This is a genomic window from Blastopirellula sp. SH421 (assembly GCF_057808535.1).
In genome coordinates this window covers 6508635-6623977 of record NZ_CM173712.1, presented here as the reverse complement: position 1 = coordinate 6623977, position 115343 = coordinate 6508635, and the positions used below count along the sequence as shown (strand labels likewise).

83 protein-coding genes, 1 tRNA gene, 1 pseudogene and 1 CRISPR repeat array are annotated in these 115343 nt (G+C 54.4%); of the genes and pseudogenes, 35 read left to right on the top strand and 50 right to left on the bottom strand.

Annotation, left to right across the window (positions count from 1 at the left end):
- Positions 1 to 83 precede the first annotated feature (83 nt).
- On the bottom strand, positions 84 to 1145 hold the full coding sequence (locus SH421x_RS26830) for a dimerization/docking domain-containing protein (RefSeq protein WP_488853104.1): 1062 nt from the start codon (positions 1143 to 1145) through the stop codon (positions 84 to 86).
- Between the two features lie 388 nt (positions 1146 to 1533).
- On the opposite strand from SH421x_RS26830, the gene SH421x_RS26825 reads away from it, so the two are divergent.
- The gene (locus SH421x_RS26825) at positions 1534 to 3318 is read left to right on the top strand and encodes a GntP family permease (protein WP_488853103.1); all 1785 of its coding nucleotides are present in this window, start codon (positions 1534 to 1536) and stop codon (positions 3316 to 3318) included.
- A gap of 361 nt (positions 3319 to 3679) precedes the next feature.
- Here the strand turns inward: SH421x_RS26825 and SH421x_RS26820 are convergent, their stop codons facing one another.
- Positions 3680 to 4249 (bottom strand): DUF1802 family protein, encoded by a 570-nt coding sequence (locus SH421x_RS26820; protein ID WP_488853102.1) that lies wholly within the window; start codon positions 4247 to 4249, stop codon positions 3680 to 3682.
- A 21-nt stretch (positions 4250 to 4270) separates the two neighbouring features.
- The gene (locus tag SH421x_RS26815) at positions 4271 to 5728 is read right to left on the bottom strand and encodes an aminotransferase-like domain-containing protein (protein WP_488853101.1); all 1458 of its coding nucleotides are present in this window, start codon (positions 5726 to 5728) and stop codon (positions 4271 to 4273) included.
- Between the two features lie 401 nt (positions 5729 to 6129).
- Here SH421x_RS26815 and SH421x_RS26810 point away from each other — a divergent pair, with 401 nt between their 5' ends.
- Positions 6130 to 7956 (top strand): hypothetical protein, encoded by a 1827-nt coding sequence (locus tag SH421x_RS26810; protein WP_488853100.1) that lies wholly within the window; start codon positions 6130 to 6132, stop codon positions 7954 to 7956.
- A 49-nt stretch (positions 7957 to 8005) separates the two neighbouring features.
- Here SH421x_RS26810 and SH421x_RS26805 read toward each other — a convergent pair whose 3' ends face one another.
- Both SH421x_RS26805 and SH421x_RS26800 read right to left on the bottom strand, forming a co-directional pair.
- A complete protein-coding gene (locus tag SH421x_RS26805; RefSeq protein ID WP_488853099.1) occupies positions 8006 to 9346 on the bottom strand; it encodes a voltage-gated chloride channel family protein in 1341 nt (446 codons plus the stop codon).
- A gap of 258 nt (positions 9347 to 9604) precedes the next feature.
- Positions 9605 to 10060, bottom strand: a complete 456-nt coding sequence (locus tag SH421x_RS26800; RefSeq protein WP_488853098.1) for a protein tyrosine phosphatase family protein — start codon at positions 10058 to 10060, stop codon at positions 9605 to 9607.
- A gap of 238 nt (positions 10061 to 10298) precedes the next feature.
- On the opposite strand from SH421x_RS26800, the gene SH421x_RS26795 reads away from it, so the two are divergent.
- Positions 10299 to 11393, top strand: coding sequence for a cellulase family glycosylhydrolase (locus SH421x_RS26795; RefSeq protein WP_488853097.1), 1095 nt, complete (start codon positions 10299 to 10301; stop codon positions 11391 to 11393).
- A gap of 4 nt (positions 11394 to 11397) precedes the next feature.
- On the opposite strand, the gene SH421x_RS26790 is transcribed toward SH421x_RS26795, so the two are convergent.
- Entirely contained in the window at positions 11398 to 12363 is a 966-nt protein-coding gene (locus SH421x_RS26790; RefSeq protein ID WP_488853096.1) for an NAD(P)H-binding protein, read from the bottom strand.
- A gap of 97 nt (positions 12364 to 12460) precedes the next feature.
- On the opposite strand from SH421x_RS26790, the gene SH421x_RS26785 reads away from it, so the two are divergent.
- The gene (locus SH421x_RS26785; protein ID WP_488853095.1) at positions 12461 to 13024 is read left to right on the top strand and encodes a DUF1990 domain-containing protein; all 564 of its coding nucleotides are present in this window, start codon (positions 12461 to 12463) and stop codon (positions 13022 to 13024) included.
- A gap of 37 nt (positions 13025 to 13061) precedes the next feature.
- On the opposite strand, the gene SH421x_RS26780 is transcribed toward SH421x_RS26785, so the two are convergent.
- From SH421x_RS26780 to SH421x_RS26755, 6 genes are all read right to left on the bottom strand, one after another.
- Positions 13062 to 13949: a hypothetical protein gene (locus SH421x_RS26780; RefSeq protein ID WP_488853094.1), complete on the bottom strand. Its 888-nt coding sequence runs from the start codon at positions 13947 to 13949 to the stop codon at positions 13062 to 13064.
- Between the two features lie 35 nt (positions 13950 to 13984).
- Positions 13985 to 14455, bottom strand: a complete 471-nt coding sequence (locus SH421x_RS26775; RefSeq protein ID WP_488853093.1) for a DinB family protein — start codon at positions 14453 to 14455, stop codon at positions 13985 to 13987.
- 110 nt (positions 14456 to 14565) lie between these two features.
- Positions 14566 to 15303 carry a DUF1643 domain-containing protein gene (locus tag SH421x_RS26770; RefSeq protein WP_488853092.1) on the bottom strand — a complete coding sequence of 246 codons (738 nt, stop codon included), beginning with the start codon at positions 15301 to 15303 and terminating at the stop codon, positions 14566 to 14568.
- Complete coding sequence (locus SH421x_RS26765) at positions 15282 to 15755, bottom strand: hypothetical protein (protein WP_488853091.1); 474 nt, start codon at positions 15753 to 15755, stop codon at positions 15282 to 15284. The genes SH421x_RS26770 and SH421x_RS26765 overlap by 22 nt, the downstream gene beginning before the upstream one ends.
- 79 nt (positions 15756 to 15834) lie before the next feature.
- Complete coding sequence (locus SH421x_RS26760; RefSeq protein WP_488853090.1) at positions 15835 to 16908, bottom strand: DUF1559 domain-containing protein; 1074 nt, start codon at positions 16906 to 16908, stop codon at positions 15835 to 15837.
- A complete protein-coding gene (locus SH421x_RS26755; protein ID WP_488853089.1) occupies positions 16905 to 17603 on the bottom strand; it encodes a DUF2306 domain-containing protein in 699 nt (232 codons plus the stop codon). Before SH421x_RS26755 ends, SH421x_RS26760 begins: the two co-directional genes overlap by 4 nt.
- A 216-nt stretch (positions 17604 to 17819) precedes the next feature.
- Between SH421x_RS26755 and SH421x_RS26750 the strand changes: the two genes are divergently transcribed.
- Positions 17820 to 18848 carry a hypothetical protein gene (locus SH421x_RS26750; RefSeq protein ID WP_488853088.1) on the top strand — a complete coding sequence of 343 codons (1029 nt, stop codon included), beginning with the start codon at positions 17820 to 17822 and terminating at the stop codon, positions 18846 to 18848.
- Between the two features lie 369 nt (positions 18849 to 19217).
- Here SH421x_RS26750 and SH421x_RS26745 read toward each other — a convergent pair whose 3' ends face one another.
- The 17 genes from SH421x_RS26745 to SH421x_RS26665 form a co-directional block, all read right to left on the bottom strand.
- Positions 19218 to 20315, bottom strand: coding sequence for a tyrosine-type recombinase/integrase (locus tag SH421x_RS26745; RefSeq protein WP_488853087.1), 1098 nt, complete (start codon positions 20313 to 20315; stop codon positions 19218 to 19220).
- A gap of 509 nt (positions 20316 to 20824) precedes the next feature.
- Positions 20825 to 21988, bottom strand: a complete 1164-nt coding sequence (locus SH421x_RS26740; protein ID WP_488853086.1) for a bifunctional DNA primase/polymerase — start codon at positions 21986 to 21988, stop codon at positions 20825 to 20827.
- Between the two features lie 309 nt (positions 21989 to 22297).
- The gene (locus SH421x_RS26735) at positions 22298 to 24607 is read right to left on the bottom strand and encodes a DUF927 domain-containing protein (protein ID WP_488853085.1); all 2310 of its coding nucleotides are present in this window, start codon (positions 24605 to 24607) and stop codon (positions 22298 to 22300) included.
- A gap of 302 nt (positions 24608 to 24909) precedes the next feature.
- On the bottom strand, positions 24910 to 25140 hold the full coding sequence (locus SH421x_RS26730) for a helix-turn-helix domain-containing protein (protein WP_488856497.1): 231 nt from the start codon (positions 25138 to 25140) through the stop codon (positions 24910 to 24912).
- Positions 25141 to 26669: 1529 nt separating this feature from the next.
- Positions 26670 to 29015, bottom strand: a complete 2346-nt coding sequence (locus SH421x_RS26725; RefSeq protein WP_488853084.1) for a DEAD/DEAH box helicase — start codon at positions 29013 to 29015, stop codon at positions 26670 to 26672.
- A gap of 486 nt (positions 29016 to 29501) precedes the next feature.
- The gene (locus SH421x_RS26720; protein ID WP_488853083.1) at positions 29502 to 29717 is read right to left on the bottom strand and encodes a hypothetical protein; all 216 of its coding nucleotides are present in this window, start codon (positions 29715 to 29717) and stop codon (positions 29502 to 29504) included.
- A 107-nt stretch (positions 29718 to 29824) separates the two neighbouring features.
- Positions 29825 to 30058, bottom strand: a complete 234-nt coding sequence (locus SH421x_RS26715; protein WP_488853082.1) for a hypothetical protein — start codon at positions 30056 to 30058, stop codon at positions 29825 to 29827.
- Between the two features lie 7 nt (positions 30059 to 30065).
- Positions 30066 to 31007: a hypothetical protein gene (locus SH421x_RS26710; protein ID WP_488853081.1), complete on the bottom strand. Its 942-nt coding sequence runs from the start codon at positions 31005 to 31007 to the stop codon at positions 30066 to 30068.
- A gap of 37 nt (positions 31008 to 31044) precedes the next feature.
- Entirely contained in the window at positions 31045 to 32541 is a 1497-nt protein-coding gene (locus SH421x_RS26705) for an AAA family ATPase (protein ID WP_488853080.1), read from the bottom strand.
- A gap of 43 nt (positions 32542 to 32584) precedes the next feature.
- A complete protein-coding gene (locus SH421x_RS26700; RefSeq protein ID WP_488853079.1) occupies positions 32585 to 33244 on the bottom strand; it encodes an ATP-dependent endonuclease in 660 nt (219 codons plus the stop codon).
- A 3-nt stretch (positions 33245 to 33247) separates the two neighbouring features.
- A complete protein-coding gene (locus SH421x_RS26695) occupies positions 33248 to 33442 on the bottom strand; it encodes a DUF2997 domain-containing protein (RefSeq protein ID WP_488853078.1) in 195 nt (64 codons plus the stop codon).
- Between the two features lie 210 nt (positions 33443 to 33652).
- Positions 33653 to 34787, bottom strand: a protein-coding gene (locus tag SH421x_RS26690; protein ID WP_488853077.1) for an IS3 family transposase whose coding sequence is annotated in 2 segments (ribosomal slippage) — positions 33653 to 34505 and positions 34504 to 34787 — 1137 coding nt in all. Because the reading frame shifts where the segments join, the coding sequence is not laid out codon by codon here.
- A gap of 87 nt (positions 34788 to 34874) precedes the next feature.
- Positions 34875 to 35075, bottom strand: coding sequence for a hypothetical protein (locus tag SH421x_RS26685; protein ID WP_488853076.1), 201 nt, complete (start codon positions 35073 to 35075; stop codon positions 34875 to 34877).
- A 179-nt stretch (positions 35076 to 35254) separates the two neighbouring features.
- Positions 35255 to 36181: a hypothetical protein gene (locus SH421x_RS26680; protein WP_488853075.1), complete on the bottom strand. Its 927-nt coding sequence runs from the start codon at positions 36179 to 36181 to the stop codon at positions 35255 to 35257.
- Positions 36178 to 37164 (bottom strand): hypothetical protein, encoded by a 987-nt coding sequence (locus SH421x_RS26675; RefSeq protein ID WP_488853074.1) that lies wholly within the window; start codon positions 37162 to 37164, stop codon positions 36178 to 36180. Before SH421x_RS26675 ends, SH421x_RS26680 begins: the two co-directional genes overlap by 4 nt.
- Before the next feature lie 191 nt (positions 37165 to 37355).
- Positions 37356 to 37862 carry a hypothetical protein gene (locus SH421x_RS26670; protein ID WP_488853073.1) on the bottom strand — a complete coding sequence of 169 codons (507 nt, stop codon included), beginning with the start codon at positions 37860 to 37862 and terminating at the stop codon, positions 37356 to 37358.
- 16 nt (positions 37863 to 37878) lie between these two features.
- On the bottom strand, positions 37879 to 39270 hold the full coding sequence (locus SH421x_RS26665; RefSeq protein WP_488853072.1) for a trypsin-like peptidase domain-containing protein: 1392 nt from the start codon (positions 39268 to 39270) through the stop codon (positions 37879 to 37881).
- 1471 nt (positions 39271 to 40741) lie between these two features.
- On the opposite strand from SH421x_RS26665, the gene SH421x_RS26660 reads away from it, so the two are divergent.
- The 11 genes from SH421x_RS26660 to cas2 all read left to right on the top strand — a co-directional run bounded on the left by SH421x_RS26660 (position 40742) and on the right by cas2 (position 65194).
- Complete coding sequence (locus SH421x_RS26660; protein ID WP_488853071.1) at positions 40742 to 55072, top strand: choice-of-anchor D domain-containing protein; 14331 nt, start codon at positions 40742 to 40744, stop codon at positions 55070 to 55072.
- Positions 55073 to 55113: 41 nt separating this feature from the next.
- On the top strand, positions 55114 to 55767 hold the full coding sequence (locus tag SH421x_RS26655; protein ID WP_488853070.1) for a hypothetical protein: 654 nt from the start codon (positions 55114 to 55116) through the stop codon (positions 55765 to 55767).
- Between the two features lie 133 nt (positions 55768 to 55900).
- Positions 55901 to 56254 (top strand): IS66 family insertion sequence element accessory protein TnpA, encoded by a 354-nt coding sequence (tnpA, locus tag SH421x_RS26650; protein ID WP_488853069.1) that lies wholly within the window; start codon positions 55901 to 55903, stop codon positions 56252 to 56254.
- A gap of 419 nt (positions 56255 to 56673) precedes the next feature.
- Positions 56674 to 59022, top strand: coding sequence for a CRISPR-associated helicase Cas3' (gene cas3, locus SH421x_RS26645; RefSeq protein WP_488853068.1), 2349 nt, complete (start codon positions 56674 to 56676; stop codon positions 59020 to 59022).
- 22 nt (positions 59023 to 59044) lie between these two features.
- A complete protein-coding gene (locus SH421x_RS26640; RefSeq protein WP_488853067.1) occupies positions 59045 to 59239 on the top strand; it encodes a hypothetical protein in 195 nt (64 codons plus the stop codon).
- A gap of 11 nt (positions 59240 to 59250) precedes the next feature.
- Entirely contained in the window at positions 59251 to 59868 is a 618-nt protein-coding gene (gene cas6, locus SH421x_RS26635; RefSeq protein ID WP_488853066.1) for a type I-MYXAN CRISPR-associated protein Cas6/Cmx6, read from the top strand.
- Between the two features lie 76 nt (positions 59869 to 59944).
- Positions 59945 to 61492 carry a type I-MYXAN CRISPR-associated Cas8a1/Cmx1 gene (cas8a1, locus tag SH421x_RS26630; protein WP_488853065.1) on the top strand — a complete coding sequence of 516 codons (1548 nt, stop codon included), beginning with the start codon at positions 59945 to 59947 and terminating at the stop codon, positions 61490 to 61492.
- Positions 61493 to 61560: 68 nt separating this feature from the next.
- Entirely contained in the window at positions 61561 to 62478 is a 918-nt protein-coding gene (gene cas7i, locus SH421x_RS26625; RefSeq protein WP_488853063.1) for a type I-B CRISPR-associated protein Cas7/Cst2/DevR, read from the top strand.
- Positions 62479 to 62535: 57 nt separating this feature from the next.
- On the top strand, positions 62536 to 63201 hold the full coding sequence (gene cas5 / locus SH421x_RS26620; protein WP_488853062.1) for a type I-MYXAN CRISPR-associated protein Cas5/Cmx5/DevS: 666 nt from the start codon (positions 62536 to 62538) through the stop codon (positions 63199 to 63201).
- Positions 63198 to 64880 (top strand): type I-MYXAN CRISPR-associated endonuclease Cas1, encoded by a 1683-nt coding sequence (gene cas1 / locus SH421x_RS26615; RefSeq protein WP_488853061.1) that lies wholly within the window; start codon positions 63198 to 63200, stop codon positions 64878 to 64880. Before cas5 ends, cas1 begins: the two co-directional genes overlap by 4 nt.
- Before the next feature lie 14 nt (positions 64881 to 64894).
- Positions 64895 to 65194, top strand: coding sequence for a CRISPR-associated endonuclease Cas2 (gene cas2, locus SH421x_RS26610; protein WP_488853060.1), 300 nt, complete (start codon positions 64895 to 64897; stop codon positions 65192 to 65194).
- Between the two features lie 274 nt (positions 65195 to 65468).
- Positions 65469 to 67938: a CRISPR direct-repeat array (repeat unit 36 nt; unit sequence GCGAACCATTCGATTACGCCGACAGGCGTTGAGCAC).
- Positions 67939 to 68273: 335 nt separating this feature from the next.
- Here the strand turns inward: cas2 and SH421x_RS26605 are convergent.
- From SH421x_RS26605 to SH421x_RS26595, 3 genes are all read right to left on the bottom strand, one after another.
- Positions 68274 to 68543, bottom strand: coding sequence for a hypothetical protein (locus SH421x_RS26605; protein WP_488853059.1), 270 nt, complete (start codon positions 68541 to 68543; stop codon positions 68274 to 68276).
- Between the two features lie 351 nt (positions 68544 to 68894).
- Positions 68895 to 68968 (bottom strand) — tRNA-Arg (locus SH421x_RS26600).
- 75 nt (positions 68969 to 69043) lie between these two features.
- Entirely contained in the window at positions 69044 to 70612 is a 1569-nt protein-coding gene (locus tag SH421x_RS26595; protein ID WP_488853058.1) for an AEC family transporter, read from the bottom strand.
- 131 nt (positions 70613 to 70743) lie between these two features.
- On the opposite strand from SH421x_RS26595, the gene SH421x_RS26590 reads away from it, so the two are divergent.
- The 3 genes from SH421x_RS26590 (at position 70744) to ilvB (ending at position 74317) form a co-directional block, all read left to right on the top strand.
- Positions 70744 to 71202, top strand: coding sequence for a CbiX/SirB N-terminal domain-containing protein (locus tag SH421x_RS26590; RefSeq protein WP_488853057.1), 459 nt, complete (start codon positions 70744 to 70746; stop codon positions 71200 to 71202).
- A gap of 138 nt (positions 71203 to 71340) precedes the next feature.
- The gene (locus SH421x_RS26585) at positions 71341 to 72258 is read left to right on the top strand and encodes an NAD(P)-dependent oxidoreductase (protein WP_488853056.1); all 918 of its coding nucleotides are present in this window, start codon (positions 71341 to 71343) and stop codon (positions 72256 to 72258) included.
- Between the two features lie 328 nt (positions 72259 to 72586).
- A complete protein-coding gene (ilvB, locus tag SH421x_RS26580; RefSeq protein WP_488856495.1) occupies positions 72587 to 74317 on the top strand; it encodes a biosynthetic-type acetolactate synthase large subunit in 1731 nt (576 codons plus the stop codon).
- A gap of 22 nt (positions 74318 to 74339) precedes the next feature.
- Here the strand turns inward: ilvB and SH421x_RS26575 are convergent, their stop codons facing one another.
- Positions 74340 to 74570, bottom strand: a complete 231-nt coding sequence (locus SH421x_RS26575) for a hypothetical protein (protein WP_488853055.1) — start codon at positions 74568 to 74570, stop codon at positions 74340 to 74342.
- Between the two features lie 249 nt (positions 74571 to 74819).
- Here SH421x_RS26575 and SH421x_RS26570 point away from each other — a divergent pair, with 249 nt between their 5' ends.
- Together SH421x_RS26570 and SH421x_RS26565 are read left to right on the top strand one after the other, a co-directional pair.
- Positions 74820 to 75497: a response regulator transcription factor gene (locus tag SH421x_RS26570; protein WP_488853054.1), complete on the top strand. Its 678-nt coding sequence runs from the start codon at positions 74820 to 74822 to the stop codon at positions 75495 to 75497.
- Positions 75498 to 75828: 331 nt separating this feature from the next.
- Positions 75829 to 76260 (top strand): hypothetical protein, encoded by a 432-nt coding sequence (locus SH421x_RS26565; RefSeq protein ID WP_488853053.1) that lies wholly within the window; start codon positions 75829 to 75831, stop codon positions 76258 to 76260.
- A gap of 21 nt (positions 76261 to 76281) precedes the next feature.
- Here SH421x_RS26565 and SH421x_RS26560 read toward each other — a convergent pair whose 3' ends face one another.
- Entirely contained in the window at positions 76282 to 78948 is a 2667-nt protein-coding gene (locus tag SH421x_RS26560) for a hypothetical protein (RefSeq protein WP_488853052.1), read from the bottom strand.
- Between the two features lie 223 nt (positions 78949 to 79171).
- Between SH421x_RS26560 and SH421x_RS26555 the strand changes: the two genes are divergently transcribed.
- Positions 79172 to 79909: a sugar phosphate isomerase/epimerase family protein gene (locus tag SH421x_RS26555; RefSeq protein WP_488853050.1), complete on the top strand. Its 738-nt coding sequence runs from the start codon at positions 79172 to 79174 to the stop codon at positions 79907 to 79909.
- Between the two features lie 350 nt (positions 79910 to 80259).
- Here SH421x_RS26555 and SH421x_RS26550 read toward each other — a convergent pair whose 3' ends face one another.
- Positions 80260 to 80703 carry a Dps family protein gene (locus SH421x_RS26550; protein ID WP_488853049.1) on the bottom strand — a complete coding sequence of 148 codons (444 nt, stop codon included), beginning with the start codon at positions 80701 to 80703 and terminating at the stop codon, positions 80260 to 80262.
- Between the two features lie 864 nt (positions 80704 to 81567).
- Between SH421x_RS26550 and SH421x_RS26545 the strand changes: the two genes are divergently transcribed.
- A complete protein-coding gene (locus SH421x_RS26545) occupies positions 81568 to 82530 on the top strand; it encodes a DUF1559 family PulG-like putative transporter (protein WP_488853048.1) in 963 nt (320 codons plus the stop codon).
- A gap of 222 nt (positions 82531 to 82752) precedes the next feature.
- Positions 82753 to 83025, top strand: coding sequence for a hypothetical protein (locus SH421x_RS26540; protein WP_488853047.1), 273 nt, complete (start codon positions 82753 to 82755; stop codon positions 83023 to 83025).
- A 12-nt stretch (positions 83026 to 83037) separates the two neighbouring features.
- On the opposite strand, the gene SH421x_RS26535 is transcribed toward SH421x_RS26540, so the two are convergent.
- Both SH421x_RS26535 and SH421x_RS26530 read right to left on the bottom strand, forming a co-directional pair.
- A complete protein-coding gene (locus SH421x_RS26535) occupies positions 83038 to 84129 on the bottom strand; it encodes a hypothetical protein (protein WP_488853046.1) in 1092 nt (363 codons plus the stop codon).
- A 255-nt stretch (positions 84130 to 84384) separates the two neighbouring features.
- On the bottom strand, positions 84385 to 85272 hold the full coding sequence (locus SH421x_RS26530) for a M28 family metallopeptidase (protein WP_488853045.1): 888 nt from the start codon (positions 85270 to 85272) through the stop codon (positions 84385 to 84387).
- A gap of 185 nt (positions 85273 to 85457) precedes the next feature.
- On the opposite strand from SH421x_RS26530, the gene SH421x_RS26525 reads away from it, so the two are divergent.
- The gene (locus SH421x_RS26525) at positions 85458 to 86723 is read left to right on the top strand and encodes a hypothetical protein (RefSeq protein WP_488853044.1); all 1266 of its coding nucleotides are present in this window, start codon (positions 85458 to 85460) and stop codon (positions 86721 to 86723) included.
- On the opposite strand, the gene SH421x_RS26520 is transcribed toward SH421x_RS26525, so the two are convergent.
- The 4 genes and pseudogenes from SH421x_RS26520 to SH421x_RS26505 all read right to left on the bottom strand — a co-directional run bounded on the left by SH421x_RS26520 (position 86716) and on the right by SH421x_RS26505 (position 92896).
- Positions 86716 to 88332: an arylsulfatase gene (locus tag SH421x_RS26520; RefSeq protein WP_488853042.1), complete on the bottom strand. Its 1617-nt coding sequence runs from the start codon at positions 88330 to 88332 to the stop codon at positions 86716 to 86718. The genes SH421x_RS26525 and SH421x_RS26520 overlap by 8 nt on opposite strands.
- Before the next feature lie 35 nt (positions 88333 to 88367).
- Complete coding sequence (locus SH421x_RS26515) at positions 88368 to 90563, bottom strand: arylsulfatase (RefSeq protein ID WP_488853041.1); 2196 nt, start codon at positions 90561 to 90563, stop codon at positions 88368 to 88370.
- Between the two features lie 577 nt (positions 90564 to 91140).
- Positions 91141 to 91323, bottom strand: a pseudogene (locus SH421x_RS26510) (phosphoketolase family protein); the annotation flags it as partial.
- A gap of 127 nt (positions 91324 to 91450) precedes the next feature.
- Positions 91451 to 92896: an FAD-dependent oxidoreductase gene (locus tag SH421x_RS26505; protein WP_488853040.1), complete on the bottom strand. Its 1446-nt coding sequence runs from the start codon at positions 92894 to 92896 to the stop codon at positions 91451 to 91453.
- Between the two features lie 474 nt (positions 92897 to 93370).
- On the opposite strand from SH421x_RS26505, the gene SH421x_RS26500 reads away from it, so the two are divergent.
- Positions 93371 to 93724, top strand: coding sequence for a hypothetical protein (locus SH421x_RS26500; RefSeq protein ID WP_488853039.1), 354 nt, complete (start codon positions 93371 to 93373; stop codon positions 93722 to 93724).
- A gap of 250 nt (positions 93725 to 93974) precedes the next feature.
- Here the strand turns inward: SH421x_RS26500 and SH421x_RS26495 are convergent, their stop codons facing one another.
- The 5 genes from SH421x_RS26495 to SH421x_RS26475 form a co-directional block, all read right to left on the bottom strand.
- The gene (locus tag SH421x_RS26495) at positions 93975 to 94709 is read right to left on the bottom strand and encodes a DUF3891 family protein (RefSeq protein WP_488853038.1); all 735 of its coding nucleotides are present in this window, start codon (positions 94707 to 94709) and stop codon (positions 93975 to 93977) included.
- Positions 94706 to 96079 (bottom strand): Y4yA family PLP-dependent enzyme, encoded by a 1374-nt coding sequence (locus tag SH421x_RS26490; protein WP_488853037.1) that lies wholly within the window; start codon positions 96077 to 96079, stop codon positions 94706 to 94708. The genes SH421x_RS26495 and SH421x_RS26490 overlap by 4 nt, the downstream gene beginning before the upstream one ends.
- Before the next feature lie 89 nt (positions 96080 to 96168).
- Complete coding sequence (locus SH421x_RS26485) at positions 96169 to 97893, bottom strand: FAD/NAD(P)-binding protein (RefSeq protein ID WP_488853036.1); 1725 nt, start codon at positions 97891 to 97893, stop codon at positions 96169 to 96171.
- Positions 97890 to 98882 carry a 2,3-diaminopropionate biosynthesis protein SbnA gene (sbnA, locus tag SH421x_RS26480; RefSeq protein ID WP_488853035.1) on the bottom strand — a complete coding sequence of 331 codons (993 nt, stop codon included), beginning with the start codon at positions 98880 to 98882 and terminating at the stop codon, positions 97890 to 97892. The genes SH421x_RS26485 and sbnA overlap by 4 nt, the downstream gene beginning before the upstream one ends.
- Before the next feature lie 1261 nt (positions 98883 to 100143).
- The gene (locus SH421x_RS26475; RefSeq protein WP_488853034.1) at positions 100144 to 101181 is read right to left on the bottom strand and encodes a zinc-dependent alcohol dehydrogenase; all 1038 of its coding nucleotides are present in this window, start codon (positions 101179 to 101181) and stop codon (positions 100144 to 100146) included.
- A 277-nt stretch (positions 101182 to 101458) separates the two neighbouring features.
- Between SH421x_RS26475 and SH421x_RS26470 the strand changes: the two genes are divergently transcribed.
- Positions 101459 to 102169 carry an N-acetylmuramoyl-L-alanine amidase gene (locus SH421x_RS26470; protein WP_488853033.1) on the top strand — a complete coding sequence of 237 codons (711 nt, stop codon included), beginning with the start codon at positions 101459 to 101461 and terminating at the stop codon, positions 102167 to 102169.
- Here SH421x_RS26470 and SH421x_RS26465 read toward each other — a convergent pair.
- A complete protein-coding gene (locus SH421x_RS26465) occupies positions 102166 to 102882 on the bottom strand; it encodes a basic secretory protein-like protein (protein ID WP_488853032.1) in 717 nt (238 codons plus the stop codon). The genes SH421x_RS26470 and SH421x_RS26465 overlap by 4 nt on opposite strands.
- Before the next feature lie 199 nt (positions 102883 to 103081).
- Here SH421x_RS26465 and SH421x_RS26460 point away from each other — a divergent pair, with 199 nt between their 5' ends.
- A complete protein-coding gene (locus tag SH421x_RS26460) occupies positions 103082 to 103612 on the top strand; it encodes a hypothetical protein (protein ID WP_488853031.1) in 531 nt (176 codons plus the stop codon).
- On the opposite strand, the gene SH421x_RS26455 is transcribed toward SH421x_RS26460, so the two are convergent.
- Positions 103609 to 105585 carry a sensor histidine kinase gene (locus tag SH421x_RS26455; protein ID WP_488853030.1) on the bottom strand — a complete coding sequence of 659 codons (1977 nt, stop codon included), beginning with the start codon at positions 105583 to 105585 and terminating at the stop codon, positions 103609 to 103611. The two genes, SH421x_RS26460 and SH421x_RS26455, sit on opposite strands and share 4 nt — an antisense overlap.
- A gap of 127 nt (positions 105586 to 105712) precedes the next feature.
- Entirely contained in the window at positions 105713 to 106759 is a 1047-nt protein-coding gene (locus SH421x_RS26450) for a lipid-binding SYLF domain-containing protein (protein ID WP_488853029.1), read from the bottom strand.
- 519 nt (positions 106760 to 107278) lie between these two features.
- On the opposite strand from SH421x_RS26450, the gene SH421x_RS26445 reads away from it, so the two are divergent.
- From SH421x_RS26445 to SH421x_RS26415, 7 genes are all read left to right on the top strand, one after another.
- A complete protein-coding gene (locus tag SH421x_RS26445; protein ID WP_488853028.1) occupies positions 107279 to 108196 on the top strand; it encodes a hypothetical protein in 918 nt (305 codons plus the stop codon).
- A gap of 137 nt (positions 108197 to 108333) precedes the next feature.
- Positions 108334 to 109350, top strand: a complete 1017-nt coding sequence (gene fba / locus SH421x_RS26440) for a class II fructose-bisphosphate aldolase (RefSeq protein WP_488853027.1) — start codon at positions 108334 to 108336, stop codon at positions 109348 to 109350.
- A 367-nt stretch (positions 109351 to 109717) separates the two neighbouring features.
- Complete coding sequence (gene lepB, locus SH421x_RS26435; RefSeq protein ID WP_488853026.1) at positions 109718 to 110881, top strand: signal peptidase I; 1164 nt, start codon at positions 109718 to 109720, stop codon at positions 110879 to 110881.
- 78 nt (positions 110882 to 110959) lie between these two features.
- Entirely contained in the window at positions 110960 to 112726 is a 1767-nt protein-coding gene (gene lepB / locus SH421x_RS26430; protein ID WP_488853025.1) for a signal peptidase I, read from the top strand.
- 45 nt (positions 112727 to 112771) lie between these two features.
- The gene (lptB, locus tag SH421x_RS26425; protein WP_488853024.1) at positions 112772 to 113527 is read left to right on the top strand and encodes an LPS export ABC transporter ATP-binding protein; all 756 of its coding nucleotides are present in this window, start codon (positions 112772 to 112774) and stop codon (positions 113525 to 113527) included.
- A gap of 12 nt (positions 113528 to 113539) precedes the next feature.
- Positions 113540 to 113935, top strand: a complete 396-nt coding sequence (locus SH421x_RS26420) for a DUF5362 family protein (protein WP_488853023.1) — start codon at positions 113540 to 113542, stop codon at positions 113933 to 113935.
- A gap of 130 nt (positions 113936 to 114065) precedes the next feature.
- Complete coding sequence (locus SH421x_RS26415; RefSeq protein WP_488853022.1) at positions 114066 to 114467, top strand: DUF5362 domain-containing protein; 402 nt, start codon at positions 114066 to 114068, stop codon at positions 114465 to 114467.
- A 20-nt stretch (positions 114468 to 114487) separates the two neighbouring features.
- On the opposite strand, the gene SH421x_RS26410 is transcribed toward SH421x_RS26415, so the two are convergent.
- Complete coding sequence (locus SH421x_RS26410; RefSeq protein ID WP_488853021.1) at positions 114488 to 115240, bottom strand: SIR2 family NAD-dependent protein deacylase; 753 nt, start codon at positions 115238 to 115240, stop codon at positions 114488 to 114490.
- Between the last annotated feature and the right edge of the window lie 103 nt (positions 115241 to 115343).

The following is a 115343-nucleotide window of genomic DNA, read 5'->3' as shown; positions in this document are numbered from 1 at the left end:
ATCGATCTAATCTCGAAGTCTTATACTCTATGGACGAAGAATTCAAAATAACGCCCTATCGCGGGCTCCCCTTCACGACATGGTTATTTGTTCTTGAGTGTGAGTGATCGATAAGTTTGAGCTAGCGATTTGAACTTTGGTAAATAGTTCTTGCTTTCGTTGTTGCCGACCAATCCAGTCATCAAAACATATCCCCCGCCCTTCGGGAACAGCATTACCTGGTATACCACTAACTCCGTATTGGACTCTTGGTCGCGGCCAATCGCTTCGATCTCAATCCCTTCGACTCCAGCAATGGATATCTCCGAAACATCTTTAATATTGTCAATCTTCGTGTTTGCCGTCTGATTTAATCGCCGCTCTGCAAATTCTCGCCGATCGTTGATTGGCACATCGCCAAGTGACGGCGCTACGATGAACAAAGGGTCCGTGGGTTGGACCAACGGAATCCTCCCTTCTTTGGTAAATGCCGCCATTTTACCCATTGCCGCGATTTGCTTGACATTCGCTAAGCCGTCAACGGTACCAATCTCGAATGGCAGAGATGGCATGTCGCCAGTCGTGCTGGTGGGTGTCGCCGACAGCACGACTGCCCGCATCGCTTCGCTCAGTTCTTTGGACTTGGATGTCGGAAATGTTGCAGTAACCATCTGAGTACTAGTTTGATCACCTACAACAGAAATCCATTTTTGGAACTCTTGGCCGTACGCAAGCTGCGAAACATTCAGCAGCATTCCTGCTCGATTGGCGATCTTAACGTCACGTTTGGAAAGTAAATCGATTCCTCTTGTTTGAAGGGCCTCCTTCGTGAATCCCTTCGCAACTTCTGGGAAAGGGCCAGGTAGGACGGTCACCATGACGGAGGAACCAGTGCTCTGTTGCTGGAAGCCGTTAAATGCCTCGGCTCGCTCAAATCCGTCGGGTTGCAGCAGGGAGAGACCGGTTCCCTCAATCTTCACGAGAGGCGGTTCGGTTGCCTTCTCTTGCGCGACAGAATGCGAGAAGGTGGGGAAGAAAACGATTGCAACAAGATGAAAAAGCCTGGCGACTCGCATTCGAATCTCTCCAAATAACGATAGTTTACGAAGAATAAATCTGAATAACGTTCGCATCTTATCCGGAACTTCCCAGATCAAAATCGGCACGAAGCATGGCGCCCCGGCCAGGCGTCTTCTCTTCCAGCCGCCGACCTTCATCCTGCAGCAGTTGAGCAGGTCGATTCTATTCGTTGACTCTCTGTCGTCGCCACTCTTTTTGTCGCGGGTTGTTGCTCGCTCCCGCAAAGGGCTACGAACAAAAATAGCAGAGGTGCAGTTTAGCCATCGAGTGACGGCAAAAAAGGAGAGAATCGACCGGTTCCTCCTTCATTCGACATTCAGATTTCGACATTCGTCATTGGCTTGTAGCCGCTTTTGACTCCCTATTTCCAGTCTTAACCCTTGATATTCGGGCCTCGTTGTGGCATTCTCATACTTCGCTTGCGCAATCGAAAATTACCCCACTTCTCTGAAATAGCCGCTAGAGACGCCCCGCATGACGCCTGACCAAGTGAATTACGCGCTCCTTTGTTTGGGCGTCGGCATGGCCACCGTGTTGGGGCTGATTATCGTCCTGCGGGCCAATGCATTTATTGCGATGTTGGTCGCGGCGATGGTGGTCAGTTTGATGGCCGACGGCAGCGTGCAAGATAAGTTTAGCCGTGTTGCTTCGGCTTTTGGCGGCATGGCTGGCGGCGTTGGAATTGTGATCGCACTGGCGGCGATCATCGGCAAGTGCATGCTCGACAGCGGCGCGGCCGACCGTGTGGTGCGGTGGATGATGAACATTTGCGGCGAGAAAAACGCGCCGGCCGCGCTAATGGGCAGCGGTTTTATCTTGGCGGTGCCGGTCTTTTTTGACACTGTTTTTTACTTGCTGGTGCCGCTTGCCCGATCGCTGTTTCGTCGGACCAAGAAAAACTATCTGCTGTACGTGATGGCGATTGCTACCGGCGGCGCGATCACGCATACGTTGGTGCCGCCGACGCCGGGCCCGTTGGTTGTCGCCGATCAGTTGGGGGTCGATAAAGGCTTGATGATCCTGATCGGGGTCTGTGTGGCGTTGCCGGGGGCTATCGCGGGGTTATTGTTCTCGATGCTGATGAATCGTTGGATGCCGCTGCCGATGCGACCGATCAGCGCCGAGCCAGAGCCTGAAGAATTGCCCGATAGCCAACTGCCGGGGCTGTTTGTTTCGCTGCTACCGGTGCTGTTGCCGGTGCTGTTGATCTCGACCAATACGGTGCTGTCGACCATTGCCGACGGTCAAAGAGCGGCCCAGTTATCAGTAGAAGAAGTCGACTGGCCGGCGTTTCGCGCGCAAGTGAGGACTGAAAGTCAGGCCGACGCCGATACGCTCGGCAAACGGATGGTCGCAGCGATCAACGAGAGCGAGTTCCAAAAAGAAGAACGCGCCGAGATCGCCGATCTGCTGCTGCGCGACGCTCCCCTTTCGACCGACGATACCCAGGCGCTCGTCTCTGGCTTGAATCAATTTGTACTGACGCACAAACCGCTAGCGATTGACTTGCCGGGCGCATTACCGCCGGCCGTCGTCAAAAAAGTGAACGGCGATAACTCAAGGATGAAGCCGGTCGACGCCGAGCGGATGAATCGTCAGGTGTTGGAATCGATTTACGGCGAGAATCTAATTAAGCCGCACGTCTGGAACACTGACGCGCGGGTTGCGGCCAATTGGTCCGCCGCGTTTGGCGATCCGAATTTTGCGTTACTGTTGTCAGCAATCGTCGCGATGGCGACGTTGGTTTCTTCGCGTAAATTGTCGCTGAAAGAATTAGCCCAGTCGATCGAAATCGCGCTGATGAGCGGCGGCGTGATTATCTTGATCACCTGCGCTGGCGGCGCGTTTGGCGCGATGCTGGGAGTCGCGAATGTGGGCCCAGCGATTCGCGAAATGTTTAGCGTGGGCAATGGTGGCGGCAGCGCGATCATGATTTTGTTGCTCGGCTTTTCGATCGCGTCGGTGTTGAAGATCGCGCAAGGTTCTAGTACCGTCGCGATGATCACCGGCGCCGCGATGTTAGGCGGCATAGCAACGCCGGAAACGCTGGGCTGCAATCCGGTTTATCTGGCCACCGCGATTGGCAGCGGATCGCTAATTGGATCTTGGATGAACGACAGCGGGTTCTGGGTCTTCGCCAAGATGAGCGGACTGACCGAAGTCGAAGCGCTGAAGTCGTGGACGCTGTTGCTGTTGGTCTTGGGGGGAGTCAGCTTTCTGGCGACGTTGATCTTGGCGACGCTGATGCCGCTGGTGTAGAGGCAATAATCGTCAGCAGCGCGCCTTTTGAGGTTGCGCTATTTCGAACCGCTAGGACACTAGCCCGCCAGCGCCAGCGAGGGAATCCGGTCGCTAGTTCAGGCCGAGTTAGCATCGCCAAGCGGATTCCCTCGCTGGCGCTGCGGGCTAGTGTGAACGTTTTCGACTTGGTTCCTGCCGCGTTCCATTCTTGTTGGGGCGAATAGCGCCACTTGAAAAGGCGCGAGCCAAGGGAAAGCGGATTGCGGCGTTGAACAGGCGGCCACCGCTTCGCGGGCTGCAAAGCGGGATTTGACTTTGTTTGGTATTGCCGGGCGCATTCCCTCGGCTCGCGCCTCGGGCTACTATTTTTGGGGGCCTGTTAGGCGAACAGTTGTTCAAACTTTTCTTGCGCGGCAGTGAAATCTGCGTCCGAGATGACCGGTTGTAGGCCTGAGGATGATGGCGGCTCGGGCAGCTCGATCCAGCTTTTGCAGCCGGCGATCTCCGGCGTCTCGACGAACAGTTTCACTTGCGGCGCGGCGAAGATGCGGACCAAAAACAGATAAAGCCCCGGCTCGCGATAGTGGTATCGCGTGCGGACGGTATCCTCGGAAAGGATGTGCATGTCGGCTAATTTTTCGATCAACGACTCTTGCGTGATGTAGCGGACATCCTCGACCACGGCGAGCAGATCAACGGCGAAGCGATTGCCGCCGGCGTGCTTTTCGCGCAGCTGCGACAGTAGGAGCTGACCATCCGGGGAGAGTTGATCGGGCGATTGATGAAACCGCGTCGGCCAAAACCAGAAGACATCATGCTCGGCACGAAACTGATCCTCTTGTTCGCGGATCCCACCCTTACGCAGCAAGATATGTTGTTGCCCGACGCGAAGCGCATCGCAGACGACGTCCCATTCTTTCAGCACGTAGGGACAATTGAATTGGTTCATCGTCGATGCTCGCAGGTTGGTTTAAGTCGCTAGTTGACGTTTGGCCAAACGGCCGAGTTCGATGATCGCTTGTTCGACGCGATCACTGGCTTGAATCGCACAGTTAAGTCGGACGAAATTACGAAAGCGATCGCCGGGCGAAAACAGCACGCCGGGAGCGACGCTAATATTTCGTTCGGCCGCTTCTTCAAACAGTTGTACGCTATCAAAGCCGCGGGGGAGTTCGAGCCAGAGGACTTGTCCTCCTTGCGGCGCCGTCGCGCGGGTTTCTTCGGGAAAGTATTGATGCACGGAAGAGGCCATTTGTCGCGCTCGATCTTGCAGCGTTTGCCGTAGGCGGCGCAGGTGAAGGTCGAAGCCGCCGATTTCTAGGTATTTGGCTACCGCCGATTGCATGGCAATCGAGACAGCCGGGTTGAGCGCTATTTTCGCTTGTAAAAACGATTCGAGATAGATCCCCGGTGCACACCACCCGACTCGCATGCCGGGCGATATGGTTTTGCTGAACGAGCAGCAGTAGAGCACAATCCCGTCGCGATCAAACGCTTTGAGCGCGTTGGGGCGAACGCCGGAGTCAAAATGAAGTTCGCCAAAAATATCATCTTCGATCAACGGAAGTTGATATTGGCTCATGATTTCGACTAGCCGCCGCTTGGCCGTGTCGGGCATACGGCAGCCGAGCGGGTTGTTGAAGTTGGCGATGATCACCGCCGCCTGGATGCGCTTTTCCTCGGCCAGTCGCTCAATCGCATCGACATCCACACCGGTTTGCGGATCGGACGCGACTTCGATCGCTTTTAGGCCGAGCGTCTCGAGCTTGTCCAAAATGCCAAAGTAGGTGGGCGATTCGACCGCGACGGTATCGCCGGGCCGCAGGGCCGCGTGCAACGCCAGATAGACGGCTTCGCTGGCTCCACTGGTAGTGACAATGTCGGCCGGTGCGACTTCGGCGCCAGCGTCAATCATGCGGCGTGCGATCTCTTTACGAAGCGGCGGATAGCCGAGCGGCACGTCGTAACGATGACCCAAATCAGGAAAACGCCGCAACATTTGGCTGAAGAGCCGATTAAGCCGCTGGGTCGGGAAGAGCTCGATATCAGGAACCGCAGCCCCCAATTTGACCACCTCCGGCGATGCTAGCACGTCTTGCAGTCGCCGTGAGAGCCGCGCAACGTTGACCTTCAAAGGGCGGGTATTAGAGCGGGACGCTTTGGGGGGAAGCGGCACGCGGATCGCCGTATCGCGAACAAAGTAGCCTGATTTGGGTCGTGCTTCTATGAGCCCGCGACTTTCGAGCAAGCGGTACGCATGCGTGACGGTGGACAACGAGACCGACATTTGCCCACGCATGCGGCGAACTGAAGGAATTCGATCGCCGGGTCGCAAAGTTCCCTGCTCGATCAGCCGCGCAACATGCGCTGCGACTTGGTCGTACAGGCGTTGTTCGTCGGCCGATGGTGGGATTACGACGTCAGGCATGACAGCCGAATGGGTTGGGGACCATAACAGATGAGAAACTTTGATCTGTTATGGTAACAAATCAGCTTTTGTGCGCCTGTACTCATTCCAGAAAAAGCCGAATACTTGTTTTGTACCCCCCCGCCGTTGCGTTTTTTCTGGGAGCCCTAATCATGTTCTGGACTGCTGTTTGCCTGGTGAGCTTAAGTTTCTATTTATTAACGTGTCTGGCCACGGTCGTGTATTGGGCGGTATTATCAATAAGTGATGGTCGCAGACGCGAAACGCGGCCGCAGATAGAATGTTGCGTCCACAAGGCGCCGCAGGTAGCGTCGCTTGAGCGGAGATTTGCCGAAGAGAACCGAGCTGCTGCACGGCGGTAAACGCAGTTGCGCCGCGACGATTCGTACCGATGGGTGACCATGGTCAAAGACTTGCTGGCGACGATCTTCCGAAAACGCCCAGGCGCCCAATCGACGTCGGCGTGGAACCTGCGCGAGTCGGTGACCTTGATTGCGGTGCTTGCCGCACTGGCGATGCTGGAGTGGATTGGCCGCACGCAAACGTCGGAGCTGAAGGATGTGGCCTGCGCTATTTTGCTAGCAACGCTGGTGCGGATGGTCTTCTCTCGCTATTTCTGCCGACGGGTTCGCTGGGCGTCGAAGTTATCCCGTCAGTTGCGACGCTTCGGGAGTCGGCTCACGTCCCTGGGCCGCTATGACTGGGGACTCGATCTGCGGCGCACTCCACCGATCGAGCGCGGGCTGCCGCGGTTGTATTTGTTGGCGCCGATGTTCGCGATGGCGGCAATCGTCACGGCGACCTTGTTTACCTCCGCAACCGGCGTAACGTTGCGTGATACGGTCCCGGTTGTTTGTTATCTCGCCTATCTGACGCCGATGGCGATCATTTGGGTAGCGCTGTTGGTGCTAGTGTTTGGCGCGGCGTTCTCGCCGGGGTTTGTGCTGTTTGACGCGCTGCTGGTCTACGGCAAACGCAGTGAACGCGTCTCCTTTCGCGTCTCGCTGGTGTTTGCTTTGATCATTGCCGCCACCATTGCGGGGCTGATCATATTTGTGCCAACATGGATCGCGACGACGATCTGGGGCGCGACGTTCTTGTTGGGATTGGCCGCCAGCTGGCTGACTCCGGCTTGGCGACCTGATTGTCTGTGGCGGAAAGACTCGGCCGCTGTTCGGGCGATGCCGATGTCTCTGTTTTTGACGGTGAACGATTTGCTGATCGCGTTGATTCCGGCAATTCCGGTAGCAATTGCCCTGGGAGGCGAAACAATCGGGCTGGGCTCGCACTTTGCCGCCACGCCGATCAGCACCGGCTTAGGCCGCTTGGCGATCTGGTACGGAGCGTTCGCGCTGTTGGCGTCAACGCTGCTGGTAGAATCGCATTATTTCATCGCGCGACTGAGTGATCCGGCGAAGGAATCACCTTTGGCTTTGCACCTAAGTGGAGTCGAGCGCCCTCGTCAGCGCCGCGAGCTGCGCCTACTGGCGAAGCGCAACGGCTGGAAGATCCGCTTTGCTCCGAGTGAGCCAGAGCGATTGGAGGTGCGGCTACAAGTGGCCGAGTCGGCGCCTCCGGCGAGCGACAGCAACACGATCTATTTGCATTTGGAAGACCTGGAAGCGGAAGAAACGATGCTGCGGATTCGCCGCCGGGATCAAGTGCAAAAGCGACGAGCCTTGGTCAAAGGGATCGAAGCGATCTTTCGCCGCGCGGCGGCACGCAAACAGCGTGACGGCAGCGGATATTGGCTGGCGCCGCATTACTGGTTTTTTGCGGGGCTGACGCGAGACGTTAGCACTTCGGACGATGCAAACTCGCTGGACGTCATACCGCCGCTCTATCGTGATGTGATGCCGCGCGGGGCGCGAAATCACTTTTTTGAAATTTGCCAAGCGGTCGGGATCGATCTGATCTTTGTGGAAGATGGAGTCGACTTCTACGCCGTGCGGCGGGTGCTACGGGTGATGTTTGAGCGGTTTGACATCGACGCCGGCCAGCGCCCGATAGAAGAAGTTCACTTCTCGGGCCTGCCAAAAATTCGCGTACTGATCCACGAATTTACGATCGATCAGCCACCTCGAAAAACGAAGTACCCCGAGCCAAGTTACCAACACTTGGGACGCGCAAAAATCTTGCACATCTATCGTGACCGCGGCGATGACGAAGCGCAAATCTCGACCCCGGAATCGCCGGAGCAGCTACTCAGCCCAGTGGGGAGTTTTTAAAAGTAGGGCCCGAGAAAATGGCGCCAAGTCCCAATTTCGCTCCGTCAGGCTACGAAGCGGAACGTTCTTCACCATCGGCTTCCGCTTGCTTCTTCTCTTCCCGCTTCTGCGCGTGATAAATGCTCGAGCTGCCGCTCAAAAAATACGACAAGAAGCAAGCGATCGCCGCATAAACGACGAAGCCAGAGCTAAGCAGTTCGCCGTGGCCGGGCCCAAACAGCTCGATCGCCATGATGGTGCAGGCCAGCGGCGTGTTGGTTGCTCCTGAGAAGACGGCGACAAAGCCAAGGCCCGCCATTAAATCGACCGGAGCGCCTAGCATGACTCCCAGCGCATTGCCAAGCGCTGCGCCAATAAAGAACAACGGGGTGACCTCGCCTCCTTTAAAACCGCTACCGACCGTGACCGCTGTAAAGAGGAGCTTCCACCACCAGCTCAACCAATTGGCGCCGCCGGGTTGAAAGCAGGACTCGATGCAGATCATTCCGGAGCCCGGCGGATGAGGCGAAACGCCTAGCCCCAAATAGTCGCGCTGTCCCAGCATCCAGACCAGCGCAATCACCACGCAGCCGCCCACTGCCGGACGCAGCCATGGGATCGCGATAAACCGTTTGGCGGTTCGGCTGATCGCATGCGTTAACTCGGCGAACAGCACGCTTGCTAAACCAAAAAAGATCGCCGCGATCGCGACCTTGCCGGTCAGCGCCCAGTCAAGTGAGACTGCGCTGAGCGTGCTGCTAATTTCAGTGGCGAATCGAATGTGATAGTGCGTGTGGCCGATTCCCCAGGCCGTGTTGACCTGATCGCCGATCACGCTGGCGAGCAGGCAAGGGATCAGCGCTTTGTAACTCATCTTGCCTATCGCGATCACTTCGACAGCGAAGATCGCTCCGGTGAGCGGAGTGCCAAACACAGCGCCAAAGCCGGCTGCGACGCCGGCTGATAGCAAGATTCGCGTTTCGTCCGGAGACAGTTTTAACAAGCGCCCAAGCCCGGAGGCGAGACTTCCTCCCATTTGCACGGCTGTCCCTTCACGACCGGCCGAACCGCCAAATAGATGGGTGATTAACGTTCCGATCAGCACTAGCGGCGCCATCCGCAGCGGCACGCCGCCGCCGGGCTCATGGATTTGATCCATGATCAGATTGTTGCCGGCTTCGGCCTCGCGCCCCAGATAGTGGTACATCAGCCCCGACGCGATCCCGGCCAGGGGCAACAGGTAAAGCAGCCAGGGATTGTTCCATTGCAGCAGCGTTACGGCATGCAAAGCCCACAAAAACAACGCCACCGCGGAGCCGACGACAATCCCCAGCGGCAGACAGATTGCCAGCCACTTCAGCACAAACCACGCCAAAGCAGCGTGCTGTTTATAGTCCCAACGATACGACATGAAGCGGAATCTCCTGCACAAGCACTCGGTCAGCAAGCAGACCGAGTTGGATGCAAGAGTAATAGAGCCGTCACCTTCCAGCAAGGCGAAGCCGTCTGTGATTCTTTATTTCGTCGAGAACAACTATGCCCCCAAGCGATGAAACTTTCCTTTTCATTCAGCTTCGGTCGATCGCAGCCTCGCTAGGGATAGCTATCATGCGCGATGGCGACACGCCTGTCAGCCGCCGGTGACAGCTACAGGCGATCGCCTTTGTTTTTAGCTGACGCTCGAATGATTATCGACGTAGCTTTTGACAAACTCGATCAGCTTAGGGTTGTCACACTCAAAGCCGAGCTCTTTTGCTTGCGCTAACGTCTCTTCGCCGGACATGCCTTGTTCGCATGCCAGATGCATCATCACCATCGCGCCGGCTCGTTTACCGCTTTTGCAATGTGCGAAGACCGGCTTGGGCAAGTATTGATATTTCTCGCGAAACTCATCCACCACTTGCGGCGACATCGACATCATTGACACCGGCAGATGCAGATATTCCATCTCGGCCGAGACGACCCAGTCCTTCTCGTGCGATGGGGAGATCGGCTGATCCTCTTCCCCGTCATCTCGAAAATTAACGATTGTCCGAAAGCCTTGGACTTTCAGCTGGCCAAAATCTCCCTCACTCGGTTGAGGACCAACGGTGATATCGTCATTGATTTGTATTTCATGATTCATATGGGTTCTCCTTGAACGCTTCTGGTGCAGGTTGGTTTGAGCGCGATCGCGAAAGCGGCCGCAACTCGCTGCAAAAGCAAAGATTGCCGCTGCATACGCTTTAAGAAGCAAATCGAATGCCGGAGCGCTGGTAGAGTCGCCAAAAAACTGGCCTGGCGCCGGAACCGTTTTTTTCTTTCGCGACGATCTTCCCTATGCGACAATTAGTTTCCTGCCCCCGAAGTAAGGAACGCCCATTATGAAATCATTGCTCGCAAGTTGCTTGCTGCTGGTCACTTGTGCGACGTCCGCCGCTGCCCTGGAACGTATCGAAGTCTCCCGCGATTGCCGCGGCTTCGCCAGCGCGACTTCCGGCAAGTCGTTTACACCCTGGGGTTTTAACTACGATCACGACCGAGATGGTCGCTTGCTCGAGGACTATTGGCAAGACGAATGGTCGACCGTTGTTGAAGATTTTGCCGAGATGAAATCACTGGGCGCCAATGTCGTCCGCATTCATTTGCAAGTCGGCAAATTTATGTCCAGCCCGAACAAGCTGCGGCCTGAAGCGCTGGCGCAACTCAAAAGACTGGTCGAACTGGCCGAGCAGCAAGAGCTCTATCTCGATCTCACCGGACTCGGTTGTTATCACAAACAAGATATCCCAGCCTGGTATGACGAACTGGACGAACAAGGACGCTGGAGCACGCAGGCGGCATTTTGGTCAGCGATCGCGGAGACTTGCGCCGGCAGCCCGGCCATCTTTTGCTATGACCTAATGAACGAACCGATTGTGCCGGGAGGCAAAAAGCCGCAAGAGAACTGGCTTGGCCCCGGCTTGGGTGACAAATTTTTTGTGCAGTACATCACTCGTGACCGCGGTGATCGAGATCGCGCGGAAGTCGCCCAGGCCTGGATTGGGATGTTGGTCAAAGCGATACGCAAGCACGACCCACAGCATCTGATCACCGTTGGCTTGGTGCCGTGGAGTCTCGATCGGCCGGGTCTTTCTTCTGGGTTTGTGCCAGAGAAAATCGCCGGCGATCTCGACTTTATCGCGGTCCATCTGTACGCCGAGTCTGGCAAACAGGCCGAGGCGCTCGAAACCTTGTCTGGCTTCGCCGCGGCCGGCAAACCGGTGATCATTGAAGAGATGTTTCCGCTAAAATGCTCAGCGGCTGAACTGGGCGAGTTTATCGACAAATCCAAGCCCCAGGCCTGCGGTTGGATCGGCTTCTATTGGGGAATGACGCCTGACGAATATCGTACCGAGGGAAAGACAATCGGCCAAGCAATGACCCTCGCGTGGCTCGAAATGTTTCAGGCCAAACAGCTTGGCTCGGCCGCTGACTAGCATTTCAGTCGGCGCTGGCGACTGCATCCGAGGTCGAGTCGTATTGTTGCAACGCTTCGCGAATCGCCTGTTCGATCCCTCGTGGTTGGATCGCGAATGCTTGCAGAGCGGCGGAGTTTCGCACTACGGTGGGATTGCGCAATCCTTCGACCAGATGGCGTCCTACTTCGGCGTTGGCCGGTGTCACCAGACCCAGCCACAAGCTCGACAGCCGCGGCGTCAGGATCGGGACCGAGATCAGCCAGCGGCGCAAACCTCGCTGCCGAGCGTACTCTTGGATCAACTTTCCGTAAGTGACAACTTGGCTGCCGCCCACCTCAAAAATGCGGCTTTCACTGGAGGGTAAGTCGAGCGCCGCGAGCAGATACTGCAGCATGTCTTCGATCGCAATCGGCTGCGTCGGGGTCGCTAGCCAGCGCGGGCAAATCATCACCGGCAAGCGATTGGTCAGCGATTGAATAAGGTCAAACGAAAGACTGCCGCTACCGATCACTACTGACGCGCGAAACTCAATCACTTCGACTCCAGACCGCCGAAAGATCGCACCCACTTCATGCCGGCTGCGCAGATGAGGTGAAAGGCTGGGGTCGGACTCTTCGCCAAGACCGCCCAGGTAGATGATTCGCCGGAGGCCTGACGCTTTGGCGGCCGCGGCGAAGTTTTCGGCCGCCTCGCGATCTTGCTGCTCGAACCGCGCCGAAGAAGCCATCAAATGGACCAGATAATAGGCGGTCTCGACTCCCTCAAGTGCTGCAGCTAGCGAGTCGCGATCTAGCATGTTGCCGGCGACGACTTCGGTTTGATGAGCGCACTTTCCCTGCAGCTTGCCAGGCGTTCGCACTAAACATCGAACCGGCAAACCGCGCGCTTCCAACCGCTTCAGCAAGCGACTGCCGACATAACCCGTAGCCCCTGTCAGCAGGATTTGCGGAGAAGTTGGCTCAGAGGGTGGTATGCTATTATTTTCCACGGCGTCGCATTTCACTTGTTTTCAAATCGCAGCGGTTGCGGTACTTAAAAAGTCGCAGCTTTGATTCTCTCCTGATTCTCTAACACTCTCAACCGAAATGCTGCGAATCCGACAACCCAATGCTGAAACGGTGCAACAATTTCTGCAATCCCAGGCCTCGTGCGACTTCAGCTATAAAGAAGTTGGCGCGACGCTGACGAATCCGCCGCGCGGCTATCAGGTCGATCATACGCGGGCACGGCTGGGAAGTGGAGAAGCGAAGCTGGAATTAGCTCGCACCGCGCTTCAGCAATGGCGCCAGTTTCAACTTGGCTGGGTTACCACGTTGCCTGCCAATCTGCCGATCCAAGCCGGTGAAAGCGTCGCGATTATCGGGCGAGCAGGCGGGTTCTGGTGGCTGAACGCATGTCGAATTGTGCGCACGATCGCCGAGCCCAATCGCTTTGGCTTCGCCTATGGCACACTACCAGCGCATGCCGAGTCAGGCGAAGAGCGGTTTCTGGTCGAGATGGATGACGCCGGCGACGTCTGGTATGACATCCTGGCTTTCTCGCGACCACACAGCATGCTGGCGAAAGCAGCTCATCCGTATGTGCGTTACTTGCAGAAGCGGTTTGCGCGGGAGTCGGCGGCTGCGATGCAGCGGGCGGTTATCGCGTAGAAGTCTTGGTCCATCTGCTCGCGTATCTTGCCGCCTCTCAATTGCGGTAATCGTAGTCGACGCTCAGGTAAGCGCGATTGGTATCGCGATCAAAGATCACTTTGACTGGGCCCCCTTTGTGCATCGTGTTGTGCTTCAGGCCATTTCGGATGATGACCTGCTCGCGACCTGAAAAGACTCCAGGTCTTGTTAGATCAATGGGGGCGACGATTTCCTCAAGCTGCACACCGGCTTGTGGGGAACGAAATGGGCCGCCAGGTGATTCGAACCAATGAACAAAATCTTGTTCGTCGACGGAGAATTCAATCCGATTGCTGCTACGACGATTTCGCAGGTATGACACATCACTCGCAGTCGACGGGAGGTCGTAAGGTGTTTCCAGCGCCGAAACATGGTCGGCGAATTGGGGACTTTCCTGGTAAACGAGAGACATTGTAAACGCCAGCATCGTGCAGAGCAGGCTGGCCAGCACGATCAACTCGCGAAGCGAGACTTGCAAGGGACGCGGGACCAGCTCTCGGCGCTGGATCGCTAACTGCAAACAAATTGCCCAATGGTAATTGAGTATGACGCCGAGCCCGGAAGCCAAAGCGAAGGTCAAGACGAAGCAGCCAACGCCGAGGTTGATTGCTGCGATCACAGCGCCGGCAATGAATACGAATAAGGCGGAAAGCCCCAGGATCCAAGTGACATTGTAAGCGCAAGCGATGCTCCTACGAAACGTACTGAAATATTGCAGCACGGCGACCCCGGCCAGCGGAGACATCATAAAGAGCGTCAGAATCGAGATCCCCAGATTCTCGCGATCTGCAAACCAGGAGAGCACAATCGAGACTAAGCAGAGGGAAGTGGCGATCGATACGACCGAGTAGATCACCAACGCAATCGAAGGTCGGGGGCTACGTGCTTCGATGTCTGGATTCATCGCCAACTGATTTCCACGTCAGGCCGAGGCCTACCCTACTTTTTTGCCCACAACTTTCGTAGTAGCCAGATCTCTCCCTTATGCGCCGCTTCGTCCTGAAAGCCATGCAGGATTCGGTGACGTGCGGTGTGGTCAGAGCTGTCTGTCAGCGGCTGCGCTAGATCGGCTTCGCTGGTCTCGGCCAACATGCTGCGGAGCCGTACGTGTTGCGATTGCAACTGCGTGATGACTTCTGCGAGCGGAGGAAACGCGTCGGCCGGGGTTTCGCTGGGACGGCTGTCCCAACCAAACAGCTCGATCCAGCCGCTCGGCACAATCGGTTCTCGCCCAAGCGGCTCCATTGTCAAGCGTTCGACGACCACGTAACAGTGGCCCGCGTGCCAGAGGATCGAGTTTGTCAAACCGGGCGGCGTCCAGCGTGATTCGGCGTCGGTGATTCCATCGAGATGACGCAGCAGCATGCCGCGAACTTCGTCCAGCATCAATAGCAGCGAGAGATCTGGCATCCGCTAACGCTCCTTCGAGGAAAGTGTGTAAGTTTCTATCTTCGCTTGTTGGGCAGACAGAAGAAAGTCGGAACGCTGCGATGCTTCGCCTTTCGACAGCGATACTGCGATCAGTCCTGACACAGGCGAATCATATTCTGAAACCAAGTCTCTTTATCGCGCTGCAGCGTCGGCAGCGGATGGCGGTATTTGTCGGCGGTTCCTTCGGCCAATAGGCCGGTGAAGTTTTGCTGGCTGGGGATCGTTCGCAAACAGCGCTCGATCAACGGGCTCAGCTTGTCGCTCAATCCCCAAGCGTAGACCAACGGCGTTTGGCGGCTGCGGGGAAGTTTTTTCGCCAACTCATCGGTACGGGCCGGGGAGAAAACCGAATGCGCATCGTAGCCGGCGATGGCTTCTAGACGCTCGAAAGTTTTGATAAAGACGGGGCTCTTCGGGCTACGGAGATCCGAGAGATTCAGCACCCGCACGTGGCGCCAACCGCAGTGACGCATCACCCGCATCACTTGGTATTGCGTCGTATCGGGCTTGGTCGGAACCAGCGAAATCGCCAGTTGGCCGATTTGATCGGCGTCGATGTGATTGTTTACTTCGACCAGCGGCTGCGATGAGCCGGGGTTCATCATGATAAAGACCGCGTCAGGCGGAAGATCGCAGATCTGGTTGGCATCGGCCGGCGTCACGCTCTTGTCGATGATCTCTAGCACACTGCGGCACGACGCGACTTCGTCCGGGCTGACGGCAACCGTGTAGAAGTGGCCAAAGATGTCGTACGATTTTTTCAGCTCAGCGGCCGGCAGAAACGGAGTCATCGGTACGTCCTTGATTAGCGATAAAAGTCGATCCACGAGAGCTTCAGTTCTGCCGGGTTGTCTTTGAACATCTCGACCGGGAGCCATACTTGAAAGTAGTTCCCCTCTTTTAAAGGGACCTTGTTCGACCAACTAGAAATCCGCAGCTTAACTGGAGAAAGCTCCGCATTGGTGAGATCGACGGGTGGTTGACTATCGCTGGTGGTCACCATCGAGTCGAATTGCACTTTGCCGCTAATCACCGAGAACGATTCGAGCCCCTTCAGGTGCAGCCGCACGCCCAGCGGGCTCGGCCATTGATCGCCGGTTCGCGTTACGGTCGCCTTATCGATGCCAAAGGGTGAGACGACATCCAAGATTGTCTTGTTCTCTTCTGTCAGCACGCGGACCTTGGTGTCATCACGGCCGACCTTGACGGTCAACGCGGATTTGGCAGGCACGGGATCGGCGGCGAGCAAAGCCGCAGCGACGAGTAGCGAAGCGATCATGGCGAGAATCCTTTCTAGGGACGATCGACTCATTCTAACGCTTTTCGGTCGAGCGAAGAACCAAGTAAAAGATTGGCCATCAATACTCGCCGATCTCTTCACCGCTGTCTCTCGTGCCTAGCGCGCCCCACACGCCGTAAGGACTGGCGATTCCCTGTTCAGCAATTTGAGCCTGCGTTAGTGTCGAATGCGCAGGATCGCCGGCGTCGATCTTCTCGGTGATGAAGCGAACCGATCCGTCGGCCAGTGTGACTTGGACGCCGCCGGTGTGAGAGCTGCTAACCGAATAAAGACCGTCAGCGGCTTCCCTTCCGCCAACGGCACAGCTCGGACTATTCGGGGGCAAGATCGTATTGAATAGGCTATCACCGGCCGAACCATCGGCCCACCGCCCGCCGCGGCCCAACTCGCTGAGCGTAACCGATGAATTGTAGAGCTCGGGATCCCAAGTGGAAACCGTTTCGCTACAGAGCTGAGGGCTTTCCAGCATCTCCACCGACTGATCCACCGCGTACTGACCGATGACGAGGCGATCACTCAGCGTGCCGATTTCGCCCAGCAGGATCGTATTGCTGTTCCCATCTTTGATGTCCTGAAAACGAGTGGTCAGTCGACCGCCGAAAATGCCGCGCAGGTTTGCCGGCTGATGGATGTCTCGTGCCAGGTCCCCAGTACAAAACGCATAATTAGTCGGGCCTAATTCAAGCGAGTCACGGATTGCGCTGGGGCACTCCAGCTCGCTTAGGCTCAATTTCCAGGGTGGATAGTCAGCGATCCAGGGCGCCGGTCCCATTGCTGGATAGACGGTTCCATTCACCTCCAGCGGCGCGATGATCCGTTCGTACAGCCGTTGCTCGATCTGGGGGAGGATCGCGACCATGCCGCTTAGCCGGTTGGCGTTACCTTGCAGTGGGTCATCGGCCGAGCCGGTTCCGCCGGTCGCTGCCGGAAAGTGGCCGAAGGTGTCATGGTAGACATGCATCGCCAGACCCAACTGTTTCAGGTTGTTCTGGCATTGCATCCGCCGTGAAGCCTCTCGAGCGCTTCGCGTCGCTGGTAACAGCAGCGCTAATAGCACGGCGATAATGCCGATGACAAACAGCAGTTCGAGCCAGGTAAATCCGCGCTTTCGCGATCGGTGGTTGGTGTTCATGCAGAGACCTCGGTGGAGAGCGAGTTTGTATTGGCTGCGGAAGACGGCGACTGCTGATAGCAACGCCAGACTTCGTACGCCGCCAGCGGAATCAACCAACTGGCCCACGCATTGATGCGATAGGCCAGATCGGTGTCTTGCTGCAGGACAATCAACAAGCCGTTGGCGATGCGGAACAGCAGCGGCGAAATCAACATCAGATAGTTGCGCGTCGCCCATTGCCGGTGGAGCGTCAGCTTTCGCGCGATAGCAAAGTAGAGCGCGGCGGCGGCCGTAACGCCGGTCGCAATCGCCAGCGCAGCAAATCCCCAGCCGGCGATCGGTCCGGCAAGCGACTCGGTCGACATCACCAAACCGCTGGGCAGCAGCGCCGCAAACAACACGACCATCTGCACGCGGCCGGCCCAACGATGCAGCAAATGCTGACGCCAGCGCGGTCCGCTAAACATCAAAAACGACCCCAGCAGCAGCGCGATCGGCCCGGCAAGGATGTGCAGATAAAACGCCGCGCGATACCAACCCACAAACGACGCTTCTCGACCGAGTAGAAAGTTGGCCTCAAAGTCGGCGGGAAAGTAGCGACGATACTCCCAGACGATGGTGACCAGCACCTTCACCAGCAACAACGCCACCGCCGCCGCGGCTAGTCGCGGTAGTTTATTGCTGCGAAGCGTGAAAGTGTTGGCACGGTTCACTCGATACGGAGTCGTTCCGCCCTTCTCTGGGGGTTAGGGGGCTTTGATTCGCAGCCTAGTCGATTTTTCCGCTTGGTTCCACCTTCTGGTCGATTTGGCGGGCTGAAATGAATAGGAGGATGAAACTCAAGTGATTCCCGCTTCAGAAGCTTGACATCCCCCTCGCAAGAAGGTTCAATCGATAGTTGATCTTGTCTGCAAGCTACGGAGAACACTATGCGCCATCTACTGATCCGCTGCCTGAGCACGCTCCTGTTGCTTTTGGTCACTGCCGCTGGCTTCGCCCAAGGCATTGTCGTCCCGACAGGACCTGCTGCGGCGCCAAAGATCTCGTTGGACGCTGCCCTGGCGCCGGTTCGTTGGCAAGGTCGCGTTCCGTCGCCGGCTTCGATCGGCGATAAAACGCCGGTCGTGCTGATTTATGCCAGCTGGTGTCCGAAGTGCAATGTGTGGTCGCCTGATTTGTTTGCTCAAATCCAAGCTGCGATCCAAGACAAGCCAGTGGTGTTGTTTGCAATTAACGCAGACGAATCGACGCGCGGCGTGAACTACGCTTTGCAGCGCAATCTGGTCGGACCGAACATCTTTCACGGTGACGACCCCAGCATCGTTCAGCGGATGGGCTTTGACAGCGAGCTGTTTCACTACGCGCTGTTTGAAGATGGCGTTCAACTCAATACCAAACAGGCAGGCAGTTACTACAAGCAGCCTGACGGCACCCAGAAGTACGCGATCGCGCGAGAGATCGAAACCGGCTTGAACGGCAGCTTCTCGATCATCAATCCTGAGCAGTCGCCGAACCTGAAGCAGGTCTTATGGCCTGCGGAACTGGGCGGCAAGCTTGATGAGCGTTCGCTATTGGCGATGCGGAAGAATATAGACGAAGCCCAAGTCGATGAGTTCAACCGCGCCATCGTCGACTACCTCAATCGCCAGATTGAAGCGATCAAGCTTTCACGCAGCGGAACCATCCCCGAGCAGATCACCGGCTACGAACTAGCGAGCTCGCTGGCCACCGATTTCAAATCCACGACGCAAGGCAAAGCGTGCCGTAAACTGGTTGATGAATTGGACGCCGACAAAGCTTTCCAGGAAGAGCTGATCGCCAAAAATCTCTTCGACCAAGGCAGAGCTCGAGCGAAATCGGCCGTTGACCTCCGCCGTCAAATGGGCCGAATCCTCAGCCGCTATCCCGATGCGTACTACGGCAAAGAAGCCCAAAAGGCGATCGCCGCGACGCAGTAATTGAAGATTACCATTTCTGGCAAACCAATACAGAAGGCCCGTGGACGACTTTTCATCCACGGGCCTTTTGTGCGTGCGGCAGCATCTATGAAGTAAGAGCTGCAAAGTGTCCCCGAGTGGGCTCGAACCACTAACCTTCGGCTTCGGAGGCCGGAAGTGGTGCTTATATGTCCTTTTTTAGTAACCACTTACGTCGCCGAAAAGATACTTGTGCGCATGCTGTGCGCGACGGGACGGTTTACCTTTGTCTTGTTCTGTTGTGTTCTCCTGGCGAAATCTCGAAATGCTCCGAACAGTTTTTCAAAGCAAAGTTTGTGGGGTGCATTGGATAGGTTGAGAGATGAGAACGCGTTGACAACGGCTGGGCAATCACGCCGTCCGCGGGCGAGCATCGTCGATGCGAATAACGTCCCTTTTTTTGAGTTCGGTCACTGTGGCGAATGGTAGAGAATTGACCGCGGCACGCTTCGACTCGCTCCGTGCCTTGTTGTAGACCCGCATGGTCATGTCCATCGTGGAATGCCCAAGGATCTCTTGTACCGCTTTAGGGGTGCTGCCGTTCTCTAGGGTCAACGTTGCGAAGGAAACGCGCATGCCATGGACGTCGACCGCACCGCCGGGGATTGCATCAGTGATTCCTGCCTTCTTGCAAACCGCGTAGAACTTCCGGAGCAGGTTGTTCCGCATTGGAGTATTGGCCCTCGTGACGAAGACGTGATCTTTGGAAAAATTCTCATGCATCCGGCGCGTTTGCTCGACGGTGTACCCGTTCACACGACTCCGAAAAGGAGCGTCCTGATATTTCTGCTGTATGATCGCCATCACTTCATCGCACAAAGGAATCTCGCGCTCCTTGCCAGTTTTACTGTTTTTCTTCTGAACCTTGGCCGTATTGTCCTGAAAGTCAATGTCAATAAATCGTAGGTTGACCAGTTCGTTCAGGCGAAAGCCTGTCGACAGGAATGTCAGAAAGACGGCTCGCAGGTATGGCGGGCTGTTTGCAAGGATCGCGGTGATTTCTTCAGGGCTGAGTGACCGCCGAACTTTCTTTTCATCCAGATTTTCCAGTGGCGTTAGACCCCGTAGCGGATTATGACCAAGTCGGCCCCATTTGACTCCCTTATTCAGCATCGATTGCAGGGTGGAAACGTTCTTATTGACAGTGCGTACGCTGATGGTCTGATCCGATTTTTCGCTTTTCCTCTGGGCGAGTCGCCATTCACGGAATCCAAATACGTAGTTATGGTTAATCTGCCGAATGGTTTTGACGGCTAGGTACTTCTCAAATAATTCAAGGGTGGCTTTGTACTCTGCGACCATGGTCGTCTGCTGTCTTGCCCATCGTAGAAACTCAACTTTCAGATCAGACCACGGGCAATCGTTATCGATAATTCCGACGCCAGCCTTGTCGGCACGTGCTCGCAGGTCGTTCAGCATCTCGCAGGCGGCTCGATAGTCGCTCGACAACCGCTTCCTAATGTTCCGACCATTTGATGTGAAACGGGCGTAATAGACGTCACCGCGTTTCCACAAACCATCGGGCAATTTCCTAGGTCTAGGCATTCATTTGCTCCTCAAAAAACATCTTGGTCGCTATAGAAACCCTGCGGAAGAATCGCGGGTTTGACGCCAACGCCGGCCGGGCAGACAAATTAAACGCATGCTTAAACGAACGGTCCAATTACATCGACCGAAATTCTCTCGCGATACCCCTTGATCAAATACAGCGTCGTTACAGTACATGATGCGCATAGCTTTTGACGCGGAAAACTTCGAAGCAAAGACGTTCTGCGGTGATCAAGGAGCGTGTTCCAATCACCGACAAGACGCTGCAGTCACGACTGACATAAGAAAATGGAGAGACACTTGGTCAGGCCGGAAGTCTCAACGTTGCCGCCGGCCAAATTTTACCTATGAAACGAGTGTCATTCAGCTCTTAGCTGCCGCCATTACTCCACGCTCGGCAACTGTATTGACTATCGAAATTTTCGTCGCAATCGAGCCGATGGCGTTTTGGTGCGTGAAAGACGGCGGAGAGGAGATGCCCGAGCGATGTTGCGTTCACCATATCCCAGTCGTCCCAGTTCTTTAGCCGCTTCTTCGAAGCTGCCGCTGTGTTTCAATAACGTAAAAGCTTCAAACAAGCTATAGAATCTACCCGCTTCAAATGGACTGGCGTTTTGGGAAAAAACATAGAAGCGGTCGATATTGGCGAAGTTGACAGTCGCGCTACAACCGCTCGATTTTCCTGGTCGCGTCCAATGAGTCTCTCCACCGCTCCCTGTACCGGCGTTTCTCCAGCCGTGAGACTGCAAGAGATCGGACCAATCTCCACGCAAATTAAAATCGTCACCTGGACGCCGGCGGTCGCTAGAACCCGAGCGAAGTCTCACCTCCTCCTGAGGATGTCTTTTCGGCGACGATGATCCGTGTTCATCAAAACTGCGGGCCACCTCCAGCAGTGCTTCCCGCTCAGATTCGGAAATTGTGCGGATGTTGGTAAAATCCCGTCCATTTTCGAAGACGTAGTGCAACCCCGACGGGTGACAATCGTGCGGCGACGGGGGGGCCAAACAGTATCCACCTTCTCCTTTGGTTTCGATTACCGTTTTCCATGATGTGCTTTCCGCTGATCGGATTCGGGCCAGTTTTTGGCTCCCTGCAATCGTTGCGCAGCGGTAATACAAATGCAGCCCAGGACGAGGCGTTCTGACGGCAACAAGTCGATCGATCAGACCACTGACTTTTAGTTCAATCTGCCGTTTGAACGAGTCGACGAGGTCGTAGTTATCGATGTCTAGGATTTCTAAGCCGCCGCTTACGCTTCCGCATACAATTGCGATCCCGCACTCCGGGTCCAACTTCGGATCCGTTTGATACCAATTTTCAATCTCTCCTTTAGTCGGACGACGCTCTATAAACATGGCCCATTTATGGACCGATTGCTTTCGGTGTTCACACCATACTGTCGGCAATTTTCTGATTTCGGGCTGTTTACTCTTCGTCCGAGAGATCGGAATCAACGACAAACCGGCCTTTCGAAAGGCAATCGCAGCGCGGTGCATTTCTTGCGGCGTCGGAGACGTACAGGACTCTGCGATCGTTCGCCGACGGTGTTTTTTTGATGGCGTGTTACTCATGACATTGCACTGCTGGTTTTGTTCCCAATCGTGGGGAACGGGTTGAGACGGTATTTTCGGCTGTTTGAACACATTTTTGTTGCTTTGTTCCCAGCGAGCGTCGGCACCCCACGGCTTTTACAACGTTGGCGCGCACTATTTTTAAATATCCAAAATGTGGTGCAAACGTTGCTCAGAGTAGGTCTTTATCAAGAAAAACTGGGGACAATGGGAACAATACACCATCCCCAAGAAATGAAACAATTCTGGGTAAGTGGATTGGAAGATGGGGAGATGAACGCCCCCCACCCTCCTCTCCTCCTCGCTATATCATTCCATTACGGACTCAATAGCATCACGTCTAATCGCGTACAGTTGCACCAACATCGACTCGCCCCCGATCCGAGCTCTTTTCGTTCGTCTTGCTTCGTCCGTTTCCAGCCAGCCCTGGTCATGCCATGCTCGAATAACCGCGTCGAATTCGAATTCAGCTGAGCCAAGCAGATTCTGCAGTCGATGCTTAACGAATCCAATCCAACGCCAATCGTTCGATTCAACGACATCATCTGATACCACAGATCGACGATCCCATCTGCCAGCCCAACCGTTAACTGGTTGTCGATTTTGCGTAATAGTTCGACCGTAGAAGCTTTCCTGGTTCGACCACGCCCAGTCAATAACGTGCTTTAACGCTTCCTTGGACCGATTTGCCTCGCCTGCTTCAGTCACCAACTGCTCCCAAAGGGGAGCGATCGGATCCGTATAGTTCCAGTCCAGTTCAAGCGCCTCGTGAGCAATCCAAGCTGTTGTCGTAATCGCTGCAAAATGCGCAGCCATTCGACCTGCGTACGGATTTGACCTTTTCGCCGCCATGTCTTCGAATCTGCTGCAATCATCACGATAGCGCCTCCGCCAACTGTCCCATTCACTCCGTTGATCCATTACGTATTGGACAAATCGTTCACCTGCATGGCCGTAGTTTTTTCGAATAATGCTATCAATTTGACGAACGAGCTTCCCCGTTCTTGGTGACGAGCTCAGGAAGGGCCATCCCCAAAGCGAAAGCACTCTCGCTCTCGTGCCGCCATCTTGCGTAAAACTGGTGAGTGGTTGTTCGCCGCTAGTTATCCCTACAGTACGCCACGTCTGCTGCTGCGCGATCCCATCAACAGTACCGCGACCCTTCCCAACTCCTTGTGCTATACTATAGATGGTCTTCCCCACATCCTCGTTCTTCTGCGCGTGCTTCGTGTCATCTAAAATGAATGGCAGATTGTGGAGAATTGAAGGCACCCGTTCTCGCCACGTCGCCGTCCCACTCCACGTCTTCAGCACGGAACTACGCCCTTGCTCATTAGGATCGCCCCAGATGCTCGCGGCCAGCCGGAGCGTTACCGTTTTGCCGGTCGATGTTTCACCCGAGATACTTACCAAATAATTTGGGGCGTCGATGATCTGGAGGATCGGAGCGGACATACTGGCATATGCGGTCAGCGCGATTTGCGGATAGCGTCGGACGCGACTAAATACACGCAGCCACTTCCCAAGATTTCCGCGGCAGTGAAACGCATCAGCGATCTGCCGTCCTCCGAGGTCATTATCGCGAAATCTAATTCTCAGCACCTGCTCACTCTCCCTCGCATGCCCCGAGACGGAACGTGCCGCTAGATGCTTATGCCCCAGCAAGAATCCATCGCGTCCGGCTTCACCCTGCCACCCCAACTGTCGAGTCACTTTGCTTACTTGCAGCACAGATAAATTCGTGGATTCGAAATCCGCGAGATACTGCACAAGATCAGCGGCGTTATTTGAGGTTACCGGACACCCCAACGGAGACAACGATTCGACGATTGACCGACGGCTGGCAATGTCCAACCGCGATACAACCCTCGACCGCCATGCGCCATCTCGAATCCAAGCCACGGTCACCAGCTCAGTTTCGTCCTCGATATCATATTGACGGGCTGCAATTACCACCGGAGTCGATATGGTGACCGGCGCGCCAAAACGGGCAATCCCCTCAGCCGCAACACTCCATCTAGGCGGGCACCGGATTGCATTACCTAGCGATAGTCCTTCCAATAATCGATCAGGAAAACCTGAATCACCCGACTCCTGTTCAGCCAACTGCTCGTCCAATTCTTTTCTAATTCGCGTAACGATACTCACGAGCGTACGCAGCACGACTCCCTTGACCTTCAGTTCACGCAAGCGATCAACCAAGCGATTGCAGGCCAATTCAATCGCCTGCGGATACATCAGTGCAGCCGTTTCAAGTGCGGCGAGCTTGACCGCTTCAAAGCCACGTATATCGCCTTTTCCACTAATTAGCTGAAGAACAGCATCGAACAAATGAGCCCCGCGCATTTCACGATTGCCGTTAAAAAAACGAATCGCGCCGTCGTGCTCGGCCAGAAAAATCAGCGTATTAAGGCGATGCTCTTCCGGCCACGATGACAAATTCGCAAGATTCGCCGCAGCCCCCCGTTGATCAGCCTTGATCCGTTCATCGAGCCGATCACGAATCTCTGGTTCACTAAGATCAGATAGTCGATGACGTTTGATCTTGCCACCGATGCGCAAAATAAGTTCGATTTTTTTCGGATTGATCGTCATAGGCGATTTTTTAGCTTTAGCCATTTAACATGTCCTTAAAGTATTGCACCACGATCCGGAGGATGCGTAGCACTTCAGTGAATTTGAAATTGAGTTTGTAAGATCGTTGCGATAACTCTACGACGATCGCACGAATGTTTGCGCTGAATGAAAGGCAGCGCATAAAACTATTCAGCCTTAACCCTGCTGAGCGCGGATTGTCCCTTAGTGCAGAGCAACGACTCTCGTCGCTACTCTGCACCGGGGGCAAGGAGCACAGCTTCGCTGGTTAGAAATAAGGGACTAGATGGTGCCAGGAGCTAAGTCGAGCAGGTCGAACTGCTCGACTAACGTCCACGACCGCGCCTAGGCTGGATTACGCTCGACCTGATATAGGCCTCCAGCTCAAGCCGATCGATTAGAACACGCCCCCGTACGGGTCGAAGAGCCGTCAGCTTCTTCATGCTGATCAGCCGTCGAATCGTCTCGGGAGATAGGTCGCTATACTCAGCAGCGCTTTGTATGGTCAAGAACTGCTGAGTGACCTGGCCACGCGATACAAGATTCGCTAGATGCATTCGGACGTCGTGCAACAAACGCCGAATCTCATCCATTTCCACAGCTCCTTGCGTGCCAACTCTAGCAGGCATTGCTAGGATCTAGCCAACGCAACGCGAAAAACACACAAAGAAATAAACACAGTCGCTGCCGCGACAAAATAGAAAGACACGACCGAAGAGCGGTCGCCGCACACCGTGGATACACTCGTTTAAAATCCAGCAACTGCTGGAATAAGACATTAATTCGCTTCGCTGATAATACAATGTCCAAAAACTGCTTCATTCGACCTCTCTTTCATGCAGCCGATTCTAACAACTTCCACCAACTATGGAATAGGCGATCGCGTTTTTTTCATGTCACGTTAGGAGATGCTGTAATACCTCCTGGTTGATAGTGATCAAAACGCGTCTACGTATGGCACGCACTTTATCGCTACACACGAAGCGAATCGGTCGCGTTGGCTAAGTATCGCCAAGCTCGTAACGGTTATGCGGTCCAGGCATCGCTTAGTTGTGAATTGCCGACTGCAAACTTGCGAAAAGTAAAACCGATTGCCGACGGATCTCCCGATGACAGCAAATACCGTTCCCATGGCATCATCGCATCAAACTACCGACTGACGCACCAACTACTCGGTCAAACTGGCGGTCGGCTCCGAGGTCTGCTGCCTACGGAGAACCCAGATGCCGGTCATAATGGCAGATCGAAACGCTGTCTGCTCGCAAGAAAATCACGGACTTCTACGGCGAAGCGATTGTTGCCAAATGCAAAACGACCAACCTGCGCCCAGAGTGACCTTGTTTTGGCTGCAACAAAAAAGAAAATCGCTCCATTCTCCTTAGATCGCCCAAATCGCGACGATCTTCAAGCGGTCCGCCAGACGACATGCATCCATCACTACCGATAAAATGGCCAGTGCTGCTTGGCAATCATTTCGACTGTAACGTACTCAACATGGAGAAACGATCGCGATCAACTCCAGTATCGATGAATCGCAATTGCGAATTCGGCAATCCAGCGGACTCGCCGCAAAACGGCGATGCCACTATATCGTTACGATAGCCTGCCAAGAAAATAAGGAGCCGCCGTAATAGAACTCAACATGCACTGAGTTTGCTTGGCGGCTTTCTCCGAAACCGAGATTGACTACCTGATGCGGTAGGCGGCATATCCCAGCTAAATTAATAACCTGTACGCCTGCAACTCAGAAAAAGCGTCGAGTAGACTTCTAGACTCCATAGGTAAAGGCTTCTAACCACCATAATTAGAAGTACGCATGACAGACTCACTCCTTAAAAACGCGATATCCTGCCATCACTGCGATCCCGAATCAGCCATCCAGAGGAAAGTCCGATCGATGACTTGTAGCGGCGGCAAAGCGATCATCGTAGCAATATCATCTCGGTAAGAAGTGCTCCCACTCCATAAAACTTCGTCCGAGAAAGTCTTCAGCGAGCTACCGTAGCAAAAACGGTCGGGTAACTTGCGATTCCCCGATTACTCGAGAAAAACAGCCGTAGCTGTGTTTCGCTGTCGTCTAAAGTCGCTACGACTTCTGTACTCGCTGCAACTCCATATCCACCAACTGCTGGCGGATCTTTGTCTCGCTCGCGTCAATGGCCGAAGAACTGGCGTTTTTGACGGCGCTGTTCCGGGCATAGTCGTCGAAAATCTCTGCCTTTCTCGCGACAAGCTCTCTTAAGCTCTCGTCGATGGTGTCGCGAGCCAATAGACGATGAACAACGACGCGATTGGCTTGTCCCATGCGATGAACTCGCTTAATTGCTTGCCACTCGGTGGTCGGTTTGTATTGCGGCTCAAAGAGAACCACCGCCGACGCGGATTGAAGATTGATACCAACGCCACCCGCCTCGATCTGGCAGATTATCGCTGCGAATCCTTTCGCCTGCATGAAGTGATCTATGATTTCTATCCGGCGATTGGCGGGGATACTACCGTCAATCCTATCGTGGTCGCCCAGAAGCTCGCCAATCGAGTCCAGCGTATTGCGGAAGAACGAGAAAATCACCAGCTTTCGGCCCGTAACACGGTATTCATCAACCAGTTCGCTCAAACGCTCCAGTTTGGAACTCTGACCAGCTCCCCCATTCGCCGCTTGTCGCATCGCCATTGCATTTCTGGTGTGGACAGAATCGGCATAGTGACGCCTCTCCTGTTCGCTCAGCGAGATCCACTCTTCAATTTCGATGCACTCAGGCAGTTCTCGTAACACGTCTGTCTGATTGCGACGCAAGTAGGCCGGGGCGACGAGCGTTTCGAAATGCTTGGAAGTCCCTGGCATGCCCGCGCCGCTGGAGACAGCTCCAGCTAATTTTTCGCCAAAGTCGCGATCGCAGATACGCACAAGTTCTGCAAATTCCTTTGGGTGATTTTCTAGGGCGGTGCCAGTCATCAGCGCAATTCGGTCACTCAATTTCGCAAGTTGACGAACGTTGGCCTTTCGCTTCGTCGCCCGATTCTTCAGAAAATGCGCCTCGTCGGCCACCATCAAGTGAATGGGCATGTTGATCTGATCGATCAATGTTCGCAGCATCTCAAAGGAGGTTACGGCCACGCCGCCTGACACGATCCATCGATTCAACTGTTGAAATCGTTGATCTCCATGCAGTATTCGCGCGGGAAACTTCGATCGTTTTTCGATCTCACGAGACCAATTGCCGATAATACTGGCTGGACAGACGACGAGAAATCGGCTGGCGTATTCGACGTTATGCAGGTGAGTCATTGCTGCTAACGCCTGAATAGTCTTTCCCAGCCCCATTTCATCGCCCAGAACCGTTCTCCTTTGATGAATTAGGTACTTTGCGCCAAACTCCTGATAGCCGCGCAAGTCGACGTCGAGCGAGTCGAGCGAAAGAACGACGGCCTCTACCTTGTCAGCAATCTGCGCCGGAACGCTGCCATGACGTCCTTGTTGAGACGATGGCGTAGGTATGTCGCCAACAAGATGATTTTCGATGGCCGCCTCGAGTACGGCGGCGTATTCAGCAAATCGATTGTGGTAATCGCTGACGATCTCGTCCCAGTCGAGCGGCGGCTCTAAACGCAACAGCGTTTGCGTAGCTTCCAGGAGTAACACGCGGTAGTCCTCATGCTCCGCAGTCGCTTTCAATTGATGAAACGCCGCCAACACTTTTGGTTGCGTAGCGGTGCGTTGAAAGAGACGCTTCCAAATTGGCCCCGCCGCATTGACTTCTGAAATCGAACGGTCTAGCAAGTCTCCCGCTGACTCCAACGAACGAACCTGATCGCCGATGATTTCCCGACAGCGAATTCGGCTATAGGCGGCGCACAATACAGGCGCATGCGACCTTTGAACATCGGCCGGGCGCGGTATCGCAAAGGCCTGGCGACGGAGCGCGTCACAGATCTGCCGCACGGCTCGCACTATATGAGGAGCGGTGGCAGGACCAATTCCAGAAAGTTGCTGCAAGCGTGCCGAGGACATGCCGACCAAGTCTGCGACATAGCGATAGCCATGCTGCTTCAATATACCGACGCGAACCGCAGGGGCGATCTTCTTCAGCCCGTCGACGGACATCGACTTCAGCGTCGACTTATAATTCTCTTCGCAAAATTGATTAATCGCGTTGCGAATTTCTAGATCTGCGTTCCTCTTGGCGTTGGTCAAGCGATGAGCAAACGACTTTAGCTGCCGGCGAAGATTGGCGGCATTCTTGCGTATGACTCGCTGTTCACTGGAAGCGCCAAATACGACCCATTCAAACCACGACATTTCGCTTTCGTGGTTACCGCCAAAATTCGACGAACCTCCTGGTGAATGCGCCGCCGTCGCCGAACTCTTCAGCGACTCTTCCGTTGACTCATTGGACGTTAAACCTGGCTCATTGGGCAGAATCGTATTCGCCATTTCAGCAACCTCCGCCGACTAGGATTGTTCCCCCAGTTAGAACCGTAGTGCACGCGAAGTCCGCCGTCACGCACTTTCTGGCTAGGGCGATGTAATTGGAGACGCGGCACTAGTCCCTGCTCGCATCTCGCCTACTGCCACTACAATCCATTCAGGCTGCAAAGTCCTTGCGGGCCACCATCGGCTAAAACACACCATCTCCGAGAAGAAGCCGGATAAACCTAATATGCCGACGATTCGGAACGTCGTTGCTCGATCGAACGAGATGAATAACTAAAGAAAAATAATTGCCGGAGCGCCATTTCAGACGCCCCGGCAATACATTTGCGCCGGCGCACTTTATGGGAACTTCAAGTTCGAAAGTCGAGTCTTTGACGCGATGTAAATCGCTTGTGTCGGCGTGGAATTCTTCCGCCCCTTCTCTGATTGCCACGAAGCCGTAGTCCGTCACTGCGATAGATGATCATCATGATCTTGCGGGGCAGTTCACGCGGCGTGCGGCGCATTGATCTGCCCCCAGTACGTGCGTTGATATCGTTCCGACTCCAGCTCATCCCAGTCGATAAATTGTGGATTCGCATTGTCTTCAATCGGGGCCAGTTGCTCCAGCGGCGTTTCTAGCTGGAAGCCGCGACGTCCGATAAGAGCGATTGATTCGCCGGTCGCAGCGGCGACGGCGCGGTTGAGGTCTCGTAAACGCATGACGTATTCCTTGGTTGTTGATTAAGAAAAAAATCCCCGGCGGCGCAAACAGGAGCGCAGCCGGGGATGTGAAAAAACGTAAAATCTAAAAACAGAGAATGGGGGCGTTACAGCCAGTTCTGTTCCAGCCACGCCACTTCGGCCGCTAGCGCGTCGCTACGGCGATCGAACGGGCCGAGTCTTGGTCCATTGACCGGGGAGAGATCCGCTTGCCAGGTTCCGTCCGAGAGCGGCTCGACGAAGGAGCCGCGGGAGATCGTTAGGCGTCCAAGCTGAGCGAGGTCGATCTCTTCCTGATAGAGACAGCGAATTTGGCCGCTCGATTCGATAATCAAATGCATGCGAACCTCACTTGGGAGTCCGTAGAAGCCGACGACGAGGACGATCCACAAGCAGATCGTCTAGCAGGTTCTGTACGCCCGAGAGTTGTCCAACGACTTGGTTTCGCAAACCAACGTCGTCACGCAGTGATTGCGGACGGACTCCTTGGACGATTTGTTGGCATTGTTCGACGAGCTTATCCAACTGCTCGTTCGAATGCAGATTAAGCGACTGAAACCGGGCGAAAAACTCTTGTAGGTTTCCGATTGCCGAATCTCGAAAAACCTTGGGTTGGCCATCCGCTTCGCCGGTCAACCGTTCTGACAGATGCGAGACCAGCCGTTCCAGTTCATCGACGAACGCTTGTTCGGCCATCTGCACCGCTTCGTCGAAGCGGGCCTGGACGCGGCGCGATTCCGCTTCAAAAAGTTCCGGATCGAGACGTCGCAGATAAGTCGGGGGCTCGACGCTCGGAAAATCCCAACTGACGTCGAACGCTCCTTGCAGCGACGTTGGATAGTCCCGTTCGTTGTAAAGAGTTCCCAGGCGATCACGAGCCGACGACTTGAGCGATTCGAACTCTCCCTCCAGCCGCTGCACCGCTGCCGCAAGCTCTTCGCGAAAGCCGCCCAGCTCGTCTTGGAACGTCGTGAGCCGGGCCTGGGGAATCAAGCGGATGGCAGGCTCCGGAAACGGTAAGCTGATCGATCGCCAAAACGATCGGGCATTGTTGCGAACTGCGGTAACTGCCTTGAAACTAGCGCATTTGGTGTCCAACAACTTTTTGCCGGCGCTCAGGAACTCGCCTGCCGCGTCGAACGATTCGGCGGCGCGAGATTTTTGTTCGGCGGTGAGCGTTTTTCGCGTTCCCAGCCAAACGAAGCTGACGCGGGTCGCGATCATCGTGGTGCGGATCCGCTCAGCTGGGCTGATTGCCAGCGCCGGCGGGTCTGATAATAAGGTCGTCATTGATTTCTCCGAGTGAAGTGAAAGAAGTTATGGATGGTTAGTTCGAGCTGACGTCGCGAGGCAGTGAACGTCGCGCGGGACGTTTGGCTGGGGCCTGATAGATCCCACTGGCCTCAGCCGAGAGACAGCGGCCGCTCGCCCATTGCCGCAGCCGATCGACCGCTTCGCGGGCCGTTACGGCGACCGGGACAATTTGTTGGGCGGCATCGGAGAGCGGAATATCAAGCAGCGCCGCCAAACGGCAACAGGCACGAATCTCGGCGCCAGTCCACGCTTCATCTGCAGGCAGCGTCTGCTCTGCCTCTAAACCGAACGCCGCCAAATACATTCGCCAGATGATGTCCTTTTGACTGCGATCCGGCAGATCGAGAAAGAACACGGCGTCGAAGCGCTCGGCCCGAGCAAACTCCGGCGGCAATTTGGAAATGTCGTTCGCGGTTAACACGACGAACGTATCGCTCGTGCGATCGTTGAGCCAAGACAACAACGTGCCGAACATGCGCGACGAAACGCCGCTATCCGATTGGCCCGAACCGGAGACGCCGCTGAGCCCTTTTTCAATTTCATCGACATAGACAATCGAGGGCTGCATCGCGTCGATCGTTTCCAAGGCGCGCCGTGTTCGCTCTTCGGTTTGACCGACAATGCCTCCCATCAGGGCGCCGATGTCGAGCGAGATCGTGGGGCGACCGACTTCATTTCCGAGCGCCTTGGCGAAGGCGCTTTTTCCGGTTCCCGGCACCCCTAACAGCAAAACGCCTTTCGGCATCGCAAGGGACTCGCTGGTGGAACGTGCCCGCATGGCGCGCTGACAAAACTGCTTCAGCGCCCCCAATCCCCCTAGCTCGGCGAACGACTCGTCGCCGCGATGCAGTTTCAACAGTCCATGCTTGAGCAGCGATTGCGCCTTCAGGCGCCAAACGACCGACGGATCAATGCGGCCATGGCGGACCAGAGCCAAGCTAAACGCTCCTTCCGCTTCAAAACGGGTCATGCCGCTCGCTGCATCCAAAGTCCGCTGCAGCGTTTCCGCTTCAGGCATTTCGCCCGGTTCGGTAGCGATCGCCGCGGCGATTTCCTCCAGCTGCTGACGATCGGGAAGCGGATGCGGCAGTTCGACAAACAGCCGCTCCAGTTCCAGAGGAACCTGAAACGTCGGCGATAAGATGACCACGAACGCGCGACGATTTTTTCCCTCTTGGATCTGCCGGGCTATCGATTGGACGATTTCGGCCGATCCGAGAAAGCGATGAAAATTCGCCAGCACGAGCAGCGTCGGCTGCTCGCCGTCTGCGAGCGCACTAAGAGCGCGAACCGCCGCAAGAGGATCTTGCGCGATTGGTAGGCTTTCGCCAGAGTTCGCGGCGCCGACGCAGCGCAGCCCTTGCTCGATATCCCAAGTCGCCAACTTCCACGCTGCGTTGCGGCAGAGTTGGGCGATTTCCTGAAGCGCATCGTCATGTTCGTCGCTCCGAATCCAAATACCGGCGCAGCAGGCGCGCACCATCTCTGTCAAATTTTGGGTAAGTCTCATGAATTCTCTCGTTAGAATTGGAAAGTTAGAAAGGGCGTCGAACCTAACTCGACGCCTGTAAGCGGGCGATCGCGATCAGCCAACTGGAAACCTCCTCCAGCGCTCCTCGCTCGCGCAGCATTTCGACGGTCATCCGCTCCACCGCCAAACGGTTGAGCCATTGCTTCGCCCGGCTGATAAAGCGCGACCGGGCGCGACGCGGTAGAAACTCCCAAGGACGTTCGGCCCCGCGGGACTGATAAAGTCGCCGGGCCGCCGTCGCCGCAATGTCCGAAAAATCATCTAGTTCGATTTCTACGCCGGACGCCTGGCGAATCGATTCGGGATGCAGATAATTCTCCAGGCTCCGCTTACTGGTCAGCGCAGCCCCGCAGCCGGGGCGACGCTGAATCGCTTCGATCGCACGCCGCCGAAACTCGGTCTCGGGCGGCAACTCATGGTCATACAAGTGAAACTCGGGTAAACCAAGCGCCGCCAGGCGATGCGTCCAAGCCCCTACATGCCCACCGCCAAACGGAAAAAAGACAATTTCGCCCCGCTCTTCCGCCGCTGCTAAGTTCGGCAAGTTCGCATCAAATTGATGAAGCAGCCGCGAAATACGGCGGAGAAACTCGATATCATTCAATCCCTCGACGACGATCAGCAAGCGGCAGCGACGATTTTTCCCAGCAGTCGCAGCTGGATCGTTCTGCGAACACATCATCCGCTACTCCTTCTGAGCGACGCTTGCCGTCGACGCGACGTTTGTTTGATGGAACTCCGTCGAAAGGTCTTCCGCCGTTGTGCTGCCCAGCGCCGCTTCCAAGAATCGACTGGCGATACGACACTCGTCCCCCAGAAATCCTTTCGTTTCGACGCGGGTCGTCCCGTCGGCGGCGATGATGACTTCGATCGTTTTCAACGTTCTCCTCCCGTCTGAATGGTCAGTTTGATCGTGCCGTCCGCTAAAGCTTGTTCGTGAATGGAGTGGCCCGCCTTGCGAGCTTCCAATTTGGTTTTCTCCGTCGCATAACTCTGCAGGAAGCGGTTTAGCTCTGTTTGCTTTCCCCAGCGCCCTTGGAAATTGTCGTATGAGGTGGACCCCAGTTTTCGGACCACGGGGGCGGGCTGCTTAGGTGGATGTCTTGGCTCTTGGTCGCTGGCTGGTGTGGACTGCCCACGGGGTTCGATTGCCCAGCGACTGATGAGGACGTTCGTGGCTATAAAATTTGAAGTATTGAGTTAGCCCTTTCTGACAATCGGCTCCTGACTCGTAATGCTTGAGGTAGATGTCTTCGTACTTCACGCTTCTCCACAACCTTTCGATGAAGATGTTGTCCAACGCCCGGCCGCGGCCGTCCATGCTAATTTCGATCGTGTTTGATTTCAGGCGGTCGGTATATTGGCGGCTGGTGAATTGAGCTCCTTGATCCGTGTTGAAAATCTCCGGCGTCCCCTGATCCAACGCCTCGTCCAAGGCGGCTACGCAGAACTCGACGTCCATGCTGTTCGACAATCGCCACGACAAAACGTAGCGGCTGTACCAATCGAGCACCGCGACCAGATATAGATACCCGCGCTGCATCGGAACGTATGTGATGTCGCTTGACCAAACCTGATTCGGACGGTTGATCACCACATCTCTCAACAGATACGGATAAACATGATGATGCGGCGCTGGCCGACTCGTAGAAGGCCCCGGCGCGATCCCTTCGAGCCCCATTTTTCGCATCAAACGCTGAGTTCGCTTGCGATTGACGGCGAAGCCTTGTCCTTGCAAAAAGGTGGTCATGTTGCGACTGCCCCAGAAGGGCGTTTTGAGGTACTGCTGGTCGATCCTCCGCATCAAGTCGAGGTTCTCCGCCGTCTCGGGAACTGGTTCGTAGTACAGCTGCGAGCGTTGAACGCCCAGCAGTTGGCACTGCCTGCGAACGCTGAGTTGCGGGTGACCATGGTCGATCCATCTCAGCGCCTCGTCACGAGTTCTCGGCAACTTTTTTTTTGAACCACTCCAGCTCGACCTTCAGCCGACCGATCTGCTCGTACAACTCGGCCGCATTCGGCTCATCGCTCTTGGCGGTCTTCGCGCCGCCTCCTTCAAAGGCCTGCTCGGCCCCCGTCAGCAGCTGCTTCTTCCAGAGCGTGACCTGGTTCGGATGGACCTTAAATTGCAAAGCCACCTCATTGATCGTCTTCAGCCCGCGAATCGCTTCGAGAGCCACCTTGGCCTTAAACGCCGCATCAAACCGCCGCCGCTTCTGCGCCATCTGTATTCTCCTGATGACGCCACGATATCCTCTTCAGGGAACCGAAGAAATCCACCTTAACCCGTGGTCCGAAAACTGGGGTCCACTTCAGTAGTCGATTCGGCCGCTACTAACGTCGGCGACGACCGGATAACGCCACTCGGGCAGACGAACCGCCCAGCCGATCTTCGTGGCGCTGTAGAGCCGGACTTCGCCAAAGGTTGGCTCCGGCAACTGTAGACGCCGGGTCGCCAGGCGAATCGCCTCGACATCACGAACCTCGGTTTGAATGTGAACAATGTGAGACATGAAATCTCCTTCAAGAAACAAAAAAAGCCCCGAGACGCGCAAACGGGCGCCTCGGGGCGGAAACAGGAAACAAGAATCAATTTTGTCGCAGGAGCGATCGCTGCGGATCGCTAATTTCCTCCACTACTCTTTATGACACAAAATCGCCGATTATTTAGCGTCTTCGACTTCTGGAACGCTCACTGCTTCTTCTGTCGCGTGATCCAGCCGCGATGAAGCCCAAGAAACCGGGCGAGCCAAAGCAATACCAACACGCCGCCCCCTCCCAACAACCAGACCAGAGCCCAGTTAAGCGTGTCAGTGAATTGCGCTATTGGCGCCGAGAGTATTCCCAGTTTGTGAATCACCACCGGCTGGCCGTTTTCATCAAACGCAATCTCATCGCCGCCCAGGATCCGTTCCGAGTTGGGCAGGAACAGTGCCAGGAAGGTGGCTGAACCAATCGATTTACCCGGATTTTTCTCGATGAACTCACTGAGCCAAGTGAAGAAGCGATTGGGATTGGCGGCAATGATTTTTTGCAATTGGTTTCGTTGCTCCAGCGGCGCCGTGGAAAGATCGTCGAGATACTTTCCCAAGGTGATCGCCTCGTCGCGCTGCAGGGCGCGGCATAGCGCGTTTCCTTGCTTCGGCCAGGTCCGCACAATCTCCAACCCGATGCCAGGATGGCGGATCTCACTACGTAAAACGTCTGCGCCGAACTCCTCGGTCGCTTCGGCTAGCGCTTTGCCCCGCGATCCGCTCGCTAGTCGCGCCGCCGCTTCCGGAATTTCTGACTCCGGCAATTGTTTTAGCACGCCCAAAATCTTGCCGGGAGCGGAAGCGTTATCGAGCGCACGCAGAATCTCTGGCCCATGTCGCGACGCCAATTCCACCGATTCCGCAACCAGCGATTCCCCTCCCTCACGCAACAACTTTCCCGAAACGCGCTCTATCACTTCTGCTCCCACTTCTCGGCTAAGTCGCTCCGCTCCCTCTGTCGCCGCTTGCTTCGAGAAAAAGCGTGTAATCGCCTTCGATAGCGCAGAGGCCGGCGAGGCGCTGGCCATACTAAACGCGAGCGTCACCAGCAGCGCCACGGTGGAGACCGCCACGACCGTTTTCATTTTTCCTCCCCCAAAACCTGCTGTTGCAGCGTCGCGCCATAGATTTTTTCGAGTTGATCACAACTGTTCTGCAGCATCAACTTCAAACCTGGCTGCGACTTTCCTCCTGGTTCGTCAGTGTTGACGCCATCCAACACGGCAGTTTCCATCTCACCCAGTAGTCCTTGCAGCTGATCGGTAAGGGTCGCTTTTGTGTTTTCGGTAATCCAATAGTCGATGACCAGGCCCACGACGAGACCGCCAGCGATTCCTAGACCAGCGCCAATCGGCCCGGCAGCGGCGCCTCCCCCTCCTCCGACCACAGCACTTCCTGCGGTCGCTCCGCCAGCAGCGCTTCCTAGTCGAACAACAATACCAACGATAAGTTGCTCAACCGCTGCCCCCGCGACAATAAGTCCCGCTTCGGTGACGACATAAATGGTCGCATCATGGCTGACGCTCTCGGCGGATGTTTTTTGCAACTCAGCCAGGATCTCCGTAGTCAACATTTTGGCGTCCAATTGTGGCAGTTCGGATGTCGCCAGTTCGCCGGTACGGGCCTGAATCTGCGCAAGCATCTGGCTCCGATTCGCATCCAACTCTTGTTGAAAAATCGTAAGCGACGATTCAAGGTCACGCTGCAGCGTGTCGGTCGAAAAAACATGCTCTTCCAGTTTTTCAGCGATCAAGGTTCGGACAGAGTCAGAACGATACCACCAATCTTTCGCCCCTCTCCCCACGACGCCCAGTCTCGTTCCCAAGCTGGTGACGTCTTTGGTAAAGGGAGCAATTCCTGCGGAATAATCGTCAAACGACTCGCTGACTCTCGCGACACAGCGCTCGGCCGCTTCACGATTCGCCTGGTCCGCTTCCGCAACCGCGGGCAGTACTTGCTCGTTGAAGATGTGTTGTCGAATCGTCGCCAGGCTTGGCTGCGCTAGGGACGCCTGCTGAACGGCAACGATTTTTTGGGGAGGCTCTCGATTGGAGAGTGTCGCTCCCAAGACGATCGCGATGCCGCAGCCGAAAATGGCGCAGATTGCAATGATCGCGAACGACGACTTTCCATTGCGGATGCATGTTATGAGTGCCGTCCGCTGTTTCCTGTGGAAGTGTTTGATAAAGCTGCTCCCTAAAGAAATTGAATTCTTGTAAAACCAATTTCCGGTTGACTGTAACTGACGATGAATGTTGTCTATTCGTCCTCAAAAAACTCACTCTGCGTTTGAAGCGATTGGAGCTCGAACCATGCCTTAGCCAGCAAAAAGGGGCGAATTGCTAGGCAGTTCACCAATACGCCAGTACCGAACAAATAGCCCAGCACGTTCAAAACACCGCCCGGTCGAAACATCAACCACAGCCACAACACCGACCACCCCAGTCCCCAATAGAAATTAGTTTGGGCCGTTTTAAACGTTTCCATTGCGGTGACCAAGCGATCCGTCACTGCGGCTCGTCTCGACGAACTTCTCTTCGTCGAAGTACCAGTTTGGTGCTCGCCACTGGTCGGAATGTAATGCGCAGGCTTTGATTCGAAAGTACTTCGCGGCAAGGGTCTGACTATTTCCAGATCCGCATCACCACAAGGTTCTCGAAGCAACTGTCCGCCAGTAACGCCGCAGACGCTGCAACTCAACTCATCTTCGCGACTGATCAACTTGTGGCTGCGCAGATTCTCGACACCCGTCGTTTCCAAGTTCATGTGATCTCCATCCAGTTCATTGCAGGTTGTGTATCGGCACCAAGCCGGTTCTGCCGGCGTAGGGACCATCTATAATCCGAATGCGATAAATCAGGTCGATATGATCGATCACCTGAACGTGGGTCCCTGACGGAACTAGCATGCAACGGCCGGAATCGACAAGTTGAGCAAACACCGAACCGTCTCCCGTTGCCACACTATCGATCGCCGCCATAAAATCTGTCGCAGAAATTGCTACTAGCACTGTCTCCCCCGATGGATTTATTAATTGGGCGAACGCACCGGCAGGCGATGCTTGCTGGGCTAAAGTTTCGGCAACGATGGCGTTGTGCGTCGCCCACACTTCCTCGGTCCTCCACTTGTTATCCGCCCTGAGAATGTCGAGATTCGCCCAAGCGACCGGGATGCAAAATGAAACCTGCTCCTCGCTCCGAGATTTTGAGCGAACGACGCCAATTACCTGGCCAAACCCGTCAAAGACCGGCCCGCCAGAGTTACCAGGATTCACGGCCGCTCCCATTTGGTAGTGATCGATACCATCTAGCTTGTGAACGGTGCTCAACACGCCTTTGGTGACGGCAGTTTCTAGTATTTCGCTGCCCGATAAAATCGGATGGCCAATGATCGTAATCTCCTGACCACGTTGGAATTCATAGTTCCTCGCAATTACAACAGGCGAAAATTCAACCTTGTCACGTAGCAATAGAACCGCCAAATCATGCTCGGTATCTTCGACCAATAAGGTCGCTCGAAACGGACCACGGCGCCCAACTTCTGCCGCGGGACAATAGGCCATTAGACTGACAAACTCTCCGGTCGCTGGATTTACCGCTTCTGGAGCGACGACGTGGCTATTAGTCACGATCATCCGATCATTGACGAGAAAGCCGGTCCCGCTCGCCACCGCACCCTGAAGCAAAAACACCGAACGCTCATTGGCCTGCACGATCTCGCGAGTCGACATCGGCTTCATCGGAGGGACGCCAAAGGTAACGAGCGGCTGGCCTGAATTTGGTGAAATGTAGGTGCTAGTGTCTTCTCTAGATTGCGGGCTTCGCTTGGAGTTGGCGATCAAAATCATCAACACGCCAAACGCCAACAACACAGCCGGAACTCCCACCACCAGTCCGAGCTTCACGAATTGCGAGTTCTGACGCCGGCGCATCATCGGCGGTCTAATACGAACTGTGGGGGCCGGAGGCGGCTGAGGCGCACTCGCTTGTTCACGAACTTTCAAGCCACGTACGTTCTCCGCCAACACCCAATCGCCGTCGACTCCCCTCCGAATTTCAAAGTCATCGAAGACAAATCCCTGCTCTCCATGCTGTTTAAGCTGCTCCGTAGTAAATGGCCCATGCACGCCTGCCGGCGTGCGGACATACCAGATCGCCGGTTGCTGATTTTTCATATTCGCACCTGATGAATGGATTGGATTTCGTCGCTCAGACAGGAACGCGTTTGCGACGCTATTTCCACGAGCGAATATGTCAAAAGCAGTTCATCGCAGCGCCAGACAAGGACGCCTACGAGCTGCGCTAGCGTCAGAGAGAGCCCCCCGCGTCGCCAACAATGTGCTGGCTCAACGGATGTAGGATCAGTAGTCAGATTTCGCATGATCTCACCTCGCATAGAGATTGATGGATCACGCAAGCGCAGAAGTTTGGTTGAGCGCAAAAAGAAAAGGGACGCCGAACCAAGCCCGCTCGTCCCGACCTCCGCCAAGAGGCACGACAGAACAGCACCTAGCCGACGCCCCCTTACGGGGCGTGGTTTAGGTTGCTGCTTCTGTCGATCGAGAGCCTTACGGCTCAAGTTGGCGGTTTCGGGACGAGGCAGTTCCTAACGCTCACGCGTTAAATCGTATTGTCTGACGGCTTATTTCAGCCGCCCATGTTGTTTATGGCTTTCTAGACTTCAACAGTTGAAAAAATCGTGAGTCCTCAATCCCTCTAAGTCTACTTGCCGCCCCTCTCGTGGGGAAGTGATTTGCAGGAGATTTATAAGAGGCGAGTTGTCTGATGTTGCACCAGAACTCGGACAACAGCGAGCGCGGGGGAAGCGGTAGCGGCAGGCATGAGCCCAGCTTCATTCGAAGGTCGCGAAGCAGATGGGCTCCTAGTCGAAGCGAAGATCGCGAGCGATCCTCTTCAAGAGAATGTGACGTGACTGTCGACTCGAACTGTCGCCAAAGTGCGGCAGAAAGAACAGCGCTTACGCGCTGAACCAGGCAATGTAAATCGAAACCGACAGAGCTGGGTTCTACAAAAACCGGATTACATCGACGCCGTATCGGACACCGTCAACCTCCAACACTGGTTCCGCCACTTGCTCCGCACCAAGCCAGAGTCGGCGACAATGATCGCGTAATCTTCAAAGAACGCTTGGCGAACGTCGACAGTTGCAGCACGACCGGGATCACGAGTGCCGCGGTGGTGGCAATCACATTCAAGCAACCCGCAAAAAGGCAAGCTTCTTTTAATGTGTAGGACTGCAGCATTGCCCACAACAAAGCCGGATAGGCCCTATTTAAGTGCTTCCAAATTGTCAGAAGAGGGGAGCCGTCAGCCTACCGCCGCAGGTGACGCAGGAATTCTGGAATCGCATTAGAAAATACTGATTTAGCCGATTATGCTGATTTCCTGCTGACCAAGATTCGTCAACGACTGACGTAAGGCTCTTTCTTGAAATAACTTGCGTCAATCAAGCACGAGACGGAAACTTCGCCGGAAATTCCGTTGCAACCAGCGCAATATGCGGATAAGCTATCGCTTCAACGCTGGCATGGGGTGGCTGTACCGCCTTGCGGGGTACCCGCTGTCAGGTCTATTACTCGTCCCCAATCGCTACTTCTCTTTCCCTCTTGCAACGGAGTGCAACGAATGCGCCTCCCCCTCTCCTCGTGGAAGCAAACCCTCTCTCGTCTTGGTTTGAAGTTGCAATCAGGGGCGGTAAAACGGAAACGCCGTGGGGCTCGGCCTGTTCGGTTTGAGACATTGGATTCGCGCGAGATGCTGGCGGCGGATGTCCAGGTGAAAATTGATGGCTCTCTAGTCGCGGACGAGGTGGTGTACGACCTGGATAACAACCCAGGAAGTCTCAAGGTAGACCAAAACGGAAAATCATATATCCCTCTGCAGTTTCAAAATGTGAGCTCCATGGATGAGACTCTGTCCCAACTCGACATTACGGCAGGAAGTTCTGGTTTTTTAATTAACGGGACTGAATCACTCGGGATCACTATTACTGACAATCTGGAGCACGGAAAATGGCACGATGTTCTCCTCTATATTGACCCGACACAGGATTATGTAGCCGCAAAACTGAACTGGGTCGGGTCAGAACTCAATAGCTCCGACTTGGGGTACATAGAGTTCAATTACACCGCTCCTGTCGCGCAGGAAGGGCCCGAAATCGCCGTAACGTATGGCGGTCAAAACATAGTTGATGGAGGGAGCCTCGCGCTTAACGGCAATTCCGGCGGTTTCACAATCCACAATCTAGGAACGGAGAATCTAGTCGTTTCTAGCGTCACCGCGACGGGGGATTTCTATCCTTACACGTTCACCGGAAGCATTTATGGTTACACAATTCTTCCGAACAAAACGATGGACTTTTACGTGTCGCGCAATGGTACCGATGCCGGCGACCATAGCGGTAAGATTTACATCTACTCCAACGACAGCAATGAAAGCGTTTTTGACTTTGACATCTCTGCGACTTACCCTGGCCCGGAGATCGATGTATTTGACAATTCGACGGGCGGAAATCTAATTCTTGACGGAACGGGCGAGTACATTTTTGATTCGACCGTGGTGGGAAATTCTAAAACCCATACGTTTCAAGTCACCAACAGCGGTACTACTGATCTGACTCTGGGTACGATCAATGCGCCAGCGGGGTTTACGGTTGTGAGCGGTTTTGGCGCAACTACGCTTACCAAAGGTCAAAGCACAAACTTTACGCTTCGATTCGACGCAAAGGATGGTGGAGAAACGAAAGGCGTCGTCACATTCGTAACGAATGACAGCAATGAGAACCCATTTGATTTTAAACTCGTCGGCAACGCGACCGGTCCAGAAATAGAAGTGCTTCAGTGGGCCACCAAAATCGCCGACAATGTCGGCGAATATGATTTTCTGCAGACGCCCACTGGCATACCTGTCACGAGGGCATTCACGGTCAAGAATCTGGGAGACACAAACTTAACGCTGGGAACAATCAGTTTGCCTTACGGGTTTTCGCTTGTATCGCCGCTGCCGTCGACAACGATCAGCGCCAAAAGCTCGACAAACATTAACTTACGACTGGACGCTGCCACGGCTGGAGAATATGGAGGACAGATATCGTTCGTTACCAATGATGCGAACGAGAATCCATTCAACTTCGAGATAAGCGGCGTGGTCGTTGATAAACCTGAAATCATCATTTACAGCGAAAAGGTAGGGGGAAGCGAGATTGTCGATGGATCTGGAGGTTTTAATTTTGGATCGATTGACTACAACGCTCCTGAATCGCACGAGTTTCGGATCGAAAACACCGGCCACGGCGATCTCAATATCAGTGGATTCCACATCAACGACGCTCCAGCAGGGACCGCCTACTCGCTCACGCCGCCTAGCAGCGGAAATATCATTCACATGGGTGAATCTGCTGTTTTTACGATCACCTTTTTGGCGGACCAGCTGAGTCTGGGTAGTTACAATACGACGGCGTTTGTTTTCTCGGATGACCAAGATGAGTCCGTCTATTCTTTCTCTTTGGCTGGCATTGTCACTGGCCCCCACATTCCCTACCTGAGAGAAGTCGAGAGCAATTTATATATTTACGACACTTACGACATCCTTAGCACGCCTGAAGGGACTCCACTAGTACGCACTATTGGCGTGGTCAATACTGGGTCCAGCGTCTTAACCCTTGGCTCGATTGACGTTCCTAGTGGCTACACCGTAATCGGGTCGGGCTTTGACAAAACGAGCTTGTCGCAATACGAGTGGGCGTATTTTTCGTTGCAGCTCGATGCAAGTGCGCGCGGCGAGTACTATGGCGAAATCTCTTTCGAGAATAATACCCGTGACGATGATCCCTACACATTCATGGTCACCGGAACGGTTACAGGGGCGGAAATAAGCCTCTTTGATCAAGAGACTGGCGGAATGGCAATTGTTGACGATAGCGGCGAAGTCAACTTTGGCGATGCCCAACTCGGCTCTCCTATTCCGCGTACTTTTCGTGTTGAAAACACTGGAGATGCTCCATTAACGTTGGATTCAATTTCGGTTACCGGTGACTTCACTTTGACAAGCGGTTTTGCCGAATCGACCGTGCAAGCTGGCAAAACAACGACGTTTCAGGTTCAGATGAATGCGACTGTCATTGGAGAAGCCAAAGGCACGATTTCCTTCGTCAACAACGACAGCGACGAAAGTCCGTACAACTTTTCGATTACCGGTTTCGTGGACGGTATTCCGGAAATCGAAGTCTATGATGACGAAGTTTCCGGAAGCGAAATTCCCGACGGCAAGCTTGACTTTGCGTTTGGATCGGTAGATGTCGGCGGGGTGCTTCCTCGAAAGTTTCGCGTCGAGAATACTGGAACCGGCTATCTCACCCTAGATCCCTTGAGCGTCCCCAGCGGCTATACGATCACCCAAGTATTTGGCGAATCGAAGATCGCGCCTGGGGATGACACGGTATTTGAAATCACGCTCGACGCAACGACGCCAGGCAAATACGACGGTGAAATTTCGTTTACGACGAACGATAGCGACGAAACTCCATTTGATTTCTACGTCACCGGCTATGTCGTCGCCCCCGCTCTTTCAATCGCAATTGCAGAGAGCAAGAGCACCGCTATCGAAAACGGCGAGAACGGCAAAATTACCGTTACCCGCACAAGCAGTGGTTCACTAGAAAATGCGCCCGCTCTCATGTTCAGTCTTTCTTTCGGGGGCGACGCCGAAAGCAGCGATTATTCGCTCAATCCAACCACGTATGAAATTCCTGCTGGCGAAGATTCTGTCACGATTGAGATTGATGCGAAAAATGACGCGCTGTGGGAAGAGCAGGAAACGTTAAGTATCACAATCGCCGAAACCTCCGGCGGCCAGTACTCAATCGACACGGGCAATGATACTGTCAACGTCTACATCCAGGACAACGACTTGTGGGAAGTAGGAGTCACGAAAGACGGTGACGCCAAGGAAGCAGGCCCCACGCCAGCTAGTTTTATCTTCACGCGTCAACAGTCCGGCGAAACCGATACGTCAAATCCGCTGACAATCGCTTTCTGGTTGGATACCGAAGCGACTCTTGGCGAAGATTTCTCTCTGAGCAGTTCGGTTTCCAAAGAGTTTGACCCGCAACAGCAGAAGGATCGTTACAAAGGTCAGATCGTCATCCCGGCGAACGAATCGGAGATACTGCTGACGGTAAGTCCGACGGACGACGAGGAGACCGAAGGGGACGTAATCAGCGTCAGCATTATCGCCAAAGATCCAGAGGAATCGAAGAATCAACCGAATTACTATGTCGTGGCTGACGTCGACGACGACAGTATGACCGACGACTCAGAGTCGATGCTGATCGTCGACAACATGATGACGCGTGTCTGGATTACGCCGCCGTCTGGAAGCGTCAAAGAAGGGGAGACTACCGGGCTGATGGTCCATCGCTCGGAAGCCGGCAAGGATAATCCCTTGACGGTTTATGTTGATTTGGTCGATGTCGAAGCGAAGTTCGGTCTTGATTATTCCGCGTCGGGCGATAGCCAGTCTATCACGGTCCTGACGGGCCAAAAGTTGGAGGTTACGTTTGCGGCCGACGAGACGGAGGTTGCTTTGACCTTCTCGGCAAACGTTGATCAGGAAACGGAATCGAATGAATCTGCCAAATTGATGGTAGTCGAGGACACCAGCGGTACTCCAACCTATTCGATCCGTCCAGGTCAAGACACCGCGACGATCACGATTACTGATTCCAGATACGTCCGCGTTGTAGATGATGTCCCTGATGAGTGCGAATGCACCTGCATGGGCTCAAGCTGCTCGGTATCTCTCAGTCAGGGCGGCATAAAAGCATCTGAACCGGGGCAGAATGTTCAATATCAGAATCCAACTCCTGCGCAAACCGCTCTGGCGGTCGACCATCCCTTTGACGCGTCGGTGACGAATGCTACGAGCATCGAAGTCCGGACTTCTTTTCAAGGCCAAGTTCGTTCGACTTTCTATAATTCCGCAGGGATGGTTGCCGGTGAGGACTACCGCATCTCCGTCCCCATCAATGTGGCAGGATTGGCGACCGGATCGTACGATTGGTTGATGGAAGTCATCGAGCATTACGCTGGAGGGACGCCTGACAAAGTCGATGCGTTCAGTGGAACAAAGACGATTACGAACTACAATTCGCCCGAGTTAAGCCAGAACTGGCGACAGCAAGATTCGGAACGGCTGTTCGTGAAAGCTGGTCGGATCCTGTGGCAACGCAACGGGGGGACCTATGAATTTCTTCCCGACACCAACGGCGACTTCTCTCGCCCTGAAGGCGAATACGGCTATACCCTAATTACCGAAGTCACCGGCCAGGACTGGAAGTACGTCATCACCATGGCCGGTGGCGATGAGTACAAATTTGATGAAGCCGGCCTACTGATCGAAGCGGAATCGCGGGTTGGCAATAAGACCAGCTATACCTACAAGCTCGGCTCAACTTCCATTGAATCGATCACCGATTACCGCAATCGAACGAAGACTTTTGAATACAACTTGGATGGGCGACTGGAATCGGTAACGGACTTTACCGGCATCATCACCAACTATGACTACAAGGTCGTTTCCGTCAGCGGCGTTCCAACCACCGTACTATCCAAAGTTCGACAGACGGATCCTGCCGGTGCAAACTCGACGGATGTGCTGGAAACTACCTACAGCTACGATTCGTTAGGACGACTGCAATCGATCGATACACCGAACGGCGGTGAAACGCTTTCCTATGACTCGCTAGGCTACGTCGACCACATCACCCACAGCGGCGGCGGGGAGTCGACCTACAAATCTTGGGTGACAGCAGGGCTCGTCGATTCGGCGGCGGGAATCATCGGGACAGAAACCCAGCCGGCTACGCTGATGAAGACAAAGAATGTCTACGCCGAAATCACCGAGAAAGTCTCCGACACCCAAAGCGTAACACGGAAGATGCAATACGACGTGTTCGGTCGCGTCATTCTTGAGATTGACGGCGAAGGAAACGTCACCACCTACGATCGCGTAGAGACCGAAACCGGCCGTACCATCACCGTCACGCAGCCCGACCCGGATGGTCCTGGATATAACAACGAGGTTAGCTACGTCACGGTCTACGAGTACGACACGCACGGCAACCTGCTGAAAATCACCCACCCAGATCAAACCACCGAATCTTGGGCATACGACCTTACTTTCAATGAAGCGACGTCGTACACCGACCAGCGCGGGGCCATCACACTCTATACGCTGGATTCGACCACGGGCCGTACGCTGACCGAGCGGCAGATCGTTGGTGAAAATGACCTTACTAATTCCGAACAAAACGATCTTGTCACGACGTATACGTACACTACGAGAGGAACAGGCGTGACGGCGCCCGCTGGGCTGGTCGATTTGATTACCTTTGTTTCGGGCGCAAGCAACCGCATCACCGACTACGATTACAACTCCGATGGCAACGTCACCAAAATCACCTACGCCAAAGGAACCGCCGATGAAGCCAGCGTTACTTATGACTACACCATGGGAGAAGGGTATCTAGCCAAGTCAACGAACGAACTGGGCGAATCGACAGAGTACTTTTACGACGCACTCGGTCGCCAAGTCGAAGTCATCATGCCCGATCCTGATGACGGCGGCCCCCTCTCGTCCCCGGTGATGCGCTATGTCTACGACTCCAAGGGACTTGTTGTCGAAACAATCGAAACAGACTCCGCGAACTCCGTTTCTCGTAGCGTGCAGTATGTGTACGACGATCACGGCCGTGTTATCGAAGAAAAACGTCCCGATCATGATGGCGACGGCGAGCTGTCTTCGACCTTCTACGATTATTTCGAGAACGGCTGGCTCCACGCGGTCACCGACGCCGAAGGCCGGGTTACGACCTATGGGTATGATGACGATGGCCGCGTAATTTCGGTAACGCTTCCCGATCCTGATGGCGATGATCTCAATCTTCCTACGTACTCCTACGCTTACGACGCAATGGGACGTCAAACCGTGCAGGTCGATCCGCTCGGCCGTATTACCGCGACCGGCTATGGTGATTGGGGGCGGGCCGTATATACCGCTCAGGGCACCCTGTTGGCCGATCCAGACGGAATGACATTTTTCAGAGAGTACGCCGCAGCGACAACGCTTAACCTCCAAAATAACGCCGTATTTCGGCAGTTGGGAAAAGGCTCTGGCTCGTTACGGGTCTCCTCCAACTACTATGATTCGACCGGCAGTTACCTCCACAATGGCTACGAATTCCAAAATTCTAACGGCCTTTCACTAACCTTATACACGACCGTGAATAACGGCGCCCCTGCTTCGGTAGCGCGGCCAGCCAGCACGATCTATGAGTACGACGAGCTGGGGCGCATCTCTCGGATGCTTTCTCCAGAATATTCCTTTGAAGGAGAAACTGGTCGCTCCGAAACGTCTTACGTGTACAACGGGTTCGGCGAACTGCAATACATCCACGAAACAGCCGATGGTGTCACCCGTACGACTGAGTACCAGTACGATGCACGCGGTCGCCAGATCGCAATCCTCTTACCCAATCCTGATGGAAGCCAATCACAGCAGACCTTCGCTTACGATGCTGCTGGGCGTCTCATTTCAGAAACTATCTCAGGGATTCTCCCCGGTGATGTGGCCGCGACCAGCTATACGACTTCGTACATTTATGACCACCTGGGACGCGTTATTACGACGACTATGCCTGATCCGGGGAGCGGAGCGCCGACCTACCAAACCCAATACGATGCGTTCGGCCGCGTTATCGCTGAAATTGATCCGCTCCAAAACTTCACGCAATACGAATACGATTTGCATGACAATTTGACCGGAGTTTTAACCCCCGATCCCGATGGAAATGGCCCAGAACTCGCGCTTAAAACGAGCATGACGTACAATGACCTCGGCTGGACATTATCGACAACGGTCAGTCCTGACGAGGTTTCCTCTTCCCTGGCTCGCGTCACTAGTTACGAATACGATGGCGCCGGCCGGACGATCAAAGTAATCTATCCGGATCCAGACCCACTTGTTTCTGGTGATCTCGTGGAGGTCAGCTACGTTTACGATCTGATCGGACGACTTTTAAGCCAGGCGGACGCCAACGGCAACGTCACTTCTTACGCGTATGACCAATTTGATCAAATGACTTCGATGACGACGCCTGATCCCGATGGCGCCGGTCCGGAATTGGCTCGCGTTTACAACTTCAGCTACGACGCTCGCGGTCGAACTACTTTCGGTTATGACGCACAAGGCCGACGCGTTCGCTATATCTACGATGGTCGCAATAACCTCTTAGAAGAGATCCAGACCATCGATCCTGACACGGCAGACGCACTTCCAGCGCCATCTAGACTTTACATCTACGACGGTTGGGGACGAATGGTCTCGATGACTGATCCGGTTGGAAATGAGACGCAGTACGTCTATGACACGCTCGATCGGATGACATCGATGATCGATGCCGAAGGAGGAGTTTCGGAATACTCGTACGACTTCCGCGGTAATCGACTAACGCTCAGCGATCCAGAGGACAATGTTACCTCGTGGTCCTACGACGCATTGGGACGGCTTGAATCGGAAACGAATCCGCTCAATGCGGTTCGCTCGTACGAGTACGACAAAGCGAGTAATCTAACGCAATATATTGACCGAAATGGTCGCAAAATTATTTATGACTACGATGATCGCAACCGTCTTCGTGGCGAGGCTTGGTACACCAGCTTGGCAGGATCTCAGGTCGATTTGTTGCAGTTTGACTACGATGCCTTTGGCCAGCTAACAGCAGCCAGTGACAGTGATTCGACCCTGACTTTTGCGTATGACGGTCTCGGACGGCAGACGGAAGCAGGGCAAACGCACGGCGGCAAATCCTATGCGATCGAGCAAACCTTTGACGCCATCGGAAATCGGCTGACGTATGATGCGACGTTTGACGGCGTTGCGGATGCACAGCGTCAGTTCACCTACGATGGTCGCAATCGGTTAGTCAGTCTTCAAGAGACTGGCGTTAGCGTCGACAAGCGGGTTGACTTTTCCTACAACGTCAACAATCAGTTCACGTCGATCGATCGGTACGAAGATCTGACCGCCGCCGATTTGGTGATGCAATCAACTTATTCTTATGACGCGTTGCTTCGTCTGACCGAACTGCTGACAACGGCCGCCGATTCGAATGATCTGCCCCAGATTCCGCCTGAGGGAGAAGATCCCGCCGAATCGACCACGATGACAATCACTCCATTCGATTCCACCACGCCGATCGTCGACGACTCAAGCAGCTTCACCTACTCGACCACCGCCGAAACACGCTCGCGCACACAGTCCTTTGTGATCACCAATACCGGAGCCAATGATCTCCATCTTGGCGATATCTCGCTGCCTAGCGGCTATACGCTCGCCAAAGACTTTGACACTGATATTCTTGCTCCCGGCGAAAAAATGACCTTCGCCATTCGTCTGGACGCAGCGTCCGATGGCACCTTCGCCGGCGATATTAGTTTTGACACCAACGGTGCTGAAGATGGGACTTTCAACTTCGCACTCTCCGGCCAAGTGCTGCCAATCGCCAGCACAATTGTTGTCAATTCCACGAGAGATTTGGCCGACAGCAATTCAGGCGACGGCATTGCCTGGACGGGTCAAAACAACTCGGCAGGCGTCGCTGAAGTGACGCTCCGCGCCGCGATTCAATACGCTAACACAACGCCTGGCATTCAGCAGATCCTGTTCGATATTCCGACGAGCGATCCCGGAATAGTTGGCAGTGCTTATGAAATCAGCCTCTGGTCAGAGCTTCCTGAGATCTCAGATCAAACGCTAATCGACGGATATTCACAGGATCCGGAATCCGATACGCCGACTATCATCGTCAAAGCAGGGGGATTCACCTACCAAGCCGAAGCCGATCTATACCATCTTATTGGCCGAGCGGATGGCGATGGTTGGTCGGCGAATACGACCCAGGACAGTGCGTCGTACTTGGCCTATGGTCCGTATACGACTGCTATTCCTGGCGGACTGTACACGGCGAATTTCAAGCTGATGATCGACAACAACACGGCAAATAACCAGCAAGTCGTGACGATCGACGTGGTTGACCACACACTGGGTCAAGTAATTGCCAGTCGCGTCATCACGCGAACCCAATTTCTCAGCGCCATGACTTATCAGAATTTCGATCTAAACTTTACTACGAATCCCAATCATAACCTGGAGTTCCGCACCTATTGGCACGACACCGCTTATGTCAAACTTGATTCCGTCTCTATCACTCCAGTGACCCAGGTCACCGAGGGCATCTACCAAGCGGAAACAGACCTTTACCACAATACCGGGCGTCTCGATGGAGACGGCTGGTCGGCGAACACAGCCCAGGATAGCGCACAGCATCTTGCCTACGGTCCGTACACGACGACAATCCCTGCCGGTCAACACACTGCTCATTTCAATCTAATGATCGACAGTAACGCGGGGTTCAATTCCTCGATTGTGACCATCGATGTCTACGACATTGCCCAGGGGGGGGTAATTGCCAGTCGCGTGATCACTCGGTCGCAGTTCCAGAATGCATACACCTATCAAGATTTCACCCTAGATTTCGTTACTCCATCAACGAGTAACCTGCAGTTACGCACGTATTGGCACGACCGTGCATATGTCAAACTCGATTCCGTTTCGATAAGTAAGCTCGCGCCTATTGCTGTCGGTCTCCGTATTAATTCGGCGGGGTCCATGGTAAGCGGTCTGGAAGTGTCAGGATTCACCGAGGCAGGTATCGTCATTACTGGTGACGACAATCACATCGCAGGAAATGTGATCACCAACAACACCGGAAATGGTCTTGTTTTAAATTCCGGTGCATCTGACAACATCATCGGAACCGATGGCGATGGAATCAATGATGATCTGGAACGCAATGTCATCACCAGTAACGCACTTGACGGCATCCTGCTGAGTGGAAGCGGCGTCACGAACAATATTATCGCCGGAAATTACGTTGGCGTCGGAGCAGACGGGCTGATCGATCTAGGGAACTCGCATGAAGGAATCCAAATTCAAGCGGGGGCAAGTTACAACACTGTAGGCGCTCTCGGCGACGGGCTGAATGATAGCACTCGCCGCAATCTTGTTGCTGGCAACGCTCTCAATGGAATCGTTATTACGGGAAGCGGCACCAATCACAACGTCATTGCCGGAAACTATATTGGCGTCGATGCGACAGGCGCGACGGCGATGGCGAATGCCCGCGGCGTACTTGTGCATGGCAATGCCCAATACACGGTGATCGGTACCGATGGCGATGGAGTCAGCGACGCCTACGAAGGGAACGTTATCTCGGGCAACACCTCTGAGGGCATTTTGATCTACAGTGGAGCCGCTTATACGAACGTGAGCGGCAACAAAATCGGAACGAACGCTGCAGGGACGTCTGCAATCGCAAATACTGCTCATGGCGTTTCGATTTCCTCCGCCGCTCAAAACAACACCATCGGGACAAACGGCGATGGGGTCAGTGATCTCCTCGAAGGCAATTTGATCTCTGGGAATTTGGGTGATGGGGTTTTGATTACCGATGTAGGAACCTCGGGCAATAAGGTATCAGGTAACAAAATTGGAGTCGATCTAAGTGGTCAATTCGCCATTCCGAATAGCGCTCACGGCGTCGTAGTATTCACCAATGCTTCGTCCAATATTATTGGGACCAACGGAGACGGCTTAGGTGATGACGTGGAGGGAAACCTAGTCTCTGGGAATCTAGGCAGCGGAGTCGTCGTGGCGTCCTATGCCGAAGCAAACCGCGTGAGTGGCAATAAGATCGGCACAAACGCTTCGGGGACGGTTGCAATCGGGAACGCTAACTACGGCATCTATGTTGGCGGCCTCGCAAACAACAACGTCGTAGGAACCAACAGCGATGGCGCAGGAGACGAAGATGAAGCGAATCTCGTGTCCGGCAATTCATTGCACGGCATAATCATTTCTTACTCCTCGGGCAATGTGATTGCGGGGAATTTAGTGGGGCTGGAAGCGGACGGTGAGACTCTGCTTGGAAATTTGCTGTACGGTATCGTGTTAGATAACAATTCTGTTAACAATCGCATTGGTTCCAACGTAGATGGCGTTCGCGACAACGAAGAAGCAAACTCCATCGCCGGAAACGGGAGTGGTGGAATAGTGATTACCGACTCTTCTTCTACGGGCAATCTTCTGCGACGCAATCAGATTTTTGGTAACAACGGTTTGCCGATTGATCTAGACAACAACGGCGTCACCCCCAACGATACCGGGGACGCAGACGGCGGCGCCAACAATCGCCAAAACTTCCCGATCTTGACTTCACTGGGCGCCAATGCCGCCGGGACGCTCAATTCCAAGCCGAATCAAACTTACTACGTCGATGTCTACGGCGGCGTCTCGCCTGGTTCCGCCCATGTTTACTTGGGCAGTACGGCGGTCAACACCAACGGAAGCGGCAATGCGTCATTCTCATTTCCAGTAAACGTCTCCTTTTACAACTACTTCGTCGCGACGGCGACCGACACCGGCGGCAATACTTCGGAATTCTCCCCGGTCCTAGGCAGTTCGCCGGCGGTTGTCACTAGTAGCGGCAACCTCTTTCCGTCAGAAACAATCGCGTGGGATTACGCTTCACCAGCTCCTTCCCTCCAACTAGCCAATCTCGGCAGCAGTGCGTTCAGCATTAGCAGTGTCACGGTTGACAACCCAAACTTCGCCCTCAGCGGCGTCGTACTTGGGGCATACGCCGCGTCCGCGACGCATGCCTTCTCGCTGACGTCTGTGCCTGGTCTGATTGCAAATCAAACCGGCAATTTGACCGTTACTCTTGGCGATGGCCGGGTGTTTCAGTTTCACCTCAGCTACGACGCCCCGGACGCTGAGATCGCCCTCATCCTAGATGGGGACGAGCTTGCGGTTGACGCCGTGATCGACTTTGGCTCGACGCCGGAAGGGACATCCGTCACCAAGTCATTGTTAATCAGCAATCCCAGCGTCAACACGCTCTACCTCAGCCAGATCACCGTCCCCGTCGGATACCAGGTCATCGGCGCTGCGGGGCTCAACGCAATCGCCGCCGGGCAAGCGACGACGATTCAGGTGAGGCTGGTTGCGGTTGCGTCTGGCAGTTACGGGGGGCAACTTCAATTCACCACCAATGACGACGACGAATCGTCTTTCTCGATCACCCTGTCCGGTGAGATCGTCGGCAATTTAGATGGCCGGTCGGTGATTGATAGCAACGACTACCAGTACGACTATGCCGATCGTCTGACCGGCTGGGACAGTTTTGTCTTCGGCAACCAGGACTTCACGTACGACGATACGAATCAACTGACCGATATCGATCGCGATGGCGCCGATCAGTCGTTCACCTATGACGAAAACGGCAATCGGATCAGCGGCGCCTATGTGATCGGCCCGAACAACCAGATCCTCGCCAACGGCGTCTACAATTACCTGTATGACGCCGAAGGAAATCGGATTCGCCGCACCGAGATCGCCACCGGCGCGTACATTCTTTACAGCTGGGATCATCGGAATCGGTTGATCGGTATCACCGAGAAAGACTCGCTCGACGCGACGCTCAAGACAGTCGTCTACGCGTATGACGCTTTCGGCCGCCGCATCGCCAAAGAAATCGACGCCAACGGCGACGGAGACCTGGCCGACGCCGGCGATAGCGAAGAACGTTACTACTACGACGGCCAACAAATCGCCCTGCGAACCGACGGGGACGGAACGATCCTCAACCGGTACCTCTACGGCCCCAACATCGACCAGGTGATCGCCGACGAAGACGCCGTCGCCGGCGACGTCCTCTGGGCCGCGACCGACCACCTAGGAAGCATCCGCCACCTGGCCGACTACGACGCGGTCACCAAAGACGTGACAATCGCCAACAGCATCGATTACGATGCATTTGGAAACATCGTCAGCGAAACCAACGCCGCGATCGACCACATCTACGCCTACACCGGACGCGATCGAGATAAGGAAAGCGACCTGCAGTACAACCGGGCGCGGTACTATGACGCGGATCTAGGGCGGTGGATTAGTGAGGATCCGATTGGATTTGCGGCGGGGGATGTGAATCTATATCGGTATGTTGGGAATAGTCATCTGAATGGAGTGGATCCTAGTGGTTTAGTAGGTTGGGGAGGCACTGTTGATTACAATGCTCCCGGAGTAAGTTTTGCCTCCTCCAAGATGTTCACAGCTAAGAAATTTGAGTTCCCACCAATATCAACGTATATTGAAAAGGTATTCGAGACTCAAATTAAACCTTTAATCGTGGCAAAAGCGAACAACTTAGCTGATAATGGAAAACTTTCCTTCCCCCTCCCCTCGATAAACTTCCTATTGGGAGTAATTTTAATCCCACCAGCCGGCATGCTGACCGGCGACTTAACCATTAGCGGTGAAATTGCGATCACGCAATGTAAAGACGGAGAGAAAGTTCGTCCCTCCATCACAGCTTCGGGCAAGTTGACCCTTGCGTTAAAAGCTACAGTTGGTGCAGGATTGGGGATAGGTAAGAATGCTTCGACAAAAGACCCCAACGCGCACCAGGCAATCGGGACAAAAGATGGAGGAGCCTTCATTCATGATTCTAAGGGAAGGATTCAGAAACCCAGAAAATGGAATGAACCGGAATATGGAATTTCAGGTCTAACAATATCGTCAACCGAAGAGGTGGACGCCCCAGAGAAAATAGGTTTATCAGTTTCGGGCAGTATTAATGCAAGACTAGAAGCTGCTGCGGTTGTCTTTGTTGGATCTCGTGTCAAACACAACATTGCAACCTTGGAAGTCAACAAAGGGATTGAGTTTTCCCTCCAAGCCCACAAGCTTCCGGATGCCGAATTTGTTTTAGAGGCCAACGCTGAGCTTTCGGCTTCCGCCATACTCGAAGGGACTGTTGATTTCAAGTACACCTTTTAACAATTACTGAACAATTCTAATTCTCAATGCAAGGATGACCGATGCCGCTACATCTTTATTTCATGTCCTTGCTGTTAATTGCAGTAATTCTTGGATGCCAAAAAAAAATGCCTTCGCCAAGTCACAGCCTTCCGGAAAATGCGAGTAACTCGCCGGCAGAAGCGGTCCGACTTTATTTCCTAGCTATACAAAATCGAGAATTTGACCAGTATAGGAGCGTAGTTGTCGAGAGTAGTTCGCATCCCGAACTCGTTCGTGCAACTTATGACTATTTATGCGCCTTAGATAAGTTTCAGTACCAATTTGAAAAACACTTTGGGAATCAACGAATAAGTGAATTTGAAAACACCTACGGCCCACGTACGGAGATTAGTGTAGATCTAATTCACTGGAACCGCGACCTCACCTGGATTGAAGATGGAATTCAACTTGATGGCCATACAGCGGCGATACTCGCGATCCCAGGGGGACTTCAACCGATTGTAATTCGATATGTTCCAGATGAAAATCTCTGGAAGGTCCATATACTCGGAGATGGATTTCGTATTGAAGATGGAATAAAACAGATTCCCCTTGTTGAGAGAATGGCGAAATCGTATTCTGCCGCTGCATCCCAGATCGAGAATGGCCAAACGGACTTTGGAGAACTGGCGGACACCATCGGCATGGCCTTTGTTACCAAGCCGAATAAGTGAAGGGCTGGGGGACATTCCTAATGAAGCCACTTTCAATTCGATAGCGGGAGTAATCGTCCGGCCAACCCCATCTTCCCACCCATGATAGCCTGACATCATCACAGGCATTTCATGGTTCAGCGGGAGAATTAACATGGCGAAGGGGCCGCGGCGGGATGTTTTGAAGGAGCGGCGGTGGCGGGAGTTGATTTCCGGGCAGGCGAAGAGCGGGCTTTCAGTACGGGCCTACTGTTTGCAGCAGGGCGTTTCGGAAGCCTCTTTCTATGCCTGGAAGCGGGAGTTGGCTCGGCGGGATGACGAATCGGGCAAGGCTTCGCCGCGGTTTTGGGAAGTGGTGGTTGGCGATTCACGGAGTTCAACCGACTTGGTGGCGATGGGCGAACCATTACGGATTCACCTCGAAGGCGTTTGTGTCGAAGTGCCGCCTGGCTTTGATCGCGTGACGCTCGCAATGACGCTTGAGCTGTTGCGAGGCTCGGCATGTTGAGCGTTCCCGGCTCGTTAAAAGTCGTCTGCTGGGCCGGGGGCGAAGAGCGTCAAGCTGCACGCCAGAAAGGTTCGCTCCAATCTTGGCGGCATTCAAATGCTGGGCCGAACGAGCAGCTGCCAAACCAATGGCTGCAAGCCAATCTGCAACAGGTCTGACGGATTCAACCGCTCGGCGATCAAGATTACTAAACGCATCTCGATGCGAACTGGCGTCGAGTGTGGTTTACCGGACGGCTATATCTTCCCGCTGCATAAATATCTTCTGGCAAGTCTGCCAATGAGTGCTATCCGGCATCAATGACCCAATATTGCGAGTTTCTCTCCATTTCACTTTTCAATTGACCTAAGGTGTCACAGCCCGATAGTCTACTCACTGAAATGCTAGCACGCTGTCATTTGGAGTGAGTTTGGCCTTCCATGATATTCGTAGACCGCCTATTGGCGAAGGCATGCAATGCCGTCGATAAACCACCTCCGGACGAGGCGACGCTGCAAGGGCATCTTTTCGAGGTCCTTGGCGCCGCGGAGCGAATTCTCCAGCTCACCAGTTATCGCCAATTGGAAGCCTTCGGCCTGGATCCCGGAGAATGGGGCGATCGGCTGACTAAGGCGGTTCGACTTGCCGCTGCGATTCATGATCTAGGAAAAGCGAATCCGCAATTCCAAGGTCTCTTGATAGGCGAAAGAGAGTTTCCTCCGATTCGTCATGAATGGTTATCGGTTTGGTTTGTTCGACAACCGGCCGTGAAGGCTTGGTTGTTTCCCGCAGTTGATTTTGATGAGCAAGTTTGGCAGATCGTCCTATTTGCGGTCGCAGGCCATCACCCAAAACATAATCGCTCCGGGATTGATTTCGATCGACTTCAGGCGTCACCTGTCAGCCTGATGACAACCCACCCCGATTTTGTGCATTGCCTTGATTCAATCGGCTCATGGTTCGATCTTGGCCCACCGCCAATCATGCCCGATTCGGTTTTGTATCGAGGGGAGAGAGACCGGGAAGGAAAGCGGGCCCTTCAAACGATGGTTGGCGAAATTCAGAGCTACGAGTTTGAGCCTCGGGCCCACCGTGAATCATGGCAGGCACTGTGCGCTTTGGTGAAAGCATGCTTGATCGGCGCGGATGTCGCAGGCTCGGCATTATGGGAACAACTAGGCGAAGCCCAGCAGAGAACCGATTGGATCGAAGCCACGCTTGGCCGAAATCCAGATTCAAGTGATTATGCCGCGATCGTAAATGATCGATTGAAAGGCGCCGCTCCTCGCGAGTTCCAGTCGGAAGTCGCGCAGTCCAATCCCCGAGACAACGTGACCCTGCTGGAAGCTGGTTGCGGTACAGGCAAAACTCTGGCGGCCTATCTTTGGGCACGCGACCAAATTAAAGACCGCCGGCTTTGGTTTTGCTACCCGACAACAGGAACAGCGACAGAGGGCTTTCGTGACTATCTCTGCGATACGAACACTGGGGCCACAAGAGCGGGCGCCGACCTTTTTCATAGCCGTGCGGAATTGGACAAGCAGTTGGAGATGGCGACGTTGCTCCTAAGTCCCGAAGATAAGGAAGAGGAAGCCAGCGAAACTGTCGATATCCAGGTTCGCATAAATTCGTTAGTCGCTTGGGACACGATGATTGTCGCCTGTACTGTGGATCAGGTGCTGGGAATTTTGCAGAACCATCGATCGGGCCTTTACGCCTGGCCAGCCCTTGCCCAATCGGCCTTGGTCTTCGACGAAATCCATTGTTATGACGATCTGCTTTTTGGAAATCTATTGACTTTCTTGGCGAAGCTCAAAGGGATACCAGTGCTTCTGATGACCGCGAGCCTTTCGGAAGGTCGCCGGACGGCATTAGAAAAAGCCTGTTTGCAATCTGGCCGGAAACTCGAAGTTGTCCCCGGGCCCGCAGACCGGGAGAGCCTGCCCCGTTATGTCCGTGTCGAGAGCGAGCCGACCGCTTCAGTAGTGGAGGCGGAGGAGACGGTTCGCCAAGCCATCGCAGAACAAGGACGGGTCTTATGGATCAGCAACACGGTAGATCGTTGTCGCGATGTCGGTCGGCGTTTGGAGGATTGCGGATCAATCGTGTATCACAGCCGATTTATCTATATCGACCGCCAGGCACGGCATCGGGAAGTAGTCGAACTGTTTGCCTCCCATGGGGCAGGATTTGCATCGACCACTCAAGTAGCGGAAGTCTCACTCGACCTCAAACACGCGACGTTGCTAGTAACCGAATTAGCCCCGATCTCGGCACTCATTCAGCGTCTGGGCAGGCTCAATCGTCAGGCTGGCCCAGATCAGCCCGCAGGCGATCGGTCGTTAGGTCGCTTCCTAGTTATCGATCCCATGGGTCCCAACGGCGCGACCTCGTTGCCCTACGATGTCGAGGAACTGGAGGCCGCTCGTCTTTGGCTCACCAAGCTAGGCGACGGCGAACTCTCGCAACGAGATTTGATTCAGGTCTGGAAGGAGAGCGACCACTCGCTTCCACCACCGCCACAAGAGTCGGCTTGGATCACAGGACAAGGCCTGACGATCGTTACGCCGATCCGAAAATCAGGATTCGGCGTCACGGTCATTATGCAGCACCATGTTCCTGATGCCAAAAGGAAAGGCGCAACGGCTTATCTGCTTCCAATGAATGCTCCCCAACGCAAAGGCTGGGATTCCGGTCTACGTTGTTCCAATTACCCCATCGCACGAGAGAGCGCGATTACCTATGACGCGTCAACGGGAGGCGAATGGGCGACGTTTTTTATGATCTGAGTACGCCAGATGGCGTTAGCGAATGGCAGCAATTTGTCGATTTGTCGGCGATACACAGCCAACAGAAGTGCTCAACTCGAACCCGCAGGATCGTCTCATCCTGCTTGGTTGGCAAGAGGGAGATAGTAACGCCGCTATCGCGACCAAGACCGGTAGATCGATCGATCAAGTCAAGCGTCGCAAGAAGTATCTCAGGAATCAATTCCAGCAAACGTGAGAACCCTATCCATGACACCGATCGAGTTGCACTATCCTCTTCCAGGACGCTTACTAACGCTTCCCGCCGATCATGGCTACGCCCTGTTGGGAGCAATTTCCCGAGTATTGCCTGTCGCCCATGGTGGCAATGGTTTTGCCTTGGCGCCCATTGCAGGTCGACAAATCGGGAACAGACAGATGATGACCACTTCCGACAGTCGAGTAGTCATTCGCACGACAACCGATCGTATTTCGGACTTTCTTCCTTTGGCCGGCAAGGCGATTGAGATTGCGGGACAGCTTTTCACGGTCGGGGCGCCGCATATCCAGGCAGTGGTCGCTTGCTCTTCCCTTCGATCGCGGTTGGTCACGATCAAAGGCTTTTTTGAGGCGGATCCATTCAAAGATGCGGTAAGGCGACAACTGGATCGCCTGGAAGTTGGCGATTGTACGATTTCGATCGGTAGGCAACGGACGATCCGGATTCATGGTCGCGAAATTGTGGGCTTCTCGACGCTGCTGGATGAACTGCAGGACGACGACTCGATTCGCATTTCCGTCCAGGGAATTGGCGGACGACGACATATGGGCTGCGGCGTTTTCGTTCGATGTCAATCGAACCAAACTGGAGAAAATCCCGATGGCTAAAACGAGCGCACCTACGAAATCTACTGCAAAAAAGCCGCCGCCTTGCGAAGTCACCTTGTCGCTATCAGATCCCGATATGGATCAATTACTCCGCGCCGGCATCGGCGGTTTGGCAACCACCCTGCGAGCCATCGAACGGCAGGACTCTCCCTTCTACTGCGAGGAGGGATCACCCGACAGCGAACCGCCGTGGCGGATCACCAGAGATTCGATCACATTGACGTTTCCAAACCCAGAGAACGTCGCCAGCTTCTTTGAGCCCATATTCTCCTTTGCGTTTTCGATCCATGACGACATCATCGCCTTGCGACCGACTTATCTGCGAGACCTAGCTCCTGCTCCGCAGGTCTTGGCGAGCATCCAACAGGGACTGATGTTGACGTTTCTGCAACATGGAAAATCTCGCACGGGCGATAAAGCAGATGTGGAACGCAGTTATGAAGTCGATGGTAATCCGGTCCGATATCGAGTTCGGCCGCTGCACAGCTACAAACATCAAACGGGCTACCTCGATCTGATCGACAAGGGAAGCTTTTCAACGCGACCTGTCGAAATGCCTGGAACACTTTATCCCGGCGCTGCGGTACGCCACAACGCTTATAGTTCCCGAACAAAACATGAGGCGACCACCTCCCAGTTACTAGCTGCTCTTTTCGCACCGATCGGAACGCTTGCGTTTTCGATCAACCGCGGGTCAGCAGTTCTACTGGTACCGGATGTTACCGATCTCCAGGCATTTGCCCGCTTGCGGCCCCTTGCGACGCCGCAAGATGTACGCCAAGCCCAAATAGGAAGCATCGGCGATGCCGTTCTCGGAATCTACGCGACCTTGAGGGGAGAGGATGTCCAAGTTCAATTAGCGATTCCTTCCATCACTAGCTATTTGTTTCTACCGACGGCATGGGCGTCTCAGCAGAAGTCTCGGGTCGCATCCCAACTAATCGAAGCCCTCGATGATCGTACGCTAGAAATATTTCATCAAGCACAAGAATATTTGCCCGCCCGTCTCGCAACCCGTAAGGTGAAGGAGTCGATCGGAAAGGGCAAAAACAAGGTCGTGACTGAACGCGTCGAGGCGTTCTGGACATCGAGCATAGTGCGCCCCCTCGTTGCCGACAATCTCGCCGGCAAACAGCTCTGGTTTAAGGGTTTCACACGCTTGTTTCTTTCCTCTGATCCCGCGACGGGCAAACCGCTTCGTGATCGTCTCTCCTTTGAAAGGTCTGGGTTAAACAAAATGGTTCAAGGAAACGTTTGGGATCATGACGGTCAGCGCTCGCTTGTCCTGGCTGTTCACCATGCACTTCGTGGGCGCTATGGACAAATCGCCAAAGAAAACGAGACGAATCGCGTTGCGATGAAAAAACGCTTTCGTGGTGAATTCGAAAAATGGCGTTTGGCCTTCGCCGGCGCTAAGACCGCCGATCAATTTCGGTTTGCGTTGTGCGACTTGATCAGCCGCGTGCCGGCGAATCAAGAACTGCAAGCCAATTGGACCGTGGTGATACCTCTGCTAAGCGGCAAAGATTGGCAACTGGCTCGTGATCTGGCGCTTTTGGCGCTCGCCAGTTACCAAGGCAAAGAACAGCCGACGCCAGAAACTGCCGAATCAGAGGCGACCTAAAACAAGCTGTTCATATTCCGATCTAGCAACTCAACTTTCCTATTCAACTCTTTCATCGAGATACGCTCATGACCATTCATTTATTTGCCAACATCGTTACCGACTTTGGAACCGCCGCCAACAATCGGGGCGAAACGGAAGGCAATACGACAACATTACAAAAACTGATTTGGCACGGTCAGATTCATACCACGGTCAGCGCCGAGGCGATTCGGTTCGCTGCTCGGCAACAACTCGCGACCTTTGAGAATGGTGAAACAAATCGCCACTGGAATGAAGAGGCCCGCATGCACGAGTGGAAGGATGCCACGTTCAGCGGTTTCGCCGACAAGAAGGGAAAGGCGAAGACGTTTATCGACGATGACTTGCTCGGCTATATGCGGGCGGATGCTGCCAAAGAAGAGGGGACTGCCGGATCGGCAAGCGTGCGGCGAGCGGTCTTGGAAGTCACACGAGCCGTCAGCCTGACCCCTTGGGCTGGCGATACGACCTTCAATGCCGCTTCGCCTGGCGCCACGCCGTCCGCCGCCAAAAAAGGCGCCAGCAATCCGGTTCCTTATGGAGCCGAAATCCATGCTACTCGGTACCAATTTGGGATCGCGATGACTCCGGATCGGCTGAGAGTAAAAGATCGCGCTATTTCGGCGCTGCGAGCGATTACTTCGCTTCGTGACGTCGCCGGTAACCACGGCCGCTTTTTGTTTGACTTCTCCCCTTCGTCGATTGTGATCCGCATCACAGAAGACCCCGCTCCGCGATTGCTTTATTGCTTTGACACCACGGACGCCGGCAAAACGGTAGATGCTCCTGAGCTGTTGCGTCGAGTTCTCTGCGGTGACATTGCGGCCAGTGAACTGATCGTCGGTGGAACATTGGCGGAGACCGAAACCGGAAAGCAGCTTCAAACGGCAGGCGCAGAGGTTCATGCTGGCATCAAGTCCGCCACAGAGTCTGCCGCCAATCATTTGTCGGGCGTTTTGGCCTAATTGGGCGACGCGGCTGTCCGTTTTTCATAGTCACTACTCTCACCTGGATTCGTCGCCATGATCAGACTTTATGTATCGGTCCCCATAGCTTCTTTCCGCCGCGGTGCGGCGCGAGAGTTTTGGGAGACCTACTCTCAACCTCCCCCTTCGACTGTTTACGGTTTCTTGTTGTCGCTAGTTGGTGAAACCGATCGTTATCGACATCTGGGCGTCCGGGTAACTGCTGGATTGATCGACGCCCCGGAACGCAGTACGGTTCTGCGGCGTCTGTGGCGGATCAAAGACGCCAAATTAGGTCAGGGCAACGGCGCTAACGTGCGGCCAGACTACCAGCAGTTGCTTAGTGATGTTCGCCTGATTGTTTGGGTGGATTCGTCGGAAGAGATTGACTCCGACAAAGCTCCAACGCTGGAAGATCGAACTCGCACGGCCCTTGACCCGAAGAGCCGTGGGACCATCACGCGCTTTGGCGGACTATCGCTCGGCGAAAGCACGCATATGGTTGACGAGGTCTCGCTGCTTGAGAAATCCCCTTTGAAGAAAGATTGCCGAGCGCTGACTTTTTTGCTTAGCGAGCAGGGCAATGTCACCTATCCGGTTTGGGTCGACCATGTCGGATCGTCGGGCACGGTCTTTGCCTGCGGAGATCTGCAACTTGTTGACTCGTCTGGACCAAGCCTCACGAGTATTCCACAAATCACTGACGTGAAAGCCCCACGATGAGCGAACCAGAAACCGCCGACGAAGAGCCGCCTATTCGTGTCATGGCGTTACACGCGCTGCTCTATTGCGAACGGTTGTTCTATCTCGAAGAAGTGGAGGAAATCCGCGAGGCCGATGATCGCGTCTACTCTGGACGGCGACTGCATGAAGAACGGGTTCCTAAGCTTGATGATGATTCCCGCGAGCTCAGGTCATTTGACGTCGCTTCGGATGAGTTGGGACTATTTGGCGTGGTCGATGCCGCCCGAGTTCGAGATGGCCAGTGGATCGCCTATGAACACAAAAAAGGGCGCTGCAAACGGAGCGAGAAGGGCGTCAACCCAGGTGAGGAGCATCAGGCCTGGCCGACCGATCGCATTCAGACGGCGGCCTACGCGATGCTCTTGGAATGTCACTTGGGTCGCCCCGTCACGGAAGGGCGCATCCGATATCACCAAGACAACATCACCGTGAAAATTACGGTCGACGACGAGGCGAGAAAAGATGTCCTTGCCGCAATCGACCGGGCTCGCAAGCTTCGACATCAAGATCAGAGACCACCGGTCACCGACAACGAGAAGCTCTGCCGCCGCTGTAGTCTGCGAGTAGTCTGCCTACCCGAGGAGGAACGGCTGGCGGAAGATCCCGTTCCAACCAAGCGAAAGGCCTCGCTATTTCCTGCGCGACGTGACCGCCAGACGCTTCATGTCACTTCGACGCCGGCCACCATCGGCCGCAATGGACGAGCGCTCGTCATTGAGACGTCCGAGGTTAGCAAGAAAGTCCCCTTGGAACAGGTGGATGCGGTTATCCTGCATGGTGCGGCGCAGATAAGCTCTCAGGCCTTGCATACCTGTGCCTACGAGGATGTCGCCGTGCAATGGGTGACGTCTGGAGGTCGAGTCGTCGGCACAATCTCCCCGCCTGGCCGCGTTCGACAGCGAATTCGGCAATTTAAAGCCCTAGTCGAGCCGGATATCTGCTTGAGACTGGCCCGGACGACCGTTCAAACCAAGGTCCAACTGCAGTTGCAGTACTTGATGAGATCGACTCGAGGGGACCGTGCGATTCGTGAAGCCTGCGAATCCTCCCTTCGCCAAATGCGAGAGGCTGCCGCTTTAATCGACAAGGCCGATTCACTCGGCCGGCTTCGTGGCTTGGAGGGGATCTCGGCGCGTTGTTATTTCACATCGTTTAATCGCATGCTCGCCGATCGGGTTCCTGAGAGTTTGCACATGAACGGCCGTACCAAGCATCCGCCTCGCGATCGCTTGAATTGCCTGCTTTCGTATGGTTACAGTCTGATTTACGGTCTTGTTCATCGCACAGTACTGGCCGTGGGACTGGAGCCGTCGTTTGGTTACTTTCATCAACCACGCAGCGCCGCTCCTCCGTTGGTATTGGACCTTATGGAGATTTTCCGGACGCCGCTTTGGGAAATGCCGCTGGTGGGAAGCCTTAACCGTGGCCAATGGTGCACCGAGCGGGATTTCGATATCCGACCAGGGCACGTCTGGTTGAGCGATGATGGCCGCCGCAAGGCGATTTCCTTGTTTGAAACACGACTGGCTGAATCGTATCAGCATCCCTACACCGGCCAATCGTTGGAATATGGCCGCATGGTAGAACTCGAGGCTCGGTTGCTTGAGAAGGAATGGACCGGATGCGAAGGGGTCTTTGGCCAACTCCGCATCCGCTAAGGAGCAGCACCCACATGTCGACACCGCCCATTTGGCATCTCGTTTCTTATGATGTCCGCGATCCTAAGCGATTGCGAAAGGTAGCGAAATTGTTAGAGGGCTATGGCCACCGTGTCCAATTGAGCGTATTCCGCATCCGCATGAACCGGCAATCCCTCGAAAAACTGCGGTGGGAACTGTCGGAGATCATGTCTCTTGAGGATGATTTGCTGGTCATTCCCCTCTGCGAACGCTGTGCCGGCAAGGTATCTGAGCATTCCCGCGGCGAAAACTCTGACTGGGGCACTCCACCGCCTAGTTTTGATATCCTATGAGATCACCGACGATGGGTGTGCTTACACGTATCAGCGGGTGGCGTAGCTTTTGGTCCATCCATTGGCGACAATCGCCAGTGATTCACGGCCTTTTCACGCTCTTTGCCAAACATAGGATGCTTGATTCGGAGATAAAGCAAGCGATATTCAGAGTTTAGGCCTCATGGGCAAACCTCTTTTGGGAGCCAATCCGTGACAATTCAATCTCCCCAGCACCTGCGCTTGATTTCGCCTTGCGTAATTCCTGAGCTACTAAAGGGTTACGAGAGGCGGAGCGAACCATTCGATTACGCCGACAGGCGTTGAGCACAAGAAGACAATCAGAGCGATTTTCGAGTCGCTACCGGGCGAACCATTCGATTACGCCGACAGGCGTTGAGCACATTGACTGGACGATTGTTGCGGCCGACTTGAACGGCGCGAACCATTCGATTACGCCGACAGGCGTTGAGCACATTAACGCTGGCTTCAACCCGCTGCAAGAAATTTCGCGAACCATTCGATTACGCCGACAGGCGTTGAGCACCGGGATGCGAACGAGTTATCGATTGCGGCGCTGGTGCGAACCATTCGATTACGCCGACAGGCGTTGAGCACACAGACCTCCTAACATGGCTCCGCGCAAACTGGCGGCGAACCATTCGATTACGCCGACAGGCGTTGAGCACACTTCCTGGAATGGAATTGAATATCTGACCGGGAGCGAACCATTCGATTACGCCGACAGGCGTTGAGCACAGGACGAAGATTGCGATTAGGATGTGGGTTTTCATGCGAACCATTCGATTACGCCGACAGGCGTTGAGCACTTTTTGAAGGCGGTGAAAAGGCGAGCCCTTCAGGGCGAACCATTCGATTACGCCGACAGGCGTTGAGCACAACACAGCCGGTCAAGTTTTTTCGCCCACACTTGCGAACCATTCGATTACGCCGACAGGCGTTGAGCACATGACCCGATCACGACGCCGGTTCCGCTCGATATCGCGAACCATTCGATTACGCCGACAGGCGTTGAGCACACTTGCCCGGAGAGAGCGAGGAGGATTTGGACGTGCGAACCATTCGATTACGCCGACAGGCGTTGAGCACATCATTGTCGGCGCTGCACTTACGAAACGCTTTGACGCGAACCATTCGATTACGCCGACAGGCGTTGAGCACATCACGGAGCTTCGCGGCCATCGCGACACGCTTTTAGCGAACCATTCGATTACGCCGACAGGCGTTGAGCACCTGGTACTTAGCCGTAAGAGTCAACAAACGATCGTTGGCGAACCATTCGATTACGCCGACAGGCGTTGAGCACCAAGTCGTCAGGTTCGAGTTAAGCTGTCCACTTCCGAGCGAACCATTCGATTACGCCGACAGGCGTTGAGCACTTGGGTCAATCTCGGCGAATGCGATTAACGCTGCGGCGCGAACCATTCGATTACGCCGACAGGCGTTGAGCACGCGCATTTGAGCGAGTCAACGGCTACGACGTCTGGCGAACCATTCGATTACGCCGACAGGCGTTGAGCACAGCTTTTCGACCGGAACACAGACATCGGTTCCTGAGGCGAACCATTCGATTACGCCGACAGGCGTTGAGCACACGCTCACTAAGACACAGCTCGACATTCTGGGATGCGAACCATTCGATTACGCCGACAGGCGTTGAGCACATTTGCACAAACCGCCTTAGGCCACGGCAGATCACCCGCGAACCATTCGATTACGCCGACAGGCGTTGAGCACGACAGCACGAGAGATTTCACCTTGTCTTCTAGCCCACGCGAACCATTCGATTACGCCGACAGGCGTTGAGCACCGTAACCTGGATTCCGTCATGTTCCCACTGGGCGATGGCGAACCATTCGATTACGCCGACAGGCGTTGAGCACATCTTCTTTTGATGCGGGGTGAACGGGTTGTAGAAGAGCGAACCATTCGATTACGCCGACAGGCGTTGAGCACTTCGGCAACGTTGAGTACGCCGACAAAGCAGCTCGGCGAACCATTCGATTACGCCGACAGGCGTTGAGCACCAAGAGAGCCTGAAGCACGTCCTTGCGAAGCTTGAGCGAACCATTCGATTACGCCGACAGGCGTTGAGCACACACGCGAGCCAATCGCAGCACGCTACTCCCTTCATGCGAACCATTCGATTACGCCGACAGGCGTTGAGCACACTATCGAATGGACCGAACAGACCGACGACGATGACAGCGAACCATTCGATTACGCCGACAGGCGTTGAGCACCACAGAAGTAACCTGGGCACATCTCGCGCCACTCCCACCGCGAACCATTCGATTACGCCGACAGGCGTTGAGCACCACCACGTGCTGGCCTGTTGTTGCCCGAAGATTCAGCGAACCATTCGATTACGCCGATAGGCGTTGAGCACAGTCGCGAAACTAAACAACGGGCAGCGAAAAAAGGCGAACCATTCGATTACGCCGATAGGCGTTGAGCACGAACACGGATTTCACGGCTTGAAGAGCACGGTCAGGCGAACCATTCGATTACGCCGACAGGCGTTGAGCACAAGATTAAAGCGATCGCTCCTTGGTTTGGCGGCAGCGAACCATTCGATTACGCCGATAGGCGTTGAGCACGCAATCGAAGAAGCGGCAATTGCAGACACCGAACGTGGCGAACCATTCGATTACGCCGATAGGCGTTGAGCACTCAAGGCTCGCACATCGTCGGCAACCAGCTGGTTCGCGAACCATTCGATTACGCCGACAGGCGTTGATGGAATCGTGAGGTTTCAAGGTCACAGCAGGCGCGCACTCTGCCAATTTAGGCTGGCGCTCCTTCGCACGCCGCACCCGGTCGACTATTTTTCATACTGAAGCCCGTTCTGTTTCAGTAATTCGTTCAGCAGTATATGGATAGTTTTCGAGCAGACGCGGCGATGACAGGCTCGGGTTGAAACAAGTTGACCTCGTAATTCACAAGGCTAGAGAGGATTGCCCTTCACGTACCTCAACGTTCTGACACTGGCACGAGCTAAGTTCACAACAGAGACGAGAAGCGATCCAGCAGAAGCCAGTTACTTTGCAGAAGCACCTTGTAGATTGAGAACTAATTTCTATTTGACCGAAACAACTGGACGTTGATTCGAAATTATCATAATTAGAAATTGACCGCGTCTTTCGGTGAGGATGATTGGCATGCGATGTTGGATGGTGAAAAATTCTGGCCACAAAACTTCGACCCCAATGACGTTTTCTCTGTGGTCAAATAGAGGTGCGGCGTGAAAAGGGATATCGGTTGCTTGGGTGCGTTGAGCATCCTTCGGCCGGTGCGAATCGGCTTCTAGTTCACCACCCCAGTTCCTAACACCTTGAATCGTTGGCATCCTTGCGCTCCCAAAAAGGTTGGGAGAGAACACTTTTGGCCGACAATTCAAGTAAGTCCAACGGTAGTACTCGCCCATCCTTTCGTAAAAGCGGGCACAAAGATATGGGGGGTATTCCGGCAAGACTTCGGGTATCCGATGCCGACCCATACAAGAGCAAGCAGATCGATTTTTGCGATCGGTATTTTTTGGTAATTTGACACCCAATCACCGCTCAAAAGCTTGTGCGCCTTGTGTGCGCAAATGGGGGCTAAAACAGACCAAAATAGACCACTTACAGAAGATGAGGGGGGATCGGATCCGTTTAAAAAGAAAGCCGCAATCCCTTGTGGAATAACGGCTTAAGCAAAGTGTCCCCGAGTGGGCTCGAACCACTAACCTTCGGCTTCGGAGGCCGACGCTCTATCCAATTGAGCTACGGAGACTTGAACCGACGATTATAGCCCTTGTCTTGGGTGAGCGGGAAGCGGCGGGGCGAAAATCGCAGGGAGAGGGCTTTTCTACTCGATGGCGACAAAAATCTCGACCAACTCGGGCGATTGCTCGTCGTAGCGCTCGAAATCGGTTGTGTAGGCTCGGCGGTGTGGGCTGCTGGGGAAGTACGCGGCGATTTGTCGCCAGGCGTCGATCACGGCTTGGGGTTGTTGGCCGTGAGCTTGGAATTTTAGGTACTTGCCTGACTCGATCGTTGCCGTCGCAAGTTGATCGTTGGTCACCTGATCGACGACGCCGCCAACTAACAGGACATAGTCTCCCTGACTTTGCTGTTGATAGTTGTGGTAGACAGCGTAACGCTGCGAGGGGTTCGGCAGGCGGTCGGCGATTTTCTCGGCGAAGTAGCGCTTGTAGAGGCTGCTGATTTTGCCGGTCAGTGAGTTTGACTCGCTCAGGTTGTTGGTTTTTACTTGGAGCCCGGCGATGGTTTGTGCGTCGATCTCGACGATTTCTGGCCCCAACGCAGAGGCGGTATTCGTAGAGGTAGTTTTTGTGGGCGAGATCGCAGGAGGATTGGTGTTGGGATCGATCGCTTTGGGGGGCTCTGCATCGGCAGGCGAAGCGTCGCTTTGCACGTTGATGTGAATCAGTGAATCTTCTAAGCCAAGCACGCCGATCGCCGCCGAGATCCACAGCGGAATCGTTATGAAGCCAATGATTGTGGTCGCGATCGTCACTCGCAGCGCGATCCGCGGTTCACCGCCGTAGAGTCTCGTCAGCACGATCGGAAAAACCGCGGCTGGCATCGCAGCTTCGATCGCGGCGACTTGTTTCAATTCGCGTGAGATGGGTAAGAGAGCCGCGGCGGCGAGATAGCACAGCGGAAATACGCCACAGCGCAACAGCACCGCTAAGGTCGCTGTTCCCCACAGGCTTTCGCTCTTGCCGTTGCTCTGGTCGGCGCCGGTGATCTGATCAAAGAAGTTTGCGCCGATCAGCAGCATCATCATGGGGATCGCGGCGGCGCTGAGTGTCTTCATCACCTGCTGGACCATCTCGGGGATCAGCGGCGCCAGTCCCAAAAAGTTGACCGAGAGCGCTACGACGATTGTCACGCTCGGCGGATTGATCACATGCTTCCACCAGCCCTTGGATAATCCGCCGGCGATCATGCCGACGCAAATTGTCCAAATCGCCAACTCGACGCCGACATTGTGGAGAAAGAGGACGCCGAGCGCATCTTTGCCAAATAGGTTCTCGACCAGCGGCAACGGCACGAAGCCATAATTAAAAATCCCGACGCACACGCCAAACGAGCTGTAGGTTTTCGGATCGAGCATCCCGCTCCAGCGCCCGGTCGCTTTGGCGATCCATGCGGCGATTAGCGTTCCACCGGCGACGCTGATAAAACCAAACAGCGGGGGCATATAGATGTTGGTCGCGTCATCGAACGCCGGATTTCCGACGACCGAGCGAAAGATCAAGCACGGAACCAGCACGCGGATGCAGAGCTTTAGCATCCCCTCATCCGCTTCGCGGGTTAGCCAGCCCAGATGTCGCGCTGAGCCGCCGATCGACATCACCAGAAAAACGGCGATGGTTAGGCCCAGGATGGTTGGTATTTGATCGATCATGCTTTCGCCAGAATAGTTGGCTTTTCTCCCCTTCACAACGACCCCTTGGCGGTTGTCAGCCTGTGGAAGTCCGCCGAAGATAAATGTCAGACGCAGTCCATTTTTTCAAGACAGGGTAAAGGGGGATTCGCTTGCCGAGCGAAACAGCCAACAGCGAAACGATCGGCGTCATTGTCGTCGATCATGGGAGCCGACGTGCCGCCAGCAACGACTTGCTGCTAGAGGTGGTGCAGCTTTTCCGCCAAATGACGGGGCGCACCATTGTCGAAGCGGCCCACATGGAATTGGCCGAACCGTCGATCGCCGCCGCTTTTGCCAAATGTGTTCAACAAGGTGCAAGTCTAGTGATCGTGCATCCTTATTTCCTCTCTCCAGGTCGACATTGGAGCGAAGATATCCCACGATTAGCGGCTGAAGCGGCTGCCCAGCATCCTGGCATCCGGCATTTGGTGACGGCGCCCCTGGGTTTGCACCATAAGATGGCCGAAATCATGGCTGAGCGGATCGAAGTTTGTCTGGCCCGTTGTCGCGGCGAGGAGGTTACTTGCGGCATTTGTGACCAGCATACGCACTGTCGCATGCTGGAGTGACCCCGCCGGCGACCGAGTCGCTTCAAGTCAGACGCAATTGACTTCGCTGCTGTACTTTCGGCGGTTGTTGTTTTAAGTTGCGCAGCCTGCTAAACATCATTTCCGGTCCGATTTTTCATTTCAACACGAGACACAGACATGGGCTCGCTTGCGATTACCCCGGGCAAAACAAAGATTGGTTGGATCGGAACCGGCGTCATGGGTGCTAGCATGTGCGGGCACCTGATTGACGCCGGGTTTACTGCAACCGTCTATAACCGGACCAAAGCGAAAGCGCAAGGGTTACTGGATCAAGGGGCGGCGTGGGGTGAAACGCCGCAAGCTGTGGCTGCAGCCAGCGATGTGGTCTTCACAATCGTCGGCTTTCCGGCTGATGTGCGCGAGGTGATCCTGGGTGAACAGGGAGTTTTGGCAGGCTCCAAAGCAGGTAATGTGATCGTCGACATGACGACCAGCGAGCCATCTCTAGCCATCGAAATCGCCGAAAAGGGAGCCGAAAAAGAGGTTCTGAGCATTGATGCGCCGGTCTCCGGTGGCGATGTCGGCGCCAAAGAGGCCCGGCTGTCGATCATGATTGGCGGGGACGAAGCGGTCGTAGCGTCACTCCAACCCTGCTGGTCAGCAATGGGCAAGACGATTGTCCGGCAAGGCGGCCCCGGCGCTGGCCAACATACCAAGATGGTCAATCAAACGTTGATCGCTTCGGGGATGGTCGCCGTTTGCGAAGGACTGCTGTACGCCTACAAGGCGGGTCTCGACCTCGAAACGGTCCTCCAGTCGGTCGGATCGGGCGCCGCCGGGAGTTGGGGGCTGACCAATTTGGCCCCGCGAATCATCGCTAACAACTTTGATCCCGGATTTTTTGTTGAGCATTTCATCAAAGATATGGGGATCGCACTGGCCGAAGCGCGGCGGATGGGAATCGCGTTGCCGGGACTGGCATTGGCCGAGCAGCTCTATCAGGGGGTGAAAGCTCAAGGGCATGGCCGGGACGGAACACAGGCGTTATTTCTCGCACTGGGCCAGCTCAGCGGGATCGATTGGCAAAATCGATAAGCAGTGGTTGACCTGATGAGAGGGGGCGACGTTAATTTTCCCGCAAAAACGGCGTACCCCTGCCGGCTGGACCTTTGGCGAAGAAACATGTTATGCCGGTCGATATTAAGCGGGTTAACGTCTAAGAGCATAGTTTGCGGCGAGTTTTCTCGGTACGAAGAAGTGCAACAATTGGTTGAACCAATTGCTTGGCTCGCCTATCCTTATACGATGCGACAAATATCGCGGGGATCGCCTGGGGCGATCCCAAATTTTTCTGTAACTGCTACGGAGATGAAATTAGGTGAAATCTACTACCGCTACCGCTACCGCGACCGAAACGGGACTGATGCTTGGTGCTGACATCATGATCGAATCGTTGGTACGGCACGGCGTAGACGTCATCTTCGCCTATCCCGGCGGTTGCAGCATGCCGTTGCATCAGGCGTTAACTCGCTACAAAGACAAGATCCGCACAATTCTGCCGCGTCACGAACAAGGGGGCGGTTTCGCCGCGCAAGGGGTTGCCCGCACCACTGGCAAAGTGGGCGTTTGTATGGCGACCAGCGGTCCGGGCGCGACCAACCTCGTGACGGCGATCGCCGACGCCAAGCTCGACAGCATCCCGATGGTGGCGATCACGGCTCAGGTGCCGCGTGCTGTTATCGGCTCGGATGCATTTCAAGAAACGCCGATCGTCGAAGTTTGTCGCGGAATCACCAAACATCATTACTTGGTGACCGACATCGCCGATCTGACCCGGATCATGAAAGAGGCGTTCCATATCGCTTCGACCGGTCGTCCTGGTCCGGTGTTGATCGACATTCCGAAAGATGTCCAGCTCGAGCAGATCGTTCCTGATTGGGACTGCGCGATGAATCTGCCGGGCTACAACTACGAAGGCCGCACTGCCAAGCCAGAGCAGATCAAGCAAATCGCGGCGGCGATTAAGCGAGCCAAACGACCGATGATTTACGCTGGCGGCGGTATAATCACTTCGGGCGCTTCGGACGAACTGCGCGAGCTGGTCGAAAAGACCGGGATCCCGATCACGACCACGGTGATGGGACTCGGCACGTATCCTGGCGACGCACCGCTGAGCATGGACATGCTGGGGATGCACGGGACGGTTTACGCGAACTATGCCGTGCAGCAATGCGATTTGCTGATTTCGTTGGGCGTTCGCTTTGACGATCGCGTGACCGGCAAACTGGCTGAGTTCGCCAAGCATGCCAAGATCATCCATATCGATATTGATCCTTCGGAGATCAACAAAAACAAACTAGCGCACTTCCCTGTTGTCAGTGACCTGAAGCCGGCGCTACGGATGCTGTGCGACATTGTCGAAAAGCCGGAAGACATTTCGGAATGGGTCGCACAGTGCGCCAAGTGGAAGAAGGACGAACCGCTGAAGTACGATAAGTCGTTTGACGGCATCTTGCAGCAGCATGCGATCGCTGAGTTAAACGATCTCTGCAAAGAGCGGGACACGATCATCTCGGTTGGGGTTGGTCAGCATCAAATGTGGGCAGCCCAGTTCTACAAGTTTAAGAAGCCTCGCACTTGGCTCAGCAGCAGCGGACTGGGCACCATGGGTTTTGGCCTGCCGGCTGCGATGGGAGCTCAGGTCGCATTCCCCGATACGCTATGTATCGATATCGAAGGGGACGGCAGCTTCACGATGAACATCCAAGAGCTGGCGACCTGCTTCTGCGAAAAACTGCCGGTCAAAGTGATGCTGCTGAACAATCAGCATCTTGGCATGGTGGTGCAGTGGGAGGATCGATTCATGTCAGGCAACCGCGCTCACACTTATCTGGGGCCGGTCCATCATCCGGAAGCGACCGGAGATGGGAACGAGCGTTATGCCGCTGAGCGTTACCCAGACTTCGTGATGATCGCCAAAGGCTTCGGCTGCGGCGGCGCCACGGTGAGTCGCAAGGCCGATCTGCGGGCCGCTTTAGAAGAGATGATTAACTATGACGGCCCTTACGTGCTGGATGTTCAGGTCCCGTACCAAGAGCAAGTGCTGCCGATGATCCCGTCTGGGATGACGGTGAACGACATCATCAAAGAGTAAGCGGTGCAGGTTGCCGAAAGCCTCAAGCGCAAGCAAAGCTGGTCAGATTGACCAGCTTTGCTTTTAGATGCCGAAAGATCGGACGATCTTTATCTATTTGTATTTTTTCCGCAAACCACTCGGCGTTGGGGATCCTGCGCGATTTCGGCAAAAGACGCCCATTGCGTTGCCAAACTTGCGCAAGAAGGATGGAGAATTGTACAGAAAATAAGGTTTTTTCCCGCAGCGGTCGTATGCTATAGTTGTCATGCATTCCAAAAATCCGTCTCCTTTATCCTTCCACTTGTCGCAGACGATCACTTCTCTAGAATCAGCGTTTCATTGCTTGGGATTCCGGCGTAGCAGGTAAGTCCAGGAATCGCATCTCGAATTTCTTTCTTGATGCAAAGCAAAAAGCGATGATGCTAGAGATGACAAAGTAATTGGGCAGCACACTATCGGCATTGAAAGCCGCGCAGAAGATCTGCGCGGTGTGAGACATTTTGCCTGTAGCCGGAAGTCCATGACCAACGTCCCTTCGCTGTACCTCGTTGATGACGACGTGGCGGTGATTGATTCGCTCCAAAGATTGGTTGAATCAGTCTCGTTACCCCTCGTCTCGATCCTGCTAACCGATCAACTTCTCGACCTCCTGCCATCGGGGGCCTGCGGTTGCCTACTGCTTAAATTGCAGAGTGATCATCTCGATCTGATGCAACGCGTTCAAACTCTCCCTGCTTCCATCGAAACGGTTTTTTTGACTGATACCTCGGATGTATCGCTTGTGGTTCAAGCGATGCGCCAAGGGGCTGCGGCCGTTTTGAAAAAACCGTGTCGGAGCGAAGACTTGCTGGCGGCGATTCGCAGCGCTATCGGCGCGGCTTACTCTCGGCAACAACAACTCCAGCAAGAAGCGGCTGGTCGTGCGCGATTGAAAAGCTTGACGAAAGAAGAATCGCAAGTCATGCGATTAATGATCGCCGGACGCACGAATCAAGAGATTGCAGATCAGATTCAGCTCAGTCTGCGAACCGTGCAGTTCCGTCGTTCGAGCATCTTTCGCAAACTCAAGATTACCACCAAGTCGCGTTTGTTTGACTTGGCGGTCACCACCGGTTTGCTCGCCGAACTGGTCGCCGATGTTCCCTTGATGTCGCTCGATTCCGCCGAATCGGCGGTAAGCGGCGGCAACGATACTTGATAGGCAGGGAACGATTTTTTTGCGTAGCAGCAACGCAAACCATCCAAGGCGGTGAACACCATCACCGACCTATGCTGCAACGATTGTGAACTAACCCAGGCAGTTCCCTGCCCCCCAGGCCAGTTCCGATTGCATGCTAGCGGATATTCCAAGCAGATCCAGCGAGAGCGATTCTCTCTCTCTCATGGGGGAGTTGGATTTTAGTAGTCGCTTTTTCTTCACACCAAGGCGCCTTTGCTACCACGAGGACGGTGCATTTTACTTGTCGTCAGCAGCAAATTGCGGCATCATCGAAGGATCTCCTCCTGGTTCGAACGCGAGTCCGATCGCAATGTCTGAGTTGAATCCGTTTGCATCCCCGCTCGCCGCCGATACGGGCGAGCTAATCCATGCCGAGTGCCCTGGCGGATTTATCTGGAGCGGCTTCGTCGATCAGTATGAATTTCAAGTCGCGCCGGCCGAAAATCTGGCTGAGCGCATCATCGACTTCTACCAAGCGGCTGGGTTTCGCCAGATTGAGCAAGGAGCAAAGCTCCGCTTTCGGCGCGGGCATCTGTGGGGAAGCTTGATTGGCTCAGAATCCCACGCTCGCCAGACATTATGCGTCGAGATCAAGCAGCGCAATAAAGAGGCGATCTTGGTGACGCTGCATTACGATGTCGATTTCTACTTTGCGATTCGCTATCAGCCCAAATGGGCGCTGGCTCCGTTTCGCGAAGCGGTGCGATTGGCGAGGGTATTGGACGCCGTGAATTGGGAGTAGGCCAGGTGCTGGCTGGTCGCGCTATTGCTCGGCGACCACGCGGTGGTTGAAGATGCGAACGCCGCCGATCTCACGAATTTGCAGCAGCATGTTCGTCCCCAATAAATCTGCGCCATTGGGAATGCGATAAACGATAGTTTTCCGGCCGCGCGACATATTGGTGACGCGCGACTGCATTCGCTTGCGACCTGGCGCGAAGAGCATGCAGTCAAAGGTTGAAAACTCGTCGTCTTGTTTCAACAGCTCCGCTTCAACAATCAAATCGCCAGTTGCTTCATCTAGCCGGCTCGAAGCTTCGACGCTCAGCATGCCGCTGCCAACCAGGATCCGGCGATAAACGCTGAACTTGTACGTTTTGTCGGCTTCGATTTCGAAATCAAGCCGGACGCGCTGATAGCCGCTCGATGCGTTGTTCCGCAGCAAGATGCTCAGCATATTAGCGTAGTCGCCGCCGAGCGATAGTTTGAACGGAGTTACATCGGGAGTAATATTCCAGACGTCAGGCCCGACAAGGTGCACAACGCCGCTTAAGCTTTGCGGAAATTCATTTTTCATCGACAACTTCAAACGTTGCGGAATGCCAAAATTGCTGCTCAAGACGGCTGGCTCAAACTGGCAGCTCATCCGCAGCTTGGCGATCGACTCGTTCATGCCGACAATGAAAAGCGGAATCGGCCCCACTTCGATCACCTGGCGGTGGGCGTCTTGAGCCGGCTTCACGCGGCGTCCCCAGAGATCGACCACTTCGACGTTGTCACCTAGATACAGGGTTTCGGTGACAGGACGATCGTTCCAGATAACCATCGTGGTCGAACCATCGCGGGTGAACACATGATTGTTACTGTCCTGGGGGAGTTCAAGTTGTCCCAGGTAGGTTGCGCCAGAGATCATTTGCGCTGTCGTGCGCCAAGGGAGCAGCAGTTCGCTGGGAGAGCCATCCTCGTTCATCAGGCCATATTCGCGATCGAACGGCCGGGGAATGAAGACCGCTTCCGCATGATGAATCTTGGCCGCCAGCATCTTCTCTAGTAAGTCGCGGGCTCGTTCGTTGGTCGTGTATTCTGAACGGGCCAGCGGATAGATCGTCACAAAACGCTGGGTCGGGCCGGCTGCGCGATCCAGGTAGGCGGCAAGTTCGTCCTTGGTCAGCGGAATTACATCGTTCACATCGCCGTTTTGAGGAATGATCGAATAGGCGAGAAAGTCCCAGGGAAACTTGCGTGCTTGAGGAGTTTCGGCCATCCAGCGCCACGGAACGCCGAGCCGAATGTCTTGTCCCGACTTGCGCAACTCGCTATGGATTTGCTCTAGTTTCTCCAGCAGATTGCGATAGCCGACGAAGCTGACATCTTCGTCCGATCCCAATTGCCAGTAACGGACCTTCAGCGACAGCCGCGTCATCACCGGTTCGAGATAAGGGCGCCACAAGATTGGTTCGGCGAAGATGCTAGCGACCAGCAAGTTCTCGCTTTCGCCAAACAGGTAGCGAATATCGGCCGGAGGCTTGTCAACCAACGCGATCATTTCGATATGATTCTTTTTCAAACGCTCGGCGAAGCGCGCGACATCGTTGGCGCGTTCTTTTTCATTTTCGCCGTACCACACCGGGAACTTGACCCAGTTCACGCCAACGCGGGTTAACAGGTTGCCCATGTTGGTCAGGTCGAGCGGCGTTTCTCCATCCGGTAGCGACCAACCGAACTCGCCAGCGGTCGGTGGAAGTTCGTCCGGCACGACCGCTACCGAGATCACACGGCGATGCATCAGCCCGGTGCTGCCGATCATCGTGGCGTGCACTTCGTAGAATCCAAACTGCGAGATCGGCGGCTTCCAGTTCATCTTGCCGGCGTAGCCGATGTTCCACTTGGCCGTTGTTTGCGCCTGCTTGCCGAAGAGCTCTGATGCAAGATTGGACTTGCGCGCCACCACTTTGCCGTTTAAGCGGCTCTCCATCTTGGCCAGCGATTGACGTCCGACGTCCACAAGTTCAAAGACGATCCGCGGATCGCGTTCGACAATGCCGGTGACTTCGCAGATGATCTCGATATTGTTCGGATTAGAAAAAACATGGTTGTTGTCGGGAGTGGCGAGCATCATTTTGGGGAGTCGCGCAAACCAAATATCATCAAAGAAAGCAGCACCGGTGAGATCTTCGTCAATCTTGCCGGTGGGTTCGATATGCAGGCCGATCACCGCCATCGCGACATCGGTCGAAGTGGGGGCGACCGGTCCGACGCGTAATTTGATCCAACCGCCGGTTTCTCGAAACCGCTCTGAGTGGAACGTTTCGATCGGCTCTTCTTTGGCATTAAAGAAGGTCACGGTGAGAAACGCTTTATCGTACTTAAGCCCTTCGGTGCGCATCCGCGCTTCCAGCACGTAGCTAAAGATTTCTCGCGCTTCGATCGGAGGACTATAGATCGCCGCCGATCCCCCATCCAGCGAGATCTTCAACGAACGATTGCCGACTGCCGCGTCTTCTTCGGTGACTTTGATATCGAGATAGCGCGGATAGCCGACTCCCCCACGTCGTGTCCAGTTATCAGGCCATTCATCGTAATTCAGATCAAATTCTTGCGAAAAGTCGCAATGGTAAAGCTCGATTGCCTCTGGATGACGCGAATCGATTGGCGCTTCGATCTGCGGCATTGCGGCAATCAGAATCGGGATTAACAAGAGCGAGGTCATATCGCACGGCGCGCAAAGGGACAATAATCAAAGTGGTGCGAGCGGATGCTGTGCGCACAGGTAATTGAAACGTTGCTTATTCCCCAGATAAAGCCAGACAGGCGCGTCATCGACATGCGGCTGCTTGGAACCGCTGTATCTGATAACCCCGACAATCGTGGTAATCGTTATGTTTCGTTTTGGCGTTCAACTCCGCTCCCTCCGTCTTCCTGTGCGAAAAGCGTTGCAAGTCGCCTCTGAGCTGGGCGCTCGCGGCGTCGAAATCGACCTCCGCAACGAGATAGCGCCGCGTGATCTGTCGCAAACCGGCGCTCGCCAATTTCGGAAACTTCTGGAGGATTTGAATCTCAAAGTTTGCGCCGCAACCTATCCTACCCGCCGCGGTTATTACGACGCTGAAGATCTCGATCGCCGGATTCTGGCGACCAAAGAAGCGATCGACTGCGCCTACAAGCTGGGCGCTCCGGTGGTGACTAACCACCTTGGGCGCGTTCCCGCAGATGTGACCGATCAAAAATTCACGCTGCTGCGCGATGTCATGTCCGAGATTGGCCGCTACGCGCATCAGAATGGGGTCTTTATGACCGCCAAAACAGGGCCAGAGTCGGCGGCAGACTTGAACCGTTTGCTCGACGCTTTGCCGGATGGCCTTTTAGGGGTCGAGTTTGATCCTGGCGCGATGATCGTCAACGGATTCTCAGCTCGTGAGTCGCTGGAAGAGTTGATCAAGCATGTGCGCCACGTTCGCGCCAAAGATGGCGTCCGCGACCTGGCGATCGGACGCGGCATCGAAGTCGAACTAGGACGCGGTTCAGCTGATTTTCCGATGTTGTTAGCAATGCTCGACGATGCTGGCTACAACGGTTTTCTGACGGTGGTTCGTGAAAATCCGCTATCGCCGCGCGACGAAGTCGAGCAATCCCTTGAGTATTTAAAACAGCTAGTGCCGCACGCCACGTAGATCAGTTCGCGGCGTCCGATCTTTAACAGAGCGTTTGTTAGAACAGAACAGGCTGGCGGATTTCGTGAGGCCGAGGTCTGACCTACGTTGCGCTGTCCGTTTGTATCGATTGACTGCGGGTAATTGGCCTGCTTTACTGCGGAAAACCACATCCGACGGCGATGGACTTCTGTGGGAAGCACCCGAACAATAAAGATGTCTAACAGAGAAGTGCTGCCTTCATTCTTTGCCCAGAGGAAGTCACCTTCTCCTTCGGACGTGTCCCCACTGTAGGCGATCCCAGCCGGCAATTCCCCCAAAGTTTGCCCCCGCTGGCTGGATCGCCTTTTTTTGTGCTTGCCCTCGCGGCGCTACGCTTGGAGGTAAGAGTTCAGCATCCAGCGTTCTTTCTCAAGGGTGACAATAAAGTCTTCGAGAATGATCACGCTGCCGGTATCGCCGATCTCTTCGGCATGGGCATGCACTTGTTTGACATGATCATTTAGCTTGCCCATGTCGGCATGCAGATTGGCGACCATCGCTTCGGCCGACGGCGTGGAGCTATCTTCGGTCAGCGTCGTAAGTTGGAGAAACTCGCCTAGCGTCGCCGGCGGATTGGCGCCAAGGCCTCGAATGCGTTCGGCCAGCGTATCTATCCCTTCAGCCGCGTCGGTGTACAGCTCTTCAAACTTAGCGTGCAGCGGAAAAAATTCTTTGCCAACAACGTTCCAGTGATAGCCTCGCAACTTTTGATAAAAGACCGCATAATCGGCTAACAGCTTGCCGAGTTCCTTGGCGGCGCCATGATCGCTCATTGGGAATTCTCCAGAGGTTAATGGGATCAGCGGAGGGTGATTGGTTATGATACGGCGACTTGCCGCGACGGCCAATCGGGCGGCTGCGGCTTGTTTGCGAAGCGATGAAGATCGTGATTGAACCGCAAAATTTGAGCAAGACTAACGCTCTCGAAGACGTGCTGACGCATGATGGAGCCGACAGAAAGCTCTGGTCCGAACTTCTCCTTTGCGCAGCGATCGAGTTTCAGATAGGCTGATGTGGGAATTTGTTTGCCGTCGGCTGAGCGAAATAAGAGCGTCGAAGGCTTCTTCAAGGCCTTAAATACCCGGTGTCAGATTGCCGGTGAAACGGCTTGGCGATTCGTAACTGTTCGCTCATCTTGCAGCTCAGTGGTCGCAGTGAATGGGACGGCGCCCGCAAAAGATCTCTCTCTGTCGTAAGTATCTTTGTAACGCTGCGATTCTTTTTGCCTTCCGCAGACAGAATCTTCATTTGCGACCGGCAAATAGGTCTGCGACGTTTGTGTCCGGGCTCAAGCTGGCGAGCTGTTCTTAGGGCGCAATTTAAATCGCGGGTCCCTTGCCGTTTCCACCTAGACTGCCTAGTCGTGAACGATTAGTGGATCACCGGGGCGATTTTTTGAAAAAAACGAAAATCGTAGGGCAAGAAAAGGCCCCTTTTTTCCAGAAAAAGATTTGTCTGTGGGCAGTAATTTCGATTAAATAAAAATCCCGCGGAAAAATTGTGTCAGCACTGTAAGGATTCTCAATACTGCCGATACAATAGTGTATTGCTTTGCGCAATGGATCGCTTACTTACTTCTTTTCGTTACGTCCCAATTGCGATCCATTCTTTTCTTTTTATCTGTTTGGAGTCTTCTTATGCAAAAACGACGCGGTGGATTTACCCTGGTTGAGTTGCTGGTGGTCATCGCGATCATCGGCGTTTTGATTGCTTTGCTTTTGCCGGCTGTACAGCAGGCTCGCGAAGCGGCTCGCCGAATGACTTGCACCAATCAACAAAAGCAGATTGGTCTGGCGATGCATAATTATCACGACACGTTTGGATCGTTTGCACCGGCCGCGGTTTGGCTCGGGACAGGAACGACGGCTCCAGAAAGTGCCCGCGATGCGAGTTGGGGAGCAACTTGGGCATTGATGATTCTGCCGTTCATCGAACAAGGGAACTTGCATGACCAGTACAATTTTTCCAACGTTGCCCGAGATACGACTAACAACCTAGTGACTCGGCAGCGTCCCGACGCATTTCTTTGCCCCAGTCATCCCGATGTGACGACGCGACTGAATCAAGATTTCGACGGTTTCGCCAAAACCAACTACGCGGTAAGCCAAGGAGGTTGCCGGCTGTTGGAAACGGACGACTTTAGAAATAACGCACGCAAAGGGGCGTTCAGCATAGTCGGTCAGTATGGCGCCAAGTTTCGCGACATGACTGATGGAACCTCAAACTCGGTGATTCTCAGCGAGATCTTTGTTCTAAGCAGCGGCGGCGGTGATCGCGGCGCATGGGGTTGGTGCACTGGACCCACTTTCAATGGTCGTAGTCTCGCTTCTTCGCCGGAAGTGATTTTGACGCCTAACACCAGTCAAAGAATGGATGCGAGTCACTATTCGCCCAACACGACAAGTCAAACGATTTTCGGCATGAACAGCAATCCGGATGTGGCCAGCAACGGCGGTGTCGCTGCACGCAGCTTCCATCCCGGCGGCGTGATCATGTGCTTGGGTGACGCGAGCTGCCGATTTGTCGCCGAGACGATCGATCAAACGACCTATGCCAACGCATTGGCGATCGCCGACGGGAATGCGACGACGCTGCCGTAACCGCATTGCTATTGCAGAATCGTTCTACCCGAAACCCATCTGCTGCGCATGGCCTGCAGATGGGTTTCCGCTTTCGATTGGGACCGCTGATTTTCTCTTTGTTGGCAACTTGTCGCTGATTGCAGGTTTACCTTTATGTTTATTCGCAGCTTTTCTCTTGTTGTCGCATGCTTGTTGTTCTGCACTGGTTGCCCAAAGGGGCCGGCCAGCCAAGGTGTGGGGGTGACTGACCCCGAAATCGCTCAAAGCGTTCGGGAGCAAGTGACCGATTTTGTGACCAGTGCAGAAAAATCTCCGCGCTCGGCCAAGGGGAAACTTGATCTGATGTTGGAATCGCTTGAAGGCGCGGCCGAGCGCGGCGAGGGCTTTGTCAAAGTTCGCGACGAAGCAAAGAAGCTGCAATCAATGTATGGAGAGAAGGCCAGCGACGCAGAGCTGAAGTCGCAGTTAAAATCGCTGCAGTTATCCGCTGACGCGCTGACTCAACCGTCCTAGCACAGCAATCGCTTATTTCGCTTTGTTCGCAGCGACCGAGAACCGGAACTTATAGTCGTCATCCGTCCCAAGTTTCTTGTCCGGCCCCAGCAGCGTCATGTCGACGTCATAGCCGTTGATTGTCCAGCTTGCAGCGACGTCTCCTTTGGACCAGCGGCCTTGCACTCGTTTCGATTCGGCGATGTGGGCTGGTAAGCCGAGGATCGACTGGCGAATGGTATGGGTCAGGCCATTTTCCATGACCGCGGTTTTGCGCTGGAACAGTTCGGGCCAATCGGCGGGATAACGAGCCGTTAGCTCAGGAAACGCGGGGATCGAAGGTTCGCTTGGTTGGTTGGGCGAGTTTGTTGGCTCGACGGCGTTGAAGTCAAAGTCAGGCGTCTGTAGAGAGGCTTCGAGCGCTTTGAGACGCGCTTGCTCTTGTTGAAACGGAAGGATGAACTGATACGCCAGCACCAGTGCGCTGACCGTGCCAAGCAGTCCCATCACCACGATTGCCGCGATCATGGTTGAGCTTCCATCAGAGCTGCGCGCGCTGCGCTGAGCCGCCACGCTGCGCGGCTGCCTTGAAGCGGGGGCAGGCAATGCAGCCGGGGCAGGCATCGTCTGAGCTGGAGGAGGATACCCATAACCAGGCGGCGCTGCTGCCGGAGCATAAGGATAGGGGGCAGGCGGAGCTCCGTAACCGCTGGGAGGCGGTGGATAAGGGGGCGGATAGTATCCATGCGGCGGTGGCAGCGGGCCGGCAGGAGGTGGAGGCAACGGTCCGACAGGCATTGGTGGTCCCGGCGGATACGCTGGCGGCGGCGCGGCGGCGTTGCCCGGCATGGGATAGGTCGGTTGACCATTCGCCTGGTAGGGAGACGACGGCATCGGATAGAGCGGTGGCGCAGGCATTGCTGCGGCGTTCGGGGCTGGGTTCGTCGGCGCCGAGGACGTCTCTTTAAAATGGAACGTCCCCGTATCTCCGCTTGCAGGAATGCCGGGAGAATCGATGTCGTCGCTCCAACTTCGATTTGCATCGAATTGCGCTGGGGGATGAACCTCGATGTCGGCTGTCAGCTGCTGTGGTACCCGGATCTTCTGGCGACAGCGGCGACACATGACGCGCCGACCCGCTAATTCAGGCTCCCAACGACAGGGACGCTGACATTTTGGACACGAAAAATACTGCTTGATAGTCACCTGAAGACCCCTGATTGAGACTTCCGAGTCTAGTCATAGCGCGGGGGTAATTCAACGCGAAATCCAAAAAAAGAAAGAGGCGAAAGTCTGCTTATTGCACTTGAATAAGCTAGGGGAATTTTCCCTAAATTGTTCTGGTAGCACGGTTTGCAATCACCGGCGTGGAAGCGTCCATTACTTAAGCAACCGCTTCATCGCACCGGCGACTCCCAGGGTAACCTGGGTCATCCGGTCGTAGTCGAGCGTCTCTGGGGTATCACTCAACTGGTGGTAGTGCGGGTTCCGTAGAAAGCTGGTGTCGGTCAGCATGAGCGCCGGATAGTTTTGATCCCAGAACGAGCTGTTGTCGCTGCGCCGGATTTCGTGGACCCGCTCAGGCAAGTTAAGCGACCACAGAGGAAGCTTGGATGCACGCTTGAATCCGCGGCGGAAGTTCCAGTTCAAACTCCAAGAGCTCAGATTGCCGACTGCCGCCAGAAAGTTGCCGGTGGTTGGGAAGAGCGGATGAAAGATTTTCGGGATGGTCTCAGGGATCTGCTGCGAGTGGGGATCGTCTCTAAAGTAACCGACCATTTCCAGGCAAAGCATGCCGATGATTTGCTCGCTATGCTCCCGCGCTTTGCGAGCGTGATGCTGACTTCCCATCGCACCCACGTTGAAATAGGGCGCCTCTTCACAGGCGAACGCAACGCACCGCATTGTGCGGCGGCCGATGTGGCCAGACAAGAGCCGTGCGACTTCTAGCATGACGGCGACGGCTGACGCATTGTCATCTGCACCCGGTGTGAACGGGGTAGAGTCGTAATGAGCGCCTAGCAGGACGATTTGTTCAGCGCGTTTGGAGCCAAGGGTTTCGACAATCAAGTTGGTTGCCTGACCGTCGAGCGTGTTATAAGCCTGCTGACGAACTTCGTATCCCATCGCGGTCCACTGCTGCGTGATATAGCCGATCGATGCATTAATGGCGGTCGGATGTCGAAGCGTGCGGATGCCGATCAAGCCGGCGAGGCAATCGACATGCCGGACTAGCTGCTCGCGAATTTTCAGAGAATCGATTGTCATGCCGTTTCCTAACGCAGCGTGGGGTCCATCCATCGCTGGCAAATCATTATCTACCTTGGGAACGATGCCGGCGACTGGTTTTCCATATTTTTGTCTGGTTAGCGATTGTTTGACGCGTTTTAGAAACAAGCTGCGCCGCGGCTGAGTAAGTCACTTGTCCTTCTCCTTTTTCTCGCGAGTCTGTCATGCTCCGCTATTCGAGCTTTTTTTTGCTGAGCGCATGTTTGCTGCTATTGGGAACGCGTACTTCGGTCGCCGAAATCCCCAGCGCCGAGAAGATCATAACTTCGGGAGATCTGTCTGCCGGCAAAACGGCGCTCGAGCAGTATCTAGAGCAAAATCCCTCGGACGATCGCGAGCGATTTGGATTAGGGGTCGTGCAATTTGTCGCCGCGGTCGAGACGATGTCACAGGCTTTTTATGAATGCGGAGTGCGTGACCATCGCAGCCAGCTCCCTTTTTTGCGAATAGTCAGTGCCGAAAATCCCCAACCCAAGGCCACCAGTTACCAAGATGTCCGCAATATTATGCAGCGGTTTATCGAGGATTTGAAACAATCCGAACAGACGCTGGCCAAGGTAGATGATCAGCGGGTGAAGCTTCCGCTTCCCTTGTTTCAAATCCGCTTGGACCTGAACGGCGACGGCGAAACGACCGCTCAAGAAACGCTGGGAATGGTCGCCGCGCAGTTGCGACTGGCGCAAGCTCAAGCGGCTACGGAACCTGGAAACGAGTTGGCTGAGAAGGATGTAGAGCCGGTCAATCCTGTCGTCGCATTTGACTACGCCGATTGTCTCTGGCTACGGGGGTACTGCCACTTGTTGAGCGGGATCGCCGAAACGTATCTGGCCTATGACGTGCAAGAGTTGCATAACCGAGTTGGTTATCTCTTTTTTCAGAAGCTCAGCTCGCCGCATGCTTACTTGGCAAAGACGAATCATGTTTTTGACATCGCAGGCGATATCGATGTTGTGGACGTGATTGCGCTGATCCATTTGATCAACTTTCCGGTAAAAGACGCCGATCGGCTGCAGGCCGCCCATGCCCACTTCCTGCAAGTGATCACACTCAGTCGGCGCACCTGGGATGCGATTGAAGCCGAGGATGATAACGATCGCGAATGGATTCCCAGTACTCGTCAAGATTCGGCCGTTTCTACGATGAAGATGACGCCTGAGATGTTGAAAACCTGGCGAGGATTTCTGGATGAACTAGAAGCGATCCTGCAAGGCGAAAAACTGGTTCGTCATCCGCGCGTTACCGACGGCCGCGCGATCAACATCAAGAAAGTCTTTTTTGAGCCGCGTCAGTTTGACTTGGTGATGTGGATTCACGGCAGCAATGCGACGCCGTTTTTGGAGAAAGGCCCAATGACGGAGACGCGGTTCTGGAACCGCTTAAATGAAACGTATGGAGGGCGGTTTTATAGCTTTGCCGTCTGGTTTAATTAGGCTTGTTCAACTTTGGATAAACGCCGACGCGCTGCGCCCAAGCGTTCCATTGTTGTGACAATTCTTGGACCTTGGCAGGATTTTTAGACGCAAGATTTTGCGTTTCGGTGCGATCAGACGCAAGGTTGTACAACTCCCACTGGGCCGGTTGAACCCCACGTGGCGGAGCAACGCCGCGGCCGACGAGTTTCCAGTCGCCGGCACGGATCGACGCGTTACTCTCATGCTCGATGCAGATCGGTTTTTGCCGAGCCAATGATTTTCCTTGCATCGCTGGGCGGAGCGAAATCCCATCGAGCGCGGCGAGCTTGTGCCCTTGATAGTCGGTCGGATAGGTTGCGTTGGCCACATCCAATAGAGTCGGCAGCACATCGATCAGCTGGGCAGGCTCGGTATACCATTCTGCGCGAGCAGCGATCTTGGCAGGCCAGCGAATGAAAAACGGCGTCGCTGTTCCCCCTTCATGATTGAAGTGCTTGTAAAGCCGGAAAGGCGTGTTGCTGGCGTTGGCCCAGGCTTCGCTATAGCTGTTGCCGTGCTCTAGATTGCGTTTTTGGGGATCGATAAAATTGCCGCGGCCTAGCACTCCGCCCTCTTGGCAGCCGCCGTTATCTGTCAAAAAAAGGATCAGCGTGTTGTCGTTGATGCCTGATTCTTTTAGGTGCTTCATAAGCCGCCCAATGTTTTGATCGACGCGGTCAATCATCGCCGCATACACGGCCATCTGTAAATCTAACTCATCTTGCTTCTCGTCATCTAACTGGTCCCACGCCGGCAGCCGCGGAGTTCGCGGCGAAAGCTCGCAATCAGCGGCGATCAGTCCGAGCTCTTTTTGCCGCTCTAGCCGTTGCTCACGCAGTTTATCCCATCCTATTTTGTACTTGCCACGATATTTGGCGATGTCGTCTTCAAACGCTTGCAGCGGCCAGTGAGGCGCGGTGTAAGCCAGATAGAGAAACATCGGGCGTTGTTGGCCAGCTTGTTCCTCTTGCAAAAAACGAATCGCATAGTCGGTGAATGCGTCGGTCGTATAGAACGCTTCGTCTGTGGTGCTGACAGGAATCGGAACGGGCTCATTATCGAGCGTCATCCCGCGATCTCCGGTGGGATAGAAATAACGCGTGGCGCCTGAGATGCATCCATAGTACTTTTCAAACCCGCGCTGCCGCGGCCAGCGGCTTTCGTCGTTGTAGCCGAGATGCCATTTGCCGGACATCAGCGTCGCGTAACCATGTTGTTGAAGCGCTTCGGCGATGGTGATGCAGTTGTGGTTGAGATAGCCTTGATAAGTGGGGGGCTTTCCGGCGCCGTAGACTTGATTGGGGGATTCGGTCATGTGACCGATACCGGTTTGATGCGGATAGAGCCCTGTCATCAACGTCGCCCGGGTGGGGCAACAGCGGCCGTTGTTATAAAACTGCGAGAACCTCACGCCGGTATGGGCCAACGCATCGATATTGGGCGTTGCGATCTCGCTGCCATGATAACCCAGATCAGAAAACCCCATGTCATCGACCATGATCAGGATGATGTGGGGACGCTCCACGGCCCCGGTCAGGCCGCACCAGCCAAAAAAGATGGCGAACGAGAGGAGTGCGGAGATTTTCATGTTTTAACGGGGGACCAGAGAGAAATGATAGGAGCTTAGCGGTTCGACGATTCCAGCTTAAAGTTTACGATCGAGCCTGAGAATGCATTCGGCACATCGTAGTCGCCAGCGGCAGTCTGTGCATCCTGGCCAAGGGATAGTTCGTCTTTCGGCTGCACCGAAATCAAGCCAGGAGAGCTAATCTCGATCGCCGGTTCGTCGTTGATTTGAAGTCGCATCTGCTGGGCGTTGAGTTCAGCTCGCAAGCGCAACTTGCCAGAGTATTTCTGCTGGGCCAGCAACCGCGTTACTTTGCCGTTGATTCGCACGTCAAACGCAGGGCGTCCGTTAACAAAGTGAAGTGCGTAACCATATTCACGACCTCCCTGCGCGGCGACGACGCCGATGGGAACTTGCGCGTCGACATCCGCTTCGAGAACCCAGCTGCGATTGGCAAGCGGGAAATGAGGATCGAACTCGAACGAATATTTTGGCTGCTTGGCTCGCGCTGGGGCGTAATGCACGCCAACGTCCCAGGCCCACTCGTTCCATGCGGCGACCATCGATTTCAAACGCTCAGGCTGATGCTTCGCCAGATCGTTGGTTTCGCAGCGATCCGCAGCGAGGTTATAAAGTTCCCACTCGATCTTGTGCGGCATCCGTTTGGACCTGACGATTTTCCAATCGCCATCTCGCAGCGCGTGGGCGCCTTGATGATCAAAGCCAATCGATCGAGGCGGCAGCGCTTCGCCGCGCATCGCCGGCAACAAACTCGTTCCGGCTAACGGCGTGATCGGGCGAGCTTCGTAGGTTTGCGGATAGGTTGCACCGGTCGCTACCAGCAGCGTCGGCAGGATGTCCATCACATGTCCCGGCTGACGCTCCCAACGATCTGGTTGACCGATGCCAGCAGGCCAATAGGCGATTAGCGGCGTGATAATCCCGCCTTCGTGGGTGAAATGTTTGTACATCCGAAACGGCGTATTGCCCAGATTGGCCCAACCGCTGCCGTATGACTGATGCGTGCCGCGCTGACCTGTCTCATGCAGTTGATCGCCGCTACGAAGCGTCGTAGCGCCAACGCGAGAGGATCCATCAAAACCAAACGGGCCCCATTCATAGCAGGCGCCGTTATCACTGAGAAACAAGATCAGCGTATTCTCGAGATCATCGGTCGCTTGCAGGTGATCGACAATGCGGCCAACGCCGGTATCAATTCCTTCGACCATCGCCGCGAAGACCGCCATCCGACGAGCCAAGTCGCGTTGTCGCGGCTGGTCCAGCGAATTCCAGGCTGGATTCTCTTCCCCTGCATAGCTGTTGGCGATGTCATCTCGATCGACCGGAACCAACGAGCGAGAGGTCAACTTCCAGTGCTCGCCGTCGATTAGGCCCAGTTTTTTCATGCGCTCAAAACGTTCGGTTCGTAATTCGTCCCAACCACGCAGATAGGTCGCTTCGTACTTGTCTACGCGCTCGGCCGGCGCTTGCACCGGAAAGTGCGGAGAAGAATGCCCCAGGAATAAAAACCATGGTTTGTCGCTTTGCTGTCCCTGACGAATGAACTCTAACGCATAGTCATTGAATACATCGGTCGCATAATAGTCCGCTGCCGGCGGATCGATCTCCTTCCGGCGACTATCTGGCAAACGGATGTAATAGTCGGCGTCGTATTGATCGTGCGAGTGATCACGCGTGTAACCGTAGAACTCGTCGAAGCCGCGGCGGATCGGCCCGGTCGCTGGGTGCAGGTGCCATTTGCCGACGTAGTAGCAGCCGTATCCGGCCGGCTTTAGTACTTCAGCCAAGGTGACGCATTGCTCGCTGAGTCGACCCAGATAGCCGGGCCCGCGATCGGGGCTCGGCTGGTCTGTCGTAAAATCGCCGATTCCAGCTTGGGTTGGATAAAGCCCTGTCATCAAGGACGCGCGGCTTGGGCAACAACGCGCCGAGTTGTAAACCTGTGTAAAGCGAACGCCGTGACGAGCCAGCGCGTCAATGTTGGGCGTAGGGATCTCGCCGCCATAGCAGCCGAGATCCGAGTAGCCTAAGTCATCGGCCAGGATCAGGATGATGTTAGGGCGATCGCTTGATTCGGCTTTAAGTTGCGAGCCATCCAGGTTTTGTGCGAAGAGTGCTGCACATGCTAAAAACGTACGTGTAGTTATTCTGTGTAGTAAATGACGCGGATATCTTCGGCTGCAACCGGGTGTTCCAGAAGTAAGCGTCGAAGTGAAGAAGCATTGAATCATATTAACTTCCCATTTCTGATTGGCAGGTGCGCTGCATTGCTTTGACTTCGTCCCAAGCCGCTCGAATGGCGCTTTCTGCACATAATATAGGAAGCATGGGTTAGCAAGCCGTCTGTCAATCGCTTGGCTGAAAGGAACCGAATTCGATTCCCGTTCTTAGTTTCTACTCTCTGCTTTCCTCGGTCAATTCCTAGCGGCAACTAGGAAAAGAATATGGATGAATTGAGAATGGTAAGAAGTAAAATCGCGTCGCCAGCAGCAGGGCTCCGGCTGGCGCTGGAAACATAATCTGATACTTCACCAAGCCCTGGTTCGAAGTAATAAGAAGGCCTCTTTGACCAAAGCTGGGAGCAGATTAGCGACAAGGGCACAAAGAAATCGATCCGTTAGCGCTTGTCCGACTTAAGCCGACTGCTGAACTGAATCGGGTGTGTAATGAAACTCTTAGAGCGATATCGATCGACGCACAGCTCTTTCCCTGTCTCTCATGAATCCAATGTTTTAAGTTAACAATCGCTCTGCTTTACCCCACTTCCAATCTCGTATCTCGGCAAGTTCGTCTCCCATCTCGCGGACATCAGCATAATGCTCCCTCAGTTTTGTTCGATCCACTCGGGGGTTCGGGTTCTTCTTCCTCGAGTTCTGTCGCATCTTTGAGAACGTCGAGGATTAAATGAAATCGATCCAATTGATTCCGTACAACCATGTCGAAAGGCGTCGTGATCGATCCTGCTTTGCAGCATCCATGCCCCTGCAAATTCGCAGGACCGCTACCTTTGAAGGGGGATTCACTTCAGTGTCCGCTATGGAGAGCATTCTCCGCGATATAGACATCGCTAATTCAAATTCGTCCATGTTGTAGGGTGACAGTTTTCAGCAAGCCTTGTTTAGGTGTCGAGATCTTTTTCCGGAGGTCCATAAATTCTCGACCCATCCGCCGCAAAGCGTCCACCATGCACAGGGCAATCCCAAGTCTGTTCCGCCTCGTTCCAATGAACCACACCTCCTAGATGAGAACAGACCGGATTCAGCTGATGAAGACATCCGCTTGCATCACGACATACGGCTAAGCGTTTCCCTGCGACGTTACCGACGGCGCCTTGACCGGGTTTCAGTTTCTGTACATCCATTTCACTCTTGGGTAGTATCCGTTCGGCATAATTCCCGACCGCCAGCATCTGCTCTGAGATGACATCGATTACAGAAGATGGTTCGACGCGGGACGGCGATAGCACTTCTTCTAATTCATGTGACTTGCCTTCGATTAAATCAGCAAGTATCGGTCCGGAAGCCGTTCCCAGTGTAAGCCCAACGCCGCTCAAACCGGTTGCAATCCAAACATTTTCTGTACCGGCCACCTTCCCGATAAAGGGAAGCCCATCCGTAGATTCAAATAGTTCGGCGCTCCAGCGAGAGATCACTTCCTCGATCTCAAACCGATCACGAATCCATGCTTCAAGATCGACGAAGGCTTGTAATTCACCTCCGTTGCCTGTGCGGTGATCACGTCCCCCGGCTAGAATGATTCCGTCTTCGGCACTCACGCGGCGAACGTAATAATAAGGATCTGAATCTTCCCAAAACAAAGCGTCAGGCAACTCCGACGTTACGCGAGCAGCCATCACATAAGACTGATAGGCAGGCGTCTGCAAATAAAGTCGGTGCGATCCCGTAAAGTTGCAGTGCACTGCACAGACCACATGATCAAAGTGAACAGTTCCCTGGTCCGACTTCAGGGATTGCGGATGGCTTTTGGTGGGCCCTGCAATCAAGGTATGCTCGAAGAGCTTTCCGCCAGCAGCATGCACTTGATCTGCCAAGCGATTTAGATAGGCGAACGAATTGCACCTCCCCATCCCTTCTACCCGATAACCGCCGACAGCTCCCCTGATCGGAACACTATCCATCCATTGCGCCGTCAGTCCAATTGCTTGGGCCGCGGTCAACTGCTGCCGCAGAGACTCGAGGTTCGCCTTTTTCTCGGTGTAAAAGTATCCAGGAAGCCAGGAGAATTCGGCTAGTTCGTCCGCCAGGTTTTGGACCGTGCGAATCGCATTCAGACGAACAGCTGTGTATGATTTCGCTTTCTCAAGTCCTAAATGGTCAATTAGTTTTTGTGGTCCCATCTCTGGGTGAGCATCCAAATGCCCAGTGCTTCCGCCTGTTGTTCCTGATCCGAGGGAATTCGCTTCACAAACCGTGACTTGATGCCCACGTTGTAGAAGTTCCCAGGCAACGCTAAGCCCCGTAATGCCGGCGCCGATCACCAAAATTTCTGTGCGATGGTCTCCAGAAAGGGCTGGAAATTTTGGCTGAAGAGATGGACGTTGCATCCAATAGGAATCATGGATTGCTAATTCATTTCGATAGTCGCGCATGATATTTTGATTGCTAAAACAATGCCTCTGGTCTTTATGCTCAGAGGACTGTCAGTGCACTTACTGTGCCCAGTTCTATCCTTGGGTGTTCGTAGAGACTTTGCCTTAAATTTCTGGGGTCGAACCGTACTTGGACGCACAGCTCTATGGAGTGAACCTAGAATTGCATCCTTATGCTGGCAGATGCCTATCCAACTTGACTGCCAGGCGTTCAGAAGCAGCGAGTATCCAAGATTTAACTTTTGGTAATGCTGCTTCCTTGTCAGGTTATCGCTCGAGCAACGCCGTAGATTTCCTCCTGAATGTGCTACGAACCGCAATCCTGGTACGCCTTTCGCACAATAACCGAAGAATCGCTGATGCCGCGAGCGAGGTTGTCGCCGAGGCAAAGGTTATTAGCCTATCCATTTAGTCCCCGAGGAGATAACGATGGCCACTCGATCAAAGTTTTATAGCGATGAGGATTTGACGACTTGGGAACGCGTTAAAAAAGCGTTTGCCAACGACTGGGAACAGACCAAGGCCGATTTTGGCGTCGAAGGAAATCGTGATATGGACCAAGACGTGGACGATACCATCAAGCAGATGTCAGGATCAAATGACGCTTTCGAAAATCGTGAGCAGGCATTTCGCTTTGGATACACGGCTCAACGTCGTTATCAAGCCAAATATCCAAAGTGGAACGACGACCTCGATCAAAGTCTACGAGCAGACTATGAAGGCGATTACGACGCTGATCGGCGCTACATTGAGCACGCCTATGGATATCATCCCCCGGTTTAGTTCACGTCGGTAATAGGTCAGTTCTATCGTGGCGTATGCTCCCAACGGTCGAGGGAGCTCGCCGCGCTAAAACTGCTCCTCTAAATTTATGGCTCGATCTCAATCGGCTGACGGAGGTAAGAAACGCTCCCTCTGCCAAGGATTGATTTCTTAAAGATTGACCTACCTGATCTCAGCGTCGCGTGAGAGTGGTTGCGTAATGCATTTCACCTGTCACGCGTTTCTTATCGGCGTTCTGGATTTCCAACCTTCAACGCTTCAAGAGCCATTTTCGTTGAGTAGCTTTACAAGCGGCTAAGGCATTTCCCAACTCGCTATCATCGGCGAAGGTTGGCTGAGTAAGAACGAATGCTTCTACGGAAATGGTGAAATCCGAGAGTTCAAATGGCCATGGATCAACACCGACGGTTTTGTCTTTTCTCTGCCAGATGAAATGATCTTCGTTTAGGGGAGTCACTTCTAGTTTCCGCTGCATAGCTGGAATGGCGCTCTGGCAAAATATCAAGGAGCAACGGTCGCACCAACGCATTAAGCGATGAGCCGATTCCGCATCCCTTCGACTTACTTTTAGTTTGCGGAGTGCTGAACTTCGGTTTTTCGATTCTTGTTCAAGTAGTTGTCGAAGCGGTTTTGACACCTGTTGATCTGCGTAAAGGAATTCCGCATGCAACGATTCCAACACTCCGATCCAGCGATGTTTTTGATAGGCGTTTCGTAGCCTATTCCGAACTTCTAGAAATCGTTCTTCGGCGGCCATCGACATCATCGTAAAGTCTTTGGGAGCGCCTACATCCGTGAGATAGTTGCTGCAACCCTTGAGAAACTCGATTTTCTGATCATCGTGAATGGTGATAGCCGTTAAAGTTTCGAGCCAGAAAGGGCCTTGAAACGATCGATCGAGATGAGACGCGATTGTCCCAGCAAGCATTCCATGCGCTGGTTGATAAATGATCTCCCACCCTTTGGTGACATTTCGTACTATCATGATCGATCAATCTGGTCCAAAGCGGCCTGATGTGGTTTGAATGGTGAGATCACGACATTCTTAGCCAGCGGAAACTGATGCGAGCGGCTCTCTAAAAAATGCATCAGGTATCCCGCAGTGTTTGGAAATGCAAATAGATCGCCAACTTGAACGCCGCTCGGAAATCGAAGCTTCCGCAAAGTCAGCAACTCTGACTCCGTACAGTAGGCGCCCACCAGATAGCCTTCCATGGCAGGCTCGGAGTTTTGATCTGGCGATCGAATGAGAATCGGATCGACCAGAAAGTCATCACTGCTGGTTCGGCACTGAGTCCGGTTCATCGCGAGCCCTATGAACCAATCTCCATTGGGGTGCCGTTTGCGGAACACTACTTTGGCGACCGTTAGCCCGCATCCATCCAGCAGACTGCGCCCCGGCTCGCAGCGAAGTTGTAGATTTCGGTAGCGAATTGCAGCCGCAATTGTGCTGTCTCTGTAATGTCCACCGAGGACTGACTCTAGCCAATCAGCCTGAACGCAGTCCTGATAATAGGGATAACAATTTCTCTCGCCGTATATTTCTTCTCCTACCGCCAGAAAACCTAGACCATGGTTGCCATAGGTGATCGGAGATCGCTTTTGAAGCAGCGATTCGCGATGAGCCTGCCAGAAAGAATCCCACTGATTTTTTTCGTCTAGATAGGACATCGGGATACCGCCGCCGATATCAAGAAAAGTTGGATCTTGGCCCATTGCGCGTAGTCGATCGATGAGGGGGAGAGCCTGCGAAATGGCCGAAATTCTTTGCGACCCTGAGTATCCGTCTAGATGGAAATGGAGCCCGCTGACCCTGATTGCTGGCGAGCTAAGCAGATCATGATTTTCGGTCAAAAAATCCTCCGCTTCAGCAATGTCGATTCCAAATCGTGAATGCAATCGAACTCCCTCGTGTTCAAATCCACTCAGGCGAAGCGCAATCGATGCGTGCCCAGAGCACGCTGATAATTGCGACGCTAACTGCTGTAGTTCGTCTCGATTATCAATTGCAATCGTGACGCCATCGCGGACGCAGGCGGCGAGTAATTCAGTCCCTTTGATCGCCGCTGTACAGATGATATCAGAGCCGCCGAAGCCGAGAGCGATAATCTGTTCGAGTTCGGTAAGACTCGCGACATCAATTCCGGCGCCGTTGCTTGCTGCCTCCGTGACAAAGGACAAGCATTTGTTCGCCTTACGCGCAAAGAAAACACGGAAATCAAGTTGTTGTTCGGCGGCGACACGATGAAGAGCGGCGATGTTCCTTGCTAAAGGACTCGTGCAAAGAAGATTCAAGGGGGAACCAAACTTTTCAATCCATTGATGCAGCTCGCAGCTTTCTAGTACCGATTCCATCCATGGCTCTAGACGTGCGCTGAGTGGGGTGATTCCGCGACAGCTCTTTCGTAGGTCTAACGAAACATTCGTTTCAGGACGATTTGTGGTCAACAACTCGGACTCCAACTTGAAAGACGATTGACAGTGGATTGCGCCCAGTTCTCGATTTCTGGATGAAGTTGGCGACTGAGTGTATCGTTGCCAAGAATGCATCCTTCTGTGACGCGTCCGAACATCGCTAGTCCGTCGACATCCCTAAGATTCGAAGAGAGCGGGCTACCGATTTCATTGACGCAGAATCCAATGTTTCGATCGCGCCGAAAAAGGACCCCACGCTGTAACAACGGTGAGATTAGTCCATACGGATTGATGTCAAAAGGGGAAGGAATAACTGCGTTGATAACCAAATCTACATGCGTGAAACCTCGTTCTGTCCCAAGGTGAAGCGATGAAGATTCGCCGGTCAGCCGGGCGTCAGTGATAAAACTCAAGTCGACGATTCCAGCCGCTTCCAAAGCGAGGATGCGACGAACATTCTCCGCAGGCGGGCCAAACGCTAGCCGTTCCATTTCAACGGCGATCTTCCGAAACTGTGTCCAGGCGTCTTGTGTTAATCCGCCATGGCTAACACAGAGGATCAACGCAGGATAAAGCTGCCGCCAAGCTTCTCCCAGCGCCCATGCTGTCGTTGGTGGTTTACGACCAAGTGCGACGTCCACCGACTCCCGCATTGACTCTAGTGTAAGATTCCTGTCGAAAATGGTGGTGCGCCACCATTCAAACCAGTTGTTTATAGTAGCGTAGCTTTCAAAGCATTTACAATTTGGCGAGGCAATCAGCAGGGCGGCAGTCGCCGAATCGAGGACCTGCTGCCAAATCTTCTCCACAAACAGTTGTGGATCGATGGGGCGGGAGACAGAGGCGATCTTGCAACGTCCTTGCTCCCAGATCTCGTCCAATTCGTTAGGCTGCATCATCTGCGTTTTGACCGGTTTCGCCAACATCGGTCGCCCTGTCCGCGAATAGGGAAGTATCACCAATGGCTCTGCACCGGAGGGCTGATAGCGCCAAGCATCGGTTTGCACTGCGAACCGGCCTCCGCGACCTTCGGTTAATGCCAGAGCGGCGTCAATGCAAGTCAATCCAAAACCTCGAATGGCGACTCGCTGTCCGGCAGGAACGGCGTTGATGGATAGGTTAGGTTCTACGGGGAAGACACTCTTAACTACTCTTTGCGGATCAATGTGCGGGGGTGCGGCAGATGATCGCCAACCCTCATGTCCGACCGTTGCGACTACATGATGGACTAAAATCGATTCTTGCTCTGTCGAGACTCTCCACATTGAATCGGAGCGCTCGATATTTTTCACCGTTTGTCGCCGAACAACGACCGTGTGCGATTCCGATAATTCGTGAAGCACTTGAAGGAAACAAGCGTACAAATACTCGCCAACAACAGCACGCGGCGCATAGCCATGAGGATCGGCAAGGTGCTTATGATTTTTCGCTAGCCACTCAAGCAAAGAGAGTTGCGCGTCAGAACGTTTCGAGGTATCGGGCCACGCATCGATTCGCTCATTGGAGAAATTCATGCGAAGGCAAGACGGTTGATCCATTGCATAGATGTTTCCGGCTCCTGGATTTTGCGCCGGTTCGTAGATGTAAATTTTCACGGGAGTTCTAACGGATTGAGCCGTAAGAATCCTGCTCAAAGATTCGAGACAATACAATCCACGTGGTCCACATCCCACGATTGCCAGACGATAGGTTGAAAGCGAATCGTTGGTATATTGAGCCTTCGCCCCGATCCTGGCTAGTCGCGCTTCGTTCATTGCGTAAGCCCAGAAGCGGAAGACAGGGCATTGGTTGTTTGGAGAAACTCGAGTTCTTCCGGAGTGACTTCAAGTACGTCCTGAACCCACTGGTCGTTGAAGACGGTCTCCAGATAGCGAGTCCCTGAGTCATGCAATATCGCCACACACCGTTTTCCGACTAGTTCATTCTGCATCGATCGAATGGTCTCCAATACGCCGCCAGCAGAACCACCTACGAGCAATGCCTCACGTTGTGCTGCACGGCGGCAGCCGACCACACAGTCGATATCGCGAACGCGAACAACTTGGCTGAATGATTGACCTTTCGCCAATTTTGGTTCGCGCCCCGCTCCTAACCCAGGAATCCGCCGCTCGCCCGGCGTTCCTCCAAAGAGCACGCTTCCCATGGCATCGACAGCGACGACCTTGACATCTCGCCCTCGCGACTGAAGATAGTTGCGGCACCCCTGCGCTGTACCCGTGCTGCTGGTCGCGACAAATAAGTAGTCGAAGTGGCCGTCTAAGGCCTCATCTATTTCCAGAATCGTGCTCTGCTCATGCGCGAGCGGGTTTTGAGGATTTGCATATTGGTTGGGCCAGTAGCTATTGGGCGCCTGTTCCAATAGTTGACAAACGCGAGCAAGTCTAGCTTTTAAGAAATCGCCCTGAATGCGTTCCGTAACCATTTCGATCTCAGCTCCTAATGCACGCATAATTGCTACATTCTGCGATTGGGCGTTAGGGTCAACGACGCAGATCAGTTTGAGCCCGTGGTAACGACATGCCTGAGCCAAACCAATCCCCATATTACCGGAAGAGGATTCAATAATTGTCGAGTCATGGCTAATCTCACCCGCTAAAATTGCCGCTTCCAGCATCTGTTTCGCCGGTCGATCTTTGGCGCTTCCTCCGGGATTGTGCGATTCAAGTTTCGCATAGAGCTGCACATCTGGTCGATCTAAGTAACGCTGCAAATCAACGAGTGGAGTCCTGCCGATCGCTTGCAAAATTCCATCAGCGACCCCTTCTGGCCCTTGGAAAGGGAAACAGGGGTAAGCGGATTGAATGGCACGGGTATTGATTTTTCGGATTGCGTTCATGGATTGCAGATGACCTCGTCAACAATTTTTCGAGCCGGCTGCTGGTACCGCATCCCCAATAGAACGAACGGGGCAAGCATGGCGGCCTCCCATGTAATCTGCTTTACAGAGTTACGCAGATGGGCAACGAGGTTAAAAGCAATTGACGTGCCACGACAAAGTGAAAACGGGAGACCGCTCCCTCGGTCCTCTCAGCGGGAAGGGACGAATTGGGGAATGCAGAGACTTCACATGCAAAAAGGCCTCATATATCGATCATTCGAGAGATTTTCACTCCGGGGCCCATGCTCCCTTCTTTCCTCTTTTACTTCTAGGGCATCGAGACTGATCTCTGGTCGGAATCAAGCCAGTTCGATCGATTGTCATGCATGATCATCACGCCGATAGTTTCCGCTTTACTGAGTTGACGAGACACACTGCTGTTGGCATTTCATTTGCATTAAGTGCCTTCTCTCTATCGAATCGAAAGTCAGGAAATAATCAGGATTAACAACCGGACGTTCCTCGGATAGGAGACGCCCGCAAAAACTAGGAAAAGTTTGACCTTGTATTTCGCCGCAGCGGATACTACTTCTGCCCTGGCCTGCCGGATAAAAGTCATTGGCGGCCAAATTTGCTCGCGAGTAAGCATTCAAATCGGACAAGTGGTCTTAGCGAACTTTCAAAATTGCAGAACGTTTCTCGGATGCTCAAACACCAGCTCTTTGCGTTCGCCGATGGCCCGGAAAAGCGTTTGCGTTAGATCTCCCTTTCTGTGGATAACTGTCCGGATTTGAATGGAATTTTCCTCAATTCACATCCATTTGAAAGCCTTACAGCATCACCGAAAAGCAACTGTGATTTCTCGGGCAATTTGGCCCAAACAGCAAAAGATGCTCCACGGAACATCGGCCAAGCTCACCAAAATATTTGGCCTGGTACGATCGGCAGCCTGGACTGCGGTTGGAGCGATCCCAGTCAATGGAGCACAAGCCACCAGGATCTACAGAAGTCGTCCCACGATGGAACCTGGGGGGTAGGCGGGATGTCTCTCTCTATCCTTTCCGACGCTTCACGATGGTCCGATCTCTTCCCACAAATACGATTCACTCAAGGGATTGGAAGTGCACAAAAAAACTCCGGCAAATTGTAATTCGCCGGAGTTTTGGCTCGGTGGAAAGTGGGGAACTTAGCTGGTTGGATCGACGATCACTTTCATCGCGCCTGGTTCGCCTGCATACAGTCGCTTGAACCATTCGGGGCCTTGATCGAGCGAAATCTTGGCCGTGATCAGCGGTTCGACTTGGATCATGCCGCGCTGCAGCAGATCGATGCAGGCTGGGTACTCGCCGTTAGATGCGCAGCTGCCGTAGACGCTTAGTTCGCGGCTGACGATCGCTTGCAGCGGCATCTCGACTTTGGGAGAGAGATTGCCGACTAGCGTGATGGCGCCCCCTTTCCGCGTGCTGTCAATCGCGGTTTGAATAGTGCGCGTTGCGCCGACCACTTCGATCGCAACATCTGCGCCGCGACCGCCGGTCAGTTTTTTCACTTCGGCGACTACATCGACTTCGTCCGCTTTCAGGCCGACATCGGCGCCCAGTTTTTTCGCGAGTTCCAATCGTCCTGCATCCAAGTCGATGGCGATCACCTGCGTAGCTCCGGCCAGTCGAATTGCTTGGACGACCAGCAGCCCGATCATGCCGCTGCCGACCACGATTGCCGTATCGCCCAGCACCAGCGGAGCGCGATTGGCCGCGTGGACCGCAACGGAGACTGCTTCGATCATCGCTGCATGTTCAAACGGCACGTCGCTGGGCAAGCGATAACAAATGTGCTGCGGCACCGAGACATACTCGGCAAAGGCGCCATGCCGACGGTATTCGCCGCATGAGACTCCCAGCACCATCCGATTGTCGCACAGATTGATGTGCCCTTTGCGGCAATTGAAGCAGATTCCGCACGAGACGGTCGAGTCGAACGTCACATGATCGCCGACCTGGAAGTCGGTCACGTCGGAGCCGACCTTCGAAACAACGCCGGCCGCTTCGTGTCCCATGACCAGCGGTGGAATTCGGCGACCAGTGCTGCCGTCATAGCCATGAATGTCACTGCCGCAGATGCCGCAGGCTTTGACTTGGATCAGCAGATCGCTCGCGCCAATTTCTGGCTCGGCAAATTCGACCACGTCCAACTGCTTGTATTCTGACAGCAACATCGCTTTCATGTTCGCTTCCGCCTAAAAATGGGACTGTATCTCTTCACTCATCGTATGCATCACGCCGGAGATCGCAACGAGTGGAAACCCTCCGGTTGCGGTATTAATCCGCTTCCCTGGGAGGCTTCTGACCGGTAGGTATCTTCCCATAAGCTCCGCCCGGCCAAAAGGAGGGACGACTGGGCCGGCAATTGGCTTATGATCAGATTGGGCTGCCCGCCAAACGAGTCTGCCCCTGCGGTCGCTGATTAATCAGAAAATAAAGTTCCAGGACGCAATACCGATCATGAAATCCATGTACCTCCCTTCGTTGTTGGCGACACTTGTCATTACTTTATTCGCATCGGCTGAGATCGCGATCGCAGAAGAGCCGTTGTCGCCGCAGACGCTGGCGCAGCCTGATTGGGCGACGTTCAATCCCAGCCAGCATCAGAGCGATCGGAAGGGACAAGAGATTTCGGCGATCATCATGCATTACACGGCAGGCGGATCGCAGGCCAGCGTGATCGGCTGGTTCCGCAACCCAGACAGCCAAGTTTCTGCGCATTATGTGGTTGGTCGCAGTGGTGATGTCGTCCAGATGGTTCCGCTGAACCAAGCGGCCTGGCATGCCGGCAAAAGTGAATTGGGAGGCAAGTCGGGCGTCAATGCTTTCAGCGTTGGGATCGAGATTTGCAACTGGGGCAAGCTGCGGCAGATCGAGGGAAAATTTGTCACGTACAACGGACGCAAATATGATGGCCCCCCGCCGGTTCAATCGGCTAACGGCGACTATTGGGAACCCTACACCGACGAGCAGTACGCGGCTTTATTGAAGCTGAGCAACTATCTGATCGACGAGTATCCAATCACCCACATCACCGGTCACAGCGACATCGCGATCCCGCACGGTCGCAAGCAAGATCCCGGTGATGCTTTCTCATGGGACAAGATCCGGGAAGGTTTGAAAGCACGCAGGGTATTGCATATGGGGCCGATCGCCGCTTCGCAGCGCTAGGCCATTGGATTGTTGGCCATGAAATCTGCCCAGAGGTCATCTAGGTTTTTGCCGGTCAGGTCTTCAAACATTTTTTCGTCGTAGCGCCGTTTGCGGAGCGATTCGTCAAGTTTAGGTACGATGCGGCGATCATATTTCCAGGTGAGGAACGCTAAGAACGCGGCGCTGTTGTTGTACCCGTCGGTATATTTTGCGCGATTACGATTCAGCGGATAACGAGGGCGTTCGGCCTCGTACTTCCAATAGCGCACGTAGTCGGCGATCCCTTCGACCAGCCAACCTGGTTTGCCGCGCGCGGGCGGATAGCTTTGCACGACATGGGTTAACTCGTGAATCACCATCCCAAAGTCTTCGGGATGCGATTTGATCCATGGAGTGCTGATGTAGATGTTTGAGCCGATCGTAACGCCTGGCGCATCCTGGCTTTTCTTCATGACCAGTTCTACCCGCTGAGGTGGAGTCCAACCGGTGGTATGCAGTAGGTGACAGATGATTGGGAACCACTGATTGCATAGTTGTTGGGCCTGTTCTCCCCATGCTTTTGCTTGCTCGTCGTCCGCGACTTCGTCGGTGACCAGCACAAACTCAGGCGTCTTCGGAGCTGCGGCTGTCGCCGGATACCATTTCGTCGCCAGATCGTCGTCTGCACGACTGAGAGTGGGAGTAAAACAAGCGGCTAACAGCAAAGCGAGGGACGGAAGTCGCAAACTCACGAGGTTCTTCTCCGGTTCGAGGATCGCAGGCGCAAAGCAGCTTTTGATCATAGCCAAGACCAGCGGTAAGGGTAGGAATTAGAGCAGAGGAACAGAAAAATCGTTTCGATCCGACCGGACTACGAATTGTGAGCTAAGTTTGCTTAGAGGGAAAATATCTCTCAACCGAGGTCGTTTTTCTCCAATGGAGACGAAGGTTATGTTTGCAACTCACAGCCGCATTGCGATTTTTTGCGTAGCAATCGCTTTTGTCGCTCCGCAAAATATATTTGCCCAGGATGGCGATGATACAGCGAGCGGAGACAACTTTTACTCGTTCATGATGGCCGGACAGTCTGACAAAGAGCGCCGCGGCAAGACTCCGGAAGTGCTCGCTCCTTACAATGCGCCGATGCCGGCGCTGGATTTTTGGGGAGGCGATTTTGGCAGCGGGCCGATGTATGGAAACTTTGGAGGCGGATATGGCTTTGGCGGCTTTGGAGGTTTTGGGTTCGGCGGCTTGGGATACGGCGGCGGAATTGGTTATGGAGTCCCGTTCGCCTATCCAAGCGGAATCGGTTACGGGGTTCCCTACGGGGTTGGCTATCCAACGGAACCGGTTGGCGATGGCCTGAGGACCGAACTTCAGTCGCGTGCCGCCAGCGAGCAACCGGTCAAGATGATGACGACTCCGCGCATGCCGTTTGGTGGTGGTCCCGGACCAATTCGTCCGCCGATGCCGCCCCGTTAATCGGGATTTGGCGACAAGCTGTGAAGCAGCGCTTGCAGCTCTACTTGCCGCGTCAATGTTGGCAGTCTGACCTGGATGTGCGTTCCTTGGCCCGGCGTGCTGTTGACGCTCGCCGATCCGCCAAACAATCGTGCACGTTCGACGATTCCGCGGACGCCAAACCGATCGCGAGATACTTTGGAGAGGTCGAATCCGCTGCCTGAGTCCCGAACCTCAATAGTTATCTGATCTTCGGTCCGTTTGACTTTCGCGCTTGCCCTGGATGCTCCGCTGTGGTGGCGCGTGTTGGAAATCGCTTCTTGGACGATGCGAAACATCGCGCCTGTCAGCAGCGGATCTAGGTCTTCAAAGTCCCCTTCGCATTGGATGTCGGCTTCAAAATCATAGCGGTCCGCTTCTTCGGCCGCTAAATAGCGGAACGCTTCGACTAGGCCATCGTCATCAATCACGAGCGGGCGCAAGCGACTGATCGTGCGGCGCGCTTCGGAGATCGCCGAGCGGAGCATGCCCAAGCCTTTGACCTGATCCTCCAACACCGGGTGTTGTTCGTCTTGCAAACGATAGCGAACTGCATCAAAAGCGAATTGGGCGCCGACGACATACTGCACGAAACCGTCATGGATTTCGAGCGCTGTCAGTTGCCGTTCTTTTTCTTGAAGCTGCCATAGTTCGCGCAGCAGTTGTTCGTCGTGAGACAAGCGGCGCTGCATCTGGCGTAATTCAGTAACGTCGGTCGACGCGATCACGGCGCCTTCGATTTCACCATCAATCAGCAACGGCGCGCAACGCACCAAGAGGTCGAGAACTTGATCATCTTGGGGAAAGGTGGTTTCCCAGCAACGCAGTTCTCCGCGTTGCATTGTCGCTTGGACATGCTCCGTGATGGTATCGGTATCTTCTGGAGTCGCGAATTTGAACATGCTATATCCGATCACGTCAGCTGTCGTCAAAGGATGAGCGGTCCGATTGATGTACTGCATGATAAAATCGCGATCGATCGTGAGAATGAAGTCAGGAGAGCAATCGCTAATCGCTCGCCAGCGTGCAGTAATTGCTTCGAGTTCGTTGCATTTTTCGGCGACGATATTTTCTAGTTCCCCCCGAGCTTGTTCTTGAGGAGTAATATCCCAGCAAACGCCGCACACCATCACGGCGCGATCGGACTCGTCGCGCTGGATGACCGCTCGCTCTGAGAGATAGTGGATCGACCCGTCAGGCCAGACCACGCGGAACTGATTCTCGTAGGAATTCTCGGCCGCAATTACGCGGTCCAATAACTCACGGACGCGCGTCCGATCCTCCTCATGTACGGCCGCGTAGAATTCACCGATGTGAATCACCTCGGAATCCGTAGGTCGACCAAAGGCCGGAAATCGCGTGCTATTGAGCGTGATCAGATCGGTGGTCAAATCCCAGATAAAGACGCCGAAATCGCGTGGGGTCAGCGCCAGCTTTAACTCCGATTCCGACTCGGCCAATCGCGCTTCGATCTGTTTCTCTTCGGTGATATCGATGCAAACGCCGTTGTAAGAGAGTTGATCGTCCGAAACCCGGATCGCGTTCGCGCGAATGCGGCCCCAGTGAATCGAACCATCGGGTGACATGATCCGCAGATCGATAGCGAAAGGTAAGGTTTCGTCGTTGAGGCATTCCTGTACCAAGGCGAAATATCGCTCGCGGTCATCTGGATGGATCATGCTGACCATCAGGTCAGGCTGACGGTAGATCTGCTGCGGCGTGTATCCGAAACGATGGATCCCATTGCCCACAAACGGCATCGAGAACTCGCTGCCATCCACCTTGTTGAGCGTTTGATACAAAAAACAAGGGAGATTATCGGCTAAACCGCGCAGCGAAGCGAGCTGTGCGGTCAAGTCAATATTTTCACCCTGCAGTTGAACGCATTGCGATTCAACTTCACGCAAGCGACGCTCTAGCTGGGCGATCTTGTCTGCGGAGGAGGATGTGTCCACGGAGCTTTTCAAATTTGCAGGACAGGATAGGAATCGAAGGCGATTCTGCTATCTTAACCGCAAATTGTTCGCTTGCCGCCAAAAGAGCTACTACGGATCTCCGCGAACTTACATCGTATTGCAACGATTACATCGGCGGAGGCGGCAATTGCAGCGAATTGTTACCGACCGGCTCGGCAAGCGCGGCTGCGTATTGTTCGAGCGTGGCGACCAAAGAACGGAAATCGGCCCGCTGCGTGAGTTGGTTGTATTGGGGATTGGCCATCACACGGCGGAAGTTTTCGAGCGAAGCGGCTACTGCCTGCGGCGAAGGTTGACGCCCTGGCGTATAAACTTCGGTCGGCAGAGCCAAATAGCGGCGCCAATTTTCATCCAGCACGGCGCCTAATCGCTGCGATGCCGAAGCGGTCTCAGCCTGCAATTGATTGAGTTGCGCTGTGGCTTGTGACAGAGTTTCGGTCGCTGCGATCGGCTGCTGCTCGACGGCCGCCATGCCAGGCGCCATCCCAGGCTCTGCGATCGCCGGCGGCGCCGAAAACTTCAACACGGTTGCGACCAATTCATTCGCTTCCGGCGGAACGCCAGCGGCGTAGTAGGCCTGGGTTGCGGCGTTGTTGATTTGCAAGGCGCTGCCATCCAGCGACGCGCCGATAAACAGCCCTCGGCTGCGGTTGTACGACAAGATCTCTGATTTCAATTGCAGATCGGTGCCGGCCGAAGCTTGTCGTCCGACCGGTCCAGCCGCGGCGGCGGCGTCAACGCCCAGAGTGAACTTGCCTTGCAGCAATCCTTGCACGCTTTTTTGCGTGCGGAAGACCAGGATGACGTCGGTCGCTTGTACGCCGACCTGCCAGCCGATGCTGCCGCCGGTCATGCTGACAAATTGCGGAGCGGTCCATCCGCCGGTCGCCGCATCGCGAACCATCACGACACCGTTCCCATGCCGCACTCCGACAACAAATCCCCCTTTGATCATGTTGGGGATAATCACCAAGCCTTGAGCGTCTGCGAGCATCGAGTGCGGAATTCCCCGCGCCGGAATCTGCATGATTTCATTTAAAACGCTAGTCGCCTGGGTGACGGTTTGCGACTCGATAGATTGCGCATAGGCCGGAGCAGTGACAAACAGCGTGACCAGGCAAAGCGCCATCGTGGTTGGGTGGATAAGGTGCATAGAATTCCTCCTGTGAAGTCGCGCCCCGGTAAGTCTCTCAATTAGTACGGCAATTTACTCGGGATGGGTTGCAAGCAAAACAGAGAAATCTTTGCTAGCTGCTATCGCGCTCCACCAATTCGGCTTGAATTTTGTCCCACGCTTGCCGATGTTTTTTTGCATGGGGAAAACAACGCTCGCCATTTTGATCCTGCTTCTTTTGCCGACTCTACCGGGCTGCGCGATCTGCGAGTGGTTTTTACAGGACTCTTACAATGCGGCCGACAGCTCTGACCGCTGGAGCAAAGGGACTGGGCAAGAGGATTGGCGACAAAGCGAGTTTTAGAAATAAGCGAGTTTTAGAAATAGCGGCCATCTCGCATCCCCCACCTTTGATGTTTTCGCCGTGGTTGCTGTTGACCCCAACCAGCTTAGCGGCGTAATCTCCGCGAGATTTCGTTGTCGCAGCTGAATTTTCCGCCGCTCGGCGAACCCTTTCCATATCTGCTAGCAACCTTTTCTGCTTGGACTATTTTCAGGATGACGCCGCTGGTTCTTCGCTTGTTGATCGTGTTACTGCTCGCGCTAAGCGTCAGCGGTTGCGCGCTATGGCAAAACGATCCAACGGCCGAGCCATCGAGCTTGCCGCAGTCGACGATCGCCGATGATACGGTGGTGTTAGAAACGACCAAGGTCCGCATTCCCAACATGCAGCTGGATGCGATCGCCAAGATGTGGTTAGAAGTCGACGAGCAGTTTTTGCCTGCGACGACGCGTCATCGTCTCTATGAGAACGGGATTCGCGTAGGATTAATTAACTATCATTTGCCGCAGCAGATTCGCGATTTGTTAGAAGTCGGTTCCGGCAAAGCTGGTCTTAACGGTCAAGCGTCGATTCTCGTCAAAGATGGCGAAATGCCGATCGCTGAACAGCGCCGCTTTCGCAAAGGGAAACGGGGTGAGTTGATCGCGTCGGACGTTATGCCCGAACTGACCTGCTTCGTTAAACAGGGGGACGCCGTCACCGGCGAGACCTACTATCAAGCCCAATGTCGCTTCGCGATTATGACCTATCCGCAAGGAGATGGACGCGTGCTGGTCGAGTTGACGCCTGAGATTCAGCACGGTCAGCCGCAGCGTGAATTTTCGTCGCCTGGAGACGGCGTCTTTGAGTTTGCCCAAAAAGCACGCTCGCAACCGCTCACTGACCTGACGATGAAAGCGATCATGTCCCCCGGCGAAACCTTAATTTTAGGCGCCACCGATGAGCTGAAAGGGGCCGGAAAAGCCTTCTTCTCGCGCAGCGACGGTCGACGTCAGGTGCTATTGATTCGCCTGGCCGCGAGCCAGACTGACAATCTTTTTGCCGCAGAAGTTGAAAAAGCTGTTGAGCCAGGCGAGATTTCGCCCGTTAAAGCAGACTCTACGGAGACCTATGGCTCCGTGTCTTTCGATTAAGTTCCGGGGGATTGACCGGAACGCTTCTGCGGTTTGATAATCGAAGGCTCGATTAACCAAAACTATTTACCGCAGGGCGCAAACCGGCGGTAAGTTCGCTTCTAACGCGTCCTTATTGTTCTGCTGAGGAGAAATAGATGCCGCTGATTACGCTCCGCGTTCTGCTCGACCATGCCGCCGAAAACAACTACGGCGTCGCTGCTTTTAATGTCAACAACATGGAGCAGATTCAGTCGATCATGGAGGCCGCCGCCGAGACCGACAGTCCGGTAATCGTGCAAGCTTCGCGTGGCGCTCGCGCTTACTCCCAAGACAACTACCTGCGTCACTTGATGCTCGCCGCGTCCGAACTTTATCCGCAAATCCCGATCGTCATGCACCAGGACCACGGCAACAGCCCTGAGACCTGCATGAGCGCCATCGAAAATGGCTTCACCTCGGTGATGATGGACGGCTCGCTGAAAGAAGATGGCAAGACCCCGGCTGACTTCGACTACAACGTCGCGGTCACCAAAAAGGTGGTCGAGATGGCTCACGCCAAGAATGTTGGCGTCGAAGGTGAGCTTGGCTGCTTGGGTTCGCTCGAAAGCGGCACCGGCGAAGCCGAAGATGGTCACGGCGCCGTCGGCGAGCTGTCGCACGATCAATTGCTGACCGACCCGGACGAAGCATTTGAATTTGTGAAGCTGACCGGCGTCGACGCGTTGGCCGTCGCGATCGGCACCAGCCACGGCGCTTACAAGTTCACCTCGAAGCCGACCGGCGAAGTGCTGGCGATGGACCGCATCGAAGCGATCCACAAGAAGCTGCCGAACACCCACTTGGTGATGCACGGCAGCTCGTCGGTTCCGCAAGAGTTGCAAGACATCATCAATCAGTACGGCGGCAAGATGAAGCAAACCTTCGGCGTGCCGGTCGAAGAAATCCAACGCGGCATCAAGAGCGGCGTTCGCAAGATCAACGTCGACACGGACAATCGCATGGCGATCACCGGCGCCATCCGCAAAGTGCTGACCGAAAACCCGTCGGAGTTCGATCCCCGCGCTTACATGAAGCCGGCCCGCAATGCGATGAAGCAAGTGTGCATCGATCGCATGACCGCCTTCGGGCAAGCCGGTATGGCCGCCAAAATGCGCGACGCCAAGCTGATCTAGGCGCCGCCTACAAATCTTGACCCACAGTTGTAAAACTGAGAAACGCCCTGATCTTTTGATCAGGGCGTTTTGCGTTCGAAGGGTATCGACGGAATATAATTCGCCCGGCGCCATGTTCTTACGGCGTCTTCGCCGAATGAGCATGTCTTCAATGCGATTAGACAAATCGATTGCCGATACGCAGCCGCTTAGACGCAATGCCAGCCCGCGGCGCAAGCCAAGGGAAAGCGTATCGCAGCGTCGAACAAGTAATCACCAATTCGAGGCCTGCAAAGTGGGTTTTGATTCTTTTCTGCATTGCCATCCGCATTCCCTCGGCTCGCGCCTCGGGCTAGGATGAAATCTAACGCTCTCACCCCTTGGTTTCATGAAACGCCTGCTCGTAATCACTGGTCTGCTGATGCTTGCGGCGCTGGCCGGCGGATATAGCTTTTTTGCGCGGCAACCGGTTTATCGCGTGACCGGGCCATCGATGGCGCCGGCGCTGTTGGGACCGCACTACAATGTGACCTGTCCCAAGTGTGGACATAAGTTTCCGATCGATGCGACCCGCGGTCCGATCCCGACCGCGACCTGCGATTACTGTGGCGCAATCGCACCAGTAAAAACGGGCGATGTTCGCGCAGGGGACGCACTGGAAATGATCACCGGCGAGATCGATCGCTTTGATCTGATCATGTTCCCTGATCCTGATGACCCGCTGCAACGAGTCGTCAAACGGGTTGTCGGCATGCCGGGCGAAACGCTGGAGTGTCGCGAAGGGGATCTTTGGATTAATGGAGAACGCTATCAAAAGCGATGGGACGAACTCTCGCGGGTAATGATTCCGATTTATGAGGTCGGCGACGATCTGGCCAGCGATCTGCGGATCTCAAGCTCGGATGATGGCTGGATCCAATATCACCACCAGGTTCATAGCCAGGGAATTCAACTATCAGGCGAATCGCCGCCGTTGGATGACTATCCGTATAACCAAGGATTGCCCGGCAAGTTGCAGCCGATCACTGATGTCGGGCTGATTTGCAATTGGGTGGTTGATCTGCCGCAGTTAGAGATCGCGCTGCTCCATCGTGACGGCGTCCTGGTAAAGCGACTCGGAAGCGAGGAGACGCGAGCCAGTGGACTGCGGGCCGCACCGGTCGAAGAGTATCCAGCCGGCCAAATCGCTCTACCGCTGACACAGGCCGCCTCTAAAACGAAGGAGCGCCAGATCACACTTTGCTTCGCAATTTCCGACGGCCGCCTCGTTACCAAATGGGACGACTCAACAGAGTCGAACGACTCATTAAGCGATCCGAAGCCCGAGCTTACGGCGAAGCCGCTTCAATTACGCGCGGGCGGCTCCGGCTCGTTTCACGGTCTAAAAATCTTCCGTGACATTCATTACGCCGATTTTCCTGAAACCAAAATTTCGGCCGATGCGTACTTCGTTTTGGGGGACAACGTGCTGGCGTCGCGAGATTCGCGGCATTTTGGGCCGATTGCGGCGAAAAACGCTCGTCGGGTGGCGCCCGCTAGCAAGTCGGACTAAAGTTCCTTCGGATCGTTAAATCCGGTATAGTTTCGCTGTTGTCGCCATTCCCGGCGCCCTTTCTGACTGAGAACGTGCATGGCTCGCAAAAACCGAACGAAATCCGCCATTCCCGAGGCGCCGGAACGTGTTCCGTCGGCCAAGCAGGCTGCGCCGAAGAAATCTTCGACGGCTGACAACTTTGCGATCAGTCGCGAATTTATCGAATCGGTAGCGATCGCGATTGTGTTGGCGCTGCTGTTTCGCGCGTTCGAAGCCGAGGCCTTCGTCATTCCGACCGGTTCGATGGCGCCCACCTTGTTTGGCCGGCATAAAGATGTGCTCGATGCAGAAACCAACTACGAGTACCACGTTGGCGCAAGCGGAGAAATCAACGATCAAACCGGAGAGAAGATGCAGGGGGCCGATGTGGTCGGCACGATCGATCCGCTCTATCACACCGGACAAAACATTGAAGGTCTCGACTCCTATCCAGGTGATCGGATCTTGGTTAGCAAATTCGCTTACGAGTTGTTCTCGCCTCGGCGCTGGGACGTAATCGTCTTTAAGCAACCGCAAACTCCGAATGTGAATTACATCAAGCGCCTGATCGGACTCCCCGGCGAAACGATTCACATTTTTCACGGCGACATCTTCGTCTCGGAAGACCCCAGCGACGAAGTGGGCAAAATTGCCCGCAAGCCGCCAAGCAAACAATTGACGTTGCTGCAAACGGTTTACGATTCGGATTTCCCAAATCCCGACTTACAGCAGGCCGGCTATCCCGATCGGTTTGAGCCTTATCCGCTGAGCAACACGGCCTGGACCAAACAGGCTGACGCCGAGTTTCCTTATGTCTGTTCTCCTAGCGGCGACGGAATTGACTGGTTACGGTACCGGAACATTTTTCCGGATTCGTCCGATTGGAATTCGGCCAAACATGGACAGAAGGTCGATGCTCAACGTGCGCGGGAAGATGACAGCAGCCTGATTACGGACTTCAATGTCTACAACGCGGCGGCGTATGCCGGCAAAGGCGGATTGCCGCCCAAAGTGTATGGCCTGCATTGGGTGGGCGATCTGGCGCTAGAGGCCGATCTGAAGATTGCCTCTAACAGCGGCGAGATCGTGCTGGAACTGGTGGAAGGCCGACACAAATTCCGTTGCACGTTTGATGTCGCAACGGGCCAAGCGACCCTCTCAATCGTCGGCGACCAGATCACGTTTGACGCGGCCGATGGCAAGCCGATCACGGCTGCGACGGCGATGCGCGGACCCGGGCAACATTCGGTTCGCTTCGCCAATGGCGACGACGAACTGCGACTGTGGGTGGATGGCAGTCTGATAAAGCTGTCGGCGCCGGCGACGTTTGTTTCGCCGCGCACGTTGAATCCGTTTTGGAGTGAAGAGGATCCCGGCGATTTGCTGCCGGTCGGAATTGGATCTCGCGGAGTCGAGCTATCAGCCAAAAGCTTACGAATCAAGCGCGACGTGTACTACATCGCTGTCCGCTCGTTGGCTTACATCCCCCAAGGATACGCTGGGCCGCACAATGACTACCGCACCGCCAACGAGCGCCTCAGCGATAATGCGATCTTAGAGATCATGCGTAGCCCCAGCCAATGGGGCACGACGGATCTGTTTGATATGCGGACGCAAGTCAGCTTTACGCTGGAGGAAGACCAATTCTTCCCGATGGGTGACAACAGCGCCGAAAGTTATGATGGACGACTTTGGCCAGTCGACGAACAATATGTGCCCGGCAATTTGCTGATAGGCAAAGCGTTGTTCTTGTATTGGCCCCATTCCACCCACAAACCGATTCCTTACTTTCCCAATTTTCGTCGCATGAAGTTCATCGAGTAACGTACTCGAAAACTTCTCGACGTCGCACGGATGCGTAGCGAGACCATGGAAGAACTCATTCTCTCCGCCAACGACCTTGAAAAGGTCTATGGCAAACGCAAAGTGGTCGATGGAGTCACCTTTGACGTCCGTCGCGGAGAAATCGTCGGTCTACTCGGCTCGAACGGCGCCGGTAAAACGACCAGTTTTCGAATGACCTGTGGGATGATCGAACCCAATAAGGGGAAGGTCTATCTCAACGGCAAGAACGTGACCGACTGGCCCATGTTTAAACGCTGCCGCGATGGCGGCATGGGATATCTGGCCCAAGATTCCAGCGTCTTTCGCAAACTTACCGTCGAGCAAAACTTGCTAGGCGTGATGGAATTGCTGGGCATGGACGGGAAGTCGCGACGGAAACGTTGCGACGAGTTGCTGACCCGTTTTGATATCACGCACATTCGCAAATCGCGAGCCGCTTCTCTGTCAGGCGGCGAACGTCGACGCGTAGAAATTGCGCGCTGTTTGGTCTCTGACCCTGAGATTATCATGCTCGACGAGCCGTTTACCGGTATCGATCCGGTGACGGTCGACAGCATTCAGATGATCATTAAAGAGCTGCGGCAATGGGGAATTTCGATCCTGATCACTGACCATCAAGCAGAGAAGACGCTTGAAATTATTGATCGCTGCTATGTCGTGCATCGCGGCAAAATTTTATGCGAAGGACGCCCTGACGAGGTCGTCAAACATCCGGATGCGATTGAATACTATTTTGGAAATCTGCATCGCGCCTTCGATCGCTCTGGCGCCGCAGCCTAACAACAATCCGCGATGCAATCCAAACGCGCTGTCGAATCTTCCGCTGTCGCCACGTCAGAGCAACGCTCGATCGTAGAAGAGTCTCCGCAGCAATTTCAACCAAGCGGGCCGTTAGTTCGTTTGCTGGATAAAGCAAATCTGTTTGCGATCTTGCTAATCCTGGTCGGCGGAATTTATTGCGCATCACTGGTCGGGCTGGCGATTGGTTGGGCGCCGATACGATTAGGCTTGCACATTCGAAAGCTCTCGCAACAACTACAGGACGCGTGCAAAGCGAAGGACGCGCAGCAATCGCAAACCTTGCTGGCCGAAATACATCGGCTCATCCAGATCGGCGGCGGTGTGCTGATGTCGCTGACGGTGGTGCTGATCGCCGCGGTTGGCTTCGTCATTTGGCAAGCCGCCTAGGCGGGCCTAGCTTTGCCGCTGAATCGACGCTCGTTGGTAAAGCAAACCCCAATCTGTTTGCATTCGAGCACCTGATAAGTCACGATAGTCGATCGTCTATGCAACACTTCTCGCAAGAAAGATCACCGCCATGTCGGATAATCCATTCGCGTCACCAACCTCTGCCGAGAAGTCGTTCGTTGCCAACGCGGCAGGTTCGCTTGGTCTGTTCCAGTCGCTGTTAGAAGTTACATTTTGGTCGAGAGTCTTGAGCGTCTCGATGATCTTGATCGGAATTTCGTTCGTCTTATCGATCATCGGAATCATCGTCGGTTGGTTGCCAATTTGGTCCGGCATCTCACTGTGGCAGCACACGAATCGGATGAACGAAGCGCAGCGAACGCAAGATCCACGCCTACTGCAAGATTCGATCGAAAAGCTCGCGACGTCTATCAAGGTCGCCGCAATCTTTATGTTGGTCATGATGGGCATCTACGCGCTCTATTTTCTGGTGATCTTCGGTTTCTTACTTTATGGACTGTTGAACTCCTAGCAGAAGGCGGCGTCCAAAATTCAGAGCGCCGCATCAATCGCCTTCAAAGTCGCGCCGATGCTGCCGCTCAGTTTGGCGTCAGCGATTCGGTCGAGCCCGGTCTCGTCACGATTGAGGATCACAACCCGGCCGCCGCGACGTTTTACCGCAATCGGTAAGTCCGCCGCAGGAGTGACGACCAGTGACGAACCAATCGCCAAGATCAAGTCGGCCTGACTGCACCAATCATACGCTTGCTCCAGCACGTCGGTCGGCAACATCTGGCCAAACGAAATTGTCGCATGTTTAAGTCGTCCCTTGCCGCAATTCGGACAAGGCGGAACCTCGCCAGTCTCGCGAAACTGTGTGACCAGCGGATCAATCTCAAAGCGCGACGAACAGTCCAAGCACATGGCCTGACGAGCCGTTCCATGCAACTCCAGCACGTTGCGACTGCCGGCGATTTGATGCAGCCCATCGATGTTTTGCGTGATCAGACCCCGAGCAACTTCAAGCGATTCCCAAGCGGCCAAGACCTGGTGTCCGCTGTTTGGCGCCGCGGCCGAAAACTCGACATGCGCTTCTGACTTTTGCTGCCAGTATTCACACCGGGCCGCTGCGGATTTGCAAAATTCGTCGTAGTAGATGGTTCGATAGCGAGTCCAAACGCCGCCGGGAGAGCGAAAGTCAGGGATGCCGCTTTCGGTGCTGATTCCTGCGCCGGTAAACAAGACCGTTGATTTAGACTCGGCCAACCAAGCGGCGACCTGCGAGATTGTTGCTGCTTCAGTCATCACTTCCACCCCTATTACGATGCCGCCGAGAATTGCTGGCAACTGGCCTGACGATTCTACTGCTTATTAGACATCGCTCGCAGTCGGAGGTTCGTAGATTGCG

What these genes read in the sequence shown, in the direction of transcription:
- SH421x_RS26415 (WP_488853022.1), top strand. Translation starts at nt 114,066, where the DNA reads ATGTCGGATAATCCATTCGCGTCACCAACCTCTGCCGAGAAGTCGTTC.
- lptB (WP_488853024.1), top strand. Translation starts at nt 112,772, where the DNA reads ATGGAAGAACTCATTCTCTCCGCCAACGACCTTGAAAAGGTCTATGGC.
- SH421x_RS26605 (WP_488853059.1), bottom strand. Translation starts at nt 68,543, where the DNA reads ATGCCAACGATTCAAGGTGTTAGGAACTGGGGTGGTGAACTAGAAGCC.
- SH421x_RS26795 (WP_488853097.1), top strand. Translation starts at nt 10,299, where the DNA reads ATGAAATCATTGCTCGCAAGTTGCTTGCTGCTGGTCACTTGTGCGACG.
- lepB (WP_488853026.1), top strand. Translation starts at nt 109,718, where the DNA reads ATGAAACGCCTGCTCGTAATCACTGGTCTGCTGATGCTTGCGGCGCTG.
- tnpA (WP_488853069.1), top strand. Translation starts at nt 55,901, where the DNA reads ATGGCGAAGGGGCCGCGGCGGGATGTTTTGAAGGAGCGGCGGTGGCGG.
- SH421x_RS26825 (WP_488853103.1), top strand. Translation starts at nt 1,534, where the DNA reads ATGACGCCTGACCAAGTGAATTACGCGCTCCTTTGTTTGGGCGTCGGC.
- SH421x_RS26575 (WP_488853055.1), bottom strand. Translation starts at nt 74,570, where the DNA reads ATGCATGACAACTATAGCATACGACCGCTGCGGGAAAAAACCTTATTT.
- cas2 (WP_488853060.1), top strand. Translation starts at nt 64,895, where the DNA reads ATGTCGACACCGCCCATTTGGCATCTCGTTTCTTATGATGTCCGCGAT.
- cas6 (WP_488853066.1), top strand. Translation starts at nt 59,251, where the DNA reads ATGACACCGATCGAGTTGCACTATCCTCTTCCAGGACGCTTACTAACG.
- SH421x_RS26750 (WP_488853088.1), top strand. Translation starts at nt 17,820, where the DNA reads ATGCGCCATCTACTGATCCGCTGCCTGAGCACGCTCCTGTTGCTTTTG.
- SH421x_RS26735 (WP_488853085.1), bottom strand. Translation starts at nt 24,607, where the DNA reads ATGGCTAAAGCTAAAAAATCGCCTATGACGATCAATCCGAAAAAAATC.
- SH421x_RS26475 (WP_488853034.1), bottom strand. Translation starts at nt 101,181, where the DNA reads ATGAAAGCGATGTTGCTGTCAGAATACAAGCAGTTGGACGTGGTCGAA.
- lepB (WP_488853025.1), top strand. Translation starts at nt 110,960, where the DNA reads ATGGCTCGCAAAAACCGAACGAAATCCGCCATTCCCGAGGCGCCGGAA.
- SH421x_RS26410 (WP_488853021.1), bottom strand. Translation starts at nt 115,240, where the DNA reads ATGACTGAAGCAGCAACAATCTCGCAGGTCGCCGCTTGGTTGGCCGAG.
- SH421x_RS26685 (WP_488853076.1), bottom strand. Translation starts at nt 35,075, where the DNA reads ATGTCTCACATTGTTCACATTCAAACCGAGGTTCGTGATGTCGAGGCG.
- SH421x_RS26505 (WP_488853040.1), bottom strand. Translation starts at nt 92,896, where the DNA reads ATGCAACGTCCATCTCTTCAGCCAAAATTTCCAGCCCTTTCTGGAGAC.
- SH421x_RS26655 (WP_488853070.1), top strand. Translation starts at nt 55,114, where the DNA reads ATGCCGCTACATCTTTATTTCATGTCCTTGCTGTTAATTGCAGTAATT.
- SH421x_RS26670 (WP_488853073.1), bottom strand. Translation starts at nt 37,862, where the DNA reads ATGAACTTGGAAACGACGGGTGTCGAGAATCTGCGCAGCCACAAGTTG.
- SH421x_RS26780 (WP_488853094.1), bottom strand. Translation starts at nt 13,949, where the DNA reads ATGAATCCAGACATCGAAGCACGTAGCCCCCGACCTTCGATTGCGTTG.
- SH421x_RS26680 (WP_488853075.1), bottom strand. Translation starts at nt 36,181, where the DNA reads ATGAAAACGGTCGTGGCGGTCTCCACCGTGGCGCTGCTGGTGACGCTC.
- SH421x_RS26820 (WP_488853102.1), bottom strand. Translation starts at nt 4,249, where the DNA reads ATGAACCAATTCAATTGTCCCTACGTGCTGAAAGAATGGGACGTCGTC.
- SH421x_RS26715 (WP_488853082.1), bottom strand. Translation starts at nt 30,058, where the DNA reads ATGCATTTGATTATCGAATCGAGCGGCCAAATTCGCTGTCTCTATCAG.
- SH421x_RS26730 (WP_488856497.1), bottom strand. Translation starts at nt 25,140, where the DNA reads ATGCATCTAGCGAATCTTGTATCGCGTGGCCAGGTCACTCAGCAGTTC.
- SH421x_RS26810 (WP_488853100.1), top strand. Translation starts at nt 6,130, where the DNA reads ATGGTCAAAGACTTGCTGGCGACGATCTTCCGAAAACGCCCAGGCGCC.
- SH421x_RS26450 (WP_488853029.1), bottom strand. Translation starts at nt 106,759, where the DNA reads ATGCACCTTATCCACCCAACCACGATGGCGCTTTGCCTGGTCACGCTG.
- SH421x_RS26500 (WP_488853039.1), top strand. Translation starts at nt 93,371, where the DNA reads ATGGCCACTCGATCAAAGTTTTATAGCGATGAGGATTTGACGACTTGG.
- SH421x_RS26420 (WP_488853023.1), top strand. Translation starts at nt 113,540, where the DNA reads ATGCAATCCAAACGCGCTGTCGAATCTTCCGCTGTCGCCACGTCAGAG.
- SH421x_RS26520 (WP_488853042.1), bottom strand. Translation starts at nt 88,332, where the DNA reads ATGAAAATCTCCGCACTCCTCTCGTTCGCCATCTTTTTTGGCTGGTGC.
- SH421x_RS26720 (WP_488853083.1), bottom strand. Translation starts at nt 29,717, where the DNA reads ATGCGTTTACGAGACCTCAACCGCGCCGTCGCCGCTGCGACCGGCGAA.
- cas1 (WP_488853061.1), top strand. Translation starts at nt 63,198, where the DNA reads ATGAGCGAACCAGAAACCGCCGACGAAGAGCCGCCTATTCGTGTCATG.
- SH421x_RS26460 (WP_488853031.1), top strand. Translation starts at nt 103,082, where the DNA reads ATGTTTGCAACTCACAGCCGCATTGCGATTTTTTGCGTAGCAATCGCT.
- cas3 (WP_488853068.1), top strand. Translation starts at nt 56,674, where the DNA reads ATGATATTCGTAGACCGCCTATTGGCGAAGGCATGCAATGCCGTCGAT.
- SH421x_RS26445 (WP_488853028.1), top strand. Translation starts at nt 107,279, where the DNA reads ATGACGCCGCTGGTTCTTCGCTTGTTGATCGTGTTACTGCTCGCGCTA.
- cas7i (WP_488853063.1), top strand. Translation starts at nt 61,561, where the DNA reads ATGACCATTCATTTATTTGCCAACATCGTTACCGACTTTGGAACCGCC.
- fba (WP_488853027.1), top strand. Translation starts at nt 108,334, where the DNA reads ATGCCGCTGATTACGCTCCGCGTTCTGCTCGACCATGCCGCCGAAAAC.
- SH421x_RS26705 (WP_488853080.1), bottom strand. Translation starts at nt 32,541, where the DNA reads ATGAGACTTACCCAAAATTTGACAGAGATGGTGCGCGCCTGCTGCGCC.
- SH421x_RS26805 (WP_488853099.1), bottom strand. Translation starts at nt 9,346, where the DNA reads ATGTCGTATCGTTGGGACTATAAACAGCACGCTGCTTTGGCGTGGTTT.
- cas8a1 (WP_488853065.1), top strand. Translation starts at nt 59,945, where the DNA reads ATGGATCAATTACTCCGCGCCGGCATCGGCGGTTTGGCAACCACCCTG.
- SH421x_RS26550 (WP_488853049.1), bottom strand. Translation starts at nt 80,703, where the DNA reads ATGAGCGATCATGGCGCCGCCAAGGAACTCGGCAAGCTGTTAGCCGAT.
- SH421x_RS26490 (WP_488853037.1), bottom strand. Translation starts at nt 96,079, where the DNA reads ATGGAATCGGTACTAGAAAGCTGCGAGCTGCATCAATGGATTGAAAAG.
- SH421x_RS26470 (WP_488853033.1), top strand. Translation starts at nt 101,459, where the DNA reads ATGAAATCCATGTACCTCCCTTCGTTGTTGGCGACACTTGTCATTACT.
- SH421x_RS26535 (WP_488853046.1), bottom strand. Translation starts at nt 84,129, where the DNA reads ATGTGTCGCCGCTGTCGCCAGAAGATCCGGGTACCACAGCAGCTGACA.
- SH421x_RS26545 (WP_488853048.1), top strand. Translation starts at nt 81,568, where the DNA reads ATGCAAAAACGACGCGGTGGATTTACCCTGGTTGAGTTGCTGGTGGTC.
- SH421x_RS26800 (WP_488853098.1), bottom strand. Translation starts at nt 10,060, where the DNA reads ATGAATCATGAAATACAAATCAATGACGATATCACCGTTGGTCCTCAA.
- SH421x_RS26815 (WP_488853101.1), bottom strand. Translation starts at nt 5,728, where the DNA reads ATGCCTGACGTCGTAATCCCACCATCGGCCGACGAACAACGCCTGTAC.
- ilvB (WP_488856495.1), top strand. Translation starts at nt 72,587, where the DNA reads ATGCTTGGTGCTGACATCATGATCGAATCGTTGGTACGGCACGGCGTA.
- SH421x_RS26725 (WP_488853084.1), bottom strand. Translation starts at nt 29,015, where the DNA reads ATGGCGAATACGATTCTGCCCAATGAGCCAGGTTTAACGTCCAATGAG.
- SH421x_RS26495 (WP_488853038.1), bottom strand. Translation starts at nt 94,709, where the DNA reads ATGATAGTACGAAATGTCACCAAAGGGTGGGAGATCATTTATCAACCA.
- SH421x_RS26595 (WP_488853058.1), bottom strand. Translation starts at nt 70,612, where the DNA reads ATGATCGATCAAATACCAACCATCCTGGGCCTAACCATCGCCGTTTTT.
- SH421x_RS26775 (WP_488853093.1), bottom strand. Translation starts at nt 14,455, where the DNA reads ATGCCAGATCTCTCGCTGCTATTGATGCTGGACGAAGTTCGCGGCATG.
- cas5 (WP_488853062.1), top strand. Translation starts at nt 62,536, where the DNA reads ATGATCAGACTTTATGTATCGGTCCCCATAGCTTCTTTCCGCCGCGGT.
- SH421x_RS26565 (WP_488853053.1), top strand. Translation starts at nt 75,829, where the DNA reads ATGTCTGAGTTGAATCCGTTTGCATCCCCGCTCGCCGCCGATACGGGC.
- SH421x_RS26710 (WP_488853081.1), bottom strand. Translation starts at nt 31,007, where the DNA reads ATGACGACCTTATTATCAGACCCGCCGGCGCTGGCAATCAGCCCAGCT.
- SH421x_RS26560 (WP_488853052.1), bottom strand. Translation starts at nt 78,948, where the DNA reads ATGACCTCGCTCTTGTTAATCCCGATTCTGATTGCCGCAATGCCGCAG.
- SH421x_RS26515 (WP_488853041.1), bottom strand. Translation starts at nt 90,563, where the DNA reads ATGATTCAATGCTTCTTCACTTCGACGCTTACTTCTGGAACACCCGGT.
- SH421x_RS26740 (WP_488853086.1), bottom strand. Translation starts at nt 21,988, where the DNA reads ATGAGTAACACGCCATCAAAAAAACACCGTCGGCGAACGATCGCAGAG.
- SH421x_RS26760 (WP_488853090.1), bottom strand. Translation starts at nt 16,908, where the DNA reads ATGAACACCAACCACCGATCGCGAAAGCGCGGATTTACCTGGCTCGAA.
- SH421x_RS26785 (WP_488853095.1), top strand. Translation starts at nt 12,461, where the DNA reads ATGCTGCGAATCCGACAACCCAATGCTGAAACGGTGCAACAATTTCTG.
- SH421x_RS26700 (WP_488853079.1), bottom strand. Translation starts at nt 33,244, where the DNA reads ATGATGTGTTCGCAGAACGATCCAGCTGCGACTGCTGGGAAAAATCGT.
- SH421x_RS26485 (WP_488853036.1), bottom strand. Translation starts at nt 97,893, where the DNA reads ATGAACGAAGCGCGACTAGCCAGGATCGGGGCGAAGGCTCAATATACC.
- SH421x_RS26570 (WP_488853054.1), top strand. Translation starts at nt 74,820, where the DNA reads ATGACCAACGTCCCTTCGCTGTACCTCGTTGATGACGACGTGGCGGTG.
- SH421x_RS26765 (WP_488853091.1), bottom strand. Translation starts at nt 15,755, where the DNA reads ATGATCGCTTCGCTACTCGTCGCTGCGGCTTTGCTCGCCGCCGATCCC.
- SH421x_RS26665 (WP_488853072.1), bottom strand. Translation starts at nt 39,270, where the DNA reads ATGAAAAATCAGCAACCGGCGATCTGGTATGTCCGCACGCCGGCAGGC.
- SH421x_RS26530 (WP_488853045.1), bottom strand. Translation starts at nt 85,272, where the DNA reads ATGACAATCGATTCTCTGAAAATTCGCGAGCAGCTAGTCCGGCATGTC.
- SH421x_RS26640 (WP_488853067.1), top strand. Translation starts at nt 59,045, where the DNA reads ATGGCAGCAATTTGTCGATTTGTCGGCGATACACAGCCAACAGAAGTG.
- SH421x_RS26585 (WP_488853056.1), top strand. Translation starts at nt 71,341, where the DNA reads ATGGGCTCGCTTGCGATTACCCCGGGCAAAACAAAGATTGGTTGGATC.
- SH421x_RS26660 (WP_488853071.1), top strand. Translation starts at nt 40,742, where the DNA reads ATGCGCCTCCCCCTCTCCTCGTGGAAGCAAACCCTCTCTCGTCTTGGT.
- SH421x_RS26525 (WP_488853044.1), top strand. Translation starts at nt 85,458, where the DNA reads ATGCTCCGCTATTCGAGCTTTTTTTTGCTGAGCGCATGTTTGCTGCTA.